This window comes from Streptomyces bathyalis, assembly GCF_015910445.1.
Taxonomy (GTDB): domain Bacteria; phylum Actinomycetota; class Actinomycetes; order Streptomycetales; family Streptomycetaceae; genus Streptomyces; species Streptomyces bathyalis.
In genome coordinates this window covers 4,237,715-4,349,891 of sequence record NZ_CP048882.1, presented here as the reverse complement: position 1 = coordinate 4,349,891, position 112,177 = coordinate 4,237,715, and the positions used below count along the sequence as shown (strand labels likewise).

Genomic DNA, 112,177 nt, shown 5'->3' with positions numbered 1-112,177 from the left:
CGGTAGCCGTCCAGCCGTGCCCGGCTGCACTGCAACTCGGGCCGGCCGCCGATGAGACCGATGCGCTCGTGCCCCAGCGAGATCAGATGCTCGGTGGCGGTGAGCGCGCCGTTCCAGTTGGTCGCACCGACGGAGGCGACGTGGGGGTCGGGCTGGCCGACCGGGTCGATGATGACCATGGGGATGCCGAGCGCACGGATCTGTTCCGCGTGTGCGGGCCTGAGTTCGGTGACGGCGAGGATGATTCCGTCCGACCAGCGCGCGGTGAGGTTGTCCAGCCACCGCCGTTCCTCGGTCGTCTCCCCGTGGATGGCGGAGACGACGGTGCCGAGTCCCGACTCGTGCGCGACGCCCTCGACGCCACGGATGATCTCCACGGACCACTCGCTGTCGAGGTTGTTGAAGACGAGGTCGACGAGCCGCGCCTGACCCTCGCGGCGCTTGGCGCGGCGCGCGTACTGGTGCTTGGCCAGCAGCCGTTCGACCTTGCTGCGCGTCCCGGCGGCAACGTGCGCGTGCCCGTTGAGCACCTTGGAGACGGTGGGGACGGAGACGCCGGCTTCGCGGGCGATGTCGCTGATGGTGACGCGTTCGCCGCGACTTCCCCCGCGTCCCGCGCGCTCGCCTGCCGTGTGCGGTGCGGCCACGTTACGGCCCTCCTGTGACCCCGGTGCTTGTGCTCGCGGCCACCCTAGCCGAGCGGACGGAAACCTTTCGTAGAGCTTTCGGTTCCGCCGCGGCACCGCCCGCGCCCCGGACGTCAGGAGCCCGACCGGACCCGGGCTCGGACCCGGGCTCGGACCCGGGCTCGGACCCGGACGCGGGATGCCGGACCGCCGGCAGGTGCAACCGACTCGGTGCCAGTTGTGTCTCCTGATGCGAAAGGTCTGGACAACCGGAGGAATCCGCAATGACACCCTTAAGACGCCCGGATGCCCGCAATGCCCGTGGGGGACGGGCGGCGCGAGCCGCTGTGCCGCTGGCCGCCGCGCTGCTGGCGGCGGGCGGCCTGTCGGCCTGGACGCTCACCCCGGAGGAAGCGCACGCGGCGCCGGCCGAGGCCGCGGCCCCCGCCGACGACCTCAACGGCGACGGCTTCGCCGACCTGGTCTCCAGCGCCCCGGGCGGCACGATCTCCGGCAAGGCGCAGGCCGGCTACGTGGCGGTGACGTACGGCTCGGCGGAGGGGCTCGACCCGTCCCGCAAGAAGCTGGTGAGCCGTTCCACGAGCGGCGTGCCCGGGTCGGCCTCCGCCAAGCAGCAGTTCGGCAAGACCGTCGCCAGGGGCGACCTGGACGGCGACGGCTACGGCGACCTCGTCATCGGCTCCGACGACGCGCCCTCCGGCAGCGTGATCCTCTGGGGCTCGCCGTCCGGCCCGACCGGCGGCACCGCGCTCGGCGGGTACGGACACACGCCGCAGGTCGGCGACTTCGACGGCGACGGCAAGGCCGACCTGGCGCTGTTCGGTGACGCCGAGGTCGAGGGCGACGACCCCGTTGCCCACCCGGGCGCGCTGTTCAAGGGCCCGATATCGCGCGACGGCTCCCCCGCCGAGCGGCAATCCTTCATGGACAAGTCCGAGTGGTGGGGCTACGGCGACGAGGGCCCGGGCTGCGCGGAGGACGACTCGTGCATCGACGGGCCCTCCTCCATCAGCGGCCCCGTCACGGCCCAGGCCGTCGGCGACGTCAACGGCGACGAGCGCCAGGACATCGCTGTCTGGCAGTACGAGGGCGACGGCGTGTGGGGGAACCACGTCCTGCTCGGCGGCAAGGCCGGATTCACGACGTCGGGCACCATCAGCGACATCGGGTCCACCGGTGACGAGGGTGACAGCGACATGGGTGACGTGGACGGCGACGGATTCGACGACCTCGTGCTCGGCAGCGCCGTCGCGAACAAGGCCACCGTCGTCTTCGGCTCGGCCTCCGGTCCGTCCGGCGACCGCGAGCAGTCCATCGACCAGAGCCTGCCCGGGTTCCCGGGCGCGCAGGAGGACGGGGACCGGGTCGGCTCCTGCGTCTCGGTCGCCGACGTCACCGGCGACGGCCGTGCGGAGGTGGCACTCGGCATCGGCGGCGAGGACTTCGGCGGGCTGAAGGACGCCGGCTCGGTCGCGCTGCTGCACGGCAGCCCCTCGGGTGCCACCGGCACCGGAAGCCAGGTCGTGCACCAGGACACGGCGAACGTGCCCGGAGTCGCCGAGACCGGCGACGAGTTCGGGGCGGCGTGCGCGCTCAGCGACGTCGACGGCGACGGTCACCGCGACCTGAACGCCTCCTCGACGAAGGAGAACGCCTCCGCCGGAGCCGACTGGTCGCTGCGCGGCACCGGCGACGGCCTGACGACCCAGGGTGCGGCGGCGTTCGGCCCGGGCGATGTCGGCGGCCCTGTCACCAAGGCGCTCTTCGGCAGCTTCCTGCGCTGACGCGTCACCGCCGGGCGGGGGCCGACGCGCCCGCCCGGCCGGGTCCACCGGGCCCGGGGACCGTTCGCGGCGCCCGGGCCCGGTGGCAAACCGGCCTCAGCCCCGGCTGACGGCCGTGAGGATCTCCGGAAGCCGCGCCGCGACCCGCGGTGCCGCGACCCGCAGCGCGAGGGCGGGCGCGGAGACCCCGTAGAGGAGTCCGATCGGCAGCACGGCCCACAGCCACGCGTGCCCTCCGGAGAGGTGCAGCCAGATCGTCAGCGCGGCCAGCGGAGAGCACATCAGGGCACCGATGATGATGCCGCCGAAGATGCTGAGGTAGGCGAGGGAACCCTGACCGGGGGCGACGTTCTTGTAGCCGTTGTCCTGCGGGATGGAGTACGGGAAGCGGTACGAGGTGAAGACTCCGGTCGCCAGCAGCACACCGAGCAACCCCAGTGCCAGCCCCAGCACTTCGGGGATCTTCTGCCACTCCCCGAGGAGCACGGCGCAGACCACCACGACCGCCGCGACGTAGGGCACCGCGATGAGCGCGATGGCCAGCATCCGGGCGCGCATCTCGACGTACGCGTCGCGCGGGTCGGAGATCGTCGAGGCCACCAGCCAGAAGGCCGAGTAGTCCTGCCCGAACTGGTTGTACATCTGGATGCCGAGCAGCCCCGCAACCCAACAGGCGTTGTACGCACTGCCGTTGCCCTGAGCGGCGAACACCACCGGCAGCAGCACACCCACACCGAGCGACGACGCCCACCCCACCTTCGTCTTGGGATCGCGCCAGACGTAGCGCAGGCTGCGCAGCATCACCGCACCGGTGCGGCCCTCGGGCAGGAGCCGGGTGAGTCCCTTGCCGCCGGCGCGGCCCCGGGCCCTCTCCGGCCCCGTGGTGGCCTGGACCGTCGAGGCGTCCGGCGAGGTCATCAACCGGTCCAGGCTGCGGTACCACCACCACAGGAGCACCGCCAACGCGGCGCCGGACAGGGCGACTTGAGCCAGGGCGGAGCCGTACGCGCCCTCACCCGCCGACTGCACGGCTGCCACGGCGGAGGCGGGCGGAACCCAGGCGAGTGCGTCTGCCACGGGTTCGAGCGGCGCGAGCCCCCCGGACTCGCTCAGCCGTTGGAAACCGAGGTTGAGCAGCTGGATCCCGACGGCGATGACCAGGCCGCTCAGCAGCGCCAGATCACGGCCTCGGCGGCTGGTGAGCAGGCGGACGTTGACCGCGGCCACCGCCCGCGCCAACGCCAGGCACACGAGGACCAGCAGCGGAAGGGCGATCACCGCGGCCGCCGCCCCCGCGACGCCCTGCGCGAGGGCGAGCACCGTACCGGCCCCGACGAGCACCGTGAACAGCGGGCCGATCCCGACGAGGGAGGCGATCAGCAGACCCGGCATGAGCTGGCGGGCCCGCAGCGGAAGCATCACGAGCCGCGTCGGGTCGAGCGTCTCGTCGCCTCCGGGGAAGAAGACCGGCATCACGGCCCAGCCGAGCGCCATCAGAGCGGCGAGCGGCACGACACCGGCGGCGGCGTACTCGTTGCCGCGCAGCAGGAGCATCCCCAGGAGCTGGCCCGTGCCGAGCAGCAGAACGAGCACGACGGAGACGACGAAGGCGGCGGTCCGGCCCGAGGACCGGCGCAGTCCGTTGCGCAGCAGGGACAGCTTCAGACGCGTGAACGTCCAGGTGACGGACGGGGCCGCGCTCACTCGGCACCGTCCCGACGGCTGCTGCCACCGCCCAGCCAGTCGAGGCTGTCACCGGCGGCCGCACGCTCGTGCGCCCCGACGAGGTGGAGGAACGCCTCGTGCAGGGAGCCGGCCGAGCCCCTGACGTCCGCGAGAGGGCCGTGCGCGCGGATGCTGCCCACGGCCATCACGGCGACCCAGTCGCACAGCGACTCCACCAGTTCCATGACATGACTGGAGAAGACGACCGTCGCACCGGAGGTCGTGTAGCGCTCGAGCACACCGCGGATCGTCGTCGCGGAGACCGGGTCCACACCCTCGAACGGCTCGTCCAGGAACAGCACTTCGGGGTTGTGCAGCAGCGCCGCGGCCAGGCCGATCTTCTTCCGCATGCCCGTGGAGTAGTCGACGATCAGCTTGTGCTGCGCGCCGACGAGGTCGAGCGTCTCGAGCAGCTGCGTCGTGCGCCGGTCCGCCTCCTCGCGGGGGAAGCCACGCAGAGCGCCGAGATGGCTCAGCAACTCGCGCCCGGAGAGCCTCTCGAACAGGCGCAGCCCCTCGGGCAGCACCCCGATACGGGACTTGACGTCGACCGGGTCGCGCCACACGTCGCGCCCGCTCACCTCGACGGTGCCGGAGTCGGGGCGCAGCAGGCCGGTGATCATGGAGAGGGTGGTGGTCTTGCCGGCCCCGTTCGGACCGACCAGGCCCACGAACTTCCCGGCAGGGATGTCGAGATCGATCCCCCCGACGGCGACCTGTCCGCCGAACTGCTTCCACAGCCCTCTCACCCGCACCGCTGCGGCGGGCTCCCTGCTGTCGGTCGCGTCGAGTTGCTGCTGTGGATCGTGCAGTGTCACGGCCATGCCTCTTTCGTTGCCAGCGGGCGCGCTACCGGGATCGACCACCCGTGCACGGGTCCAAGATGAAGCACCCCCGCGGACTCCCCGTCGACTCCGCAGAAGCAGCGCCCTCTCCTCAGCGGCCGCCGACGCCGTAACGCCTGCCTGCCGCTGCCGTCGATCCAATCAGCAAGCCGGGGAGCGCGGACGGGCGTCCCGGCAATCAACTCGCCGCATGCCCGGGCGCCGTCCGGAAAGGGGTGGTGGGCCCGGCACATCGACCCCGTTACGATCGAACGCATGTCCGAGTACCCGCGCGATGTGCCACGCCTCCGCACCATCGAGCGGTACCTGCTCGTCCAGCTCGCTGCCGTGCAGCGTGCCATCGAACGAGCGGAGAACGGCACCCCCGAACCGTCCCTCCCTCGCGCCGGCTGGTCGATCCAGTGGCGCCGCGCCCGCGTCGGCGAGATCCGGGTCGGCATCCTGCACCGTGCGGACTGCATGCTCGCCACCGGCGAACCCCTGGACGCCCGAGCCGTCCAGGCCCAACGCCGAAGAGAGGGGCGCCGCGTGGAACCCTGCGACGCCTGCGACCCGAAACTGCCCTAGCTGGGCTGCATACCGGCGGCCGGGCGCGCCCGATGGGCCGGCACGGGAACGCCCGCGCCTAGGCTGCCTGGTCAGGCAGCCGGCGACCGCGTACACCGCGGTTCGGCGCCCACCGTCCGCAGCCCGAGGAGGTTCCGTGCCAGAGCCGTTCCCCGCCCCCGTCCGGCCGGAGCACCCCACGCGGCTGGGGACCATCGTGACCCTGCCCGATCCGCGCATCGTGGAGATCAGCGTCCTCGCGGGCTGCGACTGGCTCTTCCTCGACTGCGAGCACGGAGCCATCGCCCCGACGCAGCTCGGGGCGCTGCTCGCCGGAAAGGGTCGGACACCCGTCCTCGTTCGCGTTCCGGCCGCCGACCAGCAGTACGTCACCCAGGCGCTGGACGCCGGCTGTGAGGGGATCATCTGTCCCCAGGTCGACGACGCGGCGACCGCCCGCCGGCTCGTCGCCTTCGCCAAGTACCCACCGCTCGGCCGCCGGTCGGTCGGGATCGGAAGGGCCCACGGCTACGGGCGGAACTTCACCGGTCATCTCGCGGAGGCGAACGACGCCACTCGTGTCGTGCTGCAGATCGAGAGCGCGGAGGGTGTGCGCAACATCGACGAGATCCTCGCCGTGCCGGGTGTCGGCGGCATCTTCATCGGGCCGTACGACCTGTCGGGCAGCATGGGCGTGCCCGGGCAGGCCGAAGCCGCCTCCGTGCGGCAGGCGGTGCGGCACGTCGTCGGCCGCTGCCGCGAGGCGGTGTGCCGGTGGGGCAGTTCTTCGGCACTCGCGAGGCGTACGAGTCGGCGGACAGCGGACCGTACGACTTCGCCGCGATCGGGATCGACACCGCGCTCCTGTCCACGGCGATCGCGACGGCCATGGGCACGGCGGAGCGCTGAGCCCGTCCACGCCGCTGATCCTGGACAGCCGGGTGACGCTCACGCACAACGACCTCATGCGGCCTTCTGCACGACACTGTTCGCGACGCCGGAGGAGGCGAAGGAACCGGCCGCCGGTCCCAGGGAGCCCACGGCCCCGAGTTCTGACGTCCCTCCTCGACCGGAGACTCCGGGCGCCCGGCATCCCCGGCATTACCCGGGAGGTAATTGTTGTGCCTTTCCGGCCCTGGCTATCGTCCCGCACGGGGCAGCGGCCGAGAATTCCCGGCCCGGGAACGGACCCGGACAAGGGACGAATACGCGCGCGCTCACCTCCGCCGTGATGACGGCATCTGTTCGCGATCAATTCTTGACCGTGACTCACGAGAGGACGAACGCCAGTGGCATCGACACAGTACTCCGGGGCCGCCGCGACAGCGGGAGTGCCTGCATCCGACGGTCTCGCCCGCCTCGCACTCAAGCTGGACGGGGTCGTCACCGGACTCAATGGAATCGGCTATCTGGCGCTCGCCACAGTTCTCGACTCCCTTTTGGGAATCGAGACATCGGTGCAGTATCCGATCGGCGCTTTCCTTCTCGTCTACGCAATCGGCGTTCTGGCGGCCGGAACGCGCCCGAGCATGAACAAGAACGCCCTGGGCGCCGTGATCGCCGTGAATTTCCTGTGGGCCGTCGCCAGCATTGTGACGCTGTTCTCCTTCCTCTCCCCGACCCTTGCCGGCGAGGTCTGGATCGTCCTCCAGGCACTCGTGGTCGGCCTGTTCGCGGGGCTCCAGTACATCGGGCTGAAGCGCATGTGAACCGGTCCGGTCCCGCTGTCCAGGGGGCATGCCACGGCCGAGCGGCCGACATGCCCCCGGCGCCACGTCGGGACGGCGCAGGCGCGGGCCGGGCGGTTCTCACTTCACAAGTCCGTCCCGGATTTGTCCGTGTTCTGCAATAGAGCCCTGTATGCGGCTTCTGCACGAAGATGTCCGATCACATTGGTTGCCCTCGGCACTCGGCCGGGAATCCGATCGCACCGGCCGGCCAAGTCCGGCCGTGTGTGCACGACTTCGAGGAGACACCACATGTCTGCTTCTCGTCCGCTCCGCCTCGCGGCAACACTTCTGGCCTCGGGAGCCCTGCTGGGTGCGGCAGCGCTCCCGGCGACGGCCTCCGACCACTCGCACGCCCCGCGCTCGGCGGTGAAGATCGGACAGGTGCAGCACGACACCGGCTGGAACAGCCGCTACGACCGCGGCCTGAACTCGGAATGGGTCGAGGTGCGCAACACCGGCCACCACACGGTGCGGCTGAACGGCTGGACCCTCACCGACCGCGACGGCAACCGCTACCGCTTCCGTCACGTGTGGCTGCGTGGCCACTCCTCGGTCATCGTCCACACCGGCGTCGGCCACGACAACGGCCGCCACGTCTACCAGGACCGCAGGACCTCGGTGTGGGACAGCCGCGACGCCGCCACCCTCCGCGACGACGACGGCCGCTGGATCGACACCAAGGCGTGGGGCCGCTACGGCCGCCGCTGACCGGTAGCACCGCTTGAACCCTGCGCCCCGCGGCCGGAACCCGGCCGCGGGGCGCAGGGCTGTGTGGCGAGGGCTCCGGACCTCGGCCCACCGGCCGGAGGGACGTCAGAGACCGGGAACCTCCGGAACCTCTCGTGACCGCCGTCTGTTCCACAAGGGGTGCCGGTGCGCGACCGTGGCCGCTGCCGCGCCCCCTCGTCCCGGTGAACGGCCAGACCTCCCGTAGGGCCACCGCGTACGCGGGCCTCGTACCCGGTCGGGCGCCCCGGCGCGAAGCGGGCGCTCTCAGCGTTCTCACAGCGAACTCACAGGCAGTACTCAGGAAAGAGCCACATGCTGTGCCGATGAACGACAACGCCGCGTCCTGCGGCCGCCCGTCCCGGGTCCTCGTGGTCGACGACGAGGACGCGCTCGCCGATCTGCTCTCCATGGCCCTTCGCTACGAGGGCTGGGAGACCCGCGCGGAGGGCGACGGCACCTCGGCGCTGCGCACCGCTCGGGCATGGCGGCCGGACGCCGTCGTCCTCGACGTGATGCTGCCCGACATGGACGGACTGACCGTGCTCGGCGGACTGCGGCGCGAACTGCCCGAGGTCCCGGTGCTGTTCCTCACGGCCAAGGACGCCGTGGAGGACCGCATCGCCGGACTGACGGCCGGCGGCGACGACTACGTCACCAAACCGTTCTCGCTCGAGGAGCTCGTGGCACGGCTGCGCGGGCTGCTGCGCAGATCGGGGGCGCTCACGGGACGCCCGGAGTCGGTGCTCCAGGTCGGCGACCTCACGCTCGACGAGGAGAGCCACGAAGTGACCCGGGGAGACACCGAGGTCCAGCTCACCGCGACGGAGTTCGAGCTGCTGCGCTACCTCATGCGGAACCCGCGCCGGGTGCTGAGCAAGGCGCAGATACTCGACCGGGTGTGGAGCTACGACTTCGGCGGCCGGGCCAACGTCGTCGAGCTCTACATCTCGTATCTGCGACGGAAGATCGACGCCGGACGGACGCCGCTGATCCACACCCGCCGGGGCGCGGGGTATCTCATCAAGCCCCCGTCCGACGAGCAGTCCCCGGGTGCCGCCCCGCAAGCCCCCGTCGGCGGCGAACCGGACGCGTCCGCCCGGCACATCGTCGGCTGCGGCGGCTCCGGCTTCGGGGGCTCCGGTGCCTCCGGCCGCTCCGGCGGAGGCGAACGGCCGTGATACGGCGGCAGCCGTCGCGACGTCCGGCCGGGACGTCCGGGCGCTGGTCGCTGCGCACTCAGCTCGTCGTCGCCGCCGTGACGCTGATCGCCGTCGTGTGCGCGGTGATCGGCACGGTCACCGCCGTCGCCGTCAACTCCTCGCTCGAATCGCGTCTTGACGACGAACTGCGTGCTTCGGTGCAGCGTTCGTACGGGCCCCCGGGCGCCGCCCTCCCGCAACCTGACGACGTACGGTTCGTCGCCATCCCCGGACAGCCCATCGGCACCGTCGGGGCTCGCACGAGCGACGACGGCCGGCTCACCAGCGCCGCGCGAAGCACGGACCCCGGCGGCGGCCCCGGCACCGACCAGTTGGACCGGCTCACCAGGCTGACGGCCGACCAGCGCGCGGCGCTCGACGATGTGCCGCGCGACGGCCGTCCGCACACGGTGTCACTGCCGGGCCTGGGCGACTACCGCGTCCAGTCCGGCGGGCTGCCGGAAGAGCTGGGCGGCCAGGTGGACGGACTGCTGCTAGGCCTGCCGATGAGCGGCGTCCAGTCGACGCTGAGGACCCTCGTCGTGGTCGAGATCTGCGTATCGGCCGCCGGCCTGATCGCCGCGGGCCTCGCGGGCGCGGCGATGGTGCGCATCGCGCTGCGCCCTCTGCGCCGCGTCGCCGCCACCGCGACCCACGTCACCGAACTGCCCCTGCACAGCGGCGTCGTGACGCTGCCGCACCGGGTCTCGGAGCGCGACACGGACTCCCGCACCGAGGCGGGGCAGGTCGGCGCCGCGCTCAACAAGCTGCTCGGACACGTCAGTTCGGCCCTGGAGGCCCGGCAGCAGAGCGAGATGCGGCTCCGCAGGTTCGTCGCGGACGCCAGCCACGAACTGCGCACTCCGCTGGCCTCCATCCGCGGCTACGCGGAGCTGACCCGGCGGGTCTCCGCGGGCACGGACAGCACCGCCGCCCCGGACGCCGACGGGCAAGAACGTGCAGGCTCGCACGGAAGCAGCAGCGGGGACCGGCCCCAAGCCGGCGCCCTGCCTGCCGGGTCGGGCCCGCCGGCCGCCGACGGCCTGCCGAGCACCCGGCACGCACTCGAGCGGATCGAGTCGGAGGCGACACGGATGTCGGACCTCGTGGAGGACCTGCTCCTGCTCGCCCGGCTGGACGCGGGGAGACCGCTGGAGCGCACGGGCGTGGGCCTGTCCTCGCTCGTCGTCGACGCGGTCAGCGACGCACGCGTGGCCGGGCCGCACCACGTGTGGCGGCTCGAACTGCCCGCCGAACCCGTCGAAGTGCACGGCGACGCCGAGCGGTTGCAGCAGGTCCTGATCAACCTGCTCGCCAACGCCCGTACGCACACGCCCGCCGGTTCGACGGTCACCGCGCGCGTGCGGCCCGTGCCCGCCCGCGGCGAGGTCGTCGTGGAGGTCGAGGACGACGGACCGGGCATTGCGCCGGACGTACTGCCGCACATCTTCGAGCGGTTCGCGCGCGGCGACGCCACGCGCTCGCGTGCCCACGGAAGCACAGGACTCGGTCTGGCCATCGTGGAAGCCGTCGTCACCGCGCACCACGGCCGGGTGACCGTGGCGAGCGGGCCGGGACGTACGGTCTTCGCCGTACGGCTCCCCGCGGCGGCCATGGCGTACCGGACACCACCTGCGGATCGCGCGGGCAGCGACGAGGCCACGGACGGCGTGCCGGGCCCCCGGCCCACCACTGACGACGTGGACGACGTGGACGACGTGGACGACGTGGACGACGTGGACGACGAGGGCGCCGGCGACGACGCGGCAGCCCCGGCTTCCGCCTCGGCGGCCGGAGACAACGGCCACGCGGCTGCGCCTACCCTGGCAGCGGAAACAGCACGACCCGCACCAACTCCCGTGCCGTGGGCGGGTCTTCCTGACCAGGAGACGAAGGAGTCCGGTCATGGGCCGCAGAAGTGACGCCGGCTCGTCGTCCTTCGGCGGCATCGTGATCCGGCCGGCGACGGAGGACGACCTTCCCACCATCGTCGGCATCATGAACTTCACGGCCGAGAATTCGATCGCCACCTTCGACACCCGCCCGATCACCGTGGCCGAACGGCGGGACTGGTTCCGGCACTTCGCCCCGACGGGCCCCTACCGCGCGTTCGTCGCGAGAGACGGCGACAAGGTCCTGGGCTACGCCTGCACCCAGCCGTACAGGGCCCACGAAGCCTTCCGGGAGACCGTCGAGGTGAGCATCGCGCTCAACGCCGCCGCCCGGAGCCGGGGCATCGGAACCATGCTCTACAGCGCGCTGTTCGACAGTCTCGCCGGCGAGCCGGTCCACGTCGTCGTCTCAGGCATCGCCCTGCCCAATGACGCATCGATCGCACTGCACCGTAAGTTCGGCTTCACGGACGTGGGCGTCTTCCGCGAGTACGCGGTGAAGCACGGGCAGTACATCAGCTCGCTGTGGATGCAGCGCTTCCTTCCCTGAGGCAGCGTTCAGGACGGCACTGAGGCAGCGTTCAGGACGGCCGGACCGCCTCCGGCCTGCACACCTTCCGATTCACAGCCGGCGCACAGGCTCGGCACACGGTCCTGACAGGGCGGCCGACGACTGTTCCGGGCATGCGAACACACACCCCAGCGGCAGAGCCCTCCACAGAGCGCCTGCCCGTCCGTAGCCCGCTGGCGCTGCCGGAGCCACGGAACGAGACCGCCCCGACGGTGCTCGACGTGGTCGTGCCCGTGCACAACGAGGAGCGCACCCTTGAGAGTTCGGTCCGGCGCCTGCACGGCTACCTCGACAGCCACTTCCCGTACGGCTTCCGCATCACCATCGCCGACAACGCCAGCACCGACGGGACACAGCGGATCGCCACCCGGCTCGCGCTCGAACTGAGCGGTGTCGTCGCCGTACGCCTGGAGGAGAAGGGACGCGGCCGCGCCCTGCACGTGGTGTGGAGCCGTTCGGACGCGCCGGTGCGCACATACCTGGACGTGGATCTCTCCACCGACCTCAACGCCCTCCTCCCCCTCGTCGCGCCGCTGATCTCGGGACACTCCGACATCGCCATAGGGACCCGGCTGGCAGGGGGCGCCCGGGTGGTGCGCGGCCCGAAGAGGGAGCTGATCTCCCGCGCGTACAACCTGATCCTCCGCGGCTCGCTCTCGGCCCGCTTCTCCGACGCGCAGTGCGGCTTCAAGGCCGTCCGCGGAGATGTGGCGGACCGGCTGCTGCCGCTCGTTCAGGACACGGGCTGGTTCTTCGACACCGAGCTGCTCGTGCTCGCCGAGCGTGCCGGACTGCGGATCCACGAGGTGCCGGTCGACTGGGTCGACGACCCGGACAGCCGGGTCGAGCTCTTCCGCACGGCCCTCGCCGACATGCGTGGCGTATGGCGCGTGGGACGCGGACTGGCCACCGGCGCACTGCCGCTCGGACGCCTCCGGCGCCCCTTCGGGGACGATCCGCGGGACCGCGCGCTGCGAGGAGTCCCGAACGGACTCGTCCGCCAACTGGCGAGCTTCTGCGTCGTCGGCGCCGTCAGCACCCTCGCCTATCTGGCGCTCTACTCGCTGCTGCGCCTCGGAGTGGGACCGCAGTACGCCAACGCCCTTGCGCTGCTGCTCACCGCGCTCGGCAACACGGCCGCCAACCGCCGTCACACCTTCCGGGTCCGCGGACGGGCGGGCCTCGTACGCAGCCACGCGCAGGGCCTGCTGGTCTTCGGGATCGGACTGGCGCTCACCAGCGGCTCGCTCGCCGCGCTGGAGACCGCGGACGCGCACCCGTCGCGCAGCACGGAGCTCACGGTCCTGATCGTCGCCAACCTGGCCGCGACACTGCTGCGCTTCCTGCTCTTCCGCACCTGGGTCTTCGCCGGTGAGTCCCCGGAGGTCAGAGCCGAGGAGGACGGCGGAAGAGCCCACGACGACCGGCCAGTTGAAGCCGGTCGAGCCGGACAACCCGGAGAAGCCGGTGGAGCCGGTGGAGCCGGTGAAGCCGGTGAAGCCGGTGAAGCCGGTGAAGCCGCCCTGAACGCCTGGGGCGCGCACGGCGACACCCGCGGCGACCACGACACCTTCACGGAACGGACCTCCGCATGACCGGCCTCGCCCGCTCCCTCGTCCCCACCACCCGCCTCGCCGCGCGAACGAACGCCCGCGCCGCACGTCCCCGATGGGAACGACCCGCCTACTGGGCGCTGCTCGCCGTCACGGCGGTCCTCTTCCTGTACGGGCTGGGCGCCTCGGGCTACGCCAACTCCTTTTACTCCGCGGCCGCCCAGGCGGGCAGCGAGAGCTGGAAGGCGTTCCTCTTCGGCTCGCTCGACTCCGGCAACGTGATCACGGTCGACAAGCCGCCCGCCGCACTGTGGCCGATGGCGCTGTCCGTGCGGCTGTTCGGGCTGGGCACCTGGCAGATCCTGGTACCGCAAGCGCTGGCAGGCGTCGCCACCGTCGCCGTCCTCCACGCGTCCGTACGGCGCTGGTTCGGGCCGGCGGCGGGCCTGCTGACGGGCGGACTGACGGCACTGACACCCGTCGCGGCGCTGATGTTCCGGTTCAACAACCCGGACGCCCTGCTGTGTTTGCTGTCGGTGTGCGCGGTGTACTGCCTGCTGCGTGCCGTCGAGGACACCCGCATGAGGTGGCTGCTCCTGTGCGGCGCCGCTCTGGGACTGGGATTTCTCGTCAAGACACTTCAGGCCTGGCTGATCGTTCCGCCGCTGGCCCTGGTCTATCTGGTCTGCGCACAGCCGTCGCTGCCGCGCCGCGCCGGGCGGCTGCTGCTCGCCGGGCTGGCGATGCTGGCGAGCTGCGGCTGGTGGGTCGCCCTCGTCGAGCTGTGGCCGGCAGGCTCCCGCCCGTACGTGGGGGGCTCGCAGAACAACAGCTTTCTCGAACTGACTCTCGGCTACAACGGGTTGGGCCGTATCACCGGCAACGAGGTCGGAAGCGTCGGGCCGGGGGCGGGACGCGGCGGAGGATCCGGCGGTCCGGGTGGTGGTCCGGGCGGCGGCATGTTCGGCGAGAGCGGCGTCGGACGGATGTTCAACCAGACGGTCGGGGGGCAGATCTCCTGGCTGCTGCCCGCGGCCCTTCTCCTCCTCGTCGCGGGGCTGGTGCTGACTCGCCGGGCCGCACGAACCGACATGCGGCGTGCGGCACTTCTGGCATGGGGCGGCTCGCTCCTGATGACCGTTGCGGTCTTCAGCCTGATGTCGGGGATCTTCCACGAGTACTACACCGTTGCGCTCGCCCCGTACGTCGCCGCAGTCGTGGCCATCGGGACGGTCATGCTGTGGCAGAGCCGTGCGCGGCGTGCCGCCACCGTGACACTGGCAGGCGCGGTGGCAGTGACAGCTGCGTGGTCGTACGTCCTGCTCGACCGGGCTGCTGACTGGCTGCCGTGGCTCAAGTGGGCGGTCCTCGCCGGGGGAACGGCAGCCGCGCTCGGCATCCTGGCAACGGCGGTGCTGCCGAAGCGGGTCGCGGGGAAGACCGTCGTGGCAGTCATCGCCGGGCTGGGCCTGGCGGCGTCGCTTGCAGGGCCCCTGGCGTACACGCTGAGCACCGTCCACACCCCGCACTCCGGAGCCATCGTGACGGCCGGGCCCGCGTCGGCACGCCTCGGCGGACCCGGCGGAGCCCGCGTCGCCGGGCCGGGGGGCGGGGAGGGTCGCGGGAGCTTCCCCGGTCCGGCGGCCGGCGGAGGCCAACAGGCAGGCCCCATCGAGCAGTTCCCGCCCGGTGCCGTCGGCGGATCCGGCCGTCCCGGGCAGGGTGGCAAGCCGGACGACGGCCTGCCCGGCCGGACCCTCGATGGCAGGAACCCGGAGCGGATGCCCCGGGGCGGCATGGGCGGACTGCTCGACGGGCAGCAGGTCGGCAGGGCCACCAAGGCGAAGCTCACCGAGGACGCCGCCGACTACACCTGGGTGGCCGCCACCATCGGCGCGATGAACGGTGCGAGTTACCAACTGGCCGCCGAACAGCCGGTGATGTCCATCGGAGGCTTCAACGGCACCGACCCGGCTCCCACACTGGCCCAGTTCAAGAAGTACGTGGAAGCAGGCGAGATCCACTACTTCATCAGCGGCGGTCCGGGCGGTCCGGGCGGCCGGCAGGGCAACTCCACCGAGATCTCTGACTGGGTCGAGAAGCACTTCGCCAAGGAGAAGTCCGGCCGGACCACCCTCTACGACCTGACGGAGAAGAAGCAGAAGTCGGACAACGACCGGAGGCAGCCCTTGTAATTGGCACGCCCTGACGGACGGGGAGATGCTCAGCCACATCCCGCGCGTCGCCGCACACATCGACCAGGCGGAGGCGGACCTCCACTCGTGGGTTCAGGAACTGCGCCGCCGCGGCGTCTCCTGAGCCAGGACCGGCGAAGCTCTCGGAACCACCCGCCAGTCGGCGTGGGAGCACTTCTCCGGCGAGAAGTGGCGCGGGCCTGGGCCGCGTTCAAGCCCCTCGGAGGGCCGAGGCGCGGCGGAGGTCACGGCCCGCGGCGTTGCTGTACCTGACCGCTGAGCCGCGTCCGCCCCCGCCACATGGACAGGACGAACGTCGAAGAGGCCGCGGCCGCGGCGAGCAGCGCGGCCGCGGTCGGCACTGTGAACGTGACGGGCCAGTCGAGGTGCCGGGCGTGGTCGGCCACCCGGCCCCCGGCTGCCGACCCGGTGGCGACGCCGGTCAGAAGGGCGGTCACGGCATACGTCATGCCCTCGTTCAACCGTGCTGCCGGGACGGTCTCCTGGATCAGCGTCATGCCCGTCACCATCGTCGGCGCGGTGCCCATGCCGGCGACGAGCAGCGCCACTGCGAGGAGCGGCAGGCTCCCGGTCGCCGCGGCGGTGAGTGGCAGCCATGCCAGGACTGCCATCACAGCGACGCACAGCGTGAAGCGGCGGATGAGCGGTGTGGTGGGCACCCTGAGTGTGCCGACGAGCAGGCCGGCCGCGGCCGACCCCAGTGCCTGGCAGGCGAGCACCGCCCCCGCTGCCGCTTGCTGCCCGCGCTCGTCGGCGAATGCGATCGTCGCGACCTCCAACGCGCCGAACACGGCTCCGGTGCACAGAAATGTCACCAGCAACGGTGTCAGTGCGCGCAGTCGCAGAGGCGAAGCGGCGAGGCCGGGTTTCCGGGGCGCCACCGGGGGCTCGGTGCCGCGTTGCCCTGTGAAGATGAGCATCCCCAGGAGCAGAAGTACCGCTCCGGCCAACGTTCCTGATTCCGGGAAGAGCTGGGTGCACAGCAGTGCGGCAAGGGGTGGGCCCGACATGAAGCACAGCTCGTCGGCGGCCTGCTCGAAGGAGTTCGCGGTGTGCCGGGCGGCGGGATCCCGACGGAAGAGATGCGCCCAACGGGCCCGCGACATGCCACCGGTGTTCGGTGTGGTGGCAGTTGCCGCGTACGAGGCGAAGAGCGTCCAGTCCGGCGCACCGAACCGCATGCATGCGGTCAGCGACACCGCTCCCGCCACTGCGACGAGTGTCGCGGGCAGCGCGACCCGCGCCTGCCCGTGCCGGTCGATCAGCCGGGCCGTCAACGGACCCACAACACCCGTGGCAGCCAGTCCCGTTGCTGTCACGGCACCTGCCAGCGCATACGAGTCGCGCGCGCTCGCGATCATGATGACCGCGGAAACACCGAACATCCCCATGGGGAGCCGGGCAAGCAGGTTCCCCGCGGTGAAGGCGCGAGTTCCCGGAACAGCGAACAGCCGCGCGTACGGGGCGAGTCGGCGGGGCGCTCTGCGCGGGGTGCGAACGGCCACGGCTCGTCCGGCAGGCATCCTCGGATGGGCGATGAGGGTGTGCCCGCTCACGCCAAAGAACGGCATGCCGTCCGGGGAGAAAGAGTGATCGCGCCGACTACGGCGATGGACGGCGGCGTATGGCATGTGCGCCAGATTCGCCGTCCGGTCAGCAGCCCTCAACCTGTTTTCGGCAGCCGCAGCTCGGCGTCGAGGCGGGCACGTGGCCCGTCGCCACTGAGGGTGGCAACGCTACGAACCCGATGCCGACGCTTCCTCAACGGTCAGGCAGGCTGCCACAGTTCGACCCGGTTGCCCTCGGGATCGGTGACCCAGCCGAACCGGCCGACCCCCTCCATGTCCTGCGTTTCCTCGTCCACGTCCGCTCCCTTGGCGCGCAACTGCGCGAGTATCGCGTCCAGGTCGCGGACCCGGAAGTTGAGCATGGACTGCTGGGCGCGGGACCCGAAGTAGTCGGTCTCGGACTCGAACGTCGCGAACACCGTGGGCCCGACGTCCTGATGCCAAAGGCCGTGCTCATCGGCGTCCAGGCCGAGACAGTCGCGGTACCAGGCGCTCAGGGCCTTCGGGTCGGCGGCACGCATGAAGTACCCACCGATTCCAAGCACACGTTCCATGCCGCCATCCTGCCAGGACCGCGTCCCCCCGTCCGGATCACGGCGGAACCCGCCGGTCGGGGCAATCCCACCCTCGACAGGGACGTTGGCAGAACGGCCGGGGGCATCAGGCCGACGAGCGTGCCGTGGGACGACGGCAGATCCCAGGCAGTCACTGCCACCGCCACGCTCTGAGTGTGTTCCGCCTGACTCACAGCCCCGCTGAGGGCCTGCCGAGAGGGGTCTGAACCGTCCACTCCGGCCACAAGGTCTTACCGGCCCGTGCGCTCCCCGCAGGTGCTCGCATGACGAGTACTCGCATGGCGGGACCCAGCGAGTGGGTCCCGCCATGCGTCGTCGTTCACCACTGTGCGCGACGAGCCTCAGCCCTCAGCCCGTACCGAAGTCACAGGCGCGTGACCACGGTTCAGCTCGCGCGACTCACTTGCGGGATTTCTTGACGTCGGCAGCCGGGGGAAGCTTCGCGGTCGGCGGGGCCACCGTGCTTCCGGGGTTGGTGCATCCGGGGACGCTGCCTTCGGGGCTGCAGTTGTCCGGGGTGTTGCGGATGACCCTGCTCTCGGTGAGCGTGACTTGGCCTCCTTGATTGAGGATCCCGCCCCCGGCGGTGATCGCCGTGTTGCGCGTGACCAGGCTCCGGAACAGCGTGACGGTACTTCCGGTCCCCCCGTTCGAGATGCCCGCACCGTTCACAGCGATGTTGTCCCTGACAGTGGTCGACCTCAGGCGCAGGGTGGAACCGTTCACGTTGCGGAGGCCGCCACCCAGCTGGGCGGTGTTGCCCCTGACCGATACGGACTCCAGAGACGCGGTGCCCCCGATGTTCTCCAGACCCCCGCCGATTTCGAGCGCGCGGTTCCTGAGCAGGGACCCGCCCTCCATCCTCAACGTGCCGTTGCCCGCGTTGATGATCCCGCCGCCGAAGCCGTTTGCGGTGTTGCGCTCGACGGTGCTGCGGTCGAGGTTGGTCCGTCCACCGGTGTTGGCGATGCCACCACCGTCACCGGCGAGATTGTTCCTCACGATCGTGCGGTTCAGGTTCAGCGTTCCGCTGCTGTTCGCGATGCCGCCGCCGGACAGGGCGTTGCCCACGCGGCCGTTGCTGACGGTGAGCGAGTTCAGGTTGAGGGTGCCGCCGGTCGCGACGTGGAAGATACGGAAGTCCTGCGTCGCACTCGGGGCACGCCGGATGGTCGTGTCACGGCCGGAGATCGTCACGTTCCCGGTGATCTCCGGAAGCCCGTCGTCCGCATTGTTGGGGGTGGTCAGGTTGTAGGTGCAGTGGGACGCGAGCGTGATGCGGCCAGCATTGGCGCTGGCGTTGGCCCGGTTGATCGCGTTCACCAGGCCGGTGATGTCGTTGCACCGCACATGAGTCCCCCCGGCGGCACTGGCAGGCCCGGTCGGCAGGACCGCAAGGGAGAGTCCCACACCGAACGCGGCCGCGACGGCACCGGACCGCAAGATGATCTTCATGGCTACGCCTTCCTCAGCGCTGAGAGTGAAACGGCACGTCATCTGCACGGCACCAAGCGGCCTGCCGGCCGGTCGGACTGATGAGATGACAAATCATCCGTAACCGCAGCCACAGCGGCCTCACCTGGCCTACCGCCGAACGGCCCCGCCCCTGCAAGCTCTGGGCCCACCGCCGTCGCCCGAAGGTGCTGCTGTCACCACCGACTGCCGCTGAGGAGGTGCGGGTGGCCGTCGGATCTGGCCGGCCGACTTGAGCAGCCCAGAGCCCAGCTCGTACCTGCCCCCGCAGCACCCCGGGCACGTTCCGCGAGGCATTCGCGGGGCTCCACGTTGTTGCTCCCTCGGACGGGGGAGGTGGCTCGTTCAAGCGGTCGACGCCCGGCCGCACCTTGATGCGACGGCGGCGCAACTCGGGCGTCGCCATTCGGCGCCACCGCCCGGCCGGGAGCGGACCGGAGGCAGCAGAGTCGGCCCGGCGGCGCGAGCCCCAGCGCCTCCACCCACGGGTCCTTCCCACAGGGCCGAGGACGAGCAGTCATGTCCCCTCAGTGAACCCGCACTTGCCATTCCTATCGATAATCAATAGATTTCTATTGCTAGTCGACCAAGGGAGGGGCGATGGGGAAGCTGACGGTGCTTGCGCTGCGCGCCGTGATGGTGGCGCTGCTCGCCGGATCGCTGTTCGTCCAGGCGGTGATGGTGGCGATGCTGGGCGGCGCCGTGGAGGAGAGCGTTCTGTCGGACCACCGCACTCCGGCCCTCGTGATCACGATCCTGGTCGTCGTCACGGTTCAGATCGTCCTGTTCGGCGTGTGGCGGCTGGTGACGATGGTGCGACGCGGCACGGTCTTCTCCCACGCCGCGTTCCGCTACGTCCACCTCGTGATCGGCGCGTTCGTGGCGGCCGCGCTCCTGGTGTTCGCCCTCGGGGTGGTCCTGGCGCCGGGCGAGGCCGTACCTCCGGGTGTCGTGGCCCTGCTGGGCGGGGTTTCCCTGGCGATCTTCGGGATCGCGCTCATCGTGCTCGTACTGCGGATGCTGCTCGCACAGGCCCTCGCACGCGACGTCGAAGCGTCGCGGCTGGGGGCCGAGCTGGCCGAGGTGATCTGATGCCGATCATCGTCGACATCGACGTGATGATGGCCAAGCGGAAGATGTCCGTGGGCGAACTGGCGGACCGGGTGGGGATCACGCCCGCCAACCTGGCGGTGCTCAAGAACGGCCGCGCCAAGGCGGTGCGCTTCACCACGCTCGCCGCGCTGTGCGAAGCGCTCGAGTGTCAGCCCGGAGACCTGCTGCGCTGGGAGCCCGAGGACGCCGGGGGCCCCGAGGGCAACCACCGGGCCACGCACGAATCCGGGGAATCCGTCCCGACCGGATCCTCGCCCTGGTGACCGCGGCCGCGGTTGCCGGCCCCTGCACACGATCACCGGTCAGGACACCGGCCCGTGACGTCCGCACGACTCACCCTCGCGACTCTGGCCGTCGCCGCACCGCCCGCAGCCGGCCGGGGCCTGCCGCGCTCCGATGACGGACCCCAACAGGAACAGGGCACACCATGACGACAGCCGACCGCTCCTACCGTCTCGGGGCCGCAGACAGTGCCGACGTATTGGTCGTCGGGGCGGGACTGGCCGGTTTGAACACCGCCACGCTCCTCGCCCGGCAAGGCCACGACGTGCTCGTGGTCGAACGCCGGACCAATCTCGCCGCCGCGATCCGCACCACTGGAATCTTCGTACGGAAGACACTCGACGACTTCCCTCTGCCCCCCGACTGCCTCGGACCACCGATCCGGCGCGTGGTCCTCTATCCCCCTGACCTGCGCCGCCCGGTCAGCCTCACCAGCCCCCGCGACGAGTACCGGGTGGGCGACATGGCGCCGCTCTACGAAGCGTCGGCCGCCGCCGCGGCCGCCGCCGGCGTACGCATAGCACTGGGCACTCGCTATGCCGGCCGGCAGGGCAACACGTTCCACCTGGCAGGTCGAGACGAGCCGACCGCGGTCCGTGCCCGCTTCGTCGTCGGCGCGGACGGCGCCCGCTCACGAGTGGCCCGCGACCTCGCTCTCGACCGGAACCGCCATCTGATCGTCGGCGCCGAAGAGGTCTTCGAACTGGCGGGAAGCCACGAGCCACCGACCTTCCACTGCGTACTCGATCCCTCGCTGGCCCCCGGCTACCTGGCCTGGGTGGTCAACGACGGGCAGCACGCCCATGTCGGTGTCGCGGGCTATGCCGACCGCTATCCGGACGGTCTCCGCCGGGCCGTGGAGCGTTTCAGCGGCTCGGCCCCCGGGCTGAGCGGCGTCGAACGTCCCGGAACGGTGGAACGACGGGGAGGTCCCATCCCGGTCGGCGGCCTGCTGCGCCGGATCAGCTGCGCCGACGGGCTTCTGGTGGGCGACGCGGCAGGCGCGGTCTCCCCACTCACCGCCGGCGGCCTGGACCCGTGCCTGCGGCAGTCGGAACTCGCAGCCGACGTGCTCAACGACGCTCTGCGCAGCGGAGATTCAGACACCTTGGCCAACTACGACGGAGCCGCACTCCGCACCCGGTTCCGCGGACGGCTCATGCTGCGCCGGGGGTTGGCCCAGGTCCGGACGCCGACCACAGCGGCAGCGGCGTTCACACTGCTACGCACCCCGTTCGGAAAGGCCGCGGCAAGCCGGGTCCTCTTCGGCGACAGGTCCTTCCCCGACCCCACCCCCAAGTGACCTCACCACGGGCCGGTTCAAGAGTGCGACGTGACGGGCCGGTTCAAGACCGAGACGTGACGGGCCGCGTGCTGGCGTGCGGGGCGATCGCCGCCGGCTCGTCGGCCGCCTCGGACATCACCGAGCGGGCATCAGGTCAATACACCTAGCCGCAGCGACATCGTCTCAGGGGGTTTTCCACAGCTGTACCGGGCGTTTGATGCCGGTGCCTGCGATGAGCCGGCCGCCAGGGCTGAAGGCGACGTCTTCTGCGCCGTTCGTCTTGGTCGAGTCCGTCCTGCTCGACAGGCGGGCGCGTGGTTCGCGACCGGCCACGTTCCAGAGCCACACTCCGTTGTAGGCGGGCGTGGCGAGCGTCTTGCCGTCCGGGCTGAACGCCATGTCTTCACCCGACGATCCGGCGTAGGCGTCGTCAAGTGAGGCCTTCTGGCGGCCGCTTGCCACATTCCACAGCCTCACCTTTTCCGCGATGCCGGCGGTGGCGAGTGTCTTGCCGTCCGGACTGAACGCCACGGTCGAGAGTGATCCGCCGGGGCGGAGAGTGGCGCGTGATTTGCGGCTCTTCACATCCCAAAGCCTCGCCGTGCCATCGGTGTTGCCTCGGGAATTGCTGCCCGCGGAGGCGAGTGTCCTGCCGTCCGGACTGAACGCCACCGCGTTGACGATGTCCGTCTTGTGGTCGAGGACGGCGAGTTCCTCGTCCTTGCCGCTGTCGGTGTCCCACAGCTTCGCCTCGCCGAACTCATTGCCGGTGGCGAGTGTCTTGCCGTCCGGACTGAACGCCACGCTCCTGACCGCACCCAGTTCGTCGAAGACGCGGACCTGCCGGCGCTTGGCCACGTCCCACAGTCCCACCTTGCCGTCGCCCCCGGTGGCGAGGAACTTGCCGTCGGGGCTGAACGCCAGGCTGGCGACGGCGGGCACGTGTGAGAGGCCCTCGGGTGTGGTGAGGGTGGTGGCCGGCTTGCGGCGGGAAACGTCCCAGAGCTGCACACTGCCGTCGGACCCGCTGGTGGCAAGGACCTCGCCGTCCGGGCTGAACGCCACGTCTGTGGACGAGTTGGATGAGCCCTTGGTGGTGAGAGAAGCCTCGGGCTTGAACGACGGGTAGGGAATGCCGGGTCGGCGGGAGGACGTGGACGGCAGGTAGACGGCGATCAGGACGGTGACGAGGACGAGGACGCCGATCCCAAGTCCGGCCATCAGTACGGGTAGTGGCACAGCGAGGGAGGTATCGGCGTACGTACTCGTGGAGTCCGGCGGCGTGTTCGGGCCCGGTGGGGTCGCGGGCGTCTCAGGGGCGGTGGCCCGTGCCGGGTCCCGCACGGTCCGCAGTGCTGTCGGCGACGGTGCCGGCGCTGTGGCGGCATCGGGCGAGCCCGGTGCGGCGGCTGGGCCCGGTGCCGCCGGTGGGCCCGGTGCGGCGGGTGGTCCGGGTGCGGGGACGGGTTCGGAGACGGGTTGGGACGTCGGCGTGGAGGCGGCGGTGAGTGTGTCGTCGTCGGCGACGCCCGTGGTGGAGGTCCGGAGGCACTGCTCGATGACTTCGGCAGGGGTCGGCCGCTGGTCGGGGTCCTTCTCCAGACAGGCTGCGGCGATGGCGCGCACGGGTTCGGGGCAGCCGTCGAGTTCGGGAGCCTGCTCCAGGACGCGGTAGGTCACGCTGTAGTGACTGCCGCCGCCGAAAGCGAGCCGTCCGGTGGCGGCGAAGTGGGCCACCACTCCCAGCGCGAAGACATCGCCGGCTTCGGTGACGCTCTGCCCCCTGATGTATTCGGGCGCCATGTAGGCAGGCGTTCCCGTACGCATCCCGGTACCGGTCACCGACGTGACGTCCGCTGCGCGGGCGATGCCGAAGTCGATGACCTTGGGGCCGTCGCCGGTGAGGAGGATGTTGGACGGTTTGAGGTCGCGGTGGATCACGTCCGCGGCGTGGATGGACTGCAAGGCCTCAGCCACCCTGGCGACCAGTGCCAACGCCGCCTCGACCGGCAACGGTCCGCCTTCGCTCACCGCGTGCTGAAGGGAGGGTCCGGGAATGTACGCCGTGGCCAGCCACGGCTCATCGGCCTGAAGGTCCGCGTCAACGACGGGCACGGTGTAGAGGCCTTGAACTCGCCTGGCTGCGGCCACTTCCTGCTCGAAGCGCTTGCGGAAGGACACATCGCCCGCGTACTCGCGGTGCACGACTTTGACCGCGACCGCGCTTCCGGCGGGCGTACGTCCCAGATAGACGCGGCCCATTCCGCCCGCGCCGAGAACCGCCTCCAGCCGGTACGGGCCCACCCGGGAAGGATCGCCAGGCCCAAGTGCGCGATGCGGCGGAGGAGTTGCGGGCAACTCCGCTTCTTGTCCCCCACCCGTCGGCGGGACTTCGGGTCGACCAAAGTCCGGTCGGGACATGCCGACTCTCCCCCTTGCCGGGTCTGCAACCCATGACGCACCGTCCACTGCCCGACACAGGGGTGCCCCGGACGGTCACAAGCCTTCTCCCCCGCCCCCCAGCTACCCCCGTCGGGAGCCGCTCACCGTTCGAGCGAGCGACAGCGTAAACGAACCCACCACCGCCGAAACAGATCTCTCCCGGGACCGGCTTACCTGTCAGGCCGAGAACTACGACCCGGCCGCCGCCGTAGCGGCGATGCGGGCGGCCCCGCCGGCCGGGTAACCCTGGCGCTCGGCCCAGCACGGCTGGCGGAGCGTCGTGACCGGAGCCTCGCATGAGCAACTGATCAGCAACCGAGATCAACCTGGGAGCCGTCGGATTCGAAACCGACGACCCTCTGTTCGCAAGCTGCGGACAGCTCGGACATCCACGGTCGGAGCGGCACGCAGGAGGCGCTGGAAGGGCTTGGTCGCTGCTCACCGGCCTCGCGGGTCCGCCGTCGATGGTCACGAGTGAATTAAGCTCCCGACATCATGAGCAGTAGCTACCACGCCGAGCGGGCCACGCTTGTTCACCACGGCGGCGAATTCCCAGTGAGCGAGGTAGTGCTCATCGCATGGGAAGTAGACCTCCCGGGCGACCGGTCACACGCCCTGATGTCCGGCTGGACCGGAGTGGCCAAATACGCCGGGGCCGAGCTTCTCGTCATGTTCGAGGGCGCCCCGCCCCGCTATCAGACACTCCGGCTCTCGATCGACGGTGACGTGGACGCCGCTGTCGTGGTGTCCGATATCAGGGCCACGGCCGACGGCTCGTACGAATTCGTCCTCACCGGCATCGGGCCGAAACCGTGGCAGGACTGAACCGTCCACTGGCCCGCTCATTGCCGTGATCTCTTGGCGGGGACGAGCTGCGGTCTCCTCATTCTCAGCGCAGTTGCTCGGCCAGCCCGACGATGATGCCCTCCGGGCCGCGGACGTAGCAGAGCAGATAGCTGTCCTCGAACCGCGCGATCTCGCCGACGAGTTCGGCGCCGTAGGGGCGCAGGCGGGCAACGGTGTCCTCGAGGTCGTCGACGGCGAACATGACGCGGTGCGTGCCCAGAATGTTGTGCGGCCGGTTGCGCGGCCCGGCGCTGATCACCGCGGGGCTGCGGTACTTCGCCAGCTCGAGCCGGCTGTGACCGTCCGGGGTCCGGACCATCGCGATGTCACAGCGGACGCCGTCGAGTCCGGTGCACTGATCGGCGACGAGGCCCCCGACCTCCGCCCTGCCCTCCAGCTCCATGCCGAGTTCCACGAAGAACGCGATGGCTGCGTCCATGTCCTCGACGACGATGCCGACGTTGTCCATCCGCTGAATCGCCATGCCGGTTTCTCCTTCTTCCTCGTGCAGCCGGTGGTGGCCGCTGATGTCCCTGGGACGGAGCCGGTGGCCCCTTCTCGACATCCGCAGACCGCCGAACTCCGAAAGATCTGACACACCTTCCGGAGGCAGAGCGGCGCCGAATCGGGAGCAGGCCGCGAGCACCTCAGCAATCTGCGGCTGTGCGAGCGACCTGAGCACGGCCCTTTGGTCCTAACCGCTTGGGTGACAGGCACGGTTGAAGAGAACGCGGAACTGCGGTGTGCTCGATCGAAGGGTCCACCCTGCTACTTTGCGCGTTGGTGGCTTGGCCGTGACGAGAGCCCCTCATGGGACCGTCACCTCCGTGAGGGGCTCCCGCCGACCGATTCCACGCAGTTCCTCCCCGCCTTGTCAGACACGCGTGTGGCACGGAGGACCGTCTCGCTGCGAACGCGCCGGAACCGCTGCCTGACGGCCACTCAGGTAACGGTGGCGTGTTGGGGCTGAAATGACGCCCTTTTCATGAAATAGCTACTGCTATTCCTTCGCGGTCCTACGGATCGTGTTCACTGCATCATGAAGTGGAGAAGTCATGCGCAAGTTTCGCGGAGCTGCCGTAGTAGCCGCCATTCTCGGTGGCGTCGGCATGGTCGGTGCCGGGGTCGCGTCCGCCGGCAGCTGGGAGGACACGCAACTCCCGAACATCACCTGCACCCAGTCGAACGGTGACACCGAAGGCGACACCGGCCTGGGGGCCCTCCCCGCACTCACCGGCGGCGGCGGCAACGCTGACTCCCGCAACCTGCAGAACAACTGCGGCGCCGGCATCAGCGGCAACGAGCAGAGCTCCGGTGACGCCAACGGCGGCGACGCGGCCATCGCCGCTGCGTGAGGCGGTGGCCTGCGACAGCTGAAAGGCCATGGCGAAAGCCCAGGCAATCGCGGCCTTTTGAATCGGCCGACAACCGAGCAGGCCCCGCGCACGAGGTCATTGCAGCGGCTTTGGCTGGAATCTCAATGGCCGAGTCAAGCCGACGACGGGGCGTCGCCCACCGATTGGGCGGCGCCCCCGCCTGGAACAGGTTCGAGCCTCATCCCTGTCAGGTCGACCACATGGGTTCGTGAACCTCGGTCAACCCGCTTCGGACCTCGATGAGTCCGTCGAGTGGTCCGTCGGAGTTCGCCTTCGACCGCCGGTGTCCGCACCGGCACTTCGCCCGCGATGAGGCTGATCTGCTGATCCTCTTCGCCCTTCTCGCCCTTGTCAGGCTCCTCGTTCAGCACGGCGCTCGCGAAGGCATCCAGCACGACTCCCCAGGCCCCCCGCTCCCCTGCCGTGAGGCTGACCGACTCTTTCCAGTCACTCTCTGTGTATGCGCGCACTTGGCCGGGGCCGGCTCCGTAGAGATCACAGATCTCTTCGAAACGTATGGAGTGTGCTCGGTGACGAACCGCTCCTTGACACACCTCCGCCGGTCCCGACCTATGGCACGCCCGGCCAGCATCGCACCGGCCGCCGGCCCCGCAACAAGACCGTTCTCACGCTGCTGAGTCCCCTGTGACTCCCGCCTTGGCGGTGCCGTCGCCCCCTGTCATGATCCTCCTATGGCGGGGGTCTTGGAGCATGCGGCGGTGGTCGCCGTATGGGATCAGCAGAGCGTGTGGTCCCAGGCTGCCGGGCAGCTCAAGGAGCAGGTGTCGCGGGCAAGGGTGGCCGCGCTGGTGCTCGGGCTGGTGGCCGCGGCACTGGGGACGGCGGCGTCGCAGGTGATGGGGGAGAGCGAGGCGGGCGGCAGGGCGCTGGCCTTCGCCTCGGCCTTCGCCGCCGGATGCGCGCCGCTGACGGCAAGGCACGGCGGACCGGACAAGGTCAGCGACTGGACGAGGCTGCGTGCCGTCTCCGAGGCGCTCAAGGCCGAGTCGTACGTCGCGCTCGCCGGAGCCGGCGCGTACCGGGACAACGGCGAGGGCGGCCGGCTGCTGCGCGAGCGCGCCCAGAGGTTCGTCGCGGACGGCGGCGACCTGCTGCGGCACACCACCGGCATCACGCCCGTGCGCCGCCCGCTGCCCGAGGTGCGGGACACGCGGTCGTACGTGGAGCTGCGGCTGCGGCGGCAGTTGGAGGGGTACTACCGGCCGCGGGCCGCGTACATGCAGCGCAAGGTGCGACTGCACGAGCGGACCGAATTCGCGCTGGGAGGGTTCGGGGCGGTGCTGGCGGCGGTCGCGGCGACGTGGAGCGTGGAGGAGATCGCGGCATGGGTCGCGGTCGCGGCGTCGGTCGGGGTGGCGGTGACGGCGCACGCGCTGGCACAGCGGTACGCCTACCAGCAGCTGGAGTTCACACGCACCGCGGAGGAACTGGAGCGGCTGCTGGCGCGATGGCAGGACGGCCCGGAGGCGGAGCCGGAGGCCGCCGACCGGTTCGTCGCGGAGTGCGAGCACGTGATCTCGGTGCAGAACGAGGCCTGGATGATCCGCTGGACGGTCAGCTGAGGCCCTCTCGCGCACAGCGCGGCCCACTCAGCACGGCCAGCGCAGCCGCTCCCCCGGCGCGACCTCCTGCCAGTCCCGCTCGCTGATCTTGCGCGTGACCATGCCGCACAGCGAGGCGACCCGTCCGCCCGGCGTGACGTCGACGACGGAGGTGCCGAAGCGCCCGGCCGTCACGAGGGTGTCGCCGTCCGGCGCGATGCGTACGGCTCCCCGGTTGTGCACAGTGGCGAGTCGGGGGCCGACCGGCCTGCGGCTGCTCAGATCCCACAGCGTCACGGGCAGCTCGCCGGCGAGCCCGCCGTCGGGACTGCCCACGACCGCGAGCCGTCGCCCGTCGGGGCTGAACTGCACGTCGCCCGCGCCTCCTTCGGGCACGAACTCGCTCCCGCTCCTCTTGCCGCTGCGCAGGTTCCACAGGGAGACGGAACGGCCTCCGTGCGTCGTGGCCAGCGTCCTGCCGTCCGGGCTGAAGGCCGCGCCGTACGCCTCGTGGAAGGTGCGCAGCCGGTCGCCGGAGTCCGTGTCCCACACGCCGACCGTGCCCTGGCGGCTCACGGTGGCGAGCTTCGTGCCGTCCTCGCTGAGCACGGCGTGGTCGGCGTAGCCGTCGGTCTTCGCGACCGTACGGGGCTTCTCGCCGGAGTCGGCCAGGTCCCACTCGACGACCTTGTACGCGCCGGTGAGCGCACCGTAGAGCTTCTTGCCCCCGGGGGAGAACATCAGATCCCCGACGTGGTTCCTGGAATCCTCGCCCGCGTCGAGCCGGGCGACTCGCTTGCCGTCCCGTGTGCGGAAGACCTCGACGCTGAGCTCCGACGGCTCATCGTGGTCCCGGTCTGCCGGCGCGTGCATCACGGCCACCGCGAGCAGCGAGCCGCTCCGGTCGAACGCGAGCGCGCCCTTGATGCCGTCGAGCTGGAACGAGCCGGTGCGGCGGCCTGCACGCGTGTCCCAAGTGCTCACGGACTCGCCGGTGGCCGAAGCGACGGTGCGAGCGTCGGGACTGATCGCGTAGGGGTCGTCCTTCCCCGGGACCGGCAGCTTTCTGCTGACCCGGCCAGGACCGTCCTCGCCCCAGAGCACCACGGATCCGTCGGCGGCCGCCGACGCGTGCAGCGAGCCGTCCGGGGTCGCCGACCGGGCGTTGGACCAGGCCGGTTCGAACTTCGGTGCCCTCCCGTCCCTGCCCTCCTCTATCGCCTTCTCGACGTTGCTCGCGGACGCGATACGGCGGTTCTCCAGCAGGTCCCACATCTCGAAGGGCTCCTTGCCGTCCTCGGCGAGCACCGCGTAGCGCCCGTCGAACACGGCGGGGCCGCCCGCCCGCTGCCAGGACGCCACGGCCTTGCCGGGCACCGGCACGCGTGGCTTCGCCTCGCCCGGCTCGTAGACGCGGGCCTCGCCGTCGACGTTGAAGAGCGCTCCGTCCCGGGTGGTGAAGGCCACGAAGCTGGCGCTGTCGGCATCGGCGTCCAATTCGGTGCTGCCGCCCTCCTCTTCGGCGCCGGAGTCGGTGAGATGCCGAAGCACGAAGTCATCGCCGTCCTCGCACAGGACGCTGCGCCCCGAGGGCGACATGGTCCCGAAGCAGCCGGACTGATCGGCGAGGCGGTGGCGGCGCACGTCCCAGACGACCTCGTCGGACTCGTTCGCGGAGCTGGACCATCCGCTGAGCAGCAGGCGCTTGCCGTCGGGACTCAGCTGTCCGTCCGTGATCTGCCCGAAGGAGACGCCCGCCTCCGCTGTCGAGAAGCGGTCCTTGACGGTCAGCTTCGCGGTGTCGACCAGGTCGACGCGCCGCCTGTCGTTCGACTGCAGCGCCACCGTCCGGCCGTCCCCCGACAGAGCGGTGTGGCCTCCGTCCCCGGAGTGGAGCAGGCTGCCCTCCAGCAGCCCCCGGCTCCGCGCCCGCTTCACGTCCCAGACCTCGGTGGTCTCTCCCCGGTCGATGATGAGGAGGTCTCCCTTCCTGCTGAGGGCCACGTCCTGCACCGGTGCGCCGCGCGGTGCGATGACGGTGCGCACCGCGTCGTACGCGTCCAGCCGCTCGGCTATCGCGCTCCGCGCCTCGGCGGTGTCCGCCTGGCCGCGGGCGGCCAGCGCGTACTGGAGCGACTTCTCCGGGTCGGTCCCGGCAACGTCCCCGGAGAGGGCCGCCAGCTTCCGGGACAGCGCCGTCCGGTACTGGTTCTCCGCACCCGCCTGCCCTGCGGCAACGAGCCCGGACAGGGCGACGACCACCGCCGTGCCCGCCGCCAGAAGCGACCGGGCACGCAGCGTCCGACGCCTCACGGACCGGCGGCTCTCGTCCAGATAACGCCGCTGCTTCTCGGTGAGCCCGGTGTGGAAGTCCGCCTCGTCCGGGGCGTGCTGCTGCCACGCCTCGGCGACGGACAGCTCCTCGGACCGCAGCAGCAGCCCCTCGGCGCGGCCGCTCTCCCACCACTGGTGCGCCAGGTTCGTCAGCCGCGAGTGGAAGGCCACCCACCGGTGTTGCTGGTGTACGAAGTCGGCGATGTCGGCGACGCCCTGGGCGAGTTCCTCCTCGTCGGGCTCCACCAGCGGCAGCTTCTGGTACGCCGTCAGCTCGCCCCAGCCGCGCTCCCGCATCAGTCCGCTGGTGCTGCTGCGCTCCAGCTCCGGGTCGATCACCACGGGGAGGATGCGCTTGCGCAGCTCCATCGCCTGTCGGCACTCGTCCCAGCAGTGCGTGGACGACAGGGCCTCCCGGCTCAGCAGTACGACGAACGCGTCGGAGGTGCGGACGGCCCGCGCGATGGATTCGCGCCACTCCTCCGACGGGTTGATCGCCTGCCAGTCCACCCACAGCTCGCCCAGCCGCTCCTGAAGGCCCGGGGAGAGCCTGCGGGCGAAGTCGGTGTCCTTGCGGGAGTAGCTGAGGAAGACCTTGCCGGTGGGCCCGGCGGGCGCCTCGTACGTACCTGCGGCGGCCTCGAACGGGTCCGTCGCCGCCGCGGTACGCCGCAGCGCGTTCCGCATCAGAAGGGCGCAGCCGGCGGCCAGCAGCGCGGCGGCGCCGACGAGGAAGGCCCAATACCACTGCCGGTCGTACGTGGGGCCGAACAGGCTGGAGGCGAGCTGCGCGTCGGCCCACCGCACGCCCTTCTCGATCCGAGCCGTGGCCGGCTGCCGGTTCCCGGTGCCCACACCGCGCGCCGCCCAGCCCAGCGCCCACACGTACAGCCCGGACAGGACGGCGATGAGCGCCGCCCTGGCGGCAAGCGCCGGCACCGACAGCACCCGCCCGCGCAGCGCCGTCCCGCCCGGCACCGTGCCCGCCGCCGTGCCCGCCTCCCCCGGCCCGTCGGGGACGTCCGCGGGACGGATCTCGACGGCGGCGGGACGGACCTCGACGGCGGCGGCCACGAGGCAGGCGGCGATCCCCATGGGCAGCAGCACGGCCATGAGCCACCAGAGAACCGGCCACCGCGACGACGTCGCCAGGAGCGCCACGCCGCCGAGGGCCACCAGCGCCACAGGAAGCGCGACCGTCTCCACGCGCAGCAGCCGCCCCCACGACCACCCGTAGGTGACGCGGATCTTCCTCCAACCCCACAGGACCGCGGTCGAGGGGAAGGGAAAGAAGACGGTGATGGGGATCAGCAGCCCGCACAGCGCCAGCCAGGGCCCCAGAAACGGCAGGAAGACGCCCCAGCACGCCAGGCAGGACACCAGCCAGGACGCTGCCCCGCTCGACCCCAGCCGCTTCAACCGCCCTAAGGCCGCTGAGAGTTCCCCCATGATCACGCTCACAGAACCGGCCACATCCGCCCCCCACCCCTCAGTCAGCCCCCATCGCCGGCCGCGAAGTCTAGGCCGTTTCTCCGGATAATCTGATCGATGGTCTGGGCGGGTGTGCCGTCAACTGACGTGCAGTGGGCGGGAATTGGGCCGTTGCTGCCCGCCCGTTCGCCGAGGCGGGGTGGACGGTGGCGTGATCACCGACAGGTGATTCGACGCGATCGCCTTCAAGTACCGCACCGGATGCGCATGGATGGACCTGCCCGAGAAGTTCGGCTCCTGGAAGGGCATTCGCATCCGTCTGCGCAGGTGGGCGGCCGACGGCACGTGAGGAAAGGTCAAAGAGGCCGGTTCCAAGATCGGAACCGGCCTCTGAACTTGTATTTCTCTGGAGCCGCCTGTCGGATTCGAACCGACGACCTTCTGTTTACAAGACAGATGCTCTAACCAGCTGAGCTAAGGCGGCGGGCTGGCGTGCCCGTGCAGTGTACCCACCCCGTGACGGCCGTCCGCGATGCGGTTTCGTTGCTGCTCGAGGGCTGACAAGACACACACCGGCGGGTTAGCGTCACCGCACGTTCACAGCAGTGAAACGTACTCCCTTTACGACGGATCGTCCGGCACGTACCTGCCGGTGAAGGAGACAGCATCATGGCTACGGTCACGTACGACTCCGCTACGCGGATCTACCCCGGCGGAGACAAGCCCGCCGTCGACAAGCTCGACATCGGCATCGAGGACGGCGAGTTCCTCGTACTGGTCGGCCCCTCCGGTTGCGGCAAGTCCACCTCCCTGCGCATGCTCGCGGGTCTCGAGGACGTCAACGAAGGTTCCATACGCATCGGCGACCGCGACGTCACGCACCTGCCGCCCAAGGACCGGGACATCGCCATGGTGTTCCAGAACTACGCGCTCTACCCGCACATGTCCGTCGCGGACAACATGGGCTTCGCGCTCAAGATCGCGGGTGTGAACAAGTCCGAGATCCGCAAGAAGGTCGAGGACGCGGCGAAGATCCTCGACCTCACGGACTACCTGCACCGCAAGCCCAAGGCGCTCTCCGGTGGTCAGCGCCAGCGTGTGGCGATGGGCCGCGCGATCGTGCGTGAGCCGCAGGTGTTCCTCATGGACGAGCCGCTGTCGAACCTCGACGCGAAGCTCCGCGTGCAGACCCGTACGCAGATCGCCGGCCTCCAGCGCCGCCTGGGCATCACGACCGTGTACGTCACCCACGACCAGGTCGAGGCCATGACCATGGGTGACCGGGTGGCCGTCCTGAAGGACGGGCTGCTGCAGCAGGTCGACACCCCGCGTCACATGTACGACCGCCCCGCGAACCTCTTCGTCGCCGGCTTCATCGGCTCCCCCGCCATGAACCTGGTCGAGGTGCCGATCACCGACGGCGGTGTGAAGTTCGGCAACAGCGTCGTTCCGGTCGAGCGCGAGGCGCTGTCCGCGGCCGTCGAGAAGGGCGACAAGACGGTGACGGTCGGCGTGCGCCCCGAGCACTTCGACGTGGTGAACGGCGACGGCTCCGACAAGGCCCTGTCCAAGGACGAGCCGGCGGGTGTGGCGGTCACCGTCAACGTCGTCGAGGAGCTCGGCGCGGACGGCTACATCTACGGCACGGCCAAGGTCGGCGCCGACGACTGCGACCTCGTGGTGCGTGTCTCCGGTCGGCAGGTGCCCGAGAAGGGCGCCGTCGTGAACGTGGTGCCGCGCGGTGGCGAGACGCACGTCTTCTCGACCTCCAGCGGTGAGCGTCTCAGCGACTGACGCACGCACCCGCGCGCACCCGCACGCACCTCAGCGCAACCAAGGGGGCCGCACGCCTCGGCAACAGCCGGGCGTGCGGCCTCTTTTCGGCTCTTTCCGGGCGATACCGCTCCGTGCGTCAACACCCGTTGATAACGCGCCTGTGCGCCGTCGCTCAGCAGAGTGACCGAATGTCGCCAAATCACCACTCTTCGCTACGATCGCTGGCGTGAACCACGCAGCCCGCCGAATCGGCCGATCTCTAGCTCTCGTTCTTCCTGTCGTACTCGTCCTGTCCGGGACACTCGCCGTCGCCCGCGTCCCGTGGAGTTCGTCCTCCGGCACGCAGATGCTCACGGCTTCCGAGCACAGGGCGTCCACGAAGGCGACCTCCCGTGCCCCCCAGGACGTGCTGCGCGACCGCCTCGTCGCCGAGCTGCAGGAGAAGGACCCGGGAGTGGCGCTGACCGGCCTCCAGCAGGAGATGGCGCAGCGCCCGTCGCTGGCCAGGCACTGCACGTCGATCGCCAGGGCGCTCGGGCGTGCGGCCGTGCAGAAGTACGGCAGCGTGCAGCGCGCCAGCCGCTACTCGCGTCCCGTCTGCGACACGTCCTTCGCCACCGGCGCGTCCCGGATGCGCTGAGGCGCGGAACAAGCAATGCGCTGAGGCGCGGAACAACCGATGTGCTGACCGCCCGCCTGCCGACGACGGCAGAGCGGGCGCCCCGCATAGGGTGCGCTGCATGATGCAGCTCCCCACGCAAGCCGTGATCCTGGCCGGTGGCCAGGGGACGCGGCTTCGTCCGTACACCGACGACCGTCCCAAGCCGATGGTCGAGATCCCCGGCACCGGAATCCCCATCATCGGGCACCAGTTGGCCTGGCTGGCGACCGAGGGCGTCACCGATGTCGTCGTCTCCTGCGGCCACTTGGCCGATGTGCTGGACGACTGGCTGGCGAAGGCCGAGATTCCGGTGCCCTCGGGACGAAGTCCCCTCCGGACGACGGTCGTTGTGGAGGACAAGCCGCTGGGCCGCGGAGGCGGACTCAAATACGCGGCCGCCTCGCTGCCCCGGCCCGACGAGCCCTGGTACGCCACCAACGGGGACATCTGGACACGCTTCGCGCTGCGGGAGATGGCCGCGTTCCACGGGGAGCGGGACGCCGCCGCGACGCTCGCCCTGGCCCGTCCGCGCATCCCGTGGGGAGCGGTGGAGACGGATCCCTTCGGCCATGTCCTCGACTTCATCGAAGCTCCCCCGTCGCCGTACCTCGTCAACGCCGGTGTGTACGTGTTCTCTTCGTCCTTCGCCGGGCTGCTGCCGGAGCGCGGCGACCATGAACGTACGACGTTCCCTCGGCTCGCCCGCGAACGCCTGCTCGCGGGCTTCCAGTTGCCGCAAGGTGCCTACTGGCGGGCCATCGACACCGCCAAGGATCTGGAAGAAGCAGCAAAGGAGTTGAGGAACGCGCAGGGAGCCCCCCAGAAGCAGTGAGGGCTCCCTGCGTTGTTCGCGCTCGTCGCGGCGGGCCGTTTTGCCGTGTTCCCGTCGGCCCGGGCCAGGTGCCTCGTACGCCGGCCCGGGCGCGCGGTCAGCCCAGGAGGCCGCCCAGGCCTCCCCCGCTACCGCCGGAGGACGATCCGCCACCGCCGCCGGACGACGAACCCCCGCCGCCGCCACCGGAGTTGGATCCGCCCTGCGCACCGCCGCCGGTGCCGCCGCCCGAAGTCGAGCTGCCGCCCTGCGTGGCTTGTGCGCCGGGCGCCGACTGCCGCGGTGGCTGCGCACCGGGGACGGTCTCCCTCGGCACCTGCACGGTCTCGCGCTGGCTGGGACTGGACGTGTCCCCGCGCCGGTCGTCGGCCGAGGCCGAGGAGGACGGGCTGCCGGAACGGCCGCTGTCCGCATCGGCGCCCCGTGAGTGCCCGCCGGCGGGACGCCCGCTGTCGGTCCGGTCGTCCGGGTCCGTGGGGAGGGGCGAGCCGGGCAGCTGGTTGACGGGCGGGCCGCCGGGCTCGGGCACCTTGGCCGTGTGCGCGGAACGTACGGCACCGCCCAGCATCGAGCCGGTCAGCATCGCGATCCCGGCGACGACGGACGCGATCACGGCGCCACGGCGCAGCACTCTCATGCGCAGGTCGCGCAGTTCGGCGCGCGGGCCGAGCTTCCGCCACGCGTCGGCGGCGAGCCTGCCGTCGACGGAGTAGACGGGCGCGCCCGCGATGAGCAGCGGGCTCCACGCGGCGAGGAGAATGATGTCCGGCGCCTCGTACGCGGGTCCCGAGCTCCAGCTCACCGTCATCAGCAGCGCCGCGGACAGCAGCGCGCCGAGCGCCGCGGCGAGGCGCTGCCAGAGCCCGCACACCGTCAGCACGCCGATGATGATCTGGAGGAAGGCGACCGTCAGCCCGGAGCCGACGGGGTGTGCCAGCGCGAAGTCCCGCAGCGGGGAGGCGATGGCCCAGGGTTCGAGCGACCGCAGCCACGTCACCATGGAGCCGCGGGCGTCGCCGTCGAAGTAGACCGGGTCGCACAGCTTGCCCATGCCGGCGTAGACCGAGATGAAGCCGAGGAAGATCCGCATGGGCAGCAGCACGACGCCGAGGTTCATGCGGCGGCCGGGATAGTACGCCTGGCGGCGTGCTCCGGCGGCTGCCGGGGCCTGGGAGCCGGTGCGGTCGGCGTCCTCGGGGTCTGCGTGCGCGAGGGGCTGCCTGCCCCGGCGGTTGTACGCGCCGCTCTCCCCGTACTCGGAGAACCCGGCGTACTCGCCGAAGTCCCCGTTCTCGCCGCTCTCGTCGTATTCGACGTACGGGTCGTAGGCGCCGGGTTCCGGACCGTCGAAGGCTCCGCGTGTGGGGCGTACTCCGTGCAGCAGGGACTGCGGCTGTGTCGTCTCGGGCGGGCGCGCCCCGCGCTGGCCGATGACCGCCGGCGGGGCGATGGCGTCCTCGTCGATCCGCGGCAGCACCTGGGTCGTGGAGGCGGCGGTCTCCGCGGGCCCGCGGTGGCCGGGGCGCGCGACGTGGGACAGCCGGGTCGCGGCGGTGTCGTCGGCGTCCGTGTGCACGCCCCAGACGACGGACGTTCCGGACGTGCCCGGCGACGCGCCCGCCGTCCCGGGCCCGTTGGCGGAGAACGATCCCGGAACCGCGCCCGGGACCGTTCCGGAGGCGTGAATTCCGGACACGGCAGGGACGGAGCCGGTGGTGACGGGGTCGGCGGCGGGCGGCGCGAGCTGCACCCGGAAGCTCGCGTGAGTGACGACGACCTCTGCCGGATCGGAGGGGACCTTGACCGTGCTCAGGCCGGTGTCGTCGTCGAAGAAACCGCTCGGGCCGCCCTGTTGGGTGTCCCCAGGACGCCGGCCCGAGGGGTCGGGCGTGCGGGGTGTTCTGGTGTCCACACTCCACTAACCGAGTGACGGACGCTTAAGACACTGCCTTGACCGCCCCGATCTGTCCGAGGCCCGTCAAGGCCGTCGAGCTGCCGCGACCGCGAGCCCGTGGCGCCTTCGAGCGGGAGGCTCGGCCCCGACTCCCGTCCCCAGGCGGCCGGTTCGGGTCCCGCCGTCGTCAACCCCTGCGCCGCGCCGCCTCGTAGAGCACCACGCCCGCGGCGACGCCTGCGTTCAGCGACTCGGCGCCGCCCGGCATCGGGATCCGCACGCGTACGTCACAGGTCTCGCCGACCAGCCGGGACAGGCCCTTGCCCTCGCTCCCGACGACGACCACGACCGGCCCCTCCAGCACGTCCAGTTCCGGGAGTTCGACGTCGCCGTCCGCCGCGAGGCCCACCACCATCATTCCGGCCTTCTGGTAACTCTCCAGCGCACGCGTGAGGTTGGCGGCGCGCGCGACCGGAGTGTGCGCCGCCGTGCCCGCGGAGGTCTTCCACGCCCCGGCCGTCATCCCGGCGGCCCGGCGCTCCGGCACGACGACGCCGTGCCCGCCGAAGGCCGAGGCGGAGCGCACGACCGCGCCGAGATTGCGCGGATCGGTGATCCCGTCCAGCGCGACGATCAGCGGGTCCTCGCCCTCGTCGTAGGCGGCGGCCGCCAGATCGTCCGGGTGCGCGTACTCGTACTCCGGCACCTGGAGCACAAGTCCCTGGTGGTGCAGGCCCCTTGTCATGCGGTCCAGTTCGGGCCTGGGCGCCTCCATGAGGTTGATGCCGCCGTCCTCGCCGGCCAGCCGCACCGCCTCGCGGACCCGTTCGTCGTTGTCGATGAACTGCTGCACGTACAGCGTCGACGCCGGTACGTGCTCGCGCAGCGCCTCGACCACCGAGTTGCGGCCGACGACCAGTTCCGAGGCGCTCTTGCCGCTGGCCTTGCGCGGACGGCCCTGCGCGCGCCGGGCCTTGGCCTGCGCCGCGCGCTGCTTGGCGTGCCCCTTGCGCATCTCGGCGGGCGGCGTGGGGCCCTTGCCTTCGAGCCCGCGGCGCCGCTGGCCGCCGCTGCCGACCTGCGCGCCCTTCTTGTTGGACGTACGCCGGTTGGGGCGCTGGCTGTTCCCGGCCATCGGGCACCTGCTTCTCTGCTGGTCTGCTGCTGATTCGTCTGCCGGATTCCCGGCGGCTGCTGCCGGCCGTCTGCCGTGGCGGCGGGCAACGCACGCTCGCGGGGCGCGGAGGCCGCCGCCTCCCGCCATTATTCAGGAGGACAGGGCCCACCGAAGAAGTGGATCAACGGTGGGCTCCCCTCTCACGGCCGCGGTTCGGCGGCCGCGATCACGGTTTCAGTGGCTGCCGCTGCCGCCGAGTTCCCAGCGCGGCCCCGACGGGGTGTCCTCGATGACCAGCCCCGCCTGCTTCAGCTCGTCACGGATGGCGTCCGCCGTGGCGTAGTCCTTGCGCTGGCGCGCGGCCTGCCGCTGGTCGAGCACGAGGCGGACCAGCGAGTCCACGACGTCGCGCAGCTCGCCGCCCCGCCCGGCGCCCGTCGCCGTGGACTGCCAGCGCGGGTCGAGCGGGTCGAGGCCGAGGACGCCGAGCATCGCCCGCACGTCCGCGAACGCCTTGACGGTGGCGTCCTTCTCGTCCCCGCTCATGGCGGCGTTCCCGTGCCGGACGGTCGTGTGCACGACGGCCAGCGCCTGCGGGACCCCGAAGTCGTCGTCCATCGCCTCCGCGAAGGCCGCCGGGACCTCGGACGCGGGAGCAACATCGCCGACCGCCTCGCCCGCGCGCTGCAGGAAGCCCTCGATGCGGCCGAAGGCGGCCTCCGCCTCGCGCAGCGACTCCTCGCTGTACTCGATCGTGGAGCGGTAGTGGGGCGAAGCCAGGTAGTAGCGCAGCACGATGGGGCGCCAGTGCTTGACCATCTCGCTGACGAGCACCGAGTTGCCCAGCGACTTGCTCATCTTCTCGCCGCTCATGGTGACCCAGGCGTTGTGCGCCCAGTAGCGCGCGAATTCGTCGCCGAACGCCTTCGACTGCGCGATCTCGTTCTCGTGGTGCGGGAAGACCAGGTCGACTCCCCCGCCGTGCAGGTCGAAGGACGAGCCGAGGTACTTGTGCGCCATGGCCGAGCACTCCAGGTGCCAGCCGGGACGGCCGCGGCCCCACGGCGTCTCCCAGCTCGGCTCGCCGGGCTTGGCGGCCTTCCACATGGCGAAGTCGCGGGGGTCCCGCTTGCCGGTCTCGCCCTCGCCCTCGGGCTGGAGCAGGCTGTCCAGATCCTGGTTGGACAGCCGGAGATAGTCCGCGTACGAGCGGACGTCGAAGTACACGTTCCCGTCCGCCGCGTAGGCGTGGCCCTTGTCGATGAGGGCGCGCATCATCTCGATCATCTCGGGGACGTGGCCCGTTGCCCGCGGCTCGTACGTGGGCGGCAGGCAGCCGAGCGCGTCGTACGCGGCGGTGAACGCGCGCTCGTTGTCGTAGCCGATCGCCCACCAGGGACGGTTCTGCTCGACGGCCTTCACGATGATCTTGTCGTCGATGTCGGTCACGTTCCGCACGAACGTGACGTCGTAGCCGCGGTGGGCGAACCAGCGGCGCATGATGTCGAAGTTGAGCCCCGACCTGATGTGCCCGATGTGCGGGGCAGCCTGCACGGTGGCACCACACAGGTAGATCGAGACATGGCCCGGCGTCTGGGGGACGAAGTCGCGGATCTGCCGGCTGCTGGTGTCGTACAGGCGAATACTCACGCGACCAGGGTAGTGGGCCCGTGAGGGCGGCCGTCCCGCACACCGGGCTCGCGGCAGACCCCTGGCATACGTGAGGGAATGCCGGGAGCCGGGTGTCAGGTCTGTCAGAGGCGTCCGGTGATCTTCCTGGGCGTGACGCGCACGACGACCCTCTCGGCGTCCTGCGTCCAACGCGGGTTGAAATCGGCGTAGTTCTTCCCCGTGTACTTCTGGGCCAGTTCGTCGATCAGCTCCGGGCCGCCCTCGGTGGTGACAGTGGCGGTGCCGCGGATCTCCGCGTACGTGTACGGGTTGTCAGCGGGCTGCACCATGACGCTGACCCGGGGGTCCCGCCGGAGGTTCAGGGTCTTGCGGCGGTCGGTCGTGGTGGAGATCAGCAATTCGTCCCCGTCGCGCTTCACCCATACCGGTGACACCTGCGGGCTTCCGTCGGGCTGGATCGTCGCCAGGTCGACGAAGACGGGAGAGTCCAGAACCTGCTTGAGGCCGTCGGAGATCTGTGCTGCTGCCACTGGGGTCGCCTTCTCTCGGAGGATCGTCGCTGTCTGCGGCATGTGCCGTGTCACGTACAAGGCGTGCCACGTCCGTGTCACCTGCAACGGGCATCCGGGGCCCGGTGTTCCGGGCCCCGCTCAGCGTCACTCCTGTGGGCCTGGGCCTCAGTCGGCTGCGGGAGGCGGCAGCACCAGGGCGGTCGCCAGGGCCGCGAGACCCTCGCCGCGACCGGTCAGGCCCAGCCCGTCCGTCGTCGTACCGGAGACGGAGACCGGGGCGCCGACCGCGGCGGACAGGGCACGCCGGGCCTCGTCGCGCCGCTTGCCGATCTTGGGCCGCACGCCGATGACCTGGATCGCCACGTTGCCGATGGTGAAGCCCTCCGCACGCACGATCCGCGCGGCCTCCGTGAGCAGACTGACGCCTGACGCACCGGCCCACTCCGGGCGGCCGGTGCCGAAGTGGGCACCGAGGTCACCGAGGCCGGCCGCGGAGAAGAGGGCGTCGCATGCCGCGTGCGCGGCGACGTCGCCGTCGGAGTGCCCGGCGAGGCCGTAACGCTCCCCCTCCCAGAGCAGACCGGCGCACCACAGTTCGCGCCCCTCCTCGAAGGCGTGCACATCCGTGCCGATGCCGACCAGTGGGAGGGCGGGTGCCTGTCGCTCAGAAGCCATCGGTCGCACGCCTCCTCGCCAGGACGGCCTCGGCGAGCACCAGGTCCAGCGGCCGCGTCACCTTGAACGCCTCGTCGTGACCCGGAACCACCACGACCTCGACGCCGAGGCGCTCGACCATGCCGGCGTCGTCCGTCGCGCCGTCGCCCTCGCGGGCCACCTGGGCGTGCGCCGCGGCGAGCACCTTCAGCTCGAAGCCCTGCGGGGTCTGTACGGCCCTCAGCCGCGAACGCTCGGGAGTGCCCGTCACCGGCTCGGGTTCGCCGCCGGTGCGGACCTGGACCTCCTTGACCGTGTCAGGGACGGGCAGCGCGGGCACGACGGCGGGCGCCCCCTCCCGCACGGCCGCCGCCACGGCCTCCACGGTCTCGACCGGCACCAGCGGACGGGCAGCGTCGTGCACGAGCACGGAATCGACGCCATCGGGGAGAGCCGCGAGGCCCAGGCGCACCGAGTCCTGACGGGTCTCACCGCCGGGGACGACCACGACATCGGTCGCGGTCTCCCCTGCGGCGTTGTGCTCGTCCAGGAGGCGCCGGACCTCGTCGGCGCCGTCGGGCGGTGCGACCACGACGACGAGGGAGACGGCACGCGAGCGGGCCATGGCACGCACGGCGTGCACCAGCATCGGCGTCCCACTCAGCGCACGCAGTGCCTTCGGGGCGCCCGGGCCGAGGCGGAGCCCGCGCCCGGCGGCCGGGATGACGGCGGCGGTGCGGTGCCCTGGCCGCCCGGCAGCGGGGTCGGTCGCGGGGTCGGCGGCGCGGTCGGCGGCGCGGTCGGACGCGGGCCGGGCGGCCGGAGTCCTGCCGGGCTGTTCGGCCTGCGCTGCCTGCTCTGAGTCGTGGCTTGCTCCGTCCGGGCGGCCGGAACGCGACTCGCCCGCGGATTGGATTGACATCGGTTGCACGTTCAGGTTTGTGTCCTCAGCCGGTGTGGGTATGGCCTGGGCGTACCCCCCGACGCAGGTCGGGGGCGTGCCGGGCGCGAAGCCTTGACCGGCCCTTCCGTGATTTCCGGTCGAGGCGATTGCCCGGGCCCGGCACGCCTTTGACAGGCGTCGAGACCGTGCCGGGCGTCCGGCACGGCGAGCAGTAGTGAGGTTACTGAACGCTGTCGGGGGCCGCTTGCATAGCGTAGACATGCCGCAGCGCCCGGCGACTGACGTCGTCACTCGGGCACTGCGGCACAGCCTTGCTCTACTGCTGCTCAGACTTACTGACTACTGGGCTTGCTCACTCGTGCTGGGAGGCCGGCTGCGCGCCGTCCCTCTTCGTCGCTCGCGCGGTCAGGACGCGAGAACTTCGTCGAGCAGTGCCTCTGCCTTGTCCTCGTTCGTGTTCTCCGCGAGAGCCAGCTCGCTCACCAGAATCTGGCGGGCCTTGGCGAGCATCCTCTTCTCGCCGGCGGAGAGTCCGCGCTCACGCTCACGGCGCCACAGGTCGCGCACGACCTCCGCCACCTTGATCACGTCGCCGGACGCCAGCTTCTCGAGATTCGCCTTGTAGCGCCGGGACCAGTTGGTCGGCTCCTCGGCATACGGTGCGCGGAGCACCTCGAAGACCCTGTCCAGCCCGTCCGAACCGACCACATCTCGTACGCCCACGAACTCCGCATTGTCCGCTGGCACACGAACCGTCAAGTCGCCCTGCGCAACCTTCAGAACCAAGTAGGTCTTGTCCACGCCTTTGATCTGGCGAGTTTCGATAGCCTCGATCAGCGCGGCCCCGTGATGGGGATAGACCACGGTGTCGCCAACCTTGAACGTCATGTGTCAGGTACCCCTTCCGTGGCTATCCAGAGTAACACGGAATCGGGCTCTTCTGAATGGCGTTTTCGCAGGTCAGGCCGCATCTCGGGGCTTGACAAGCGGCCCTGTTACGTGCTGCGGCCAGTCATCTGGAACAGGTATTCGCAGGTCGGGGCACTTCTGAACGGGCATCGAAACACAACGGACACGTCTGAAGAGGGTGCTTCAGAAAGCATCAGCCGTCCGTTTTGTCCTGCTGTAAGTCGTCGCCCGTTCGGCCCTCTTCACCGCTTCACGGACTTTCCCAAGAATTGATCAGCAGTTCCGCTGATCAATTCACAAGCCGTTCGCATTCTTTCCCCGGAAACGTCCTCACCCGGCGCGCAGCCCACGCGCGCTCCCGCGTACGCACCGGCCCGTACGGCGCGCGGCAGGAGGGCCGGGTGCGGGGGTCCGCGAAGCGCTCGGTAATCTGGCCGCGCCACAGATCAAAGTATCCGCCCGCAGCCGTCCCGTAGTTCGGCCGCCAGAGCTCGCCCAGGAGTTGCCGCCGCCGTGAGCAGCAGCATTCGACGCGGCACCCTTGCCGCCACAGCCCTCGCGCTCGCCGTCGTCACACTGTCCGCGTGCGCCGCGGGGCACGACGCTCAGACGCTGGAGGTCAAGCCGGACAATGCCGCGACCTCCGAAGGCTCCATCAAGGTCCAGAATGTCGCCATCGTCACACCGGACAGCGGGCAGGGCCCCTCTGCGGTGACGGGCCGCATCTTCAACCAGGGCTCCAAGGACGAGACCCTGGCGGAGATCACCGTCAAGGGTGCCGGTGCCCGCGTGAAGCTCCGCCCGGCGAAGGGCGAGAAGGACCTCACGGTGCCGGCCGGCGGTTCGCTCGCGCTGGGCGGCAAGGGCAACGCCTCGGCCGTGCTGCCCGAGTCCACGTCGGGCACCATGCGGGACGGCAACGCCCAGCCCGTCTCGTTCGACCTGAGCCGCACCGGCAAGATCTCGCTGCGGGCGACGGTCGTGCCCGCGCACGGCGACTACGCGAAGTTCGGCCCGACGGTCGCCCCGTCGCCCAGCACTTCCTCGGGCACGCCGTCCGGCTCGCCTTCGCCCGGTTCGGAGTCGGCCTCGCCGTCGGAATCCTCGTCCGAGAGCCCGTCGGAGGACGCCAAGCAGTCCGGGTCGCCGGCCCCCGATGAAGACGCCGCGGAGGAGGAGGCCGAGCACGAGGCCGAGGGCCACGCCGCGGGGCACTGAGCCGCCCGCTACACCCGCAGCACACACACCTGAGGCCCCGCCGTACAGCTCGTACGGGCGGGGCCTCAGGCGTTTCGTGCCTGCGCTCTCTAGGGCTCGAACTTGTAGCCCAGGCCCCGCACCGTCACCAGGTAACGCGGGGCGCCCGGGTCGGGCTCGATCTTGGCGCGGAGGCGCTTGACGTGGACGTCGAGGGTCTTGGTGTCGCCCACGTAGTCGGCGCCCCAGACCCGGTCGATCAGCTGCATCCGCGTGAGCACCCGGCCCGCGTTGCGCAGCAGCATCTCCAGCAGGTCGAACTCCTTCAGCGGGAGGTCGATCTTGCTGCCGGCCACGGTGACGACGTGCCTGTCCACGTCCATGCGGACGGGGCCGGCCTCCAGGGCCGCCGGGGTGACCTCTTCCGGCTCGCCCTGACGGCGCAGCACGGCCCGGACACGCGCGACCAGTTCGCGCGAGGAGAAGGGCTTGGTCACGTAGTCGTCGGCTCCTATCTCCAGGCCGACGACCTTGTCGATCTCGCTGTCCTTGGCGGTGACCATGATCACCGGAACGTTGGAGCGGCCGCGCAGCTGGCGGCACACCTCGGTGCCGGGCAGCCCCGGCAGCATCAGGTCGAGCAGCACCAGGTCGGCGCCGTTGCGTTCGAACTCGTCCAGCCCGTCGGGGCCGGTGGATGCGACGGCTACCTCGAAGCCTTCCTTGCGCAGCATGTACGACAGTGCGTCGCTGAACGATTCTTCGTCCTCGACGACGAGCACTCGGGTCACGGGAGGACCTCCGGGGCGGTTTCAGGGGCGCGCAGCAGACCGCGCGGCGTTGTGAACGGAGATGGGGAGGGACTGGAAAAGGAAGTGGGAGAGGGAGAAGAAGGGGAAAGGGAGGAAGGGGTAGCGGGGGTGGCACGGGAAGCCGGTGGGGGTTCGCCCGAGCGGGTCGCGGAAGCGGAGTCCCCGGGCTCGGAGGAGCCGCGGCGGTGCCGGTGCTGGTCCGGATCCGCGGGCTCCGCCGGGCCGGTGGGTTCGCCCGGGCCGGCCTGAGCGGCGTGATCGGCCGGGTCGGCCTCGCCGGCCTCGTCCAGGGAGTCCGCCGCCTCCTCGAAGTCCTCCAGCTCCTCGTCGACGTCCTCGGACGGGCTTCCGCCGCGGCGCTCCTGCGACTCCGCGCCGCTCCGTCCGGGTCCGCCCTCCGGCAGCCGGAGCGTGAACGTGGAGCCCTGTCCTTCGGCGCTCCACACGGTGACCTCGCCGCCGTGCGACGCTGCCACATGCTTGACGATGGCCAGTCCCAGGCCGGTGCCGCCGGTGGCACGGGAGCGGGCCGGGTCCACACGGTAGAACCGCTCGAAGACCCGCTCCTTGTCCCGCTCGGAGATGCCGATGCCCTGGTCGCTGACCGATATCTCGATGAAGTCCCCGCCGGGGGCCGCCACCCGGCGCCCGGCGATGCCGACGCGGGTGCGGGCGGGCGAGTAGTTCACGGCGTTCTCGACGAGGTTGCCGAGGGCGGCCGCGAGCTGGCTGCGGTTGCCCCACACATGGAGCCCGCCGTCGGCGGTGCCGCTCGTGGACGTGCCGCCGACGCTCGTACGGCCCGCGACGAGCGTGATCTGCTTGCTGCCCGCGGACTGGCGGCAGCGGTCGATCGCCTCGCCCATCAGCTCGTCCACGCCGACCTGCTCGGAATCGCCCAGCGGGTCGTCGTTCTGCACGCGCGAGAGGTCGATCAGCTCCTGGACGAGGCTTGTCAGCCGCGTCGCCTCGTACTGCATGCGCCCGGCGAAGCGCTCGACCGCCTCGGGGTCGTCCGCCGCGTCCAGTACCGCCTCGGAGAGCAGGGACAGCGCGCCGACCGGGGTCTTCAGCTCATGGCTGACGTTCGCCACGAAGTCACGGCGCACGGCCTCTATGCGGCGGGCCTCCGTCATGTCCTCGACGAGCAGCAGTACGAGACGGGAGCCGAGCGGTGCCACGCGGGCGGACACGGCGAGGGCGTCGCCCCGGCCCGTACCGCGCCGCGGGAGATCCAGGTCGACCTGCCGTATCTCTCCGTCCCGCCTCGTCTCGCGGGCCATCTTCAGCATCGGCTCGACGGCCAGCCGGCCGCCACGCACCAGCCCCAGGGCGTACGCGGCGGAGCTCGCCTTGACCACCTCGTCCGCCTCGTCCAGGACGACGGCGGAGGAGCGCAGCACGGACAGCACGGTGTCCACACCGGGCGGCAGAACGGCCTCGGTGTGCAGCGAGGAGCGCGTGGGACGGGCCTGGTCGCGCTCGCTCCAGCGGAACGCCAGCATCGCGATCACGCCGGTCAGTACTCCGGCGATCGCCGCCGCTGCGGCGACCGCCGCGTTCACGTTCATGCCTCAAGGCTATGCGTGCTCGTCGGTACCGCCCCAGGGGAAGAAGGGGACCTCGAACACTCGTCTCCCAGAGTTCACCTTGAGGTCGCGGTCGATTCATCCGGGGGGTCGGCGACAGACGCATTCCGGACGGAGCGTGGGAACCTGAGGCCGGTCCTCCGGGGCCCCTCTGTCGAGAGAACATGCGAGGGAAGGACAGCCATGCGTGACGCGTACCACGAGGAGCTGGACTCGATCAGCGACAGCCTGGTCGACATGGCCCGGTTCGTCGGCTCTGCGATCGGCCGCGCCACGACGGCGATGCTGGACGCGGACCTGAAGCTGGCCGAGAGCGTCATCGCCGCGGACGAGAAGGTCGACGACATCCAGCGCGATCTGGAGAGCCGAGCCATCCAGCTGCTCGCGCGCCAGCAGCCCGTCGCGACCGATCTGCGGATAGTCGTCACCTCGCTGCGGATGAGCGCCGATCTGGAGCGCTCCGGCGACCTGGCGCAGCACGTCGCGAAGGTGGCGCGGCTGCGTTTCCCCAACTCGGCCGTACCGAGTGATCTGCAGGCGACGCTGCTGGAGATGGGGCAGCTGGCGCAGCGGCTGATGGCGAAGGCCGCAGAGGTGATCATCACCAAGGACGTCGATCTGGCGATGCAGCTGGAGCAGGACGACGACGCGATGGACGACCTGCACCGCACGCTCTTCCAGCACCTGATGGACGACCGCTGGCACCACGGCATCGAGACGGCTGTCGACGTGACGCTGCTCGGGCGCTACTACGAGCGCTTCGCGGACCACGCGGTCTCCGTGGCCCGTCGCGTCGTCTATCTGGTCACCGGCGACTACGCGGACGAGCTGGACCCGGCGGCCGCGGCGGCCGGCGACGGCACCGCACCGGTCGAGAGCTCCTGAGCGCCTGCGGCCGCACGGCGTCGGGGGCACGCCCGGCCTTTTCGTGCACCTACGCGCTCTTTGCGCGCCCGTGGGGGCGGGCCGGAGGGTGGGAGTGGACCGGGGAGGAGAAGGAGGGAACTCATGGCTGATCACAACGATCCGGCCCTGTCCCCCGCGCGGTCGGAGGAGAGGCCGTCCCTGCACGTACTGGGGGCGTGCGGGTGCGGCCCGGGATGCGGGTGCGGATGCCAGTCCGGCGGCCCGTGTCAGTGCGGCGGTTGCTGCGGCTGACGGGGTACTGCCGCTGAGGGCCCTGCCCGGTTCGACGAGGCAGGGCCCTCAGTTCGTGCCTGGAGGCAGTTCGTGCCTGGAGTCCGCTCAGGCGATTGCCGCCAGGCCCTTGTGCAGCTCCTCACGGTTCATCACGGGCTGGATCTCGACCTCCGCACCCATCGTCTGGAACAGCATCTCGACGATGGGCGGCAGCTGAGAGCTCTCCTTCATGTCGAAGATCATGATGCAGGAGCGCTTGCCGGCGTGCGGGCTGTAGTACGCCGCTTCCGGTTTGAGCTGGTCCGTGAGCGCGTCCATCATCTTCTGCATCTGGCCGTTCTCAATCGCCTTGTTCGACTTCTCGGTGTCCATGAGGGCTCTGAGCATCATCCTCATTGCGCTGACTCCTTGTGGGGGAGGCGGGGTTGCGGAGGTTGCGCTCAGCCTCCGGCGCGCGCACCGCTCCGGCAACATTTCGGCGGCCGGACGGCGGCGGGCACGGCGACGCTCCCCACCTGGCGAAACCGCCGACAGGGGCCGTGAAGAGCGGTGGGCGCCTCGCCGTCACCGGCAGTTTCCGCATTGTCGAAATCGAGAGGCCTCGGCAGTCTCGACCTGACCCGGATGAGCATCACCGGCGGACAGGCCGGTGCCGGGGGCGGCATCCGCTGCATCGTCCTCGTCGCGCAGACCACCGACCACCCACGGGGGTCGGCCGGCGGGACACCCGGGAGGCGGTGGCCGCCGTCAGAAGCAAGCCCCCTGCTCGCGGGACAACCGCAGGCAGGGGGCTTCTTCGAGTCGTGGTGCTACTTCTTGCCCTGGTTCTTCACGGCCTCGATCGCGGCCTTCGCCGCCTCGGGGTCGAGGTAGGTGCCGCCGCGGACCACCGGGTGGAAATCGGCGTCCAGTTCGTAGCTGAGCGGGATACCGGTAGGGATGTTCAGGCCCGCGATGTCCTCGTCGGAGACGCCGTCGAGGTGCTTCACGAGGGCCCGCAGGGAGTTGCCGTGCGCGGCGACCAGGACGGTGCGCCCCGCGAGAAGGTCCGGGATGATGCCGTCGAACCAGTACGGCAGCATCCTTCCCACGACGTCCTTGAGGCACTCGGTGCGCGGGCGCAGCTCGCTCGGAACTCCGGCGTAGCGCGGGTCGTCGCTCTGCGAGTACTCGGCGCCGTCGGGCAGTTCGGGCGGCGGGGTGTCGTACGAGCGGCGCCAGAGCATGAACTGCTCCTCGCCGAACTCCTCACGGATCTGCGCCTTGTCCTTGCCCTGCAGGGCTCCGTAGTGCCGCTCGTTGAGCCGCCAGGAGCGGCGGACCGGGATCCAGAGCCGGTCGGCGGACTCCAGTGCGAGCTGCGCGGTGCGGATCGCCCGCTTCTGCACGGAGGTGTGCAGCACGTCGGGGAGCAGTCCGGCGTCCTTGATCAACTCGCCGCCGCGGACCGCCTCCTTCTCGCCCTTCTCGGTGAGGTTCACGTCCACCCAGCCGGTGAACAGGTTCTTAGCGTTCCAATCGCTCTCTCCGTGCCGGAGGAGGATCAGCTTGTACGGTGCGTCGGCCATGCGGAGCACCCTACTGGGTGTGTCCGGCGGTGTGTTCGGAGGCGATATCCGCTCACGGCGGTGTGGCTCCCGCGCACATGTGTCGGCGGCCGGTTCGTCCCTACGGTCACGCCATGACCCCCGAGAATCCCGCAGCTGACAAGAGCCCGACGCCTGATCCCGCGTCGCCGAAGCCGGCCTCCCCGGCACCGTCGTCCTCCTCGCCCGCGTCGTCGTCGCTGAAGCGCATCGTCGCCGCCAGCCTCGTCGGCACGACGATCGAGTGGTACGACTTCTTCCTCTACGGTTCGGCCGCAGCCCTCGTCTTCGACAAGCTCTTCTTCCCGAGCTCCGACCCGCTGGTCGGCACGCTGCTGGCCTTCCTCACCCTCGCCGTCGGCTTCGCCGCCCGTCCCATCGGGGCGCTCGTCTTCGGGCACTACGGCGACCGGATCGGCCGCAAGAAGCTGCTCGTGCTGAGCCTGCTGATGATGGGCGGGGCGACGTTCGCGATCGGGCTGCTGCCCACGCATGCCGCTGTCGGCTCGCTCGCACCCGTGCTGCTGACGGTCCTGCGCCTCATCCAGGGCTTCGCGCTCGGCGGCGAGTGGGGCGGCGCGGTGCTGCTGGTCTCCGAGCACGGGGACGCGAAGCGCCGCGGGTTCTGGGCCTCCTGGCCGCAGACGGGCGCGCCCGCGGGGCAGTTGCTGGGCGTGGCCGTGCTGGCGGTGCTGACGGCGCTGCTGTCGGAGGAGGCCTTCCTGAGCTGGGGCTGGCGGGTGCCGTTCCTGCTCTCGGCCGTGCTGGTCGGCGTCGGCATGTGGATCCGGCTCGCGGTCGACGAGACGCCGGTCTTCAAGGAGGCCCGCGAACGCGCCGAGGCCCGCAAGGCGGAGGCCGCGATGAGCGGCGGGGACGCGCAGGTGGAGCGGATGCCGCTGATCGCCGTGCTGCGCTTCCACTGGAAGGACGTGCTCATCGCGATGGGCGCGCGCATGGCGGAGAACATCGCCTTCTACGTCATCACCGCGTTCATCCTCGTCTACGTCACCAAGGAGCTGGGCCTCTCGCAGCAGACGGCTCTCAACGCGGTGCTCATCTCCTCCGCGGTGCACTTCGCGGTGATCCCCGCGTGGGGTGCGCTCTCCGACCGGCTCGGACGCCGTCCGGTCTACATGCTGGGCGCCATCGGGACCGGCCTGTGGGTCTTCCCGTTCTTCGAGCTGCTGAACACCAAGAGCTTCGGTGCGATGGTGCTCGCGGTGATGGTCGGCCTGATCCTGCACGGTGCGATGTACGCGCCTCAGGCGGCCTTCTTCTCCGAGCTGTTCGCCACGAGGCTGCGCTACTCCGGTGCGTCCATCGGTGCGCAGTTCTCGTCCGTGGCGGCGGGTGCGCCGGCGCCGCTGATCGCCACGGCGCTGCTGGCGGACTACGGCAGCTCGACACCGATCGCGCTGTACGTCATCGGCGCCGCTCTGCTGACCATCCTCGCAATCGCGTGTGCGAAGGAGACCAGCAAGCGCGACCTGACGCAGATCGGCGAGGACGACAGCGTCGACGGCAAGCGGGCGGGCTCCCCCAAGGCCGGCCCGCGGACGCCGAGTTCACCGTCCGACCGCTCCCGCGAGTCGGTGCAGCCGTAGCGCGAGCTGCGTCTCGAGGGCACGTTCCGGGGACTGCCAGTCGTCGCCCAGCAGCCTGGCCACACGCTCCAGGCGCTGGGCGACGGTGTTGACGTGCACGTGCAGTTCGTCCTTCGCGCGTGCGGGGCTCATCCCGCACGCGAAGTAGGCGTCCATGGTGGCCACCAGGTCGGTGCCGCGTCGTGCGTCGTAGTCCAGTACGGGCCCGAGCGTGCGGCGTACGAAGCTGCCCACGTCGCGGCTGTCGGTCAGCAGCATGCCGATGAAGCCGAAGTCCTCGGCCGCCGCGCCCTGACCGGAGCGCCCGAGCAGCCGCAGAGCGTCCACGCAGCGCCGCGCCTCCGGGTAGGCCGCGGCGACGGCTCCGGACTCGGCGGCGGGCGCGGCCACGGGCGCCGATGCGCCGACGGTGACGGGCGCGCCCGCCGAGTGCCCGAGTTCGGCGGCGATCTCGCAGGCGATGCGGGAGGGCGTGCTGTCGGAGCGCAGCGGCAGCAGCAGCACGATCCCGCCGTCCCTGGCGGCGGCCATCCCGTGCCGGGTGACGGCCAGGTGGGAGGCGGCGGCCCACAGGCGCTGCCTGCCGGGGCTCTCCTCCTTCTCCGCGGGGTCCCCATGGCCTTCGAGCCGGGCGCTGAGCAGTACGTGCGGTGCGTCGAGGTCGGCGTGCAGCCGTGCCGCGCGGTCGCGCAGCAGGCGCGGGTCGTGGCTCGTGGAGTCCAGGAGGTCGTCGAGGAGTTCGCCGCGTACGCGCTGCTCGGCCTCGCCGGCGGAGCGGCGTGCGAGCAGCAGCAGGGACGTGACCATGGCGGCGCGCTCGAAGGTGCGCTGGTCGACGGGGTCGAGCACGGGATGACCGTGCAGCGCGAGCGCGCCCAGGAGTTCGCCGCTCGCGGAGACGGCGGTGACCCAGGTGTCGCGGTCCCGCATCGCGTGGCCGGCGCTGCGTGAGCGTTCCACCGCGGGACGCGCGGACGCGGCGGACGGTTCGACGAACTCGACGCGCCCCGCGAGCACTTCGGAGACGGCGGCGGCCACGTCCGTCACGTCGCCGCCGCGCAGCACGAGTTCGGTGAGCCTGTCGTGCACGTCGCTGGCGCGCTTCATCGTCTCGTTGGCGCTCTCCAGCTCGGCCATCGCGTCGCGGGTCTCGGAGAGCAGGCGTGCGGTGTCGATCGCCACGGCCGCGTGGGCCGCGAACGAGCCGAGCAGCGCGATCTGTTCACGTTCGAAGACGCGCGCGCGGCGGTCGGCGGCGTAGAGGACGCCGATGACGTCGCGTCCGCCGAGCAGCAGCGGCACCCCGAGGATGGCGATCAGGCCCTCCTCGCCGACCGCGGCGTCGATGGGGCCGGTGTGCCGGAAGCGCGCGTCCGTCGGGTAGTTGTCGGTGACGTAGGGGCGTGCGGTCTGCGCCACGAGCCCGCCGAGGCCCTCGCCCATGCCGAGGCGCACCTGCTGGAAGCGGGCGGAGACCGAGCCCTCGGTGACCCGCATGTAGGTGTCGCCGCGCTCGTGGTCCGTGAGGGTCATGTACGCGACCTCGGTGCCCAGCAGCGAGCGGGCACGCTGCACGATCGCGCGGAGCACGTCGTCCAGGTCGCGCAGCCCCGCGAGGTCGTGCACGGTCTCGATGAGCGCGGTCAGCTCGGCCTCACGGCGGCGCCGCCCCTCCAGTTCCGCGCGGATGCGCAGCGCCAGCAGCTTGCCGCTCTCGAGGGCGGCGAGCTCACCGGACGGTGCGCCGGCCTCGCGGGCGCGCGCCAGCGGTTCGTCGTACGCCTCGGCGGGCGCACGGCGCGAGAGGAGTTCCAGGTAGGCGGCGTCGGAAGGCCGGGCTTCGGGCATGGTCACAGGCTTACCCGGGGTGGGTGTCGTGACGCCAGGGGCGGACGGTCCGCAGGGGGGCCGGAGCACCGCCGGGCGGGCGGCCCCCGGCGCTGCCCGGCCGTTGATACGGCCCCGTCGTCAGTGTGCGGTCCATCCGCCGTCGAGGGGCAGCGAGGCTCCTGTGATGAAGGACGCCTGCGGGGTGCACAGGTAGGCGACGGATTCGGCGACCTCCTCGGGTTCGAGCAGCCGCTTGAGTGCGGAGTCGGCCAGCAGGATCTCCGAGACGACCCGATCGGCCGAGATGCCGTGCGCCGCAGCCTGGTCGGCGATCTGCCGCTCCACCAGCGGCGTACGGACGTAGGCCGGATTGACGCAGTTGGACGTGACGCCGCGCTCGGCGCCCTCCAGCGCGGTGACCTTCGACAGGCCCTCCAGACCGTGCTTGGCCGAGACGTAGGCCGACTTGTACGCCGAGGCGCGCAGCCCGTGCACGGAGGAGATGTTCACGATGCGGCCCCAGCCCTGCTCGTACATCTGCGGGAGCGCGCCCCGCACGAGCCGGAAGGGGGCCTCCAGCATCAGCGTGAGCAGCCTGCGGAAGTCCTCGGGCGGGAACTCCTCGATGGGGCGGACCAGTTGGGCGCCCGCGTTGTTGACGAGGATGTCGGTGCCCGCCGCGAGGCTCTCGGCGGCGTCGAGCCCTTCCGGGTCGGTGAGGTCGAGGGGGTGGGGCTGGACCGAGCCGCCCGCGTCCTCGTCCTGCAGGGCACGCAGACCGTCGGCGTCGCGGTCGACCACCCGGACCTTGGCGCCCGCCGCGGCCAGTCTCAGGGCGCAGGCCCGTCCGATGCCGCTCGCGGCACCGGTGACCAGCACGGTGTGGCCGGTCAAGTCGAGGGCGACGGAGTGCGGGCCGGGTGTCAGCTGCTCGGTCATGCGGCAACGCTAGGTCCGCGTGCGGCGGCCGCCCAATGTGGTGGCGCCACATTCACGCCCGCTCACCGCTGGACGTACGACACGTTCGGGTGCCGGTCGCGGCGCCCCTACGGTCGACAGGTCCCTCAGGGGACACCCCCCACGGAAGGAGCGCCATGAAAGCAATTCGCTCGAAAGCCGCTCTGCTGCTGACCGCACTGACCGCACTCGCCACCGCGGGGCTCGCCGCGACGGCCGGCGTAGGCACCTCCTTCGCCGCGGACCCCGCCGACGCCTCGCGCTCGGCGGGCCCGGCCGAGGAGAGAGCCGCGGCCGCCGGCCTGGAGAAGGTCGACGACTTCGGCTCCAACCCCGGAGCGCTCAGCATGTACCGCTACACCCCGGACGGGCTGCCCGCGAAGGCGCCCGTGGTCCTCGTGCTGCACGGCTGCACCCAGGACGCGGCGACATACTTCGAGGGTGCCGGCTGGCAGAAGTCCGCCGACGCCGGGGGTTTCTCCGTCGTCGCGCCCCAGCAGGAACAGTCCAACAACAGCAACAAGTGCTTCAACTGGTTCCAGGCCGGCGACACCGACCGCGGCAAGGGAGAGGCGCTGTCGATCAAGCAGATGGTGGACCGGACGGTGGCCGATCTGGACGCCGACCCCTCGCGGGTCTTCGTCACCGGCCTGTCGGCGGGCGGCGCCATGACGGCGTCGATGCTCGCCGCCTACCCCGACGTCTTCAAGGGCGGAGCGGTCGTCGCGGGCCTGCCGCACGGATGCGCGAACAGCGTCGCCGAGGCCTTCACCTGCATGAACCCGGGTGTCTCCAAGTCGGCCTCGGCGTGGGGCGACCTGGTCAGGAAGGGCGCCCCCGACCACTCCGGGCCCCGCCCGAAGGTGTCGGTCTGGCACGGCACGGGTGACACGACCGTGGCACCGATGAACGCCGAGGAGTCCGTCAAGCAGTGGACGGACGTACTGGGCGCCGACCAGAAGGCCGACGCCACCGAGAAGTTGCAGGGCGGCACCACCCGTTCCGACTACCAGAACGCGGACGGCGACGTCGTGGTGCGCGGCTACATGGTGGACGGCATGCCGCACGGCACCCCCGTGAAACCGGACGAGGACTGCGGAAAGGCCGGTAAGAACTTCCTCGACACGATCTGCTCGACCAAGCACATCACCGCTGACTGGGGGCTGGGAGGCTGACGTCAGGTCCCTCCCCGTTCCCGGTGTTCCCCCGGAGGTGAGCCGGTGCGCTCCGGCACCCGGCGCCCGTGCGCACCGGCCCGCTCACACCTCTGGGGGAGCACGCATCTCCGAGTCCGTAAGCCCCTGTTCACGCCTCTCCACGCGCCCGATGCCGGGTGCGGGGAAGGGCGGCGGAGCTTTCCGCGGAGGCATTGCGGAGTTGCGCCTCACACGATGGAACCGGCGCCCGCGCCGTGCGGACGTCATCCACGTGCAGGCAACCTCGGAAGGGAAGCAGATGATCAACCTCGCACGCGCGATAACCACTGCCGGTGTCGCACTCGCGGTCTCACTCGTCGCCGTACCCTCGGCCTCGGCCGTGGTCAGGGAAGCCGGGAAGACCGCCGCGGCGGCCCAGTCCTCGGCGCCCGCCAAGAAGGCCTCGGCATCGGCCGGATCCAAGGCCGTCAAGGATGCTCTGGCCTCCAATCGCCCCGTCACCGTGAACATCTACTACGTGCTCCACGACGGCCGGGTCATCAGCGAGCAAGGTCCTGGCGACTCCTCGGCCCACGAGGTGGGCAGCAACTCCGGCGCGATCGACATGCAGACCCAGAACGAGCCGATCACGACCGGGGACCTGAACGCAGAGCAGAACAAGGGCGACGTCACCTTCGAGGTGGAGGGTTCGGAGCAGGACACGGGCGAGGTCTCCTGAACGCCCCGGCCCCTGTCTCCTGAACGTCCCCGACCCTCTCCCCCGAACCCTCGATCCTCCCGAATCGACCCCGGGTCGCACGCCGGGCGACGCATGACGGACCGGGCGCGCCCCGCCGGCCGTCAGCCGCGTTTGCCGCCGTCCGGCGTGCCTCCCGTCAGATGCGTGAAGGCGTCGAGGTTGCGCGTCGACTCGCCGCGCGAGGTGCGCCAGTCGTACTCGCGGCGGATGGCCGACGCGAAACCCATCTCCAGAAGGGTGTTGAAGGCACCGTCGGCGTTCTCCAGCACCGCCCCCAGCAGCCGGTCCACCTCTTCCGGCGTGACCGCGCTCAGCGGCAGCCGGCCCGTCAGATAGATGTCGCCGAGCTTGTCCAGGGCGTAACTCACCCCGAAGAGGCGGGTGTTGCGCTCCAGCAGCCAGCGGTGCACGGCCGCGTGGTTCTCGTCCGGGCGTCGCACGACGAAGGCGTTGACGGACAGCGAATGCCTTCCGACGGCGAGCGAGCAGGTCGTCGAGAGCTTGCGCGTGCCGGGAAGCGTGACGACGTACGTGCCCTCCCCGGGGCTCTCCCACTCCAACTCGGCCTCGCTCAAAGCCTGTTCGACAATGCCGCGGGCACGGCTCAGCGCGCCCTCGTCCCGCCCGGTATCCGCACCGTCCGTGCCCTCGGCAGATCCGGCGCCCCCGGTGCCACGGGCGCCCTTCGCATCAGAGTCGGCGTCAGCCATGGGCCGATCGTAGGCGACGCCGCTGATCGTGCATCGCGTCTGCATAGACCTCGAGGGTGCCTGCCGCGGCCGTGTCCCAGCCGAACCCCGCCGCGTGCCGCGCCGCGGCCTCGCCCATACGCTCGGCGGGCCCGTCCGCCGCGTCCGTGACGAAGTGCCGCAGGGCCCGCGCGTACGCCCGGGGATCGTGGCCGTCCACGAGGAAGCCGCTCACCCCGTCCCGCACCGCGACCGGCAGCCCTCCGACCGCCGCTGCGATCACGGGCGTCCCGCAGGCCTGCGCCTCGACGGCCACGAGCCCGAAGGACTCGCTGTAGGACGGCATGACGAGGACGCTGGCGGCCCGGTACCAGTCCGCCAACTCCTCCTGCCCCACCGGCGGATGGAAGCGCACGATGTCCGAGATGCCGAGCTTCGCGGCGAGCTTGTGCAGCCGCTCCGGCTTGGCCAGTCCGCTGCCGCTCGGACCGCCCACGACCGGGACCAGCAGCCGGCGGCGCAGCGAAGGCTCGTCCCGTACGAGCAGCGCGGCGGCGCGCAGCAGGATCTCGGGGGCCTTCAGCGGCTGAATGCGTCCCGCGAAGAGCGGGATGACGGCGTCCTGCGGCAGCCCCAGACGGGCGCGGGCCGCGGTGCGTCCGTCGGCGGGCCGGAAGCGTTCCAGGTTGACGCCCGGGTGCACGACAGCGGTACGGGCAGGGTCGGCCTCGTAGTGCCGGAGCAGCTCGTCGGCCTCCTCGGCGGTGTTGGCGATGAGCCTGTCGGCGGCGCGCACGATCTGCGTCTCACCGATGACGCGGGCGGACGGCTCCGGGGTGTCGCCCTCGGCGAGGGCGGCGTTCTTCACCTTCGCCATGGTGTGCATGGCGTTGACGAGCGGAACGCCCCAGCGCTGGGCGGCGAGCCAGCCCACGTGCCCGGAAAGCCAGTAGTGGGAGTGCACCAGGTCGTAGTGGCCGGGCCTGTGTCCCGCCCACGCCTGCATCACGCCGTGCGTGAAGGCGCAGAGCTGCGCGGGCAGTTCCTCCTTCGCCAGGCCCTCGTACGGGCCCGCGTCGATGTGCCGGACGAGGACGCCGGGGGCCAGTTCGACGCTGGGCGGCAGGGCTGCGGCCGTCGAGCGCGTGAAGATCTCCACCTGGGTGCCGTGCGCGGCGAGCTGCTTGGCGAGTTCGACGATGTAGACGTTCATGCCGCCCGCGTCCCCCGTGCCCGGCTGGTGCAGCGGGGAGGTGTGCACGCTCAGCATGGCGACCCGGCGGGGCCGCCGTGCCGCACCGAGCCGCAGCCGCGGCCGCTGCTGTTGGGGCAGCCTTGTGCGGAGCTGGCCGAGCCGCGCCATGTACTGGCTCACGGACGAATGCCTCCTCGTATGCGTGCCTGCCGCTGCAGGTGCAGCCCGGTGCCGGGGACGCTGCGGCACACCCGTGCGGCGGGCATGCGTACGCAGAGCCTTAGGCCCTCTCAGCGAGAACACCGGAGGGGCTGGTTCCCATTTCGGCTTTGCCGAATCGTGACAACGCGTCCGTTCCGAATCGTGAGATCGCAATTCCGCCCGAACGCGACGCGGGAGGTCACCGCACGGCGAGCCCGTTCACCGAGGCGCCGCATCGGCCCCGTGCCCGGCCTCGGGGGCCGCCCGAGCGACCTGCTCCGGAGCGCCGGACGAGCGGTCACCGCCGCCCTGCCGCCCGTTCACCGCCCCGTACGCTCATGGCATGACAGCCCGCCCCACGCCCCGTTCCGTCGGGAACGTGACGCGCGGGACCACCAGCCCCAACCGGCTGCGCCGCATGGACAGGTGGATCGCCGCCGTCCACGCCCCGGTGCTTCGGCGCTCCGTCCCGGACGGCTCGCGGCCCGGGAGCGGTCACCGGCCGCCCGTCGCGGTCGACCTGGGATTCGGGTCCGCTCCGTGGACGGCGGTCGAGCTGATGCAGCGGCTGCGCAAGGTCCGCGCGGACGTGCGCGTCGTGGGGGTCGAGATCGATCCGGAGCGGGTCGCCAACGCGCGCCCGTACGAGCGCGACGGGCTGAGCTTCGTTCGCGGCGGCTTCGAGGTGCCGCTGCCGGGCGGCGCGCGCCCCGTACTGATCCGGGCCGCGAACGTGCTGCGCCAGTACGAGGAGGCCGAGGTCGCCCCGGTGTGGGCCAGGCTGTGCGAGCGGCTGGCGACGCCGGACGGCCTTCTCATCGACGGCACCTGCGACGAGATCGGACGTCGTCATGTATGGGTGGCGCTGGGGCCTGAGGGCGCGCGCACGGTCACCTTCGCCACGCGGCTGGCGTCACTGACGGTGCCGTCCGATCTGGCGGAGCGTCTGCCGAAGGCGCTCATCCACCGCAACGTTCCAGGGGAACCCGTCCACGCCTTCCTGCGCGACTTCGACCGCGCCTGGGCGACCGCTGCCCCCTACGGTGCGCTGAGCGCCCGGCAGCGCTGGATACGTGCGGTGCGGGCGCTGGCCGGGGAGTGGCCGGTGAGGGACGGGCCGCACCGCTGGCGGCAGGGCGAGGTCACCGTCGGCTGGCGGGCCCTCGCCCCGCGCGGCGGCTGACGGCAGCCCAGCGCTTCACCGAGGGATCCGGGGGTGCCGCCCTTCAGGCGACGCTCAGCAGCTCGGCGCGCCCGAAGAGCAGGGCGTAGCCCGGCGGCAGATCGGCTATCACCTGATCGGTGAGGTCGTCGCCGCACACCTCCGCCAGTACCGCCAGCACCGAGCTGACGTCCCAGCGGGCCGTCGCGGACGTCGCGTCCTGCAGGCGCCGTGCGACCGTGTCCACGAACTCCGGGCCGGTGAGCGGCTTCGTCGCGGGCAGCTGGTACCTCAGCGACTCGGCGGCGGTCGCGGGCAGCTGTTCCGCGACCCGCTCACGCACGTCGTCGCTCAGGTGGCCACCGAGAGCCGAGAGAACCAGCCGGGCGACCTGCTTGCTCTCCGCGTCCGTCGTGTACCGGCCGTGCTCACGGATCCGGGCCACGAGTTCGTTCCACTGCATACCTGTCCGTCCCTTTCCCTTCTCGTTCGGCTGACCTGGGCGGCCGCTCTCCGTTGTGCCCAGGAGAGCGGCCGGGAATGTGCGACAGAGTCGGAGATCACATGAGAGTCAGGTCTCAGCCGGAGAGCTGCCGGGGGGTCGAACTGCCGCCGCTGATCTCGATCTTGCGGGGCTTCGCCTGCTCGGCGACCGGGATGCGCAGGGTCAGCACGCCGGCGTCGTAGGTCGCGTCGATCCGCTCGGAGTCCAGGGTGTCCCCGAGAAAGACCTGGCGGCTGAACTTGCCCACGGGACGCTCGCCGGCGATCAGTTCCGCGTCCTCCGGTGCCGGTGAGCGGCGCTCGGCATGGACGGTGAGCACGTTCCGCTCGACGTCGAGATCGATGGTCTCGGGGGCGACGCCCGGGAGGTCGAAGTGGATCACGAACTCGTCGCCGGAGCGGTACGCCTCCATCGGCATCCCTGCCGGGCGTGACGGGGTTCCGAAGGCCTGCTGGGTGAGGCGGTCGAGCTCCCGGAACGGGTCGGTACGCATGAGCATCACGGTCATCTCCTTCCGTGGATTGCACTACGTGCGATGCCATGTGCTTTGTTATATACACCAACCCGAGGAAAGTTGACAACCGCAGACTCAAGTAGTCCCCTGACCAGGTCAGACGGCCTGCTGTGCGGCTTCCCGCTTCTGCCCGGCCGTCCGCTCGTCCTTGATCACCTGCTGCCACAACGTGCCGAACTCGCGCCGGGCCACCTCGGCCTCCTGACGCTGGCCGGCGTGGAGCACGCCGAGCGCGTACGCCGTGGCGGGCGCGATGCGGGGTGTGCGGGCGGCGGCGGCAGCCGCTTCGGCCGCCTCCACCGAGTCGCGGTACCGGTCGAGCGCAGCGCTCGCCGCCCGGAGCAGCTGGTCCGGGCCGTGCGTGCCCGTGGCCCCCTGCTGCTCTCCGCCGGGACGGACGTCTTCCGATGGGGCACCGGCCGCGTACAGCACCTCCTGCGCGTAGCGGTGGTGCCGCAGCAGGATCCGCACCTCGAACCATGCGGTGTCCTGCCTGTTCTGCAGGTCGTGGCCGCCCCGCGCCTGCGGAACCTCGTGACCTTCCTGTCCGTCCTGCGGCCGCGCAGCCACCCGTGCGGGCGGCGGCAGTGCCTCGACCGCGCGGACGAGACGCTCCCTCGCGCGTTCCGCCAGCGGTACGAGCACGGCAGCCGCACTGCCCTGTTCGGCGCCCGGCGCCAGCGGCACCTCGTAGGCCAGCACCGCCACGGCGTCCGCGACAGCGTGGAAGCGGGAGGACACCAGGGTCTCCAGCGCGGCCGAGTGCGCGCGGCTGCGGGCCAGGGTGTGCTGCCGCTCCAACAGCGCCGCCGCCCGGTCCCCGCCGACCCCCTCCACCGCCAGCCGGTGCAGCGCGGCGAGCAGCCGGGCCTGGCGTGCCGAGCACCTGTACTCGCGGGCGAGCGTGCCCGACAGATGCCGCAGCTCACCGCTCAGCTCGTCCGCCCAGGCGGCGTCGACGAGCGGCCGGTAGGTGAGGAGGGCGGAGCCGATCCGCCGGGACGCACGCCGCAGCTGGCGAACCGCTTCTTCCGCCGCGGCGGCCGTCTGCGCGCTGCCCGCGCTCTCCTGGTGCATGCGCAGGCTGCGCAGGAAGTCGGCCGCCCGGGCGTGCAGACTCCGGCTGAGCACCTCGGCCGGGTCCGCGCTCTCCAGCGCCGCGGACACGGCGAGCCCGCCCACCTGTCCCGTCACGGTTGCGTCACCCCCTCACCCCGTCGTTCCGAAACTCCGTGGTCCGTCAGCCGGGCGCCGGTCCGCGCCGGCGCCTTCGGCGCTCGATCGTCGATTCCTGGATGTTGCGCAACGGACGGCCCTCCGCGTCGTGTGCGTGCCGCGTCCACTCGCCGTCCGGGCCCAAGTGCCACGAAGTGGTGTCGTCGGACATTCCGGTCTCCAGCAGCTTCGCCAGCGTCGCCCGGTGCGCCGGATCGGGTACGCGCACGATCGCCTCGATACGGCGGTCGAGGTTGCGGTGCATCATGTCGGCGCTGCCGAGCCACACTTCGGGGTCGCCGCCGTTCCCGAAAGCGAAGATCCGCGAGTGCTCCAGGAACCGTCCGAGGACGCTGCGCACCCGCACCGTCTCGCTCAGGCCCGGAACGCCGGGACGCAGCGTGCAGATCCCGCGCACCCACAGGTCCACGGGGACGCCCGCACGCGAGGCCCGGTAGAGCGCGTCGACCACGGCTTCGTCGACGATGGAGTTGACCTTGAAACGCACGTACGCCGGCTCTCCCGCCTCGTGCCGGTGGATCTCCCGCTGGATGCGTGAGATCAGCCCGTCCCGCAGCGAGGTGGGCGCCACGAGCAGCCTCCGGTAGGACTCGCGTCGCGAGTAACCGGACAGCCGGTTGAACAGGTCGGACAGATCCGCGGCGACGTTCTGGTCCGCGGTCAGCAGCCCCAGGTCCTCGTAGAGGCGTGCCGTCTTGGGGTGGTAGTTGCCGGTGCCGACATGTGCGTAGCGCCGCAGCGTCTCCCCCTCCTGCCGCACCACCAGCGAGAACTTGCCGTGCGTCTTGAGCCCGACCAGCCCGTGCACGACGTGGCAACCCGACTCCTCCAGCTTCCGCGCCCACTTGATGTTGGCCTGCTCGTCGAAGCGCGCCTTGATCTCGACGAGCACCAGCACCTGCTTGCCGGACTCGGCCGCGTCTATCAAGGCGTCCACGATCGGGGAGTCACCGGAGGTGCGGTACAGCGTCTGCTTGATCGCCAGTACGTCCGGATCGGTGGCGGCCTGCTCCAGGAACGCCTGCACGGAGGTGGAGAAGGAGTCGTAGGGGTGGTGCAGCAGCACGTCGCGCTCGCGCAGCGCGGCGAAGATGTCCGGCGGCTGTGCCGACTCCACCTGGGCCAGATCGCGCTGCGTGCCGGCGACGAACTTCGGGTACTTCAGGTCCGGCCGGTCCATGGCGTCCACGATCCCGGACAGCCCCGTCAGGTCCAGCGGCCCCGGCAGCGGGCACACCTCGGCGTCGGAGACGTTCAGCTCCCGCACGAGCAGGTCCAGCACGTACGGGTCGATGGACTCCTCGACCTCCAGGCGCACCGGAGGCCCGAAGCGGCGGCGCAGCAGTTCCTTCTCCAGCGCCTGGAGGAGGTTCTCGACGTCGTCCTCCTCGACCTCCAGGTCCTCGTTGCGCGTCACGCGGAACATGTGGTGCCCCAGCACCTCCATGCCGGGGAAGAGCTCCTCGAGGTGCGCGGCGATGACGTCCTCGACGGGTACGTACCGGTGCGGCGAGGCCTCCAGGAAGCGCGAGAGCAGCGGGGGAACCTTCACGCGTGCGAAGTGCTGGTGCCCGGTGACCGGGTTGCGCACGACGACGGCGAGGTTGAGTGAGAGCCCGGAGATGTACGGGAAGGGGTGGGCGGGGTCGACAGCCAGCGGAGTGAGCACCGGGTAGATCCGCTGCCGGAAGAGGGTGAAGAGGCGGGCCTGCTCCTTCTCGGTGAGCCCGTCCCAGCGGATCAGGTGCAGGTCCTCCTCGGCGAGCGCCGGGGCGATGACCTGCTGGTAGCAGCCTGCGTGCCGGGCCATCAGCTCGCGCGAGCGCGTCCAGATCTGGTCCAGGACCTCGCGCGGCTGCAGTCCGGAGGCGGAGCGGGTGGCGACCCCGGTCGCGATGCGGCGCTTGAGACCGGCGACGCGGACCATGAAGAACTCGTCCAGATTGCTGGCGAAGATCGCGAGGAAGTTGGCACGCTCCAGGAGCGGCACTTCCTCGTCCTCGGCGAGCTCCAGCACGCGTTCGTTGAAGGCGAGCCAGCTGCGCTCGCGGTCGAGGAACCGGTCGTGGGGCAGATCGTCCGCCCCGCCGTCCGCCTGCCCGGACGAGGCGTCCGCCGGGTAGACGTCCGGGTCGGAGTCGAGGTCCGGACCGAGGTCGGGGAGCGTGCCGCCGGTGCGGCCTGCGGGCACGGTGGGCGTGACGGCGTACGCGACGTCGTGGCGGGCGTCGTCGTCGCCGTCCGGGAGAACCTCGGGACGATGCTCGAACGAGGCGGGGGATTCGGATGCGGCGTGCGAGGTGGGCTCGCTCATCACTCCATTGTTCCCCGCACCGGCGACTGCGGTAGGGGCGCGGAAGCGACGGCCGGGGAGCTGCATTCCGTGATGCTCACAAGCCAGTCTTAATCAGCGGTTACGCGCACATGGCCGCTGGGCGAGCGGCACACCACCGGCACAATCCGCGGGGCGTCGCGGCTCCCGCACCGGGATCCGGCAGGTCACCGCGGCGCCGGGAACGCGGCGCCGGGACAGCCGCGAAGGGGCTCCCGGCCGCCACCGGGGCCAGGGGAAGCGCTCAGCTCTCCGTGCGGTACATCAGATCCGTCTCGTACGTCGTGAACCCCAGCCGTTCGTAGACGCTGACCGCCGCGAAATTGTCCGCGTCCACGTAGAGCATCGCCGTGGGCAGCCCCCTGTCACGCTCCAGATGGCGCAGACCGACGGCGGTGAGCGCCTTGCCCAGCCCGGTGCCCTGGGCCTCGGGGGCCACGCCCAGCACGTAGACCTCGCCGAGCTGCTCCGCGCTGTGCACCTTCGTCCAGTGGAAGCCGACCAGCGCACCCTCCCGCTCCGCCAGGAAGAACCCGTACGGGTCGAACCAGGGCTCGGCCTTCCTGTCGTCCAGGTCGCGCTGGGTGAGGCTGCCCTGCTCGGGGTGGTGCGCGAAGGACGAGGCGTTCAGCGCCAGCCACGCCGCGTCGTCCTCGCCGGGACGGAAGGTGCGCAGCGTGACCCCCCGAGGGAGCACCGGCTCCGGCAGCTCGGGAGCAGCGGCTTCGTCGACGCCCGCGCTCAACGGCCGCCGCATCTGGCGCAGTTCGCGGAAGAGGCTGAGCCCGAGCACCTGCGCCAGATGGCGTGCGGCGGGGTGGCCGCCGTGCGCCCACACGCGCAGCCGCTTGCCGGACTCCTTCAGCAGCGCCTGCCCGAGCTGACGCCCGTAGCCGCGGCCGCGGTGCGAGGGGTGCACCGCGAACTCTCCGGTGGGCGGCTCGACGGGGTCGGTGTCCTCGAGCTGTGCGTAGCCGACGAGTTCGCCGTCCTGTCGCAGCAGAAGATGCCGCACGCCGGCGCGCCGTCCGCCGCGCAGCTGGAGCCTGCCCTGCTCGGAGAGAGGGGACTGACCGTCCGTACGGGCCGACTCGTCGATCAGCGACTGCGCGTCCCGCACGAGCTCCGCCGACGCCTCGTCCACTACCACCACGTCGCTCATGGGACACGACCCTACGAGACGCGAGCGGCGCTTCACCTCCCGCCCGTCACGAACTCGGCGGTAACGCCGGAACCGTGTCCGGATCGATGTCCGGTCCGTGACGGGCGGGAGGTGAAGGGGCCGCGGCCGACGTCAAGCAGCGGATCCGTAGGGGAACTTGGCGCGGGCCTCACGCAACGCGCTCCCCCACCACTCCAGCTGCCGCAGCATCCCCTTGGCGGCGGCCGTGCTGCCCTCCTCGTCGCGGGGGCGGCCGTCCTTGTCGAATCGTTCCCAGGCCATGTGGAAGCTGAGCGTCTCGCGGACGGTGACGGCGTGCAGTTCGGCGAAGACCGGCCGCAGATGCTCCACTGCACGCTGGCCGCCCGCCATTCCGCCGTACGAGACGAACCCGGCCGGCTTGGCCTGCCACTCGTCGCGGAACCAGTCGATGGTGTTCTTCAGCGGGGCCGGGAAGCTGTGGTTGTACTCGGGAGTGACGATCACGAAGACGTCCGCGGCTGCGAGCCTGCGGGACAGCCCGCTGTGCACGGCCTTCACCGCGGGCGGCAGCGGTTCGCCGAACTCCGGGAAGGCGACGGGCAGTTCGTGTTCCGCCTCGGCGAGGTCGATGACGTCGACGTCGTAGGCGCCGTACTTGCGCGCCTCCTCGGCGAACCATGCCGAGACCACCGGTCCGAACCGGCCGGCCCTGACGCTGCCGACGATGACGGCCAGGCGCAGCGGTCCGCCGGTCCGCTCCGGCCCGCCGGGGGTGCCTACCGTTCCTTCCTCGGTTTCCGTCCCGCCCGACGCGTCGGCCGTGCTCGCCGTCATTGCCGTGCTCGCCGTCTTTGCCGCGCTCGCCGCATTTGCTGCTGTGCCTGGCATGGGTCTGCTCCCTCTTCTCGGACGCGGCTCCGGACGCGCACGCCGTGACGTGCGGCTGCCGCGAGTGACAGACCCAGGCTCAGACATGAAGTTAAGTTGAAGTCAAGCTTGACCCTCCGGGCGGTCCCGTGCCGCCACCGTCCTCCTGATCGGCCTCGTCCTCGGATTCCGGCTCCGGCGATCCGGGCAGGTCCAGCACGGCCACCGTGCCGCCGCCCTCCGCCGGCTCCAGCGCGACCTCACCGCCCGACTGCCTCGCCGTACGCGCCACGATGGACAGCCCGAGCCCAGACCCGGGCAGGCTCCGCGCCGACGGCGAGCGCCAGAACCGGTCGAAGACATAAGGGAGTTCGTCGTCCGCGACGCCCGGACCGTGATCGCGCACCCACAGCCTGCCCCCGCTCAGTACGGCCTCGACGCTGCCGCCCTCCGGGCTGAACTTCACCGCGTTGTCGAGCAGGTTGACCACGGAACGCTCCAGCGCCGCCGGCTCGCCGCGCACGTACCAGGGCTCCGTGCGCACCGTGACGGTGATGCCGGCGCTGCGCAGCCGCACGCGTTCCGCGGCCCGTTCGGTGATGTCGTGCAGCGCGATGCCCGCGACGGGGCCGCCGAAGGGCGGCATCTCACGCGAGAGTTCCTGCAAGTCACCGACGAGCGCGGCCAGTTCACTCATCTGCGCCCTGACGGACTCCAGCAGCGCCCGGCGGTCCTCCCCGGGCAGCGAGCGGCCCGTCTCCTCGCTCCGTACGAGCAGTTCGATGTTGGTACGCAGCGAGGTCAGCGGCGTGCGCAGTTCGTGCCCCGCGTCGGCGATCAGCTGCTGCTGGAGCTCGCGCGAGGAGGCCAGCGCCTCGGTCATCGAGTTGAACGAGCGGGACAGCCGGGCGATCTCGTCGTCGCCCTCGGCGGGGATGCTCACGCCGAGGTCCTCCGTGCGGGCGATGTGCTCGACGGCACCCGTGAGCCGGTCCACGGGCCGCAGCCCCGCCCGCGCCAGCACGACGCCCGCACCCGCGGCCGCGAGCACGCCGGTGCCGCCGACCAGCGCGAGGATCAGGGCGAGGTTCCGAAGCGACCTGTCGGTCTCCGTCAGCGGCCGCGCCACCGAGACGGCCACGTCGGTGCCCTCGACGGGCGTGGTCAGCACCCGGTAGTCGGGCCCGGAGCCGTCCTCGCTGCGGGCGGTGTGCACCGACTCGTCCTGCCGGTGCTCCGCCACGCGTTCGTCGCCCCGCGAGACCTCGACCCTGCTGCCCACGATGACGCAGCTCTTCCCGTGCCGGTCGACGACCTGGACCGTCGCGTCGAAGGGGTTCGGGGCACGCTCGTCGGCCGGGGAGCACTGCCCGGAGCTGAGCTGGCCGACGACGAAGCTGGGGTCGACGCGGCTGTTGCTGCGCAGCGACTCGTCCAGCGAACCGACCAGCTGCGCCCGTACGAGGAACCAGCAGGCCGTCGCGCACGCCGCCACGGCGAGCGCCACCGTGACCGCCGCGAGCATGGCCAGCCGGGAGCGCAGCGCCGGAGCCGGGAGCCGGGGCCTGCGTTTCGCTCCCGCCGCACGCGGCTGCCTCACGCCGCGTCGTCCTTGAGGACGTAGCCGACGCCGCGCACCGTGTGCACGAGGCGGGACTCACCCCCGGCCTCGGTCTTGCGGCGCAGATACATCACGTACACGTCCAGGGAGTTGGACGACGGTTCGAAGTCGAAGCCCCAGACCGACTTCAGGATCTGTTCGCGCGTGAGCACCTGGCGCGGGTGAGCGAGGAACATCTCCAGCAGCGTGTACTCGGTGCGGCTCAGCTCGACCGTGCGCGGGCCCCTCGTCACCTCCATCGTTCCGAGGTCCATGCGCAGATCGCCGAAGGCCAGGGACTCGGTGCCGGCACGGCCGGGGGAAGCACCGCTCGCGCCCGGTCCTCCGTCGGCCCCGGTGCCCGCACCGGCCTGCTGCTGCGCGTACGAGGTGCGCCGCAGCAGCGCCCGTATGCGCGCCAGCAGCTCGTCCAGCTCGAAGGGCTTGACGAGATAGTCGTCCGCTCCGGCGTCGAGGCCCGTGACGCGGTCGCCGACCGTGTCCCTGGCCGTCAGCATCAGGATCGGCGTGCGCCTGCCCCCGTCGCGCAGTCGGCGGGCGACGGTCAGCCCGTCCATGCGCGGCATCAGCACGTCGAGCAGGATCAGGTCCGGTTCGTAGGACGCCGTCTTCTCCAGGGCCTCGAGTCCGTCCCCGGCGAGTTCGGTCCCGTAGCCCTCGAAGGTGAGGCTGCGGCGCAGCGCGTCCCGGACGGCCGGCTCGTCGTCGACGATCAGCACCTTCATGGCCACCATGCGCTCAAGCCTCGCACTGTGCGAGCGCGGAAGCCGTGTCAGTCGTGTCACAGGGCAGGCGTGCGGGCCGGAGGGCTGAAGGAGCGGTGCGCGGAAGTGGCGCGGGGAAGCGGAGAGCCGGGGAAGCGGTGAGGGAGCTGTCAGCGGCGCGGGGGTTCCCCGCACCCGCACGAGCGCCGCACGACGAGCCCGGCCGGGAACTGCCGAACCCGCTGCCGCTGGGATCCGGCGACTCGCAGCCCGTCGTCCAGCACCAGGTCGACGGCGGCCTTCGCCATGCCCTCGCGGTCGGAGCCGACAGTGGTGAGGGGTGGGTCCGTCAGACCCGCCTCCTTCACGTCGTCGAAGCCGGCGACCGCCAGGTCCTGCGGAACGTCCAGGCCGAGTTCGCGCGCCGCGCGCAGCACGCCGAACGCCTGGTCGTCGGTGGCGCAGAAGACGGCGGTGGGACGGTCGGGGCGGCCCAGCAGCTCCAGCGCCAGCCGGTAGGTGTCGTAGCGGTTGTACGGGGCCTGGAAGAGGCGGCCCTCGACGGAACGGCCGGCCTCCTCCATGGCACGGGACCAGCCCTCGACGTGGTCGGTGACCGGGTCGCCGGATTCGGGCGTCGAGTCGATGCCGCCCAGACAGGCCACGTACTCGTGGCCGTGTTCCAGCAGATGGCGGGTGGCGAGCTGCGCACCGCCGACGTCGTCGAGCACGACCGCCACGTCGTCGATGGCCTCGGGGCGGCGGTGCAGCAGCACGACGCGGGCGTCCCAGGCGTCGATCTCCACCGCGGCGTGCTCGCTGGGACCCTGGCTGATGAGGATCAGGCCGGAGACGCGCATCCCCAGGAAGGCCCGCAGGTAGTGCACCTCGCGCTCGTCGAGGTAGTCGGAGTTGCCGACGAGGACCATCTTTCCGCGCTCGGCGGCGGCCTGCTCGACGGCGTGTGCGAGCTCGGCGAAGAAGGGCTGCCGGGCGTCGGGGACGATGAGACCTATGAGGTCGGTGCGGCGCGAGGCCATCGCCTGCGCGACCCTGTCCGGCCGGTAGCCGAGCTCCTTGATGGCTGCCAGCACGCGCTCACGCGTGGCCGGTGCGACGGGTCTCGGCCCGTTGTTGATCACATAGCTGACAACCGCGGTCGACGTACCCGCAAGCCTTGCCACATCGTCCCGCGTCACCCTGGCCACCCGGGCAGTCTACGCGGGAAGCATTTGGCGCTTCAGGGGCCTCATGGTTCCGGCCCCGGCCGCCCCGGGAGCCCGCCCACCGGCTGCTTCGCAGGTGCGCCCGCAGGTCCTCGGCGGGGCCGGCACACGGGCACTCCGCCCGCTCCCCCCGGCGGGCTCAGCCGCCCGTCAGCCGGCACCGTCCCCCGCGGCCTCGCGCACGAGACGGGTGGCCTCGTCGGTGACGGCGCGTGCGTCGGCCTTCGCCTGCTTCTCCTGCGGCGTCTTCTTCGCGTCCTTCTCCGGGGAGACGAAGCGGTAGCCGACGTTGCGGACGGTGCCGATCAGCGACTCGTGCTCGGGGCCGAGCTTCGCGCGCAGCCTCCGTACGTGGACGTCCACGGTGCGGGTGCCGCCGAAGTAGTCGTAGCCCCACACCTCCTGGAGCAGCTGGGCACGGGTGAAGACGCGGCCCGGGTGCTGCGCCAGGTACTTCAGCAGCTCGAACTCCTTGAAGGTCAGGTCCAGGACCCGTCCCTTCAGCTTCGCGCTGTAGGTGGCCTCGTCGACGGAGAGGTCGCCGTTGCGGATCTCGGTCGGCTCGTCGTCCGCGCTGCCCTGCAAGCGGCCGATGCCCAGACGCAGCCTTGCCTCGACCTCGGCGGGGCCGGCGCTCTCCAGGAGCACGTCGTCGACGCCCCAGTCCGCGGTCACGGCGGCGAGACCGCCCTCGGTGACGATGAGGATCAGCGGACAGCCGGGGCCCGTCTGCTGCAGCAGCTGGCACAGCGAGCGCACCTGCGGCAGGTCGCGGCGGCCGTCGATGAGGATGGCGTCGGCGCCGGGGGTGTTCACGAGAGTCGGTCCCTCGGCGGGTGCCACGCGCACGTTGTGCAGCAGCAGACCGAGCGCGGGGAGCACTTCGGTGGAGGGCTGGAGGGCGTTCGTCAGCAGGAGTAGCGAACTCACGTCAGTCAGATCCTTCCTCGGTCCCGGAGGGACTTCGGTACGGCTCGGCACTGCTTCGTACGTATGCGCTCCTGAAGCCACTGGCGCTCCGGAAAGCACAAAAGGACCCGGGGGCGGCGCTGCCCGGATCCTTCACTCCAAGCAGAATAGCGGACATGGGTGACGATGCGGAGTGTGAGTTCGCTCGCTCCGGTGCCGATGCCCGCACCGTGGGTGACGCCGTCGGCGTTCCGGACGTACGCCGGCACGCCGTGCTGCGGACCTCCGACGGGGTGCGGATCGAGGCCGCGTACGACCCGTACGCAGGCGGCGCGGGCCCCGGCGGAAGCGCACAGGCCCCGGGTGCGATCGTGCTGGCGCACGGCTTCAGCGGTTCGGTCGACCGGCCGGCCGTCCGCCGGGCCGTCCAGGTGTTCACGCAGTACGCAGCGGTGATCACCTTCTCGTTCCGCGGGCACGGCGGCTCCGGCGGTCACTCGACGGTCGGCGATCTCGAGGTCCTCGATCTTGCGGCGGCGGTGGCCTGGGCCCGCTCCCTCGGTCACGCCCGGGTGGCGACGGTCGGCTTCTCGATGGGCGGCTCCGTCGTCGTCCGGCACGGGGCGCTCCACCGTCCCGAGGAGCACGAGGGGCGCACAGGCGCACGATCCGGCACGGAGCCCGCCGGCGCCGGGCGGCCCGGTGCGGCCGAGCACTCCGACGCGGTGGTGGCCGTGAGCGCACCGGCACGCTGGTACTACAAGGGGACCGCTCCGATGCGGCGGCTGCACTGGGTGATCCAGAGGCCCGTGGGGCGGCTCGTCTCCCGCTACGGGCTTCGCACGCGCATCCACCCCCGCGACTGGGACCCGGTGCCGCTCTCCCCCGTGGCCGCCGCACCGCTGCTCGCGCCGACCCCCCTGCTCGTCGTCCATGGCGACCAGGACCCGTACTTCCCCGTCGACCACCCCAACTCCCTTGCCGCGGCGGGCGATCCGGAGTGCACCGAGCTGTGGCTCGTCGAGGGCTTCGGTCACGCCGAGAACGCCGCGGAGCCCGAACTCCTGCACCGGATCGGCAGCTGGGTCGGCCATCGGTGGCCGGATCCCTCCGCCGGCCCGGCATGATGGGTCGCGCAACAACGCGCGATCCGTACGAACGGACCGTCCGACCGTCCCGTTCGGCCGACGGCAGGACGCGGTCCGGCAGGGACGGACGGGACGGCAGCACGGCGCGGTCCCGCGGGACGGACAGGCTGAGAGGGCAGGACCCACGATGGCGAGTGGCACGATCCGTTACTGGGCGGCGGCGAAAGCCGCGGCCGGTACGGCCGAGGAGCACTACGAGGCGGGGACGCTCGCCGACGCGCTGGACAGCGCCCGCGAACGTCACACCGAGAGCCCGGACTTCGCCCGCGTACTGCTGCGCTGCTCCTTTCTCGTGGACGGCCGGTCCGTCGGCAAGCGCGCACACGACGCGGTGGTGCTGAGCGACGGCGGCACCGTCGAGGTGCTCCCGCCGTTCGCCGGGGGTGCCGCGTGAGCGACAACTCCCACTCCCGCACGGGCGCGCAGCACCAGCAGCCGCAAGGCCGCCCGCACCCGCAGCCCCACCCGCGTCCCGGCTCGTACTCCCAGTCCCAGCCCCAATTTCGGTCCCAGTCCCGGTCGCAGGCACAGCCGCAGCCCCGGTCGCAGTCCCAGCCGCTGCCGTCCGCCGTCGCCGCCACGGCCACCGCCACAGGTGCCGCCGCCCGCACGGGCGCCCCCGCGACCCGCTCCAAGGGGTCGCCGCTCATCGCTCCCGGGCTGCTGCCCGCGGCCGTGACCACGGCGCTCGCCCTCCTGGTGGCAGGAGCCGCCCAGATCGGCGAGGCCGCGCTGGCCGTCGCCGTCGCGCTGCTCCAGGCGGTGACGGCGGCGGGGTGGTTCCGTCTGAACGGGATGTGGCCCGCGCGTCAGGGCATCGCGCTCGCCTTCCTCGCGGGGGTGGCGACGGACGCCTCCCTGCTGCTGGCCGACAGCGGCCACGCGCCATCCGTGATCATCGGCACGCTCGGCCTGTGGTGCGTGCTGACCGTCGTGCTCCATCTGCGCAACCAGTCCGGCCCCGACGAGCGGCTCTACGCGCTGACGGCCGCGTTCACCTCCACCGCTCTGACCGTGGTCGCGGCCGGCTACCTCGCCTCTCTCGACGCGGCGTCCGCAGACGCGGTGACAGCCGGCGCTGCCGCCGTGGCAGTCGCCGCCCTGGCCCGCGCGCTGCCACTGCCGCCGCTCGTCTCACCCGCCGTCGCCCTGCTGGCGGCGGCCGGGGCGGGAGTTGCCGTGGGGCAGCTGACCGTGCTCGGCGGTGACGGGGCGGCGACCGCCCCCGCCGCCGCCGGCGGCGTCCTGGGCCTGGTGACGGGCGGGTGCGCGCTGCTGGGACTGCGGGTGGCGAGCTACGACTACCCGTCGCGCTTCGTACACATGACGGCAGGTGTGGCACTGCCACTGACGCTGGCGGCACCCGTCGTCTATCTGTTCGGCAGAGCCTTCGTCTGAGTGCTGCCGGGATAGGCTCGCTGAAGTCCCGGAGGCCGTGAGGCCGCGTCCGTCCCTCCGGGCCGACAGCCCGCCGACCCGGCCCTCGGGCCCGGGCGGGCCACCGACCACGGCATGCCGCACGGGAGCATGGGAGAGAACGCAGATGCGCGCACTACGCAGAGGGCTCATCGTCCTCTTCGTCCTCGCGGTGCTGTTCGTGGCCGCCGACCGGCTGGCGGTCAAGCTGGCCGAGGACAAGGCCGCCGAGAAGATCAAGAGCTCGCCGGGCATCGCCTCCGCCGGAAAGACCTCCATCGACATCAAGGGCTTCCCCTTCCTCACCCAGATCGCCGCGCAGGAGCTCGGCGAGGTCGACGCCGAGATGAGCGGGCTGAAGGCCGAGGCCTCCGGCGGACAGCTGAAGGTCAACCGCATCGACGCGAAGCTGCAGGACGTCCGCTTCAGCGGCGACTTCTCCTCCGCCGAGGCCGACCGGGCCACCGGCACGGCGCTCGTCTCGTACGGAGAACTGACCAAGGCCGCTCTCGAAGGCGTGGACGTGGGCTGGGGCGGCAAGGACAGCAGCGGCCAGGGCAGGGTCAAGGTGAGCGCCGGCGTCACGGTGCCGGGGCTCGGCCAGACCCTCAAGCGCAGCGTGACCAGCACCGTCAGCGTCTCCGGCGGTGACACGGTGAAGCTGCGGGCCGACAAGGTGCCCGGCGCCGACATCCCGGGTCTGGAGGAGGCGATCCGCGGCAGGATCGACTTCGAGCGGAAGATAGCGGGACTCCCCGACGGGCTCGAACTCGAGAAGGTCGAGCCCACCGTCGAGGGCATCGAGCTGACCGTCCGCGGCAAGGGCGTGAAACTCGGCGGCTGACCACGGCTGCCGCGATTGACCAGGACCGACCAGGGCCGGAGGGCTGCTGCCGCAATCGCTGCGGCGGCCGCCCGGCCGCGAAATTCGTCCCACTGCACGAGACGGTCGCGTCCGACGGACAGGCTTCCTGTCCCCGGAACGCGAGCGCGGACCGCCCCCCGGGTACGGGGAATCGAGCAGACGTCCCAAATCACGGTCGATCACGTCTCACAATGTGGATTCGCGGTGACACGGGGCCTTTGCCGTCCTTACGATCGACCCCATGAAGCGACAGGCGGACCTCACGAAACGGCGTGCAGTCGACCTCTGCCGCGTCGCCGCCATGCTCTGTCGCATTCCCTCCTGACGGCTGCCGGCCCGCCAGACCTCACCTGAATCCGGTCGAGGCCGAGCGCGAGTGCGCTGCCCGCCCCGTGGGCCGATGCGGTCCGGGTGGCACCCCAGCCGTTCGTCCCGCCCCCGCCGGTGCCCCGGCCCCCGCACGGCGTCCGGTTCCGTGCGGCCGACGACCCCGACGTACGTGCGCATTCGCACTCCCCGCCCCGATTCCGCACCTGTTCGCCTGCCTCATCCGCTATCTGCCCCGGAGGAGAAACCATGAGCCGCAGTGACGTCCTCGTAGACGCCGACTGGGTCCAGGACCACATCGACGACCCGAAGACGGTCATCGTCGAGGTCGACGAGGACACCTCGGCCTACGACAAGAACCACATCCAGAACGCCGTGCGCATCGACTGGAAGCAGGACCTCCAGGACCCGGTCCGCCGCGACTTCGTCGACCAGGAGGGCTTCGAGAAGCTCCTCTCCGAGAAGGGCATCTCCAACGACGACACGGTCGTGCTCTACGGCGGCAACAACAACTGGTTCGCCGCCTACGCCTACTGGTACTTCAAGCTCTACGGCCACCAGGACGTGAAGCTGCTCGACGGGGGCCGCAAGAAGTGGGAGCTGGACTCCCGCGACCTGGTCGCCGAGGTGCCCACCCGCGCGAAGACCGAGTACAAGGCCAAGCCGCAGGACACCTCCATCCGCGCCTTCCGGGACGAGGTCGTCGACGCGATCGGCACCAAGAACCTGGTCGACGTGCGCTCGCCCGACGAGTTCACCGGCAAGCTGCTCGCCCCGGCACACCTGCCGCAGGAGCAGTCCCAGCGCCCGGGCCACGTCCCGAGCGCGCGCAACATCCCGTGGTCGAAGTCGGCCAACGACGACGGCACCTTCAAGTCCGACGAGGAGCTGAAGGAGCTGTACGAGGGCGAGGGCGTCGACCTGGGCAAGGACACCATCGCCTACTGCCGCATCGGTGAGCGTTCCGCTCACAGCTGGTTCGTCCTGCACGAGCTGCTGGGCCAGCAGAACGTCAAGAACTACGACGGCTCCTGGACCGAGTACGGCTCGCTGGTCGGCGTCCCCGTCGCCGTCGGCACCGAAGACTGACCTCCCCCTGGGCCTAGCGGCCCGGGAGGTACCCCCACCTGGGCCTAGCGGCCCGGGTGAGGGCCCCCAGCGAAGCGAGGGGGGACACCCACCCGGGCCGTACCCGACCTGATCAGAACCGAAGGGAACTTCCATGTGCGGAGCCAAGGCAGGCGGTCCCGACGCCTCCACCATCAAGCCCGGTGAGACCACGATCCAGGGCAGCGTGACGCGCGACGGCGAGCCCGTCACCGGATACGTGCGACTGCTCGACGCGGGCGGCGAGTTCACGGCGGAGGTTCCCACGTCCGCCACCGGCCAGTTCCGCTTCTACGCGGCCGAGGGCACCTGGACGGTCCGCGCGCTGGTGCCCGGCGGCACCGCGGACCGTACGGTCGTCGCGCAGGACGGCGGTCTGTCGGAGGTCGCCATCGCCGTGTGACCGCCGGCCGGTCCGCCCCGCCGGGCGGTCCGCCGACGAGCCTCAAGGGTCGCGCCCCGGGTACGCCCGGTGCGCGGCCCTTCGCGCGCGTGCGGCCCTCGCCCGTCCGCGGCTTTCGCGCGCGTGCGGCCCTCGCCCGTGCGCGGCATAGGCTTGCCGCATGGCAGCAGCAGCAGGCAAGAAGCTCGTGATCAAGGTGACGGCGGGCGCGGACGCGCCGGAGCGCTGCTCGCAGGCCTTCACCGTCGCGGCGGTCGCGGCCGCCAGCGGCGTCGAGGTGTCGCTCTGGCTCACCGGGGAGTCGGCGTGGTTCGCACTGCCGGGAAGGGCCGAAGAGTTCGAACTGCCGCACGCGGCGCCGCTGCCGGAGCTGATCTCCGGCGTGCAGGCGGGAGGACTGATCACGCTGTGCACGCAGTGCGCCGCCCGGCGCGGCATCGAGGAGAAGGACGTGCTGGAGGGTGTCCGCATCGCGGGCGCTCAGGTCTTCGTCAGCGAGATCATGCCTGAGGGCGTGCAGGCGCTCGTCTACTGAGGCGCCGCCCAGCCGCTGTACCCGCCGCTGCGGACCCGTGGGGCTGCCGGTCCGGCACGGGCCGGGCGCGTGCCGCACAGGCCGTGTACGGGGGCTGCCGCGACGACGACTAGAATCGGTCCGTGCGGCATCCCGGCGGGATGGTCCGTACGCAGAGAGACACCCACGACGAACGATCCGAGGAGCACACCCCGTGCTTGAGGCATTCTTCACCGCGCTGATGGTCCTGGTCTGCGTCGGCACCGCGGCCTTCGCCGGTCTCGCGTTCAAGAAGCTCTACCAGGGCCAGCGCTAGTCGCCCAGCGCAGCCGCCCTTCCCCCGGGCCTCGCGGCCCGGGTGTCAACCCACCGGCCACCGTCCGCACCGACCGTCTGAGTTCCCATGATCGAGATCCCGTCCGACCTGCACCCGGACCTCGTCCCCCTCGCCTTCCTGCTCGGCAACTGGCAGGGCGCGGGCGTCGCCGCCCTCGACGGCGAGGACGGCCCCGGCAGCGACAAGTGCAACTTCGGGCAGGAGGTCAGCTTCAGCCACGACGGCCGTGACTTCCTGGAGTACGTCTCGCACAGCTGGCAGCTCGACGACGAGGGCGAGAAGGTCCGCCCCCTGGAGACCGAGAGCGGCTACTGGCGCATCGACTCCGAGCGCAAGGTCGAGGTCGTGATGATCCGCGACCAGGGCGTCGCGGAGGTCTGGTACGGGGAGCTGGCCGACCAGAAGCCCCAGATCGACCTCGCCACCGACGCGATCGCCCGCACTGCCTCCTCCGCCGAGTACAGCGGAGGCAAGCGCCTCTACGGCTACGTGAACGGCGACCTGATGTGGGTCGGCGAGCGGGCCGCACCCGGAGTGCCGCTGCAGCCGTACATGTCCGCACAGCTGAAGAAGGCCGTCGACCTGCGCGAGTGGGCGAAGGACCTGGGCGATCTGCCCGACGACGGCATCGCCTTCTTCAAGTGAGCGGCGGTTCTACACTGTCGATGTGGTGACGACCGACTGGCAGAGCGACCTGAGGGCGCGCGGATACCGCCTCACTCCGCAGCGCCAGCTCGTGCTGGAAGCCGTCGACAAGCTTGAGCACTCCACGCCGGACGACATCCTGGCCGAGGTGCGGCGTACCGCGGGCAGCGTGAACATCTCCACGGTCTACCGGACGCTGGAGCTGCTCGAGGAGCTCGGTCTCGTCTCGCACGCACACCTCGGCCACGGCGCCCCGACGTACCACCTCGCCGACCGGCACCATCACATGCATCTGGTCTGCCGGGACTGCACCGAAGTGATCGAGGCGGATCTGTCGGTGGCCGAGCCGTTCGCGGAGCAGCTCCTCGCCACCTTCGGCTTCGACACCGACATGAAGCACTTCGCCATCTTCGGCCGCTGCGCTAAGTGCTCGGCACAGACCGCCCGGACCCGGGAACCGGCTGATTCCGGGTCCCGGCCGGGAGCAGGACCGGCGCCGGAGTCCCCGGCCCCTGAGCCAGGGGAACGCTCCTTCAAGGGCGGCCGGGGGCCGTCGTAGTCTGGTCGTATGTCCTTCAACCTCCCCCTTGGGCCTTGCGGCCCTGGGAGTACCCCCAGCCGCCGCTTTCCCGTGCTGTCCGGTGATGCCGCATGAACTCCCCCCTGCTGTCGCTGCCCGGTGCCGTCGCCGCCGAGGGCCAGGACGAAGGTGTGGCCGCGCACTACGGTGATCTCTTCCGGGAGCAGCGGTCCCTGGCCGAGGGCGACGGCTTCGTCGACCTGTCCCACCGCGGAGTCGTCACCGTCTCCGGCGCGGACCGGCTCTCCTGGCTGCATCTGCTGCTGACGCAGCACGTCAGCGAACTCCCCGCGGGGCACGCCACGGAGGCCCTGATCCTCTCGGCGCACGGGCACATCGAGCACGCGCTCTACCTCGTCGACGACGGTGAGACGGTGTGGATGCACACCGAGCCGGGCACTCAGGGCGCGCTGATCGCCTACCTGGAGAGCATGCGGTTCTTCTACCGCGTCGAAATCGCCGACCGGACGGAGGAGTTCGCCGTCGTGCATCTGCCGGCGGGCTCCATCGTCGAGGCACCGGAGGGGACCGTCGTACGGGAGACGGCGCACGGCCGTGACCTCTTCCTGTCGCGCTCCTCCCTGAAGTCCTTCGCGGAGTCCGGGCCTCCGGCGATCGGCCTGCTCGCATACGAGGCGCTGCGCGTCGAGGGCCGCCGCCCGAGGCTGGGCATGGAGACCGATCACCGCACGATCCCGCACGAGCTGGGCTGGCTCGCCACGGCCGTGCACCTCGAGAAGGGCTGCTACCGCGGCCAGGAGACCGTCGCCCGCGTGAACAACCTGGGCAAGCCCCCGCGCCGGCTCGTCTTCCTCCACCTCGACGGCAGCGAGGTGCGCCTGCCCGTGCACGGCGACGCCGTTCGGCTGGCCGACGACGGGCCCGACGGGCGCAAGCTCGGCTTCGTCACGACCTCCGCCCGGCACCACGAACTCGGGCCGATCGCCTTGGCGCTGGTCAAGCGCAACGTGCCCGTGGACGCCGCGCTGACGGTCGGCGAGGACGCGACGGCGGCGGCCCAGGAGGTCGTGGTCGCGCCCTGACGGAAGTCGTGGTCGAACCCTGACGACGACCGGCCGCACGCCCGGGTACGACGTGGGCCGACCTGCGTAAACTTGCGGCATGGCCCTCCGAGGAGGCGGCGAGCAGGCGTCCGCACCGCCGGAAGCGGCTTCGTACGAGTTCGTGCGGGCGCCGCGGACGCTGGGTGCCATGGTGGCCTCGACAGTCGGCTACCGCTCGGACGGCGCCGACCCCCAGCTGCACCGCGGCCTGCCCGCTCCGTACCTCACGTTGATCTTCTCCCTGGAAGGTCCGGTCGTCGGCGGCGATACCCCGGAGCACGCACGCGGAGAGCACGCCTACCGCGAGGAGATCATCGTCGGCGGGCTCCACCAGCGGCCCGTGTACATCCTCCAGCCCTCGCGCGAGGCCGGGGTGCAGGTGGCCGTGCACCCGCTGGCGGCACGGGCGTTGTTCGGCATGCCGGCGGCCGAGTTGACACAGGCGGCCACGCAGGGCGCGTCCGTCCTCGGGCGGTCGGCGGTGGACGTCCACCAGCGGATGCTGGAGCGGACGAGTTGGGAAGAGCGCTTCGCGATCCTCACGGAGTACCTCCGCCGCAGAGCCCTGGACCGGGGGCACCGCGCGGAGGTGCGCCCCGAGGTGGCCGAGGCGTGGAGGTGGATGGCCCGCCGCCGGGGTGCCGGGTCGCTGGACGACATGGCGCGTCATGTGGCAATGAGCCGACGGCAGTTGACCACTCTGTTTCAGCGCGAGGTCGGTGCGGGACCGAAACAGATCAACCGGCTGATGCGTTTCGAGCGGGCCCGTGCAGAGGTGACGTTCTCGGTGGCAGGGGAAGCAGCACCGGACCTGTCGGAGATCGCCGCGCGTTGCGGATTCTACGACCACTCCCACCTGGTGCGGGACTTCCGCCAGTACACGGGCCTGAGCCCGAGCGGGTGGATCGCCGAGGAGCGCCGGAATATCCAAGCCGGAGGTCATCGCAACGGCGAAGAGTGGGACGCATGACGAACTCGCAGACGAACACCACGAGCGGGACGGCGCCGCAGGCCCAGTCCTCCGCGCACACGAAGGCCGACGGGGCATCCGGTGCCGCCGCACCCGCACCGACCGTCTGGCCGACCTTCCAGGCGCACGACGCCCATGCGCTGATCGACTTCCTCGTGGAGAAGATCGGCTTCGTCCGGACGGCCGTATACGCGGACAGCGACCAGGTGGCCCACTGCCAGCTCGACTGGCCGGAGGGCGGCGGCGTGATGCTCGGGTCGCACAAGCCGGGCGGCGACTGGAACAGACCTCCCGGCACCTTCGGCTGCTACGTCGTCACGAGTGACGTCGACGGGCTGTACGAGCGGGTGAAGGCGGCGGGCGTGACGTTCGTGCGGGACCTGGCCGACGAGGACTACGGGAACCGCGACTTCACGATCAGCGACCCGGAGGGCAACCTCTGGTGCTTCGGCCACTACCGCGGCGAGCCGAGCCCCTGAGGCGGGCCGGGGCTCGCCCTCGTCGCGTCCCCGTCCCCGTCCCCGATCAGACCTCGAGCAGGACGGTGAACGGGCCGTCGTTCGTCAGCGAAACCCTCATCTTGGCGCCGAAGCTGCCGGTCGCCACCTCGGCGCCCAACTCGCGCAGCTGCGCGACCACTTCGTCCACGAGGGGCTCCGCGACGGGCCCGGGGGCCGCCGCGTTCCACGTGGGGCGGCGGCCCTTCCGCGCGTCGCCGTAGAGCGTGAACTGGCTGATGACGAGCAGCGGTGCGCCCACGTCCGAGCAGGACTTCTCGCCCTCGAGGATCCGCAACGACCAGAGTTTCCGCGCCAGTTGGGCCGCCTTCGCCGGCGTGTCGTCGTGGGTGACACCGACCAGCACGCACAGTCCCTCGCCGGCGACCTCCCCGGTCGTCCGTCCCTCCACCACGACGCTCGCGCCGTCCACTCTCTGCACCACAGCTCGCATGGGAGCCATGATGCCGTGCGGCTCGGCGTTCTGTTCGTATGGGCCGGATGGGTGTGACTCCGCTGCGCCGAAGCACCCCGCAATGGCACGATGCGTACACGCGGTACGTACCGCTTCTCTCATCGCCATTGAGGCAATTAAGGATGAAGGGGACATCGTCCATGAGCGCAACCGGCGCCGCCCGTACTCCCCCGGGGCCTCTCGGCCCGGGAGGTACCCCCGGTGATCTGCCGGCCGCCCGTACCGGCCCGGATTCCACCACCGGTTCGGACGCCCCGGCCGAGGTCCCCGACGTGCACGGGCTGCGGCTGCCCGAACTGCGCACGCTGCTTCGCGACTCCAAGCAGGAGGAAGGCGAGCTCAGTTACGTGCGACGGCTCCTGCAGGGGCGCATCGACATCCTCCGTGCCGAACTCACCCGGCGCAGCGCCCCCGGCTCGCCGCTGCTCGACCTGCTCCCGCAGATCCTGGCGGACGGCCCGTCCAGCCACCGCAGCTCCGCGCGGCACGTGACGCTGAGCACACCGCAGAGCGACGAATACCGCTCCCTGGCCGAGGAGATGCTGGCGCAGGTCGAGCTGAGCAACCTCAGCGCGCGCACCGACGAGGAGCTGCAGGACGCGATGGCCCGTCTCGTCGGCTACGAGCAGCACGTCTCGCAGCGGCGGCAGGTGATGCAGCGCACGGCGGACGGGTGCAGCAAGGAGATCGCACGCAGGTACCGTGAGGGCGAAGCGCAAGTGGATGACCTGCTCCCCTGACTCCCGGCTCACGGCCCCGCACGGGCCCGCACGCTCGGGGAGGCCGCCCCCGGAGCACCCGCGCGGGGTGCCTGCGGGCGAGCCGGGGCGGAGAAGCCGGAGGGCTGAGCCCGGGAGCGGGTCTGTGAACCAGAAAGGCTCCCGCACATGCCGTCCGAGATACCTCCGGTGCTCGCCGAAGTCGTACGCTCCGGTTTCGTCGAGGGACACCACCGCGGCTCGCTGATCGTGCTCGCGGCCGACGGCAGCGTCGAGCTGTCCATGGGCGATCCCGACGCCCCCTTCTTCCCGCGCTCGTCCAACAAGCCGGTGCAGGCCGCCGCGATGCTGCGGGCCGGGCTCGAACTGTCCGGGCCCCGGCTGGCGATCGCGAGCGCCAGCCACTCCGGCGAACCGTTCCATCAGGAGCTCGTGCGCAAGATGCTCGCCGAGCACGGCCTGACCGAAGACCTGCTGCAGTGCCCGCCCGAACTCCCCCTCGACCAGGGCGAGGCGACGCGCGCCACCATCTCCGCGGGCTCCGGCGAAGCGGCGCGCAGCCGCGTCGCCATGAACTGCTCCGGCAAGCACGCCGCGATGCTCGCCACCTGCGCGGCGGCGGGCTGGCCCCTGGAGACGTACCTCGAACCGGACCACCCGCTCCAGAAGTTGATCGCGGAGACGCTCGAGTCCCTCTCCGGCGACCGCGTCTCGCACGTCGGCACCGACGGCTGCGGTGCGCCCCTGATGGCCATCACACCGGCCGGGCTGGCGCGAGTCTTCCGCAACCTCGCGCTCGCACCCGCCGGCAGCCCGGAGGGCCGGGTCGCCGAAGCGATGCGCGCGCACCCCGAATACGTCGCGGGCACGCAGCGCATCGACACCTGGCTGATGAGCGAGGTGCCCGGGGCCGTCGCGAAGGTGGGGGCGGAGTCCGTCCAGGCAGCGGCGCTGCCCGACGGACGGGCCCTGGCCTTCAAGATCTACGACGGCGGGAACCGCGCGGTCGGCCCCGTTCTGGCCCGTACGCTCGCACTGCTCGGCGTGAACTCCCCCGTGCTGGAGCGGATCGCCGACTCCCCGCTGATGGGCGGCGGCCGGAGGGTGGGCGAGGTGCGCGCGGCGTTCTGAGGGTCTCACCCGAGGAGCTGGTCTCACCCGAGGAGCTGAGGCCGGCGGCGGGGAGCCGGGGGCTGACGGGTGGGCGCGGGGCGCGGAGCCGATGGGCCCGCGGCGGGAGGCGGATGTGTGGAGGCGCGGACGCTAAGGCCCCGAGCCGGGGGCCGCAGCGCGTCCCTCCGCGCGGCCCTCAGACGTCATCTCACGTGGTGAGTTCGGCGAGCTTCGATCAGATGTCGAACAGGCGCTTCAGTGGCCTCTACTGACGTTCGTGATGGTGTCGCAGACGAAGGTTGCTAGTGGGCCGGACGCAGGCGGTGGTGCTGTTGTCGGCGTGATCGAAGCCTTCCATCTCACGAAACAGCATCGAGTGATCACCGCTGTCGATGACGTCTCGTTCACCGCCCCGGACGGGAACGTGACGGGCTTTGTCGGTCCCAACGGGTCGGGCAATTCGTCCACGATGCGCATGGTGGTCGGGCTGGACCGTTCGCGGTGCTCTGCCTGATCGCTGCGCTCGTCTGCCGCGGAAGGACATTCGCTGGAAGCCAGAAGAAGCAGAAGACAGAAGAAGCAGGAGAGGAACGAACGCTCATGGCGCGCATACGACTGGAGGCCGATGCTCAAGCCGAGCACGTGATGGCCAAGGTTCGAGAGACCTTCGAGAGCCGGGATTACCTCTGGGAGCAGACCGGCCGTTTGACGGCGACAGCGAGCGAGGGCGGGAAACCGGTGAAGAGTCTTGCCGTTGGTGTCTCCCAGCGGCTGCGGGTGGCCCTGCGCATCGACTCCGAAGCCCACCGTTTGGTGCTGAGCCAGGAGACGCTCGGTGCTGCCTATGCGGCCAATGGCGGGGGGCTGACATACGTACGGCTCTCTTCACGGTTTCGCAAATTGGTCAAAGCGGTGCGTGAGGACCTGGCGGCTGCGGCCCTTTGACGAGCGTAGGTGAACGGGGCGTCACCATGACTGAGGAGACAGGCGCTGTGGGCGAGCAGATTGACCGGGAAGTGGCGTGGCCGGTGATCGGACTTGCCGTGGCCGCGCTGCTGGGTGTGGTGATCGGCATCGCTGCGATCCCCTCGGCGACGCTGGTCATCGTGGCAATGAGCGGCGTGCAACTCGGCGTCGGCGCGCTGGGCTTCCTGGCTTCACGCAGACCCGTGCTGTGGGCGGTTGCCGTCGCCCTGGTGATCCTGGGCTCGACGGTCACGGACTCCCGTCTCGCCGAACTCGCCTACAGCGGCGCGGTCCCGTGGATCGCCCTGGCGATCGCCGTGAGCGCGCTGAACCTGTACCGTCACGGCACCGACTGGCTGGCGATCACGTCGGGGACCGCAGCCCTGGCTCTCGGCTCCGTCGGTGTCGTGGCAGTGAGCGTACGGGCGGGGACCCCACCCACTCCGGCAGTACTCGCCGCCACCGTGCCGTATCTGATCGGCGTGCTCCTCGCCTTGACGCTGCATCTGCGGGACGCACGAGAAGACCGCGTTCGCCGTCCCGAACTGTCGGTGGGGATCACGGACGGCCAGGAGACCTCCAGCGCCGCGACCGGCACGCTCGACGCGGCCAGGCGAGCACTGGCCATCGTCGCCCTGCGCAGCGACGAACTCGTCGCCTCCACCGGCGACGTCTCCGTGCGCCGCGGGGCAGCAGACCTACGAGACGTCGCACGCCGCGCGCTCACCGGTGAGAGCACGACCCAGAACTCCATCGCTCGCATCGAACTGCACACGGCTGCAATTCCTCAACGGACCGACACCCAGCGCCTCAAGCAAACCGCCTCGCGCCTGCCAGAGCTGCCGGATCGCGAACGTGAGATTCTCCGTCTCGTGGCCACCGGCGCGTCGAACGCGGCCATAGGACGCGCTCTGTATCTGAGCGAGGCGACCGTCAAGCAGTACGTGTCCAAGCTCATGCGGCGCTTTGAGCGCGACAACCGTACACAGCTGGCATTGATGGCAGCACGATGGTTCGACGAGCCGTCTCAGACGTGAAGGCTGCCGCTGGTCACCGCGGTCTCCGCCGCCAACGCACACGACAGCCTCGCCTTCATACCGTTGGTGAAGGCCATCCCACCGATCCGCTCCGGGCGGGGACCACGCCGCCGCAGGCCCGCCAAGCTCCGCGCGGACAAGGGCCACGACTACGGCCACCTCCGCACATGGCTACGGCAGCGGAACATCACTCCCGAGATCGCCCGCCGTGGCATCGACTCCAGCGAACGCCTCGGCCGCTACCGCTGGAAGGTCGAGCGCTCCCTGTCCTGGCTGTTGAACTACCGCCGCCTGACCGTGCGTTACGAACGCAAGAGCCGGCACTTCGCCGCCTTCCTCGCCCTCGCAGCCACTCTGATTTGCTGCAATAAGCTCAGCAAACTCACCACGCGAGATGACGTCTTAATCCAGGTGCGGACCGTCGCCGTCCCGCCATACCGTGAGCCGCATGACCTTGGAGATCCGCACTCTCGCCTCCCGTGACGAACTGCCCGAGTGGTACCGCGCAGTCGCCGTGGGCTTTCTGCGCGCCGGCGCGGTGCCGAAGGAGGAGGCGGCGGCCCTCGGGCAGAACGTGGATCCGGACCGTACGCAGGGCGCGTTCGACGGAGGCCGGTGCGTGGGCACCTTCCGTACGTTCCCCCAGGAGTTGACGGTCCCCGGCGGCACGGCCCTGCCGTCATGCGCCGTCACGAACGTCACCGTCTCCCCCACCCACAGGCGCCGCGGCCTGCTCACGCGCATGATGGGCAGTGCGCTGGACGCCGCGAAGGAGCGCGGCGACGCGTTCGCCTCACTCATCTCCGCGGAGTACCCGATCTACGGCCGGTACGGCTTCGGCCCGGCCTCGTGGACCTCCGAGTGGGAGGTCGACGTCCCCCGCACGGGCCTCGACCCCCGTCACTCCGGCCCGGACGACGGCGGCCGCCTGGACCTCGCCGACGACGAGGAGTTCCGCCGCCTCGGGCCCGCACTGCAGGACCGCTTCCGCGCCCAGGAGCACCGCCAGGGCGTGATCGACCGACCCGAGCGCTGGTGGCGTCGGCACACGGGCCAAATCCGTTTCTCCGGCGACGACTTCACGCCGCCCTTCCACGCCGTGCACCGTGACGCGCAGGGCGAACCGCAGGGCTTCGTCTCCTGGACCGTGCGCGAGCGCTGGGACAACAAGCTCCCGCACAACACCGCCGAAGTGCAGTGCCTCACCGCCCTCACCCCTGCCGCGGAGCGCGCGCTGTGGCTCTTCGTGCTCTCGATCGACTGGATCACGCGCGTGCGCTCCGGCTACCGCGCCCCCGACGACGTACTTCCGCTGCTCCTGCCCGACCCTCGGGCGGCCCGGCTGGACACCCATGCCGACTTCCTGTGGCTGCGGCCGCTCGACGTGCCGCGCATGCTGGAGTCGCGCAGCTACCCCGTCGAGGGCAGGCTCGTCCTGGAGCTGCACGACGCGGCGGGACTCGCCGGCGGCCGCTACCGCCTGGAGGCCGGACGGGACGGCGCCACCTGCAAGACCACGGACGAGAGCCCCGATCTCGCCCTGGACATCGCCGAGTTGGGCACCCTCTACCTCGGCGACGAGTCGGCCGTGCGGCTGGCGGTGCTGGGTCGCGTCGAGGAGTGCCGCGAGGGTGCCGCCTTGTCGGCAGACACCCTCTTCCGTACGCCGCGGCGAGCCTGGTGCCCGGACATCTTCTGACGCGGCGGGCCTCGCCTGGCTCGGCCCTCATCCCGTATCCGCCACCCCGGAGGAGCACCTCCCGGGATGGCATCACCCCACATGGACACGCGGCGCGCGGAAGGCGTGGGTTGGTAACCGCGCGCCGCGTGGTCAAACGATCAGCATCGTCAGCACGACGGCGCCGATACAGCTGCAAGTGATGTTCTTCGCCTTCACACCTACGGTCAGCAGTACGAAGCCGATGACCCCGACGGCACCGAACTGCCATTCCACGAGTTGCTCGAATCCGATCACGGCGGCCGCGAGAGCAAGAGCGAACACAGGCATGGCATCCCCCTTCGTTCGAGCACGGGCCCGTACGTCGTTGGACAGGCGGGAACCGGAGAGCTCTGTGTTGGCGGGCACCTGCGCCTACTTGGTGATACCTGATCAGACTTGGCAACCATCCCTACGAAGTTGTCCACCAACTTATTCGAAGTCTGCCCACTTGGCGGGAGATTGAAAACAGTTGACCAACAACTCCCGTGGCTTGGCGTGAAGTTGTACCGTCTTGGTGTGAACAGGACGAGCCCCGCGAAAGGCGCCAGACCTTCACACGAAGTGGTCGCCGCAGCCCTACGTGAGCGAATCGACTCCGGCGAGCTCCCCCCGGAAGCCCGCATCCCCACGCAGAACAAGCTGGCCGAAGAGTTCGGCGTGAACCGCACCGCGGTCCGCCAGGCCATCCAGGACCTCCAGCGCCAGGGCCTCCTCACGGACCCGGGCCGCGGCGCCCCGCCGACCGTCGCCCGGCCGGACCCGTCCCACGAGGAACCCAAGCCGGCCGGCACCGAACTGGCCGAGCGCCTCTATGAGGCCTTCCGCGCCGAGCACGTCACGATCGACACCTACTCGCTGACGACGGAGACCCTGAACAACGCCCTCGCGCGACCGCACCGTTCGATCGTCGACGGGACGATCTCCCCCCGCTCGATCACCCTGCGCGCCATCACTCCGAGCCCCGAGGCGTACCTCGCTCTGCCCCGCCTCATCGACGACCCGAACGACCGTCGCCCCCTGGACCGCCTGCACGAGATCCAACGGACCTGGTCCACGGCGCTGCGCAACACTCTCGGTACTTTCCGGAACAGGTACGAGGTGCCCGAAGTCTCCTGCGAGATACGGACAGTGGCCGCGACGCCGCTCCACAAGCTCTACATCCTCAACCGGACCGAGGCGCTGATGGGCTACTACCAGGTGGTGCCCGATGAGGTGACCTACCAGGGAGAGACGCTGGAGATATTCGACGTCCTCGGATTCGAGAGCTCGCTGTTCCGCTTCCATGACAGCCCGGGCAGTCACGACAAGCAGGACGTCGCCTTCGTGGGCCACTCCCAGGCCTGGTTCGACTCGCTGTGGAAGACCATCGCCACGCCGCTCGATTCCGACTGAACAGGCCACCCCGGAGTGATGACACTGTGGTGATCGGTTGCCTCGGCCGTAGAAACGCGTTCCGGCCACGAAGGGGACGGTAAGGTTCCTCCACTCAAGCTGGTCAGTGCCCGCTCAGGAGAGTCGCGCAGCCGATGACGTCCCACGCGTATCAACAGGCCGAACGTACCGGGACCATCGACGGTCCGCTTCTGGGGTACCACCGCGAGTGGTACGTGGTGCGTCCCGGCGGGGAGCTCGCGGACATGGGCAGGGTCAAGGTCGGCGAACCCCGTGAGGACGTCCTGTGGTTCGACCGGCGGTACTTCACTTCCGAGGACGAGGTGCTGGTACAGCTGGACCGGCTGGGCATGCCACGCATCCCGCCGGTGCGGTCCGCGGGCGCGGACGGACCGTTGATCCACGGCTTCGTCGAGGGGAAGCCGCTCAACGAGATCGCACCTGCCGGAACCGCTGTGAAACCGGTCCACCTGCGCCAGATCATGACGCTCTTCCGCAGGCTGGCCCGCGTACGTCCCAAGACCGTCGCCGGATGGAACATCGGGACCTGCGGAGACCAAGCTCCAAGGCGCGACGCCAACTTCTTGCAGGACCTGATCCGCTTCTCCCATGACGAGGTGCACGAGAAGAGGCTGGCGGACTTCGGCGTTCTCTTCGAGCAGCTCGGCATCCCTTCCGGGGCCTTCTCGCCGGAATCGCGGCTTGCGGCCGAGGCATCGGAACTGACCTCTCGTCCGTTCCGCCTGCTCCACGGAGACCTGCATCGCGCCAACTTCATCGTGGACCCCCAGGGTCAGCTCTGGACCATCGACTGGGAGTTGGCGACCGTAGGTGACCCGCTCTACGACCTGGCAACCCATCTGCACCTGATGCGCTACCCGACCGACCAGGAGCGGACTGTCAGAAGACAGTGGAAGGACACGATGTCCGAGGTGCTCCCCGGTGCCCTGGAAGCCTTCGACGCGGACCTTGACCGCTACCTGGCCTTCAAGCGCGTCCAGTCGGTCCATACCGACGTCGTACGCCACGCCATCGCGGTCCGTACGTCAGAGACTCCCCGCCGGCGCGACGAGCGGTTGCAGCACACCGCCAAGGTCATCGAGGACACGCTCGTACGTGCCAGGGACGATCTGAATCTGCGGGCAGTGCCCGGGAGCGGTTCGATCGAGGATGTCTACAGGAGGTTCTGCTCGACCGGCTGACCACCGGTGCGACAGGTCCGCCGGCCCTGACCAGGCCAGGCGTACAGAACCAGATCACCGCTGTACCTCACGCCCCGTACGGGAGATAGTTGGGGGCCATCACCGCTGCGGACCTGGTACGAGGAGTGAAATGCGCGAACTCATCGAAGCCGCGAAAGCTGTTCTCTTCGACTTCGACGGGCCCATTTGCCACCTCTTCCGTCAGCGGCCTTCCTCCTCCATCGCGGACCGGTTGCGAAAGGCCGTCCTTGAACGCCACAGCGACGCAGAAGGCACCGCCGGCTGGCTGCCGGACACGGGTGATCCGCTGGAGATACTGCGCGCCGCCTTCGAGCAGCCCGCGCTCGTCCGCAGCGGCGTCGCACGGGACATCGAGCGGGCGCTGACCGAGGAGGAGGTCGAGGCGGCACCCGGCGCCTTCCCCACCGCGTACGCCGACGCCCTCATCCGCACCCTCGTCGCCACCGGCCGGGAGCTGGCCGTCACGACGAACAACTCGCAGCAGGCGGTGGAGCGTTATCTGGAGAGCCGGACGACGCACGAGCTGTTCACCGGCCGGATCCACGGACGGAGCAGCGAGGGCGAGCTGCGTCTCAAGCCCGACCCGGACTGTCTGCTGCGGGCACTGGAGTCCACTAAGACACCGGCGCAGGACGCCCTCATGATCGGGGACGCGCCGCGGGATCTGGAGGCGGCGCGTGCCGCAGGGGTGGCCTTCCTCGGCTATGCGCGCAACGAGCGCAAGGAGGAGGAGCTGCGGGGTGCCGGTGCCGAGCACGTGGTCGACTCGCTGCGGGACGTCCTCCTGATCGTGGACCCCCGCGCGCACGTCTGACCCTCGCACGCCCGACCCTCGCGCACGTCCGACCCTCGGGCACGTCTCACCCCCGCGCACGTCCGACCCGCGCGCACGCGGGCCCCCGCGGGAGGGTGGGCTGCCAGGAAGTGGGCACGCGGTGAACCGTACGTAAGGGAAGCAGAGGCTGTGCCGGGCGCACGGCCCAGGCTCCCCGGGCACCCGGCCTGCCGGGTCCGCCGACCCGGTCGGCACCGGCGCAGCGCACGAGGAGGACTGGACGCGATGACCGACGCCCCCATGCCCCAGAGCAACGAGCCGGCGCACGACCCCGAGGTGCTGGAGCTCGCCCAGAGGATCTTCGGGCTGGCGCGGCACGGCGACACGGACACGGTTGCCGCCTACGTCGACGCGGGCGTCCCGGCGAACCTCACCAACGACAAGGGCGATTCCCTTCTCATGCTCGCGGCCTACCACGGCCACACCGCCGTCGTCCGCGCTCTCCTGGACCGGGGCGCCGACCCGGACAGGCCCAACGACAAGGGCCAGATGCCGATCGCAGGGGCCGTCTTCAAGGGCGAGGACGAGGTCGTTCGCGTGCTCCTGGAGGGCGGCGCGGACCCGCGCGCGGGCGAGCCGTCCGCGGTGGAGACCGCGCGGATGTTCGAGAAGAAGGAGCTGCTGGAGCTCTTCGGCGAGAGCGCCTGACGACAGACCGGACCGGCGCCCGAGGGCGGGCTGCCGGTCCGGAACATGTCCGTTGCCAGGGCGCCTACCGCGCCGCCTCCACCACATCCGCGACGACGCAGCTGACGTTGTCGGGTCCGCCCGAACGGTTCGCCAGAGCGACCAGTTCGCGGACGGTCGCCTCCGGGTCCGCCGTGGCGGCGACGGTCCGCCGCACCTGCTCCTCCGGTACGACGGACGTCAGCCCGTCCGAGCACAGCAGGTAGCGGTCGCCGGGCCGAACCTCCTGGAGGCGTACGTCCGGACGGTCACCGGGCCGCCCGGTGAGCGCCCTCGTCAGCAGCGCACGCTGCGGGTGAGAGGCCGCCTCCTCCTCGCCGATGCGGCCCTCGTCGACCATGGACCGTACGAGGGTGTGGTCGTGGGTGATCTGGAAGAAGTCGCCGTCGCGCAGCAGATACGCACGGCTGTCACCGATGTGTACGAGCGCGAGCTGCGAACCCGTCCACAGCATCGCGGTGAGCGTGGTACCGGCCTCCTCGTCGGCGTCCGGGCCCGAGGCCACGACCTCGCCGACGGCCCTGCCGACGGACGTGACGGTCTCGTCGAGGACGTTGAGCAGGTCCGCCGCCGGGAAGTTGCCCTCCTCCAGCTGCCTGAGCGTGTCGATGGCGGCGGCGCCCGCGGGGCCTCCGCTGCCGCCGCAGCCGTCGGCGACGGCCAGCAGTCGCGAACCGGCGTACGCCGCGTCCTTGTTGCTCTCCCGTTCGAGGCCGGCGTCGGTCAGTGCGGCGTACCGAATGGCCAGTGGTCTCTCGGTGTTCGGCATCTCGGTGTCCTTCCGTGACAGATGGTCGATGAGGAAGGCGGCCATGTCGCGCCGGACGGCGAGGTCGTTCTCGACCTGGGCCCAGTAGGCCCGCACCTCACGCGCGGCGGCGGGCCCGTCCAGCCCGTTCAGCTCACGGATACGGGCCAGCGGCATCCCGAGCCGGCGCAGCCACGCCACGAGCCGGGCCTGCTCCAGCTGGCCGGGCGCGTAGAGGCGGTAGCCGGTGACCGGGTCGACCCGGGCGGGTGGCAGGAGACCGAGTTCGTCGTAGAGACGCAGTGCCTTCGGAGACAACCGGGACGCCTTAGCGAACGCCCCGATCGTCAGCAGCCCCGCGCCCTCACCCGTGCTCTCGCTCCCCGGAGTGCCAGCGCTCTCACCCATGCCGCTCCTCCCCCGCCGGGCCCCTCGCCCGGCACGCCGATGCTGCGGCTTCCCCCAAGGACAAGGTCAAGGACGGTCGCGCGGCGCCGTCCCACCAGGCACTTTGCCGGTCAGCACGGAGACCTCGACGTGCTCCGTGAAGCTGTCCCTGCGCGGCAGCGCCCGCAGGATGCGCTCTGCGAAGGCCGGACGGTCCGCGGGCGCCGGCAGCTGCTGCTCGGGGACGGCGGAGTAGATCCCGCCGATGAGTTCTTCGCATGTCACCTCCTCCGTGTAGGAGACGGCGCTGTGCCGGACCTCGGTGAACCCGGCGGCCTCCAGGGCCGGCGCGTAGCGTTCGCGGTCCTTCCGGGCCGTGCCGCACGAGTCCTTCAGTTCCGTGCCGAAATACTCCCCCAGGCAGCCCCTCAGGGCACGCGACCAGTCACTGTCCTGCAGCCAGGCCGGCGTCCCGTTGGCGAGGACGGCGACTCCGCCGCCCGGACGGATGAGCGGGCGGAGCGCGGCGAAGAGGTCGTCGTACCGCATCCAGTGCAGAGCCTGCCCGATCACCGTCATTGCCAGGTGCCGTTCGCCGAGCAGCTCACCCAGGGCGGGGACGTCCGTGTCGGCCCCCAGCACCCAGGTGACGTTGGTGACGCCGCCGGTACGGGCGGTCTTCCTGGCCTCGCGGAGCATGTCGGGTTCCGGGTCCATGCCGATCACGGCACGGACCCGGCGGGCGAGCGGAACGGTGAGCTGCCCCGTGCCGCATCCCAGGTCGAGGACGGTCTCCTCCGGGGACAGCGCGAAGCTGCGGCCCAGTGCCTCGAACACCTGGGGCGGATAGCCGCGCCGGAACTCCGCGTAGTACCTCGCGACGTCACCACCGAATCCGAGCTCCATGCGCGGACCCTGCCCCGGGCCCGGACCCGGCAGCCGCGGATCTGCTGCGGGCAGAAGCCGGGGCGGGTCCCCTGCCGTGGGTCGCACTCGCACTGGGGTCAACCCCGTGAGCGATACGGGGGTTTGCCTCATCGGCGCGCCCGGGCGGGTGCCATAGCCTCGTCGGGCGATGGGAGCGGGAAAGGCTGACAGCAGCAGCCTCCACCTTCCACGGAAACGGGGAGAACATCATGCGCAGGCACATCCGCCTCCTCGGCGCGGTCGCGGCGGCCGCGGTCGGAGTGAGCACGCTCGGGGCATGCGGGCTGATCCCCGGGGAGACGTCGGAGGACAGCGCGACGCTGTCGCAGAAGGTCCGCTCCGTGCGCCTGGACAGCAGCTCGGGTGCCATCAGGCTCCGCAGCAGGCAGACCGTCACGAAGGTCACCGTCCACCGGACCGTCGAGTTCGACGGGGACAGCAGGAAGAAGCGCACGTACCACGTCGAGGACGGCACACTCGTGCTGCGCGGCTGCGGCGACGACTGCCGGGTGAGCTACACGGTCGATCTGCCGCCGAGGGTCCGGGTGAGCGGCAGCACCTCGTCCGGCGGGATCAGTCTCTCCGGCGTCGGCAAGGTGGACGTGACCACCCACTCCGGCGCGGTCGACCTCAACGACGTCGACGGCACGGTGGCGGTGCGCACGACCAACGGCCGCATCAACGGCCACGGCCTGAAGGGCGACGGCGTCCGGGCCGAGACGTCCAACGGCGCGATCGACATCAGACTGAGCACGCCGCAGGACGTCCGGGCGAAGGCGTCCAACGGTGCGATCTCCGTGACCGCACCGGACAACCGCTACAAGGTGTCGGCGAGGACGAGCAACGGCGGGAAGCACCTCGGTCTGCGCAACGACCCGTCCGGCGACCACACCCTCGACCTGTCGACGACCAACGGCTCCATCACCGTCAAGAAGGCGGGCTGACTCACCGCTCGGCCAGCCGCCCGTCGACGACCTCGGCGGCGCGGTCGGCGTCGGCCTCCGTGTTGTAGAGGTGGAAGGCGAGTCGCATCCGTCCGGCCCGGGTGCTTCCGACGATTCCCGCACGCCGCAGCTCGGCGGGGGTGCCCGCGTCGACGGCCGCGCTGACTATCGCGGAGTCGCCCTCCGGGAGCCCCACGGCGGCGCGGAAGCGGTTCGCGAGTCCGAGGGCGTGCTCGTGGAGCACGTCCGTACCGATGCCGTTGAGCAGGTCGAGGCTCTTCTCCTGGCCGACCCATGCGTGCCACACCGGGGAGACGTCGAAGCGCCGGGCGTCCTTCGCGAGCCGCAGGGGCGCGCCGTAGAGGCTCTCCCAGCGCTCCTCGCCTGCGAACCACCCGGCGGAGTGCGGGATGAGTCCGTCGATGTGCTCGGGCCGGACGGTGAAGAAGCAGGTGCCCCTCGGGGCCAGCAGCCACTTGTAGCCGCCGCCGACGGTGTAGTCGTAGCGGCCCGCGTCGACGGGCAGCCATCCGGCGGCCTGGGTCGTGTCCAGCAGCACGCGCGCGCCGACGGCGTCGCAGGCCGCGGTGAGCGCGTCGAGGTCCGCGAGGCGTCCGTCCGCGGACTGCACGGCGGCCACGGCCACGAGCGACGTGCGGGGCGTCACCGCCTCGGCGATGGACTCCAGCGGCACCTCACGTACGTCCACACCGCGCGGCGCCTGTGCGTGGAACGGGAAGACGACGCTGGTGAACTCCCCTGCGGCGGTGAGTACTTCGCTGCCCTCCGGCAGGGACGCAGCGACGAGCCCGACGAAGGCGCTGACCTGGCTGCCCACCGCCACCCACGACGGATCGACGCCGACGAGCGAGGCATAGGCCGCACGGGCGGCGGCGACCGGAAGATCGTAGGCCGCCGGTTCGGCGGTCCCCTTGCGCCACTCTTCTTCCGCCTCGCGCAGCGTGTTCAGGGCGCTGCGTGGCGGCAAGCCGATGGAAGCGGTGTTGAGGTAGACGACGTCGGGGTCGAACTCCGTCTGTGCGAGCGCGAGACGGGACTGCCCCTCGGACCTGTCCGCCGGATCGCCGGCGTTCCGGATGCTCTGCATTTCTCAAGACTGAGCCCGCTTCGGCCTGTGCGGAAGTGCCACTTCGCTGCGGGCGGACCGTAAGGAGGCGAGGGGGACTGTCGCCGGCGCCCCCGCGGCGGGCGCTCCGGCGGCGGCTCCGGTGGGCACTCCGGCGGCTCACCCGGCGTGCTCAGTCCGTCCGGTTGCGCGCCTGACGGTGCGCTGCCATCCGTACGGGCGCGTTGACGGCCCCGTCGCCGCGGTAGTCGCCCACCCGCTGGACCACCTCGAAGAAGACCCGCGAGCCGAGGATGCCGGTGCAGAAGTGGAAGAACGCCCCGTGCTCGTCGCGGTCGTAGAGGATGTTCAGCTCGCGCATGTCGCGCAGCAGCGCGGGCTCCGGCGCGTAGCGGGCGTCCAGGTCGTCGTAGTAGTTGTCGGTGACGGGCAGGATCTCCAGGCCCCGCCCGCGGGCGTTCCGCGCGGCGGCGAAGACGTCGTCGGTGGCGAAAGCCACGTGCTCCGGGTCGGGCACCGAGGGCGCCCAGCCCCCGCGGCGCAGCAGCGCCCCGTGCATGGCTATGCGCACCTCGCCGGAGGCGTTGCCGACGGTGCGGCTGCGGACCAGGCCGAAGGGTGCCGCGTACTCGGCGAAGTCCCGCTCCCGCAGGTCGAGTACGGACTGGTAGAAGGTCATCGAACCGGCGAACTGGTCGTTGGGCTGCGCGAGCGCGACGTGGTCGATGCGGCCGAGGACTCCGGCGACGGCGCCCTCGGTGCCGTGGTCGGTCCCGGTGCCTGTCCCCGTGGGTACGAAGTCCGCCCGCCAGTCAGGGCCGGACGCGTCTCCGCCGGGGCAGAAGAACAGCTGGGTGCCGTCCGGGGCGGCGACGGCGGTGAGTTCGGCCTCCTCGGGGCCCCGCCTGCGCGGCAGGGGCGTGGCGAGGAGAGCTTCGGCCCGGCGTGCGGACTGCTCGGGGTCGCGGCTCTCGACAGCGAGAGCCACGACTTCGGCCCTGCCGGTTCCGGTCCGGGTTCCGGCCCCGGCAGATACGCCTCCGGCTGCTCCCTGCCCGTCCGTGCCCGTGGAGCCCCCGCCCCGGTCGTCCCGGTTGAGCACGACGTTGCTGCCACCCTGCTGCCACAGTTCGACGGGCTTGGAGCGGTGACGCCCGGTGTGGACGAAGCCGAGTGCCGTGAGCGCACCGGAGACCTGCGGAGCGGACTCGTCGTCCACGGTCAGTTCGACGAACGCGTGCCCGAGTAGTTCCGGTGCGGGCGGCGGCGCCGCGAGTTCGATGCGTGGCCGCGCCCGGCCGTCCGAGGGCTCGTACTCGATCCCGGCGACGGCCTCTTCGAGCGCGACCAGCGACCGCATCCCGTCCACGGCCGCGGGCCCCGGGTCGGTCTGCCGGAAGATGTCGTTGAACACCTCCAGCGACAGCGGTCCCTCGTACCCGGCGGCGAGCACCTGCGCGAGGAAGCCCGGCAGGTCGAAGGAGCCCTGCCCCGGGAAGAGCCGGTGGTGCCTGCTCCACTGCAGTACGTCCATGTCGAGACGCGGCGCGTCGGCGAGCTGGAGGAAGAAGAGCTTGTCGGCGTCGACGGTGTCGATGCCCGTGGGAGCGGGATCGCGGGAGAGCACGTGGAAGCTGTCCAGGCACAGCCCGAGGTTCGGGTGGTCCCCCCTGCGAACGATCTGCCAGGAGTGCTCCCAGCTGTTGACGAAGCGCCCCCAGGCGAGGGCTTCGTAGGCGACGCGTATCCCGCGTGCCGCGGCACGCTCGGCCAGCGCGCGCAGTTGCCCGGCGGCGAGGCCGTCGTCGTCGGTGGCGTGCGGCGAGAGCGTGGAGCACACGAGCACCGTGTCGGCGCCCAGCCGCTCCATCAGGTCGAACTTCCGTTCAGCGCGGCGGAGGTTGGCGGCATGCAGGGCGTCCGGCACGGCTTCGAAGTCGCGGAACGGCTGGTAGAGGTCGACGCTCAGACCGAGGTCCGCGCAGAGGGCGCCGACGCTCTCCGGTGACATCGCCGAGACGACGAGGTCGTTCTCGAAGATCTCGACACCGTCGAAACCCGCCGCGGCAGCCGCACGCAGCTTGTCCTCCAGCATTCCGGAGAGGCAGACGGTCGCGACGCCCTTGCGTGCGCGGGGCCGTGCCGCCTGCGGTGACGGCCCGGACGAGGTACCGGGCGACGTGACGGGCGACGTGACGGGCGAAGAGACGGGCGAAGAGGACGTGGACGGCTTCATGCGTGCTCCTTGATGCCGGCGCCTGCCTGCTGCACCGACGCGTGGTTCGAACCTCCGGTCGGGCGGGATTGTTCGTATGCCGCACTCAAATGCACATCGCGCACACTAGGAGCGCGCTCCCTCGGACGTCAATCGGTGCGCGGAGGAACGGGCCGCCGCCAGGAGTTCGAGCTCGCCACCCGGTCTCCGGACCGTTTGGCCCTCGGCCCAGGCCACGCTGTAGGCTGTGCGTGATGCGCACAGCTGCGCGGCATGGCAGGTCAGACCCCGTACGGGAGGTAGTGAGGCGTTGTCGGAACCGGTGACGAAGGGGCGCGAGGAGTACGGTCCGCACTTCGTGCAGTCCGTCGCGCGAGCCCTGTCGGTGATGCGTTCGTTCACCGCGGACCGCCGCTCCCAGACGCTCACCCAGGTGGCGCGCGAGACCGGCCTGGACCGGGCGACGGCCCGCCGGCTGCTGCTCACCCTCGCCGACCTCGGCTACGTCACCAGCGACGGCCGCTCCTTCGAACTCACCCCGCGCACCCTGGAGTTGGGCTACGCCTATCTCTCCAGCATGTCGCTGCCCGAGATCGCCCAGCCGCATCTTCAGTCGCTGGCCCGCGAGCTGAACGAGACGGCGGCGCTCGCGGTGCTGGACGGCGACGAGATCGTCTACATCGCGCTCGTGCAGAGCACCCGGCTGATGGCGGTGAAGATCGGCATCGGTACCCGCTTCGACGCCTACACGACCTCGATGGGCCGGGTGCTGCTGGCCGGACTCCCGGACGCCGAACTGGACGAGCGCTTCGCGCGGCTGAAGCTGGAGAAGAAGACCGACCACACGATCCGCAGCCCGCAGACCCTCCGCGAGGAGATCGACAAGGTACGCAAGCAGGGCTGGTCGCTCGTCGACTCGGAGCTGGAGGAAGGGCTGCGGGGCGCGGCGGCACCCGTGCGCGACCGCGCGGGACAGGTGGTCGCCGCGGCGAACGTCTCGGTGCACGCGGGGCGTACGACACCGGAACTCGTCGAACGCGATTACATCCCGGCGATCCTGCGCACCGTCCGCCTCGTCGAAGCGGACCTGGTCAGCGCGGTCACCCGCTGAGCGGTGACACACGGGGGCGCCGCGGCGGTCACGCGCAGAACCACCGCCAACGCCGCCCGGTGGCTGCACGGTCGACGTCATCCCGTGCCGCCCGTACCGGCGAGGTTGATCCAGCACTTGCCCGGCGTCGACCCCACCGCGTCGAACGCCGCGGCCGCGTCCGCCAGGCCGAACTCGGCCCGCAGCACGCGGTGGGGGGCCAACGTGCCCTTCTCGATCAGGGCGACGGTCTCCGCGAAGTCCCGCGGATGGTCGTAGATCAGCGAACCCTTCAACGACAGCTGCCGCCGGACCAGTTCGTGCGCCGTCAGCTCCAGCGGTGCACCGCTCATCCCTATGAACGTCACGGTGCCGCCGGGCGCGGCATGCCGCAGTGCCCAGGCGGCGGCCTCCGCCACCCCCGCGGTCTCGAAGACATGATCGGCGGGCGGGGCCCCGGTGTCCGACCCCTCGCCGGGCGCCCCCGAAGTGACCTCCGCGGGCACTGCACCCAGTGAGACCGCGAGGGCCCGGCGACCTTCGTGCGGTTCGCGCACGTACGGGGTGATCCCCGCGTCGATCAGGCAGAGACAGACCAGCAGTCCCTGGGAGCCCGCCCCCACGACCAGGGATGTCTCGCCCGCTCGCACTCCCGAGCGGTGGACGGCCGTGCGCGCCACGGCCAGCGGCTCAGCGCACACGAGATCGCGCGGGTCGACCTCCCTGGTCGCCGCGTGCACGAACTCGGCCGGCACGCTCACGTACTCCGCGAGAACCCCCGGGGTGTCCAGCCCGACGGCCACCCGCTTCGTGCACCCCGAGGTGAACCCGGCCGCGCATTGCGCGCACCGCCCGCAGCAATAGTTCGGCTCGATGGCCACGGTCTCGCCCTCGAAGAGGTGACGGACGGCGCTGCCCACTGCGGCGATCTCCCCGATGCCTTCGTGCCCCAGCACCCATGGCAGCCGCGGCGCCGGGCGTGCACCCCCGACCACGGCGAGGTCCGTGCCGCACAGGCCGACGGCCGTCATGCGAACGAGCACGTCGTGCCGTCCGTATCCGGGAGTGGGGATGCGGATCGTCTCGACACGTCCGGGAGCGGTGAGTGCTGCTGCCTTCATGGGGTCGACACCTCTCTCATGCTGTGCGCTATACGCACCAACGTACGCATCGTGACAGCGTAACGGAAGAGACGCCGACGGCTACGGGAGAGACGGCGCACGGGCCGGGCCAGCAGCGGACAGAGCAGGAAAGGGCGGCGGATCGACCCGGCGGCCGCCCTGCATGGGACCTTGTCCGCGGCGCATCGATCCGGAACAGACCCTTGACCCGGGCAATCCGGCCAGTACACGATGCCGTGCAAGTCACGCACAGATGTGCACCAAGCGCACAGAGGTTGCCATGTCATTCGCTTCAGAGCAGTCAACGCCCCGCAAGCAGACTCGTGCTGCGCTCGGCGGCTCCATCGGGGCCGTCGTCGAGTGGTACGACTTCCTCCTCTACGGGATCGTCGCCGCCATCGTCTTCAACAAGGCCTTCTTCCCCGGCGTCAGCCCCCTCGCCGGCACGCTCGCCGCCTTCGCCACGTTCGGCATCGGCTTCGTGTGCCGCCCGCTGGGCGGTCTCGTCTTCGGGCACTTCGGGGACAAGCTCGGCCGCAAGCGGATGCTGGTGTGGACGGTCCTGCTGATGGGGATCTCCACCGCACTCATCGGGGCGCTGCCGACGTACGGGAGCATCGGCTGGTGGGCACCGCTGTTCCTGGTGATCCTCCGCGCTCTCCAGGGCTTCGCCGTCGGCGGCGAGTGGGGCGGGGCCGCGCTGATGGCGGTCGAGTCCGCGCCGTCCAGGCTCAAGGCCCTCTACAGCTCCGGCGTGCAGGTCGGTTACTCGGTGGGCCTGATCCTCGCCACCGGTGCTGTCGCGCTGATGGAGAACGGCCTCGGGGAGCGGGAGTTCCAGGAGTGGGGCTGGCGCGTTCCGTTCCTGGTCAGCGCACTGCTCGTCGCGCTGGCCCTGTGGATACGGGCGGGGGTCCCCGAGAGCGAGGTGTTCAAGGAGGAGGTCGAGGCGCGGCAGGCGCAGAAGCGCACGAAGCTCCCCGTGGTGACCGCGCTGCGCAAGCACCCGGCCGCCTTCTTCCAGATCATCGGCATGCGCCTCGGTGAGCTCGTGACGATGTACGTCGTCACGACGTTCGCGCTCTCCTACGCCGTCGACGAGCACGGCTTCGACTCCGGCCTGATGCTGAACATCGGGCTGCTCGTCGGCGCCGTCGGCATCGTCACCATCCCCGCGTTCGCGTGGCTCTCGGACCGGTACGGACGCAAGCCGGTCTTCATGACCGGAGCAGTGATCGGGGTGCTGGGCAGCGTTCCGTACTTCCTGTCGATGGAGTCCGGGTCCGCGATCCTCCTGGCGGTCACGTCCGTCCTGCTCGTCAACATCGCGCACGACATGATCGTCAGCGTCCAGCAGCCGCTGTTCACCGAGCTGTTCGGCGCCGAGTACCGCTACAGCGGCGCCGGGGTGGGATACCAGGTCGCCAGTGCCGTGGGCGGTGGCTTCACGCCGTTCATCGCGACGGCGCTCGTGGCGTTCGGCGGCGGCAGTTGGTACTGGGTCGCGGCCTATCTCGCGGCGGGATGCGGTGCCTCGGCCCTCGTCGCGCTCACGCTCCGCGGAACGAGCGTCTCTCCTTCCGCCATGGCCGCGGCAACTGACGGCGACGAAGCGCGAACTCCCGTCAGCAAGCACTGATCGCCTGTGCCTGATCGTCGGCACGGCAGGCTCCTGGTCGCTCACGTTCTGCTCGGCCGGTGTCATCGCCGCGCTCGCGGGGTCTGTTACTGGTTCGGTGTGCGCCGACCCATCGCGCAACCCGCCGCAGCCTGACACCATCCGCACGAGGTCGCAGGACGAGCAAGGAATCGCACCATGGTCGACGTTCTGATCAAGAGCTGGCTGGAGCCCGAACACGTCGAGCGCATCCGGGAGTCGGACTCGCGCGTACGGGTCCTTTACGACACCGCTCTCGTGCCTCCGCCGCAGGGGCGCCGGCGGCTGCTCTACCGTCCGGGAAGCCTCCCCGAGCCGGACGAAGGCGGCTTCAGCCGCACTCCCGAGCAGGAGCAGGCGTGGGAGGAGCAGCTGGCGCGCGCGGAGGTGATCCTGGACCTCCACATGGACGACCTCCACAGCCTGCCGGAGGCGGCTCCCCGGCTGCGCTGGTTCCAGGCGGGCGCCGCCGGTGCGGGTGAAGCCGTCGCGGGCACGGGACTTCTGGAGTCGGGCGTCACCGTCACGACGGGCAGCGGCATCTTCTCCGCGCCGCTCGCCGAATTCACCGCCGCCGCGATCCTCTCGCACGTGAAGGACCTGGACCGGCTCCACCGGCAACGCCGCGAGCGGAACTGGCACACCGCCGCGAGCGGCACGCTCGAGGACAGGACCGTCTGCATCGTCGGAATGGGCAGCATCGGCAAGGAAGTCGCCCGGCGTCTGCATCCGTTCGGCTGCCGGCTCACCGGCGTCCGCCGCTCCGTGACGGGCCGGGGCCGCGAGGACACCTGGATCGTGGGCCGCGTCCACCCGGTGGACGGGCTCGCGGAGGCGGTGGCCGACGCCGACTACGTCGTCGTCACGCTGCCCTCGACGCCGGAGACGCACCACCTCATCGACGACCAGATGATCAAGGCCATGAAGCCTGGCGCGTACGTGGTCAACGTCGGCCGCGGAGCGGTGGCCGACGAAGCGGCGCTGATAGAGGCGCTGAGGTCCGGTCACCTCTCCGGCGCGGCGCTGGACGTCACGGAGACCGAACCTCTGCCGCAGGAAAGCCCGTTGTGGGACCTGCCGAACGTCCTCCTCGGTTACCACGCCACGGCGATGACGAACGGTGGCCTCGCCAACGAGCGCCTCACCGGGATCTTCTGCGACAACCTTCGCCGCTACCTCGACGGCCGCCCCCTTCTGAACCAGGTCGACCCGACGCGGCTGTACTGAGACGGGGCGGGCGCGAGGGCCTGCACCGAGCGAAGGCGGGCACACGAGGCTGTACCGGGGCGAGGCGGGCGCGCCCGTGCGGCCCGACCATGCATGCGGTCCTCCGGTCCGGTGGGGGACGGCCGGTGGCCGGGCCCGACCACGCTCCGGATACGTTGGCACGCGGGAGCACCCGGGGCCATGGGCGAGGTGCCGCCGGCACCGCTCCGCCCGTGAGCGGGCCCCACCTGCGCACCGGCACGCTCGAAAGCCTTCACCAGCGCTCGACCATCGCCCGGACCGGAAGGACCCGACCATGACCGGCACCAGCCCGAAGCGCGGCGCACGCGACATCGACATCACCGTCTACGGTGCGACCGGCTTCGTCGGCGCCCTCGTCGCACGTCACCTGGCTCAGGCCGCCCCCGAGGGCACCCGGATCGCTCTGGCCGGACGCAGCGAGGAGAAGCTGACCGCGATACGGAAGGACCTGGGCGAACGGGCCCGTGACTGGCCCCTGTTCGTCGCCGACGCCGGCGACCGTCCCGCCCTGGAGCAGATGGCCGGCGCGACGCATGTGGTCATCACCACCGTCGGTCCGTACGCGAAGTACGGGCGCGACCTGGTCGGTGCCTGCGCGCAGGCCGGCACCGACTACGTCGATCTGTGCGGTGAGGCCCTCTTCGTACGCGAAACCATCGACGCCCACCACGGGACCGCCGCCTCCACCGGCGCCCGCATCGTCCATGCCTGCGGTTTCGACTCGATCCCCTCCGACATCAACGTGCACCTCCTCCACGAGAAGGTCCGCGCCGACGGCAGCGGCGAACTCGCCGACACCACCGCGGTTCTCACCTCGGTCAGCGGCGGTGTCAGCGGCGGCACCATCGATTCGGTGCGCCAGCAGATCGACATGATGAAGAAGGACCGCAAGGCCCGGCGGCTCGCCGCCGACCCTTACACCCTCAGCCCCGACCGCGCCGCCGAGCCCGAACTGGGCCGCCAGAGCGACCTGTTCATGGCCCGCGGCTCCAAGGCGGGCACGCCGCTGCGCGGGGTCCTCGCGCCCTTCTTCATGGCGCCGTTCAACACCCGCATCGTCCGCCGCAGCGCGGCGTTGCGCGATCACGCGTACGGCGCCCGCTTCCGCTACCGCGAGGCCATGCGCCTCGGCCCGCCGCTGCTCTCGCCACTCGTCGCGGCGGCGGTGACCGGTGCCATGGGCGGGCTCGTCACCGGGCTGGCGCTGCGGCCCACGCGGCCGCTGCTGGACAAGGTCCTGCCGAATCCCGGCGACGGGCCCGATGCGCGCTCGCGCGAGAAGGGCCACTTCACCCTGGACACCTTCGCCGTCACCACCACCGGCGCCCGCTACACCGCACGGTTCAGGGCACAGGGCGACCCGGGCTACAAGGCGACCGCGGTCATGCTCGGCGAATCCGCGCTGGCCCTCGTCCTGGACCGGGACGCCCTGCCGGAGGGCGACGGCGGCGTACTCACACCGGCAACCGCCCTCGGCGACGCGCTCGTCGGACGGCTGCGTGCGGCCGGCATGACCATCGACGCGCGGCCCTACTGAACCGGCGGCGCCCGCCCGTCATATCGGTCGTGGGATCGGTCGAGGGATCGGTCGACTGATCAGTCGACGACGGGGCTGCGCCGTTCGAGAAGCTGGACGTCGCGCCAGACGCCGTGGTGGCGGGCCAGGCGTTCGCTGGTGCCGACGACGCGGAAGCCCGCGCGCAGGTGCAGCGCGATGCTGGTCGTGTTCTCGGGGAAGATGCCCGCCTGGATCGTCCAGATCCCGGCGGCCTCGGTGGAGGCGATCAGCGCGTCCAGCAGCACTCGGGCCACTCCACGGCCGCGTGCCCCTGGGTGCACATACACCGAGTGCTCGACCACACCCGCGTAGACGGTACGGGCCGAGGTGGGCGCGACGGCGATCCAGCCCAGCACCCTGCCACCGCTGCCGGTGCCGGTGTCAGTGCCGGTGCCGCCCTCGCCGTCACTGCCGGCCCCGCTCCGCACATCGCCGGCCTCCCGCTCGACGGCAACGAACCTGTGCTCGGGAAGCTTGGCGGCGTCGAACGCCTCCCACGTGGGCGCGGCCGTCTCGAAGGTGGCGTTCCCCTCGTCGATCCCGGCCTGGTAGATGGCCAGGACCTCGTCTGCGTGCGCCTCCGTCAGCGCCTCGACGACGACCGTGGTGCCCGCGTGCTGAGTGTTCACGTCACCCATCGAAGCAGGCCGGGCATCCGTACGCCCCGGCGGACCCGATGCCAGACGCGGGCTCCGGCCCGCTCCCGCCATGTGCTCGTCACCCCGCCGACCGCCGCCGCCGGCACAGGACGGCCGTGACGGTCAACGGGACCGACGTCACGCACGCGATGCCGAACAGCAGCGCGTACTGCCCGTGTTGTGCCAAAGGTCCGGCGGCACTCACAGCGACCGAGCTGCCGATGAACAACGAGGCGGCGAAGAAGGCGACCGCCGTGCCCCGCGCCTCCGGCACAACCGATGTCGCCCAGGTCTGCAGCGACGAGTGCATGAACGACCATCCGCCGCCGAGGAGCAGGGCCGTGATGATGACGACAACCAGATCGATGCGTGCGGCGACCATGCCGTAGCCGAGGCAGATCTGCGCGCCGCCCACGGCCATCAGCGCCCACACCGGCATCCGTCCGGACAGCGCCTTCACCAGGCGCGAGAACCCCAGCACGCCGACGCCGAAGGCCGCCGTGGCGAGACCCGCGACTGCCGCGCTCACACCGTTCGCCTGCAGTGCCGCCGCGAGCAGGGTCATCGTCCCGAGCAGCACGGCGCCCTCGACGAACGCCAGCCCGAACACCAGCAGTGCCCAGCCGTTGCGCAGCACCGCACGCAGCGGCTCGCCCACCCCGGCGACCGGTGCGCGCGCCGGCTCGGGCAGCTTGCGCAGGGCGAAGGAGCACAGCAGCGCGCACGCCGCTGACGTGGCGAACACCGCACGCCAGTGCAGGAGATGACCCAGCACGCCACCGAACGCCGTGGCCAGCGCGGTGCCCAGGGCCATCGCGGCCATCAGGTCCGACAGCGCCCGCTGGCGCCATGTGGTGCTCACCGTGTCGCCCACGTACGTGAGGGACGTCGGCACCACCGCCCCGAAGAAGGCACCGGCCGCGATCCGCGCCACGGCCAGCACCGCCATCCCGGGTGCCACGGCGGAGACCACTCCGGCCGCCGCCGCGGCCAGCAGCGTCGCGCGCATGATCCGCACGCGCCCGAAGCGGTCGGAGAGCAACCCCCACAAGGGCTGCGACAGCCCGTACGCGAGGAAGTAGCCGCTGGCGGTGACGACCGCCGTCGAGAGCGGCACTCCCAGTCCGGATGCGATCAGCACCAGCATGGGACTGATCACGAACCGGTCGAAGCTGCTGACGAACGTCGCGACCGACAGAGCCCGCGGGGGCCCGGTGAGGTGCTGCGTCTCGGGCGGATCCTGCCGTTCCTGGCACGTGGTCATCAATGGTTCCCGCTCATCGTGGCCAGCCGCCCATGATGGCTCACCCGTCCGCACCAGCACAGACCGTATCCAGTACGTGAGATCACCCCGGGCCGGAGGGACACCGCCGAACGGGGGACGCCGGTCCGTGCGCCGTTTGACGCCCCCGCTCCCGGACAACGGGTGGACGCACCGGCCCGCGACTCCCGGAGGCAACGGTGCGTCTGCTTCTCGTCCACCCCAGTGCCCTGATGTACTCGGAGATCTTCCTCCGGCTCGAACCCCTCGGTCTGGAGCGCGTCGCGGGCGCCGCGCGGGAGGCCGGACACGAGGTGCGCGTGATCGACCTCCAGGTCTCCAAGCACTCCGACCTGGAACGGACGATGATCGAGTTCGAACCCCAGGCGATCGGCTTCTCCCTCAACTACCTGGCGAACGTGCCCGAGGCGATCGAGCTCGCACACCGCGCCAAGCAGCTCGTTCCGTCCGCGCATGTCTTCTTCGGCGGGCACAGCGTGTCCTTCGTGGCCCAGGAAGTGCTCGAGCAGGCGGAGGGCGCCGTGGACTCGGTGATCCGCGGCGAGGGCGAACCCGCCGTCGGCCCGCTGCTGGAGGGACTGGCACAGGGCGGCGTCGACGGCGTCCCCGGCATCGTCACCGCCGACGGCCGCGGTCCCGGCCCGCAGATGCTGCACAGCATCGACACCCCGCGCCCGGCCCGCGATCTGCTCGCCCACCGCCGCCGCTACTTCATCGGCGAGCTCGACCCCTGCGCGTCCATCGAGTTCACACGGGGCTGCCCCTGGGACTGCTCCTTCTGCTCGGCCTGGACCTTCTACGGGCGCAGCTACCGCAAGGCGTCCCCCGAGGCGGCCGGCGAGGAGATGGCGAGCATCCGTGAGAGCAGCGTCTTCATCGTCGACGACGTGGCCTTCATCCGCCCCGAGCACGGTGACGCCATCGCCGCCGAGATCGAGCGCCGCCGCATCCGCAAGCGCTACTACCTGGAGACGCGCGCCGACGTACTGCTGCGCCACCCGGAGATCTTCGAGCGGTGGACGCGGCTGGGGCTTCAGTACATGTTCCTGGGAATGGAGGCGATCGACGCCGAGGGGCTGGACCTGTACCGCAAGCGCGTCACCCCCGACGACAACTTCAAGGCCCTCGAACTGGCCCGGAAGATGGGCATCAACGTGGCCATCAACCTGATCGTCGACCCCGGATGGGACGAGGAAAGGTTCCGTGTCGTACGGGATTTCGCCCTGTCGGTGCCCGAGATCGTGCACCTCACGGTCATGACCCCGTACCCCGGCACCGAGGTGTGGCACACGGAGTCGCGGCGGCTGACCACGCGGGACTACCGGCTCTTCGACATCCAGCACGCCGTCGTCCCGACCACCCTGCCGCTCGACGTCTTCTACCGCGAACTCGTCCGCACGCAGGCCGTCATCAACCGCAAACACCTCGGTCTGCGCACCGCGTTCGGGGCACTGCGCGTGCTGAGCGGCAACCTGATGCGCGGCCAGACCAACTTCGCGCGCATGCTGTGGCGCTTCAACACCGTCTACAACCCCGAGCGCCAGCTCACCGACCACTACCGGCCCGTCCAGTACGAACTGCCGCTGCCGCGGCGGCTCGACGTCGGCGACCGGCGCAAGCTGTACATCCACGACCGCAAGGCCACACACGGCCGGGACGCCGCCCCGGCCGAGTGAACTCCCGGGCGCCCTCCGGGAGATACCGGGCCCGGGGCACGAGGCGGAGGTCGCGGGGTGGTGCCCGCCTCAGCCGCCCGGCGCCAGTCGCTCCAGCACGCCGTCGCTGATCGCGAGCGGGTCTGCGGTCCGCAGCGCCGTCAGCGTCCCGGGAGCGCACAGCACGACCGGGAGCGGCCGGCCGTACAGCTCCTCGACCACCGTCGCCGCGGCCGCGACCCCCGCGTCGGCCTCCGTCAGGACGACGGCGGCGGGCCCCACGCCGGCACGCACGCTCTCCGCCAGGACACTCGGGCTGGACGTGGACCCGCGGGCGGCGGCCGCGACGAGCACCGTTCCGGCGACGGACCGCCCGTGCTGGGGATGGTGCACATCGACGATGCGCCCCGTGGCGGGGTCGAGGCCGCCCCAGAAGCTGAGCGGCTCGTCCAGCACCAAGGCCGGGCCGCGCACGGTCCCGCTACCGGACACCGGCCCACAGCCCTTCGTCCCGTTCCACCCGCCCGGTCACGGCCGACTCGACGCATTCGCGCAGGCTGCCGAAGGCCACGCAGATGCCCAGGTTGCCGGGTCCGTAGTACGCCCACTTCGCCGAGGAGGTCATCACCGAACCGGTGTCGGCGGAGAGGACGCCCGCCCGCACCCCGGCCGCAGCCCGCCCGCTGCCGGGGCACCGCGAGTTACCGTGGGGCCGTGGCGGATTACGAGCACATCCTGGTGAAGCGCGACGGCGACACCGTGACGATCACGATGAACCGCGCGGCGCGCAGGAACTCGCTGACCGCGGACCACCTCACGGAGCTGCGCGACGCATTCGCCGAGGCCGGCGAAAGCGATGCGACCGGCATCGTGCTGGCCGCGGACGGCCCGGTGTTCTCCGCGGGCCACGACTTCGGCGACGTCTCGTCACGGGACCTGACCGGGGTCCGCGAGCTGCTCCAGCTGTGCACCGACCTGATGCGGACGGTCCAGTCGGTGCCGCAGATCGTCGTCGCCCGGGTGCACGGGCTGGCGACCGCCGCCGGCTGCCAGCTCGTCGCATCGTGCGACCTGGCGGTGGCCGCGGAGTCCGCCGGTTTCGCGCTGCCCGGCGGCAAGGGCGGGTGGTTCTGCCACACACCGGCCGTGCCCGTCGCACGCTCCATCGGCAGGAAGCGGCTGATGGAGATGGCCCTGACCGGCGACGCCGTCGACGCGGCGACCGCGGAGCGCTGGGGCCTGGTGAACCGGGTCGTGCCCGACGACGAACTCGACGACGCCGTCGCCGAGCTGCTGGCGCGGGCGACCCGCGGCAGCCGGGCGAGCAAGTCGCTCGGCAAGCAGACCCTCTACGCCCAGCTGGACCGGCCCGAGGCCGACGCCTACCAGGTGGCCCTCGAGGTGATGGCCTCGGCCTCGCAGCTTCCCGGCGCCCGCGAGGGCATGGCGGCGTTCCTGGAGAAGCGCCACCCCGAGTGGCCCGACTGACCTCGCGCAGCCGGCCGGCGCTGGATCCCTCCGGAGCGGCCCGGCATCCCGGCGAGGGAGCCCGGCCGCCCCGGCCCGGTTCACCACGGGCTCAGTCGTCGCCCTCCAGATTTCCCTCGGCCTCCAGATAGACCTCGCGCAGCGCCTCGAGCATCGCGGGGTCGGGCTTGGCCCACATGCCGCGCGACTGCGCTTCCAGGAGACGTTCCGCGATGCCGTGCAGCGCCCAGGGATTGGCCTGTTCGAGGAATTCGCGGTTGACCGGATCCAGCACGTAGGTCTCGGTGAGCTTGTCGTACATCCAGTCGGCGACGACGTCGGTGGTGGCGTCGTAGCCGAAGAGGTAGTCGACGGTGGCGGCGAGTTCGAAGGCGCCCTTGTAGCCGTGGCGGCGCATGGCTTCGATCCACTTGGGGTTGACCACCCGGGAGCGGAAGACGCGTGAGGTCTCTTCGAGGAGGCTGCGCGTGCGCACGGTCTCGGGGCGGGTGGAGTCGCCGATGTACGCCTCGGGTGCGGTGCCGCGCAGCGCCCGTACCGTCGCGACCATGCCGCCGTGGTACTGGAAGTAGTCGTCGGAGTCGGCGATGTCGTGTTCGCGGGTGTCGGTGTTCTTGGCGGCCACGGCGATGCGCCCGTAAGCCGTCTCCATCTCCGCACGCGCCGGGCGGCCGTCGAGGTCCCGTCCGTAGGCGTAACCGCCCCACGCCGTGTAGACCTCCGCGAGGTCGGCGTCGGTGCGCCAGTCGCGGGAGTCGATCAGCTGGAGCAGGCCGGCTCCGTACGTACCCGGGCGGGAGCCGAAGATGCGGGTGGTGGCGCGCCGTTCGTCGCCGTGGTCGGCCAACTCCTCCTGCGTGTGGGCACGTACGTGGTTGTCCTCGTGCGGTTCGTCGAGCGAGGCGGCCAGTCGCACGGCGTCGTCGAGCAGGGCGACGGCGTGCGGGAACGCGTCGCGGAAGAAGCCCGAGATGCGGAGCGTGACGTCGATGCGGGGACGGCCGAGCTCGTCGAGCGGTATCGGCTCCAGGCCGGTGACGCGTCGGGAGGCGTCGTCCCATACGGGTCGGATGCCCAGCAGGGCCAGGGCCTCGGCGATGTCGTCGCCGGCGGTGCGCATGGCGCTCGTGCCCCACAGGGAGAGCCCCACGGACGTCGGCCAGCCTCCCCCAGCCTCCGGCCGGGGGGACCCCCAGTTGTCGTCGCGGTACCGCGTCAGGAGCGAGTCGGCCAGGGCCTGCCCGGTCTCCCAAGCGAGGCGCGACGGGACGGCCTTGGGGTCGACGGAGTAGAAGTTGCGGCCGGTCGGCAGGACGTTGACGAGGCCGCGCAGGGGTGATCCGGACGGTCCCGCGGGGACGAACCCGCCGCCCAGGGCGTGCAGGCAGTTGTCGAGCTCGTCGGTGGTGGCGGCCAGCCGCGGAACGACCTCGCGGGCGGCGAACGAGAGGATCCGCGCGACCTGTTCACCGTGGCCGTCGGGTACGGCGGCCGGGTCCCAGCCGGCGTCCTCCATCGCCTGGACGAGGGCGCGTGCGGTCTCCTCCGCCTCGTCGGCGGTGGTACGGGTGGCGGCGGACTCGTCGAGGCCGAGCGCCTCACGCAGGCCGGGCAGCGTCGTCGAGCCGCCCCAGATCTGGCGTGCGCGCAGCACCGCCAGGACGAGGTCGACGCGTACGGAGCCCGAGGGTGCCTGTCCCAGGACGTGCAGGCCGTCGCGGATCTGGGCGTCCTTGACCTCGCACAGCCAGCCGTCGACGTGGAGCAGGAAGTCGTCGAAGCCGTCGTCGTCGGGGCGCTCCTCGAGGCCGAGGTCGTGGTCGAGCCTCGCCGCCTGGATGAGGGTCCAGATCTGTGCGCGGATCGCGGGGAGCTTCGGCGGGTCCATCGAGGCGATCTGCGCGTATTCGTCGAGGAGTTGCTCCAGTCGCGCGATGTCGCCGTAGGAGTCGGCGCGCGCCATGGGCGGTACGAGATGGTCGACGAGCGTGGCATGGACGCGGCGCTTGGCCTGGGTGCCCTCGCCGGGGTCGTTGACGAGGAACGGGTAGATCAGGGGGACGTCACCGAGCGCGGCGTCGGGGGCGCAGGCCGGGGACAGCCCGGCGTTCTTACCGGGCAGCCACTCCAGGTTGCCGTGCTTGCCGAGGTGGATCATCGCGTCGGCACCGAATCCCCCCTCGTCCGTGGGGGCGGCGATCCAGCGGTAGGCGGCCAAGTAGTGGTGCGAGGGCGGCAGATCGGGATCGTGGTAGATCGCGATCGGGTTCTCCCCGAAGCCGCGGGGCGGCTGGATGAGGATGAGCAGATTGCCCCGGCGCAGGGCGGCGAGGACGATGTCGCCGTCGGGGTTCCGGCTGCGGTCGACGAACATCTCGCCGGGCGGCGGTCCCCAGTGCTCCTCGACGGAACTGCGCAGTTCTTCGGGCAGTGTGGCGTACCAGCGCCGGTAGTCGGCTGCCGGGATGCGCACGGGGTTCCGCGCCAACTGCTCCTCGGTGAGCCATTCCTGGTCGTGGCCGCCGGCGTCGATCAGGGCCCGGATCAGTTCGTCGCCGTCGCCGGAGACCAGGCCGGGGATCTCCTCCTCGGGGCCGAAGTCGTATCCCTCCTCGCGCAGCCGTCGCAGCAGGGCCACGGCGCTCGCGGGTGTGTCCAGCCCGACGGCGTTTCCGATCCTGGAGTGCTTGGTGGGGTACGCGGAGAGCACCAGCGCAAGACGCTTGCCTGCGGCGGGTATTCGGCCCAGCCGGGCGTGACGCACGGCGATTCCCGCGGCCCGGGCGGCGCGTTCGGGGTCGGCGACGTAGGAGGGCAGCCCGTCCTCGTCGACCTCCTTGAAGGAGAACGGCACGGTGATGAGCCGTCCGTCGAACTCCGGCACGGCGATCTGGCTCGCGGCATCCATCGGGGAGACGCCCTCGTCGTTGTCCTCCCAGGCGCTCCTCGATCCCGTCAGGCACAGGGCCTGGAGGATCGGCACGTCCAGGCCCGTGAGGGCACCCGCGTCCCAGGACTCGTCGTCCTCACCGGCGGAGGCCTCGGCGGGCCGGGTGCCGCCGGCGGCGAGGACGGTGGTGACGATGGCATCCGCGGCGCGCAGTTCGTCGATGAGTTCGGGCTCCGGCGCGCGGAGCGAGGCCACGTAGAGCGGCAGCGGACGGGCACCGGCCTGCTCGATGGCGCCGCAAAGGGCCTCGACGAAGCCGGTGTTGCCGCTCATGTGGTGTGCGCGGTAGTAGAGCACGGCGACGGTCGGGCCGTCCGTGTCCTTCGCCTCCCGGACCAGTGGTCCCCAACTGGGGGCGGGCGAGGGGGGTTCGAAGCCGTGGCCCGTCAGGAGCACGGTGTCGGAGAGGAAGCGGCCGAGCTGTTCGAGGTTGGCGGGCCCACCGTGGGCCAGATAGGCGTGGGCCTCAGCGGCGATGCCCACGGGGACCGTCGAGGCGGCCATGAGCTGTGCGTCGGGGGCCTGTTCACCGGTGAGGACGACAACGGGGCGCCCGTCACCGAGGAGTTGGTCGAGGCCGTCCTCCCAGGCGCGGATGCCGCCGAGGAGCCGTATGACGACGAGGTCCACGCCGTCGAGCAGGGCGGGCAGTTCGTCGAGGGGCAGCCGGGACGGGTTCGCGAACCGGTAGGAGACCGGCCCGTCCGAGGCGCGGGCACTGAGCAGATCGGTGTCGGACGTCGACAGCAGAAGAATCACGCGGCGTCTGGCCTTCCTCGGGGTGTCCGCGCCCCGGGTGGTGTTTGACGGCGGGAGTTCCTGGCTCGCCCGGCCTCCATGGCCAGGGTCACAGTGGCGGGACCGCGCCGGATTCGCACCGGGCTTCCTCCCATGTCGCCGTCTGTGGCGGTGGCGGACCTGCCGGCCCACCGAGAGGCATAGTAAGGGTCACAGTCGGAATGCGGGACATACGGCCCGGTACGGCGGTGGGTATGCTCGCCGCCATGTGTACCGCCCCGGTCCGGGCATTTGCCCAGGACACGAAGCCGATTCGGGACCGCGGCGACGCATGCCCGGGGGCCTTGCGACTCCACGAGGCGGACGACGGCGCGCTCGCCCGCGTACGCGTGCCCGGCGGGATTCTCGACGTCCGCCGGGCAGAGGCGCTGGCGGCTGTTTCACGGCGGTTCGGCGACGGGGATCTGCACCTCACCTCCCGTGGCAATGTGCAGCTGCGGGGTCTCGGGCCGGGCTGTGGACGGGAGTTGGCGCAGCTTCTCGGCGACGCCGGTCTGCTTCCGTCGCACCGCCACGAACGCGTCCGCAACATCGTCGCCTCGCCGCTGGCCGGTCTCGACGGCCACGGGCACGGCGATCTCCGGCCCTGGCTGCGCGCGTTGGACGGCACGCTGTGCGCGAGTGAGTCTGCTCACGCCCTGTCCGGGCGGTTCCTCTTCGCTCTCGACGACGGCCGCGGAGACACGGCGGAGCTGGCGGCCGACCTCACGCTGACCTCCGGCGGGAACGGCTCGGCGCGGCTGCGCATCGGCTCGTGGCACTCGCCCGCCGTCCAAGTCCCGTCGTCCGATGGGCCTCTGGCCGCGCTCC

102 protein-coding genes, 1 tRNA gene, 4 pseudogenes and 1 riboswitch (2 of these 108 cut by a window edge) are annotated in these 112,177 nt (G+C 71.0%); of the genes and pseudogenes, 59 read left to right on the top strand and 48 right to left on the bottom strand.

The window, feature by feature from the left end:
• Positions 1-647: the 5' portion of a LacI family DNA-binding transcriptional regulator gene (locus G4Z16_RS18955; protein ID WP_197351925.1), read on the bottom strand. The gene continues 412 nt to the left of window position 1, outside the view; only the first 647 of its 1,059 coding nucleotides appear in the window; the start codon lies at positions 645-647; the stop codon falls past the left edge of the window.
• Between the two features lie 263 nt (positions 648-910).
• On the opposite strand from G4Z16_RS18955, the gene G4Z16_RS18950 reads away from it, so the two are divergent.
• Positions 911-2,431: an FG-GAP-like repeat-containing protein gene (locus G4Z16_RS18950; RefSeq protein ID WP_197351924.1), complete on the top strand. Its 1,521-nt coding sequence runs from the start codon at positions 911-913 to the stop codon at positions 2,429-2,431.
• A 96-nt stretch (positions 2,432-2,527) separates the two neighbouring features.
• Here G4Z16_RS18950 and G4Z16_RS18945 read toward each other — a convergent pair whose 3' ends face one another.
• Together G4Z16_RS18945 and G4Z16_RS18940 are read right to left on the bottom strand one after the other, a co-directional pair.
• The gene (locus tag G4Z16_RS18945) at positions 2,528-4,135 is read right to left on the bottom strand and encodes a transporter (protein ID WP_197351923.1); all 1,608 of its coding nucleotides are present in this window, start codon (positions 4,133-4,135) and stop codon (positions 2,528-2,530) included.
• Entirely contained in the window at positions 4,132-4,980 is an 849-nt protein-coding gene (locus G4Z16_RS18940; RefSeq protein ID WP_197351922.1) for an ABC transporter ATP-binding protein, read from the bottom strand. The genes G4Z16_RS18945 and G4Z16_RS18940 overlap by 4 nt, the downstream gene beginning before the upstream one ends.
• 276 nt (positions 4,981-5,256) lie before the next feature.
• Between G4Z16_RS18940 and G4Z16_RS18935 the strand changes: the two genes are divergently transcribed.
• The 10 genes and pseudogenes from G4Z16_RS18935 (at position 5,257) to G4Z16_RS18895 (ending at position 15,416) form a co-directional block, all read left to right on the top strand.
• On the top strand, positions 5,257-5,568 hold the full coding sequence (locus tag G4Z16_RS18935; protein ID WP_197351921.1) for a hypothetical protein: 312 nt from the start codon (positions 5,257-5,259) through the stop codon (positions 5,566-5,568).
• Positions 5,450-6,301, top strand: a pseudogene (locus G4Z16_RS33315) (HpcH/HpaI aldolase family protein); the annotation flags it as partial. The gene G4Z16_RS18935 and the pseudogene G4Z16_RS33315, both read left to right, overlap by 119 nt.
• Before the next feature lie 20 nt (positions 6,302-6,321).
• Positions 6,322-6,456: a hypothetical protein gene (locus G4Z16_RS32960; RefSeq protein WP_281393699.1), complete on the top strand. Its 135-nt coding sequence runs from the start codon at positions 6,322-6,324 to the stop codon at positions 6,454-6,456.
• Positions 6,457-6,836: 380 nt separating this feature from the next.
• Positions 6,837-7,256: a hypothetical protein gene (locus G4Z16_RS18925; RefSeq protein ID WP_197351920.1), complete on the top strand. Its 420-nt coding sequence runs from the start codon at positions 6,837-6,839 to the stop codon at positions 7,254-7,256.
• A 270-nt stretch (positions 7,257-7,526) separates the two neighbouring features.
• A complete protein-coding gene (locus G4Z16_RS18920; protein ID WP_197351919.1) occupies positions 7,527-7,985 on the top strand; it encodes a lamin tail domain-containing protein in 459 nt (152 codons plus the stop codon).
• Positions 7,986-8,329: 344 nt separating this feature from the next.
• A pseudogene (locus G4Z16_RS18915) lies at positions 8,330-9,034 on the top strand (response regulator transcription factor); the annotation flags it as partial.
• A 146-nt stretch (positions 9,035-9,180) separates the two neighbouring features.
• The gene (locus G4Z16_RS18910) at positions 9,181-11,127 is read left to right on the top strand and encodes a sensor histidine kinase (protein WP_197351917.1); all 1,947 of its coding nucleotides are present in this window, start codon (positions 9,181-9,183) and stop codon (positions 11,125-11,127) included.
• A complete protein-coding gene (locus tag G4Z16_RS18905; protein WP_197351916.1) occupies positions 11,111-11,647 on the top strand; it encodes a GNAT family N-acetyltransferase in 537 nt (178 codons plus the stop codon). The genes G4Z16_RS18910 and G4Z16_RS18905 overlap by 17 nt, the downstream gene beginning before the upstream one ends.
• A gap of 134 nt (positions 11,648-11,781) precedes the next feature.
• Positions 11,782-13,263 (top strand): bifunctional glycosyltransferase family 2/GtrA family protein, encoded by a 1,482-nt coding sequence (locus G4Z16_RS18900; protein ID WP_197351915.1) that lies wholly within the window; start codon positions 11,782-11,784, stop codon positions 13,261-13,263.
• Complete coding sequence (locus G4Z16_RS18895; RefSeq protein ID WP_197351914.1) at positions 13,260-15,416, top strand: ArnT family glycosyltransferase; 2,157 nt, start codon at positions 13,260-13,262, stop codon at positions 15,414-15,416. Before G4Z16_RS18900 ends, G4Z16_RS18895 begins: the two co-directional genes overlap by 4 nt.
• 245 nt (positions 15,417-15,661) lie before the next feature.
• On the opposite strand, the gene G4Z16_RS18890 is transcribed toward G4Z16_RS18895, so the two are convergent.
• From G4Z16_RS18890 to G4Z16_RS18880, 3 genes are all read right to left on the bottom strand, one after another.
• Entirely contained in the window at positions 15,662-17,008 is a 1,347-nt protein-coding gene (locus tag G4Z16_RS18890) for an MFS transporter (RefSeq protein WP_197351913.1), read from the bottom strand.
• A 197-nt stretch (positions 17,009-17,205) separates the two neighbouring features.
• Entirely contained in the window at positions 17,206-17,559 is a 354-nt protein-coding gene (locus G4Z16_RS18885) for a VOC family protein (RefSeq protein WP_197351912.1), read from the bottom strand.
• Between the two features lie 420 nt (positions 17,560-17,979).
• Positions 17,980-19,035, bottom strand: a complete 1,056-nt coding sequence (locus G4Z16_RS18880) for a right-handed parallel beta-helix repeat-containing protein (RefSeq protein WP_197351911.1) — start codon at positions 19,033-19,035, stop codon at positions 17,980-17,982.
• A gap of 618 nt (positions 19,036-19,653) precedes the next feature.
• Here G4Z16_RS18880 and G4Z16_RS18875 point away from each other — a divergent pair.
• The 3 genes from G4Z16_RS18875 (at position 19,654) to G4Z16_RS18865 (ending at position 21,751) form a co-directional block, all read left to right on the top strand.
• Positions 19,654-20,145 carry a DUF2975 domain-containing protein gene (locus tag G4Z16_RS18875; protein ID WP_197351910.1) on the top strand — a complete coding sequence of 164 codons (492 nt, stop codon included), beginning with the start codon at positions 19,654-19,656 and terminating at the stop codon, positions 20,143-20,145.
• Positions 20,145-20,429: a helix-turn-helix domain-containing protein gene (locus tag G4Z16_RS18870; RefSeq protein WP_197351909.1), complete on the top strand. Its 285-nt coding sequence runs from the start codon at positions 20,145-20,147 to the stop codon at positions 20,427-20,429. The genes G4Z16_RS18875 and G4Z16_RS18870 overlap by 1 nt, the downstream gene beginning before the upstream one ends.
• A gap of 164 nt (positions 20,430-20,593) precedes the next feature.
• Positions 20,594-21,751 carry an FAD-dependent oxidoreductase gene (locus G4Z16_RS18865; RefSeq protein ID WP_197351908.1) on the top strand — a complete coding sequence of 386 codons (1,158 nt, stop codon included), beginning with the start codon at positions 20,594-20,596 and terminating at the stop codon, positions 21,749-21,751.
• A 165-nt stretch (positions 21,752-21,916) separates the two neighbouring features.
• Here G4Z16_RS18865 and G4Z16_RS18860 read toward each other — a convergent pair whose 3' ends face one another.
• Positions 21,917-24,154, bottom strand: a complete 2,238-nt coding sequence (locus G4Z16_RS18860) for a WD40 repeat domain-containing serine/threonine protein kinase (RefSeq protein WP_197351907.1) — start codon at positions 24,152-24,154, stop codon at positions 21,917-21,919.
• Between the two features lie 516 nt (positions 24,155-24,670).
• Here G4Z16_RS18860 and G4Z16_RS18855 point away from each other — a divergent pair.
• Positions 24,671-25,000 (top strand): hypothetical protein, encoded by a 330-nt coding sequence (locus tag G4Z16_RS18855; RefSeq protein ID WP_197351906.1) that lies wholly within the window; start codon positions 24,671-24,673, stop codon positions 24,998-25,000.
• A gap of 64 nt (positions 25,001-25,064) precedes the next feature.
• On the opposite strand, the gene G4Z16_RS18850 is transcribed toward G4Z16_RS18855, so the two are convergent.
• A complete protein-coding gene (locus G4Z16_RS18850; RefSeq protein ID WP_197351905.1) occupies positions 25,065-25,505 on the bottom strand; it encodes a VOC family protein in 441 nt (146 codons plus the stop codon).
• Between the two features lie 571 nt (positions 25,506-26,076).
• Here G4Z16_RS18850 and G4Z16_RS18845 point away from each other — a divergent pair.
• Complete coding sequence (locus tag G4Z16_RS18845) at positions 26,077-26,376, top strand: hypothetical protein (RefSeq protein WP_197351904.1); 300 nt, start codon at positions 26,077-26,079, stop codon at positions 26,374-26,376.
• A gap of 134 nt (positions 26,377-26,510) precedes the next feature.
• Here the strand turns inward: G4Z16_RS18845 and G4Z16_RS18840 are convergent, their stop codons facing one another.
• Complete coding sequence (locus tag G4Z16_RS18840) at positions 26,511-26,792, bottom strand: hypothetical protein (protein WP_197351903.1); 282 nt, start codon at positions 26,790-26,792, stop codon at positions 26,511-26,513.
• Between the two features lie 297 nt (positions 26,793-27,089).
• Here G4Z16_RS18840 and G4Z16_RS18835 point away from each other — a divergent pair, with 297 nt between their 5' ends.
• Entirely contained in the window at positions 27,090-27,980 is an 891-nt protein-coding gene (locus tag G4Z16_RS18835; RefSeq protein ID WP_197351902.1) for a DUF4231 domain-containing protein, read from the top strand.
• Between the two features lie 27 nt (positions 27,981-28,007).
• Here the strand turns inward: G4Z16_RS18835 and G4Z16_RS18830 are convergent, their stop codons facing one another.
• Positions 28,008-31,673 (bottom strand): TIR domain-containing protein, encoded by a 3,666-nt coding sequence (locus G4Z16_RS18830; RefSeq protein WP_197351901.1) that lies wholly within the window; start codon positions 31,671-31,673, stop codon positions 28,008-28,010.
• Positions 31,674-31,962: 289 nt separating this feature from the next.
• On the opposite strand from G4Z16_RS18830, the gene G4Z16_RS33310 reads away from it, so the two are divergent.
• Positions 31,963-32,073 carry a transposase gene (locus G4Z16_RS33310; protein WP_197354744.1) on the top strand — a complete coding sequence of 37 codons (111 nt, stop codon included), beginning with the start codon at positions 31,963-31,965 and terminating at the stop codon, positions 32,071-32,073.
• 58 nt (positions 32,074-32,131) lie between these two features.
• Here the strand turns inward: G4Z16_RS33310 and G4Z16_RS18820 are convergent.
• Positions 32,132-32,208 (bottom strand) — tRNA-Thr (locus tag G4Z16_RS18820).
• Positions 32,209-32,393: 185 nt separating this feature from the next.
• Between G4Z16_RS18820 and G4Z16_RS18815 the strand changes: the two genes are divergently transcribed.
• The 3 genes from G4Z16_RS18815 (at position 32,394) to G4Z16_RS18805 (ending at position 34,993) form a co-directional block, all read left to right on the top strand.
• The gene (locus G4Z16_RS18815; RefSeq protein WP_197351900.1) at positions 32,394-33,518 is read left to right on the top strand and encodes an ABC transporter ATP-binding protein; all 1,125 of its coding nucleotides are present in this window, start codon (positions 32,394-32,396) and stop codon (positions 33,516-33,518) included.
• Between the two features lie 208 nt (positions 33,519-33,726).
• The gene (locus G4Z16_RS18810) at positions 33,727-34,140 is read left to right on the top strand and encodes a hypothetical protein (protein WP_197351899.1); all 414 of its coding nucleotides are present in this window, start codon (positions 33,727-33,729) and stop codon (positions 34,138-34,140) included.
• Between the two features lie 100 nt (positions 34,141-34,240).
• Positions 34,241-34,993 (top strand): nucleotidyltransferase family protein, encoded by a 753-nt coding sequence (locus G4Z16_RS18805; RefSeq protein WP_197351898.1) that lies wholly within the window; start codon positions 34,241-34,243, stop codon positions 34,991-34,993.
• Between the two features lie 97 nt (positions 34,994-35,090).
• Here the strand turns inward: G4Z16_RS18805 and G4Z16_RS18800 are convergent, their stop codons facing one another.
• From G4Z16_RS18800 to G4Z16_RS18770, 7 genes are all read right to left on the bottom strand, one after another.
• The gene (locus G4Z16_RS18800) at positions 35,091-36,905 is read right to left on the bottom strand and encodes a DoxX family membrane protein (protein ID WP_197351897.1); all 1,815 of its coding nucleotides are present in this window, start codon (positions 36,903-36,905) and stop codon (positions 35,091-35,093) included.
• A gap of 169 nt (positions 36,906-37,074) precedes the next feature.
• Positions 37,075-38,022 carry a 23S rRNA (guanosine(2251)-2'-O)-methyltransferase RlmB gene (gene rlmB, locus G4Z16_RS18795; RefSeq protein ID WP_197351896.1) on the bottom strand — a complete coding sequence of 316 codons (948 nt, stop codon included), beginning with the start codon at positions 38,020-38,022 and terminating at the stop codon, positions 37,075-37,077.
• Positions 38,023-38,238: 216 nt separating this feature from the next.
• Positions 38,239-39,654, bottom strand: a complete 1,416-nt coding sequence (gene cysS / locus G4Z16_RS18790; protein WP_197351895.1) for a cysteine--tRNA ligase — start codon at positions 39,652-39,654, stop codon at positions 38,239-38,241.
• 104 nt (positions 39,655-39,758) lie between these two features.
• Entirely contained in the window at positions 39,759-40,208 is a 450-nt protein-coding gene (locus tag G4Z16_RS18785) for a PPOX class F420-dependent oxidoreductase (RefSeq protein WP_197354743.1), read from the bottom strand.
• 105 nt (positions 40,209-40,313) lie between these two features.
• Positions 40,314-40,823, bottom strand: a complete 510-nt coding sequence (gene ispF / locus G4Z16_RS18780) for a 2-C-methyl-D-erythritol 2,4-cyclodiphosphate synthase (protein WP_197351894.1) — start codon at positions 40,821-40,823, stop codon at positions 40,314-40,316.
• Positions 40,813-41,724: a 2-C-methyl-D-erythritol 4-phosphate cytidylyltransferase gene (ispD, locus tag G4Z16_RS18775; protein ID WP_246530938.1), complete on the bottom strand. Its 912-nt coding sequence runs from the start codon at positions 41,722-41,724 to the stop codon at positions 40,813-40,815. The genes ispF and ispD overlap by 11 nt, the downstream gene beginning before the upstream one ends.
• Before the next feature lie 387 nt (positions 41,725-42,111).
• Positions 42,112-42,594, bottom strand: a complete 483-nt coding sequence (locus tag G4Z16_RS18770) for a CarD family transcriptional regulator (protein ID WP_016472332.1) — start codon at positions 42,592-42,594, stop codon at positions 42,112-42,114.
• Positions 42,595-43,128: 534 nt separating this feature from the next.
• On the opposite strand from G4Z16_RS18770, the gene G4Z16_RS18765 reads away from it, so the two are divergent.
• Positions 43,129-43,833, top strand: a complete 705-nt coding sequence (locus tag G4Z16_RS18765; protein ID WP_197351893.1) for a copper chaperone PCu(A)C domain-containing protein — start codon at positions 43,129-43,131, stop codon at positions 43,831-43,833.
• 89 nt (positions 43,834-43,922) lie between these two features.
• Here G4Z16_RS18765 and phoP read toward each other — a convergent pair whose 3' ends face one another.
• Both phoP and G4Z16_RS18755 read right to left on the bottom strand, forming a co-directional pair.
• Complete coding sequence (gene phoP / locus G4Z16_RS18760; RefSeq protein WP_028437776.1) at positions 43,923-44,603, bottom strand: two-component system response regulator PhoP; 681 nt, start codon at positions 44,601-44,603, stop codon at positions 43,923-43,925.
• Positions 44,600-46,195: an ATP-binding protein gene (locus G4Z16_RS18755; RefSeq protein WP_197351892.1), complete on the bottom strand. Its 1,596-nt coding sequence runs from the start codon at positions 46,193-46,195 to the stop codon at positions 44,600-44,602. The genes phoP and G4Z16_RS18755 overlap by 4 nt, the downstream gene beginning before the upstream one ends.
• A gap of 201 nt (positions 46,196-46,396) precedes the next feature.
• On the opposite strand from G4Z16_RS18755, the gene phoU reads away from it, so the two are divergent.
• Entirely contained in the window at positions 46,397-47,098 is a 702-nt protein-coding gene (gene phoU, locus G4Z16_RS18750; RefSeq protein WP_197351891.1) for a phosphate signaling complex protein PhoU, read from the top strand.
• Between the two features lie 360 nt (positions 47,099-47,458).
• Here phoU and G4Z16_RS18745 read toward each other — a convergent pair whose 3' ends face one another.
• Positions 47,459-47,749, bottom strand: coding sequence for a hypothetical protein (locus G4Z16_RS18745; RefSeq protein ID WP_197351890.1), 291 nt, complete (start codon positions 47,747-47,749; stop codon positions 47,459-47,461).
• A gap of 413 nt (positions 47,750-48,162) precedes the next feature.
• Entirely contained in the window at positions 48,163-48,921 is a 759-nt protein-coding gene (locus G4Z16_RS18740) for a phosphoglyceromutase (RefSeq protein WP_197351889.1), read from the bottom strand.
• A gap of 113 nt (positions 48,922-49,034) precedes the next feature.
• On the opposite strand from G4Z16_RS18740, the gene G4Z16_RS18735 reads away from it, so the two are divergent.
• A complete protein-coding gene (locus G4Z16_RS18735) occupies positions 49,035-50,546 on the top strand; it encodes an MFS transporter (protein WP_197351888.1) in 1,512 nt (503 codons plus the stop codon).
• Here G4Z16_RS18735 and G4Z16_RS18730 read toward each other — a convergent pair.
• Both G4Z16_RS18730 and G4Z16_RS18725 read right to left on the bottom strand, forming a co-directional pair.
• Complete coding sequence (locus G4Z16_RS18730; protein WP_197351887.1) at positions 50,508-52,394, bottom strand: helix-turn-helix domain-containing protein; 1,887 nt, start codon at positions 52,392-52,394, stop codon at positions 50,508-50,510. The two genes, G4Z16_RS18735 and G4Z16_RS18730, sit on opposite strands and share 39 nt — an antisense overlap.
• Positions 52,395-52,514: 120 nt before the next feature.
• Positions 52,515-53,315, bottom strand: a complete 801-nt coding sequence (locus G4Z16_RS18725) for a 3-hydroxybutyrate dehydrogenase (RefSeq protein ID WP_197351886.1) — start codon at positions 53,313-53,315, stop codon at positions 52,515-52,517.
• A gap of 155 nt (positions 53,316-53,470) precedes the next feature.
• Here G4Z16_RS18725 and G4Z16_RS18720 point away from each other — a divergent pair, with 155 nt between their 5' ends.
• The gene (locus tag G4Z16_RS18720) at positions 53,471-54,508 is read left to right on the top strand and encodes an extracellular catalytic domain type 1 short-chain-length polyhydroxyalkanoate depolymerase (RefSeq protein ID WP_197351885.1); all 1,038 of its coding nucleotides are present in this window, start codon (positions 53,471-53,473) and stop codon (positions 54,506-54,508) included.
• A gap of 280 nt (positions 54,509-54,788) precedes the next feature.
• Entirely contained in the window at positions 54,789-55,208 is a 420-nt protein-coding gene (locus G4Z16_RS18715; protein WP_197351884.1) for a hypothetical protein, read from the top strand.
• A 122-nt stretch (positions 55,209-55,330) separates the two neighbouring features.
• Here G4Z16_RS18715 and G4Z16_RS18710 read toward each other — a convergent pair whose 3' ends face one another.
• On the bottom strand, positions 55,331-55,819 hold the full coding sequence (locus G4Z16_RS18710; protein WP_246531322.1) for a type III secretion system chaperone family protein: 489 nt from the start codon (positions 55,817-55,819) through the stop codon (positions 55,331-55,333).
• A gap of 112 nt (positions 55,820-55,931) precedes the next feature.
• Entirely contained in the window at positions 55,932-57,293 is a 1,362-nt protein-coding gene (mshA, locus tag G4Z16_RS18705; protein ID WP_197351882.1) for a D-inositol-3-phosphate glycosyltransferase, read from the bottom strand.
• A gap of 364 nt (positions 57,294-57,657) precedes the next feature.
• Between mshA and G4Z16_RS18700 the strand changes: the two genes are divergently transcribed.
• Positions 57,658-58,497: a class I SAM-dependent methyltransferase gene (locus tag G4Z16_RS18700; RefSeq protein ID WP_197351881.1), complete on the top strand. Its 840-nt coding sequence runs from the start codon at positions 57,658-57,660 to the stop codon at positions 58,495-58,497.
• Between the two features lie 43 nt (positions 58,498-58,540).
• Here the strand turns inward: G4Z16_RS18700 and G4Z16_RS18695 are convergent, their stop codons facing one another.
• The 10 genes from G4Z16_RS18695 to G4Z16_RS18650 all read right to left on the bottom strand — a co-directional run bounded on the left by G4Z16_RS18695 (position 58,541) and on the right by G4Z16_RS18650 (position 69,555).
• A complete protein-coding gene (locus G4Z16_RS18695; RefSeq protein WP_197351880.1) occupies positions 58,541-58,939 on the bottom strand; it encodes a DUF2267 domain-containing protein in 399 nt (132 codons plus the stop codon).
• A 115-nt stretch (positions 58,940-59,054) separates the two neighbouring features.
• A complete protein-coding gene (locus G4Z16_RS18690) occupies positions 59,055-59,480 on the bottom strand; it encodes an Hsp20/alpha crystallin family protein (protein ID WP_197354741.1) in 426 nt (141 codons plus the stop codon).
• Positions 59,481-59,591: 111 nt separating this feature from the next.
• Entirely contained in the window at positions 59,592-60,689 is a 1,098-nt protein-coding gene (locus G4Z16_RS18685) for a CHAD domain-containing protein (RefSeq protein WP_246530937.1), read from the bottom strand.
• A 46-nt stretch (positions 60,690-60,735) separates the two neighbouring features.
• On the bottom strand, positions 60,736-63,045 hold the full coding sequence (locus G4Z16_RS18680) for an RNA degradosome polyphosphate kinase (RefSeq protein ID WP_197351879.1): 2,310 nt from the start codon (positions 63,043-63,045) through the stop codon (positions 60,736-60,738).
• 262 nt (positions 63,046-63,307) lie between these two features.
• A complete protein-coding gene (mshD, locus tag G4Z16_RS18675; RefSeq protein WP_197351878.1) occupies positions 63,308-64,225 on the bottom strand; it encodes a mycothiol synthase in 918 nt (305 codons plus the stop codon).
• Positions 64,226-64,357: 132 nt separating this feature from the next.
• Positions 64,358-65,095, bottom strand: a complete 738-nt coding sequence (locus G4Z16_RS18670) for an NADPH-dependent FMN reductase (RefSeq protein ID WP_246530935.1) — start codon at positions 65,093-65,095, stop codon at positions 64,358-64,360.
• Positions 65,096-65,186: 91 nt separating this feature from the next.
• Positions 65,187-66,599: a sensor histidine kinase gene (locus G4Z16_RS18665; RefSeq protein ID WP_197354738.1), complete on the bottom strand. Its 1,413-nt coding sequence runs from the start codon at positions 66,597-66,599 to the stop codon at positions 65,187-65,189.
• 71 nt (positions 66,600-66,670) lie between these two features.
• Positions 66,671-67,429, bottom strand: a complete 759-nt coding sequence (locus G4Z16_RS18660) for a response regulator transcription factor (protein ID WP_197351877.1) — start codon at positions 67,427-67,429, stop codon at positions 66,671-66,673.
• A 140-nt stretch (positions 67,430-67,569) separates the two neighbouring features.
• Positions 67,570-68,607 (bottom strand): LacI family DNA-binding transcriptional regulator, encoded by a 1,038-nt coding sequence (locus G4Z16_RS18655; RefSeq protein WP_197351876.1) that lies wholly within the window; start codon positions 68,605-68,607, stop codon positions 67,570-67,572.
• A 168-nt stretch (positions 68,608-68,775) separates the two neighbouring features.
• The gene (locus tag G4Z16_RS18650) at positions 68,776-69,555 is read right to left on the bottom strand and encodes a winged helix-turn-helix transcriptional regulator (RefSeq protein WP_197351875.1); all 780 of its coding nucleotides are present in this window, start codon (positions 69,553-69,555) and stop codon (positions 68,776-68,778) included.
• Positions 69,556-69,710: 155 nt separating this feature from the next.
• Here G4Z16_RS18650 and G4Z16_RS18645 point away from each other — a divergent pair, with 155 nt between their 5' ends.
• The 13 genes from G4Z16_RS18645 (at position 69,711) to G4Z16_RS18590 (ending at position 79,389) form a co-directional block, all read left to right on the top strand.
• A complete protein-coding gene (locus G4Z16_RS18645) occupies positions 69,711-70,661 on the top strand; it encodes an alpha/beta hydrolase family protein (RefSeq protein WP_197351874.1) in 951 nt (316 codons plus the stop codon).
• 148 nt (positions 70,662-70,809) lie between these two features.
• Positions 70,810-71,076, top strand: coding sequence for a MoaD/ThiS family protein (locus G4Z16_RS18640; protein WP_197351873.1), 267 nt, complete (start codon positions 70,810-70,812; stop codon positions 71,074-71,076).
• Positions 71,073-72,080: a hypothetical protein gene (locus G4Z16_RS18635; protein ID WP_197351872.1), complete on the top strand. Its 1,008-nt coding sequence runs from the start codon at positions 71,073-71,075 to the stop codon at positions 72,078-72,080. The genes G4Z16_RS18640 and G4Z16_RS18635 overlap by 4 nt, the downstream gene beginning before the upstream one ends.
• Positions 72,081-72,225: 145 nt before the next feature.
• The gene (locus tag G4Z16_RS18630; protein ID WP_197351871.1) at positions 72,226-72,942 is read left to right on the top strand and encodes an LmeA family phospholipid-binding protein; all 717 of its coding nucleotides are present in this window, start codon (positions 72,226-72,228) and stop codon (positions 72,940-72,942) included.
• A gap of 262 nt (positions 72,943-73,204) precedes the next feature.
• Positions 73,205-73,288: a putative leader peptide gene (locus G4Z16_RS33305; RefSeq protein WP_368073287.1), complete on the top strand. Its 84-nt coding sequence runs from the start codon at positions 73,205-73,207 to the stop codon at positions 73,286-73,288.
• A 251-nt stretch (positions 73,289-73,539) separates the two neighbouring features.
• Positions 73,540-74,379, top strand: a complete 840-nt coding sequence (locus G4Z16_RS18625; RefSeq protein WP_028437797.1) for a sulfurtransferase — start codon at positions 73,540-73,542, stop codon at positions 74,377-74,379.
• Positions 74,380-74,512: 133 nt separating this feature from the next.
• Positions 74,513-74,800, top strand: coding sequence for a DUF1416 domain-containing protein (locus tag G4Z16_RS18620; protein ID WP_028437798.1), 288 nt, complete (start codon positions 74,513-74,515; stop codon positions 74,798-74,800).
• A 160-nt stretch (positions 74,801-74,960) separates the two neighbouring features.
• Positions 74,961-75,335 carry a DsrE family protein gene (locus G4Z16_RS18615; protein WP_197351870.1) on the top strand — a complete coding sequence of 125 codons (375 nt, stop codon included), beginning with the start codon at positions 74,961-74,963 and terminating at the stop codon, positions 75,333-75,335.
• Between the two features lie 382 nt (positions 75,336-75,717).
• On the top strand, positions 75,718-76,296 hold the full coding sequence (locus tag G4Z16_RS18610; RefSeq protein WP_197351869.1) for a heme-binding beta-barrel domain-containing protein: 579 nt from the start codon (positions 75,718-75,720) through the stop codon (positions 76,294-76,296).
• A 22-nt stretch (positions 76,297-76,318) separates the two neighbouring features.
• Entirely contained in the window at positions 76,319-76,855 is a 537-nt protein-coding gene (locus G4Z16_RS18605) for a Fur family transcriptional regulator (protein ID WP_246530934.1), read from the top strand.
• A 92-nt stretch (positions 76,856-76,947) separates the two neighbouring features.
• On the top strand, positions 76,948-77,919 hold the full coding sequence (gene ygfZ, locus G4Z16_RS18600) for a CAF17-like 4Fe-4S cluster assembly/insertion protein YgfZ (RefSeq protein ID WP_197351868.1): 972 nt from the start codon (positions 76,948-76,950) through the stop codon (positions 77,917-77,919).
• A 79-nt stretch (positions 77,920-77,998) separates the two neighbouring features.
• Positions 77,999-78,910 (top strand): helix-turn-helix transcriptional regulator, encoded by a 912-nt coding sequence (locus G4Z16_RS18595; protein WP_197351867.1) that lies wholly within the window; start codon positions 77,999-78,001, stop codon positions 78,908-78,910.
• Positions 78,907-79,389 carry a VOC family protein gene (locus G4Z16_RS18590; protein WP_197351866.1) on the top strand — a complete coding sequence of 161 codons (483 nt, stop codon included), beginning with the start codon at positions 78,907-78,909 and terminating at the stop codon, positions 79,387-79,389. Before G4Z16_RS18595 ends, G4Z16_RS18590 begins: the two co-directional genes overlap by 4 nt.
• Before the next feature lie 46 nt (positions 79,390-79,435).
• On the opposite strand, the gene dtd is transcribed toward G4Z16_RS18590, so the two are convergent.
• Positions 79,436-79,861, bottom strand: a complete 426-nt coding sequence (dtd, locus tag G4Z16_RS18585; RefSeq protein ID WP_197351865.1) for a D-aminoacyl-tRNA deacylase — start codon at positions 79,859-79,861, stop codon at positions 79,436-79,438.
• A 161-nt stretch (positions 79,862-80,022) separates the two neighbouring features.
• On the opposite strand from dtd, the gene G4Z16_RS18580 reads away from it, so the two are divergent.
• The 7 genes and pseudogenes from G4Z16_RS18580 to G4Z16_RS18550 all read left to right on the top strand — a co-directional run bounded on the left by G4Z16_RS18580 (position 80,023) and on the right by G4Z16_RS18550 (position 85,416).
• Complete coding sequence (locus G4Z16_RS18580; protein ID WP_197351864.1) at positions 80,023-80,622, top strand: RsiG family protein; 600 nt, start codon at positions 80,023-80,025, stop codon at positions 80,620-80,622.
• Between the two features lie 147 nt (positions 80,623-80,769).
• Positions 80,770-81,732 carry an asparaginase gene (locus tag G4Z16_RS18575; RefSeq protein WP_197351863.1) on the top strand — a complete coding sequence of 321 codons (963 nt, stop codon included), beginning with the start codon at positions 80,770-80,772 and terminating at the stop codon, positions 81,730-81,732.
• 322 nt (positions 81,733-82,054) lie between these two features.
• A pseudogene (locus tag G4Z16_RS18570) lies at positions 82,055-82,210 on the top strand (ATP-binding cassette domain-containing protein); the annotation flags it as partial.
• 104 nt (positions 82,211-82,314) lie between these two features.
• Positions 82,315-82,659 carry a hypothetical protein gene (locus tag G4Z16_RS18565; RefSeq protein WP_197351861.1) on the top strand — a complete coding sequence of 115 codons (345 nt, stop codon included), beginning with the start codon at positions 82,315-82,317 and terminating at the stop codon, positions 82,657-82,659.
• A 47-nt stretch (positions 82,660-82,706) separates the two neighbouring features.
• The gene (locus tag G4Z16_RS32955) at positions 82,707-83,717 is read left to right on the top strand and encodes a helix-turn-helix transcriptional regulator (protein WP_281393698.1); all 1,011 of its coding nucleotides are present in this window, start codon (positions 82,707-82,709) and stop codon (positions 83,715-83,717) included.
• A 3-nt stretch (positions 83,718-83,720) separates the two neighbouring features.
• A pseudogene (locus G4Z16_RS32595) lies at positions 83,721-84,095 on the top strand (transposase); the annotation flags it as partial.
• A 70-nt stretch (positions 84,096-84,165) separates the two neighbouring features.
• Positions 84,166-85,416, top strand: coding sequence for a GNAT family N-acetyltransferase (locus G4Z16_RS18550; RefSeq protein WP_197351860.1), 1,251 nt, complete (start codon positions 84,166-84,168; stop codon positions 85,414-85,416).
• A gap of 132 nt (positions 85,417-85,548) precedes the next feature.
• Here the strand turns inward: G4Z16_RS18550 and G4Z16_RS18545 are convergent, their stop codons facing one another.
• Complete coding sequence (locus G4Z16_RS18545) at positions 85,549-85,725, bottom strand: hypothetical protein (protein ID WP_197351859.1); 177 nt, start codon at positions 85,723-85,725, stop codon at positions 85,549-85,551.
• A 228-nt stretch (positions 85,726-85,953) separates the two neighbouring features.
• On the opposite strand from G4Z16_RS18545, the gene G4Z16_RS18540 reads away from it, so the two are divergent.
• From G4Z16_RS18540 to G4Z16_RS18525, 4 genes are all read left to right on the top strand, one after another.
• The gene (locus G4Z16_RS18540; protein ID WP_197351858.1) at positions 85,954-86,829 is read left to right on the top strand and encodes a winged helix-turn-helix domain-containing protein; all 876 of its coding nucleotides are present in this window, start codon (positions 85,954-85,956) and stop codon (positions 86,827-86,829) included.
• A 134-nt stretch (positions 86,830-86,963) separates the two neighbouring features.
• Positions 86,964-88,031: an aminoglycoside phosphotransferase family protein gene (locus G4Z16_RS18535; protein ID WP_197351857.1), complete on the top strand. Its 1,068-nt coding sequence runs from the start codon at positions 86,964-86,966 to the stop codon at positions 88,029-88,031.
• 130 nt (positions 88,032-88,161) lie between these two features.
• Entirely contained in the window at positions 88,162-88,866 is a 705-nt protein-coding gene (locus G4Z16_RS18530; RefSeq protein WP_197351856.1) for an HAD family hydrolase, read from the top strand.
• A 246-nt stretch (positions 88,867-89,112) separates the two neighbouring features.
• Positions 89,113-89,535, top strand: coding sequence for an ankyrin repeat domain-containing protein (locus G4Z16_RS18525; protein ID WP_197351855.1), 423 nt, complete (start codon positions 89,113-89,115; stop codon positions 89,533-89,535).
• A gap of 64 nt (positions 89,536-89,599) precedes the next feature.
• Here G4Z16_RS18525 and G4Z16_RS18520 read toward each other — a convergent pair whose 3' ends face one another.
• Positions 89,600-90,730: a MerR family transcriptional regulator gene (locus G4Z16_RS18520; RefSeq protein ID WP_197351854.1), complete on the bottom strand. Its 1,131-nt coding sequence runs from the start codon at positions 90,728-90,730 to the stop codon at positions 89,600-89,602.
• 66 nt (positions 90,731-90,796) lie between these two features.
• Entirely contained in the window at positions 90,797-91,615 is an 819-nt protein-coding gene (locus tag G4Z16_RS18515; RefSeq protein ID WP_197351853.1) for a class I SAM-dependent methyltransferase, read from the bottom strand.
• Positions 91,616-91,845: 230 nt separating this feature from the next.
• Here G4Z16_RS18515 and G4Z16_RS18510 point away from each other — a divergent pair, with 230 nt between their 5' ends.
• Entirely contained in the window at positions 91,846-92,580 is a 735-nt protein-coding gene (locus G4Z16_RS18510; RefSeq protein WP_197351852.1) for a DUF4097 family beta strand repeat-containing protein, read from the top strand.
• A 1-nt stretch (position 92,581) separates the two neighbouring features.
• Here the strand turns inward: G4Z16_RS18510 and G4Z16_RS18505 are convergent, their stop codons facing one another.
• Positions 92,582-93,688 carry an aminotransferase class V-fold PLP-dependent enzyme gene (locus G4Z16_RS18505; RefSeq protein WP_197351851.1) on the bottom strand — a complete coding sequence of 369 codons (1,107 nt, stop codon included), beginning with the start codon at positions 93,686-93,688 and terminating at the stop codon, positions 92,582-92,584.
• Between the two features lie 151 nt (positions 93,689-93,839).
• The gene (locus G4Z16_RS18500; RefSeq protein WP_197351850.1) at positions 93,840-95,903 is read right to left on the bottom strand and encodes a bifunctional sugar phosphate isomerase/epimerase/4-hydroxyphenylpyruvate dioxygenase family protein; all 2,064 of its coding nucleotides are present in this window, start codon (positions 95,901-95,903) and stop codon (positions 93,840-93,842) included.
• A 226-nt stretch (positions 95,904-96,129) separates the two neighbouring features.
• On the opposite strand from G4Z16_RS18500, the gene G4Z16_RS18495 reads away from it, so the two are divergent.
• A complete protein-coding gene (locus G4Z16_RS18495; RefSeq protein ID WP_246530933.1) occupies positions 96,130-96,993 on the top strand; it encodes an IclR family transcriptional regulator domain-containing protein in 864 nt (287 codons plus the stop codon).
• A gap of 77 nt (positions 96,994-97,070) precedes the next feature.
• On the opposite strand, the gene G4Z16_RS18490 is transcribed toward G4Z16_RS18495, so the two are convergent.
• Positions 97,071-98,093, bottom strand: a complete 1,023-nt coding sequence (locus G4Z16_RS18490; RefSeq protein ID WP_197351849.1) for a zinc-dependent alcohol dehydrogenase — start codon at positions 98,091-98,093, stop codon at positions 97,071-97,073.
• Positions 98,094-98,373: 280 nt separating this feature from the next.
• Here G4Z16_RS18490 and shiA point away from each other — a divergent pair, with 280 nt between their 5' ends.
• From shiA to G4Z16_RS18475, 3 genes are all read left to right on the top strand, one after another.
• Positions 98,374-99,732 (top strand): shikimate transporter, encoded by a 1,359-nt coding sequence (gene shiA, locus G4Z16_RS18485; protein WP_197351848.1) that lies wholly within the window; start codon positions 98,374-98,376, stop codon positions 99,730-99,732.
• Between the two features lie 177 nt (positions 99,733-99,909).
• Complete coding sequence (locus tag G4Z16_RS18480; RefSeq protein WP_197351847.1) at positions 99,910-100,977, top strand: D-2-hydroxyacid dehydrogenase; 1,068 nt, start codon at positions 99,910-99,912, stop codon at positions 100,975-100,977.
• 295 nt (positions 100,978-101,272) lie between these two features.
• A complete protein-coding gene (locus tag G4Z16_RS18475; protein ID WP_197351846.1) occupies positions 101,273-102,535 on the top strand; it encodes a saccharopine dehydrogenase family protein in 1,263 nt (420 codons plus the stop codon).
• 59 nt (positions 102,536-102,594) lie between these two features.
• On the opposite strand, the gene G4Z16_RS18470 is transcribed toward G4Z16_RS18475, so the two are convergent.
• Together G4Z16_RS18470 and G4Z16_RS18465 are read right to left on the bottom strand one after the other, a co-directional pair.
• On the bottom strand, positions 102,595-103,185 hold the full coding sequence (locus tag G4Z16_RS18470; protein WP_246530932.1) for a GNAT family N-acetyltransferase: 591 nt from the start codon (positions 103,183-103,185) through the stop codon (positions 102,595-102,597).
• 88 nt (positions 103,186-103,273) lie between these two features.
• Positions 103,274-104,458, bottom strand: a complete 1,185-nt coding sequence (locus G4Z16_RS18465; RefSeq protein WP_197351844.1) for an MFS transporter — start codon at positions 104,456-104,458, stop codon at positions 103,274-103,276.
• Positions 104,459-104,655: 197 nt separating this feature from the next.
• Between G4Z16_RS18465 and hpnR the strand changes: the two genes are divergently transcribed.
• A complete protein-coding gene (hpnR, locus tag G4Z16_RS18460; protein WP_197351843.1) occupies positions 104,656-106,152 on the top strand; it encodes a hopanoid C-3 methylase HpnR in 1,497 nt (498 codons plus the stop codon).
• Positions 106,153-106,221: 69 nt separating this feature from the next.
• Here hpnR and G4Z16_RS18455 read toward each other — a convergent pair whose 3' ends face one another.
• Positions 106,222-106,623 carry an aconitase X swivel domain-containing protein gene (locus G4Z16_RS18455; RefSeq protein WP_197351842.1) on the bottom strand — a complete coding sequence of 134 codons (402 nt, stop codon included), beginning with the start codon at positions 106,621-106,623 and terminating at the stop codon, positions 106,222-106,224.
• The gene (locus G4Z16_RS18450; RefSeq protein ID WP_207794552.1) at positions 106,613-106,759 is read right to left on the bottom strand and encodes a hypothetical protein; all 147 of its coding nucleotides are present in this window, start codon (positions 106,757-106,759) and stop codon (positions 106,613-106,615) included. The genes G4Z16_RS18455 and G4Z16_RS18450 overlap by 11 nt, the downstream gene beginning before the upstream one ends.
• A gap of 86 nt (positions 106,760-106,845) precedes the next feature.
• On the opposite strand from G4Z16_RS18450, the gene G4Z16_RS18445 reads away from it, so the two are divergent.
• Entirely contained in the window at positions 106,846-107,619 is a 774-nt protein-coding gene (locus G4Z16_RS18445) for an enoyl-CoA hydratase-related protein (RefSeq protein WP_197351840.1), read from the top strand.
• A gap of 91 nt (positions 107,620-107,710) precedes the next feature.
• Here G4Z16_RS18445 and cobN read toward each other — a convergent pair whose 3' ends face one another.
• Positions 107,711-111,328 carry a cobaltochelatase subunit CobN gene (gene cobN, locus G4Z16_RS18440; protein WP_197351839.1) on the bottom strand — a complete coding sequence of 1,206 codons (3,618 nt, stop codon included), beginning with the start codon at positions 111,326-111,328 and terminating at the stop codon, positions 107,711-107,713.
• 35 nt (positions 111,329-111,363) lie between these two features.
• Positions 111,364-111,515: riboswitch (cobalamin riboswitch) on the bottom strand.
• A 46-nt stretch (positions 111,516-111,561) separates the two neighbouring features.
• Here cobN and G4Z16_RS18435 point away from each other — a divergent pair.
• Positions 111,562-112,177, top strand: the 5' end (the start) of a protein-coding gene (locus G4Z16_RS18435) for a nitrite/sulfite reductase (protein WP_197351838.1). 731 nt of this gene lie beyond the right edge of the window; only the first 616 of its 1,347 coding nucleotides appear in the window; its start codon is at positions 111,562-111,564; its stop codon lies off the right edge, out of view.

What these genes read in the sequence shown, in the direction of transcription:
- G4Z16_RS18950 (WP_197351924.1), top strand. Translation starts at nt 911, where the DNA reads ATGACACCCTTAAGACGCCCGGATGCCCGCAATGCCCGTGGGGGACGG.
- G4Z16_RS18940 (WP_197351922.1), bottom strand. Translation starts at nt 4,980, where the DNA reads ATGGCCGTGACACTGCACGATCCACAGCAGCAACTCGACGCGACCGAC.
- G4Z16_RS18935 (WP_197351921.1), top strand. Translation starts at nt 5,257, where the DNA reads ATGTCCGAGTACCCGCGCGATGTGCCACGCCTCCGCACCATCGAGCGG.
- G4Z16_RS18920 (WP_197351919.1), top strand. Translation starts at nt 7,527, where the DNA reads ATGTCTGCTTCTCGTCCGCTCCGCCTCGCGGCAACACTTCTGGCCTCG.
- G4Z16_RS18905 (WP_197351916.1), top strand. Translation starts at nt 11,111, where the DNA reads ATGGGCCGCAGAAGTGACGCCGGCTCGTCGTCCTTCGGCGGCATCGTG.
- G4Z16_RS18900 (WP_197351915.1), top strand. Translation starts at nt 11,782, where the DNA reads ATGCGAACACACACCCCAGCGGCAGAGCCCTCCACAGAGCGCCTGCCC.
- G4Z16_RS18895 (WP_197351914.1), top strand. Translation starts at nt 13,260, where the DNA reads ATGACCGGCCTCGCCCGCTCCCTCGTCCCCACCACCCGCCTCGCCGCG.
- G4Z16_RS18890 (WP_197351913.1), bottom strand. Translation starts at nt 17,008, where the DNA reads ATGCCGTTCTTTGGCGTGAGCGGGCACACCCTCATCGCCCATCCGAGG.
- G4Z16_RS18885 (WP_197351912.1), bottom strand. Translation starts at nt 17,559, where the DNA reads ATGGAACGTGTGCTTGGAATCGGTGGGTACTTCATGCGTGCCGCCGAC.
- G4Z16_RS18880 (WP_197351911.1), bottom strand. Translation starts at nt 19,035, where the DNA reads ATGAAGATCATCTTGCGGTCCGGTGCCGTCGCGGCCGCGTTCGGTGTG.
- G4Z16_RS18875 (WP_197351910.1), top strand. Translation starts at nt 19,654, where the DNA reads ATGGGGAAGCTGACGGTGCTTGCGCTGCGCGCCGTGATGGTGGCGCTG.
- G4Z16_RS18870 (WP_197351909.1), top strand. Translation starts at nt 20,145, where the DNA reads ATGCCGATCATCGTCGACATCGACGTGATGATGGCCAAGCGGAAGATG.
- G4Z16_RS18865 (WP_197351908.1), top strand. Translation starts at nt 20,594, where the DNA reads ATGACGACAGCCGACCGCTCCTACCGTCTCGGGGCCGCAGACAGTGCC.
- G4Z16_RS18860 (WP_197351907.1), bottom strand. Translation starts at nt 24,154, where the DNA reads ATGTCCCGACCGGACTTTGGTCGACCCGAAGTCCCGCCGACGGGTGGG.
- G4Z16_RS18855 (WP_197351906.1), top strand. Translation starts at nt 24,671, where the DNA reads ATGAGCAGTAGCTACCACGCCGAGCGGGCCACGCTTGTTCACCACGGC.
- G4Z16_RS18850 (WP_197351905.1), bottom strand. Translation starts at nt 25,505, where the DNA reads ATGGCGATTCAGCGGATGGACAACGTCGGCATCGTCGTCGAGGACATG.
- G4Z16_RS18845 (WP_197351904.1), top strand. Translation starts at nt 26,077, where the DNA reads ATGCGCAAGTTTCGCGGAGCTGCCGTAGTAGCCGCCATTCTCGGTGGC.
- G4Z16_RS18835 (WP_197351902.1), top strand. Translation starts at nt 27,090, where the DNA reads ATGGCGGGGGTCTTGGAGCATGCGGCGGTGGTCGCCGTATGGGATCAG.
- G4Z16_RS18815 (WP_197351900.1), top strand. Translation starts at nt 32,394, where the DNA reads ATGGCTACGGTCACGTACGACTCCGCTACGCGGATCTACCCCGGCGGA.
- G4Z16_RS18805 (WP_197351898.1), top strand. Translation starts at nt 34,241, where the DNA reads ATGATGCAGCTCCCCACGCAAGCCGTGATCCTGGCCGGTGGCCAGGGG.
- rlmB (WP_197351896.1), bottom strand. Translation starts at nt 38,022, where the DNA reads ATGGCCGGGAACAGCCAGCGCCCCAACCGGCGTACGTCCAACAAGAAG.
- G4Z16_RS18785 (WP_197354743.1), bottom strand. Translation starts at nt 40,208, where the DNA reads ATGCCGCAGACAGCGACGATCCTCCGAGAGAAGGCGACCCCAGTGGCA.
- ispF (WP_197351894.1), bottom strand. Translation starts at nt 40,823, where the DNA reads ATGGCTTCTGAGCGACAGGCACCCGCCCTCCCACTGGTCGGCATCGGC.
- ispD (WP_246530938.1), bottom strand. Translation starts at nt 41,724, where the DNA reads ATGTCAATCCAATCCGCGGGCGAGTCGCGTTCCGGCCGCCCGGACGGA.
- G4Z16_RS18770 (WP_016472332.1), bottom strand. Translation starts at nt 42,594, where the DNA reads ATGACGTTCAAGGTTGGCGACACCGTGGTCTATCCCCATCACGGGGCC.
- G4Z16_RS18755 (WP_197351892.1), bottom strand. Translation starts at nt 46,195, where the DNA reads ATGAACGTGAACGCGGCGGTCGCCGCAGCGGCGGCGATCGCCGGAGTA.
- phoU (WP_197351891.1), top strand. Translation starts at nt 46,397, where the DNA reads ATGCGTGACGCGTACCACGAGGAGCTGGACTCGATCAGCGACAGCCTG.
- G4Z16_RS18745 (WP_197351890.1), bottom strand. Translation starts at nt 47,749, where the DNA reads ATGAGGATGATGCTCAGAGCCCTCATGGACACCGAGAAGTCGAACAAG.
- G4Z16_RS18740 (WP_197351889.1), bottom strand. Translation starts at nt 48,921, where the DNA reads ATGGCCGACGCACCGTACAAGCTGATCCTCCTCCGGCACGGAGAGAGC.
- G4Z16_RS18735 (WP_197351888.1), top strand. Translation starts at nt 49,035, where the DNA reads ATGACCCCCGAGAATCCCGCAGCTGACAAGAGCCCGACGCCTGATCCC.
- G4Z16_RS18730 (WP_197351887.1), bottom strand. Translation starts at nt 52,394, where the DNA reads ATGCCCGAAGCCCGGCCTTCCGACGCCGCCTACCTGGAACTCCTCTCG.
- G4Z16_RS18725 (WP_197351886.1), bottom strand. Translation starts at nt 53,315, where the DNA reads ATGACCGAGCAGCTGACACCCGGCCCGCACTCCGTCGCCCTCGACTTG.
- G4Z16_RS18720 (WP_197351885.1), top strand. Translation starts at nt 53,471, where the DNA reads ATGAAAGCAATTCGCTCGAAAGCCGCTCTGCTGCTGACCGCACTGACC.
- G4Z16_RS18715 (WP_197351884.1), top strand. Translation starts at nt 54,789, where the DNA reads ATGATCAACCTCGCACGCGCGATAACCACTGCCGGTGTCGCACTCGCG.
- G4Z16_RS18700 (WP_197351881.1), top strand. Translation starts at nt 57,658, where the DNA reads ATGACAGCCCGCCCCACGCCCCGTTCCGTCGGGAACGTGACGCGCGGG.
- G4Z16_RS18695 (WP_197351880.1), bottom strand. Translation starts at nt 58,939, where the DNA reads ATGCAGTGGAACGAACTCGTGGCCCGGATCCGTGAGCACGGCCGGTAC.
- G4Z16_RS18690 (WP_197354741.1), bottom strand. Translation starts at nt 59,480, where the DNA reads ATGCTCATGCGTACCGACCCGTTCCGGGAGCTCGACCGCCTCACCCAG.
- G4Z16_RS18680 (WP_197351879.1), bottom strand. Translation starts at nt 63,045, where the DNA reads ATGAGCGAGCCCACCTCGCACGCCGCATCCGAATCCCCCGCCTCGTTC.
- mshD (WP_197351878.1), bottom strand. Translation starts at nt 64,225, where the DNA reads ATGAGCGACGTGGTGGTAGTGGACGAGGCGTCGGCGGAGCTCGTGCGG.
- G4Z16_RS18670 (WP_246530935.1), bottom strand. Translation starts at nt 65,095, where the DNA reads ATGCCAGGCACAGCAGCAAATGCGGCGAGCGCGGCAAAGACGGCGAGC.
- G4Z16_RS18665 (WP_197354738.1), bottom strand. Translation starts at nt 66,599, where the DNA reads ATGCTCGCGGCGGTCACGGTGGCGCTCGCCGTGGCGGCGTGCGCGACG.
- G4Z16_RS18660 (WP_197351877.1), bottom strand. Translation starts at nt 67,429, where the DNA reads ATGGTGGCCATGAAGGTGCTGATCGTCGACGACGAGCCGGCCGTCCGG.
- G4Z16_RS18645 (WP_197351874.1), top strand. Translation starts at nt 69,711, where the DNA reads ATGGGTGACGATGCGGAGTGTGAGTTCGCTCGCTCCGGTGCCGATGCC.
- G4Z16_RS18640 (WP_197351873.1), top strand. Translation starts at nt 70,810, where the DNA reads ATGGCGAGTGGCACGATCCGTTACTGGGCGGCGGCGAAAGCCGCGGCC.
- G4Z16_RS18630 (WP_197351871.1), top strand. Translation starts at nt 72,226, where the DNA reads ATGCGCGCACTACGCAGAGGGCTCATCGTCCTCTTCGTCCTCGCGGTG.
- G4Z16_RS33305 (WP_368073287.1), top strand. Translation starts at nt 73,205, where the DNA reads ATGAAGCGACAGGCGGACCTCACGAAACGGCGTGCAGTCGACCTCTGC.
- G4Z16_RS18625 (WP_028437797.1), top strand. Translation starts at nt 73,540, where the DNA reads ATGAGCCGCAGTGACGTCCTCGTAGACGCCGACTGGGTCCAGGACCAC.
- G4Z16_RS18620 (WP_028437798.1), top strand. Translation starts at nt 74,513, where the DNA reads ATGTGCGGAGCCAAGGCAGGCGGTCCCGACGCCTCCACCATCAAGCCC.
- G4Z16_RS18615 (WP_197351870.1), top strand. Translation starts at nt 74,961, where the DNA reads ATGGCAGCAGCAGCAGGCAAGAAGCTCGTGATCAAGGTGACGGCGGGC.
- G4Z16_RS18610 (WP_197351869.1), top strand. Translation starts at nt 75,718, where the DNA reads ATGATCGAGATCCCGTCCGACCTGCACCCGGACCTCGTCCCCCTCGCC.
- ygfZ (WP_197351868.1), top strand. Translation starts at nt 76,948, where the DNA reads ATGAACTCCCCCCTGCTGTCGCTGCCCGGTGCCGTCGCCGCCGAGGGC.
- G4Z16_RS18595 (WP_197351867.1), top strand. Translation starts at nt 77,999, where the DNA reads ATGGCCCTCCGAGGAGGCGGCGAGCAGGCGTCCGCACCGCCGGAAGCG.
- G4Z16_RS18590 (WP_197351866.1), top strand. Translation starts at nt 78,907, where the DNA reads ATGACGAACTCGCAGACGAACACCACGAGCGGGACGGCGCCGCAGGCC.
- dtd (WP_197351865.1), bottom strand. Translation starts at nt 79,861, where the DNA reads ATGCGAGCTGTGGTGCAGAGAGTGGACGGCGCGAGCGTCGTGGTGGAG.
- G4Z16_RS18580 (WP_197351864.1), top strand. Translation starts at nt 80,023, where the DNA reads ATGAGCGCAACCGGCGCCGCCCGTACTCCCCCGGGGCCTCTCGGCCCG.
- G4Z16_RS18575 (WP_197351863.1), top strand. Translation starts at nt 80,770, where the DNA reads ATGCCGTCCGAGATACCTCCGGTGCTCGCCGAAGTCGTACGCTCCGGT.
- G4Z16_RS18565 (WP_197351861.1), top strand. Translation starts at nt 82,315, where the DNA reads ATGGCGCGCATACGACTGGAGGCCGATGCTCAAGCCGAGCACGTGATG.
- G4Z16_RS18550 (WP_197351860.1), top strand. Translation starts at nt 84,166, where the DNA reads ATGACCTTGGAGATCCGCACTCTCGCCTCCCGTGACGAACTGCCCGAG.
- G4Z16_RS18545 (WP_197351859.1), bottom strand. Translation starts at nt 85,725, where the DNA reads ATGCCTGTGTTCGCTCTTGCTCTCGCGGCCGCCGTGATCGGATTCGAG.
- G4Z16_RS18535 (WP_197351857.1), top strand. Translation starts at nt 86,964, where the DNA reads ATGACGTCCCACGCGTATCAACAGGCCGAACGTACCGGGACCATCGAC.
- G4Z16_RS18530 (WP_197351856.1), top strand. Translation starts at nt 88,162, where the DNA reads ATGCGCGAACTCATCGAAGCCGCGAAAGCTGTTCTCTTCGACTTCGAC.
- G4Z16_RS18525 (WP_197351855.1), top strand. Translation starts at nt 89,113, where the DNA reads ATGACCGACGCCCCCATGCCCCAGAGCAACGAGCCGGCGCACGACCCC.
- G4Z16_RS18520 (WP_197351854.1), bottom strand. Translation starts at nt 90,730, where the DNA reads ATGGGTGAGAGCGCTGGCACTCCGGGGAGCGAGAGCACGGGTGAGGGC.
- G4Z16_RS18515 (WP_197351853.1), bottom strand. Translation starts at nt 91,615, where the DNA reads ATGGAGCTCGGATTCGGTGGTGACGTCGCGAGGTACTACGCGGAGTTC.
- G4Z16_RS18510 (WP_197351852.1), top strand. Translation starts at nt 91,846, where the DNA reads ATGCGCAGGCACATCCGCCTCCTCGGCGCGGTCGCGGCGGCCGCGGTC.
- G4Z16_RS18505 (WP_197351851.1), bottom strand. Translation starts at nt 93,688, where the DNA reads ATGCAGAGCATCCGGAACGCCGGCGATCCGGCGGACAGGTCCGAGGGG.
- G4Z16_RS18500 (WP_197351850.1), bottom strand. Translation starts at nt 95,903, where the DNA reads ATGAAGCCGTCCACGTCCTCTTCGCCCGTCTCTTCGCCCGTCACGTCG.
- G4Z16_RS18490 (WP_197351849.1), bottom strand. Translation starts at nt 98,093, where the DNA reads ATGAAGGCAGCAGCACTCACCGCTCCCGGACGTGTCGAGACGATCCGC.
- shiA (WP_197351848.1), top strand. Translation starts at nt 98,374, where the DNA reads ATGTCATTCGCTTCAGAGCAGTCAACGCCCCGCAAGCAGACTCGTGCT.
- G4Z16_RS18480 (WP_197351847.1), top strand. Translation starts at nt 99,910, where the DNA reads ATGGTCGACGTTCTGATCAAGAGCTGGCTGGAGCCCGAACACGTCGAG.
- G4Z16_RS18475 (WP_197351846.1), top strand. Translation starts at nt 101,273, where the DNA reads ATGACCGGCACCAGCCCGAAGCGCGGCGCACGCGACATCGACATCACC.
- G4Z16_RS18465 (WP_197351844.1), bottom strand. Translation starts at nt 104,458, where the DNA reads ATGACCACGTGCCAGGAACGGCAGGATCCGCCCGAGACGCAGCACCTC.